Below are 89,611 nucleotides of genomic sequence, written 5' to 3' on the forward strand. Positions count from 1 at the left end.
AACGCACCCGCACCCAAGACCGCACCCACCGCATCAACACCGAACGCGCCCTCAACAAAGCCCCACCCTGACGTCGCTGAACGCTCTTTCGATTCGACGGCGCTCTATGGTTGATGCCGTGAGTCAGAACCTCGACGTTGCCGGCACCTCAACCTGGTCGCCGCGTGAAGTCGAGCTGTTGGAAGTCACGCTGCAGCTGTTGCAGGAGAACGGCTACGACCGGTTGACGGTGGATGCGGTCGCGGCGACCGCGCGGGCGAGTAAGGCCACGGTGTACCGGCGTTGGCCATCGAAGGCCGAACTGGTGCTGGCCGCGTTTACCGAGGGCATCCGCCAGGTCGCCGTCCCGCCCGACACCGGCACTCTGCGCGGCGATCTGGTGCGGCTGGGCGAGCTGGTCTGCGAGCAGACCGCGCAGCATGCGAGCACCGTCCGCGCCGTGCTGGTGGAAGTGTCGCGAAACCCCTCGCTCAACGATGCGATGCAGCACCAGTTCATCGATCAGCGCAAGGCGCTGATGCTCCACATCCTGGGGCAGGCCGTCGACCGCGGGGAGATCGACGCCGCCGCCGTCAATGACGACCTGTGGGACGTGTTGCCCGGATACCTCATTTTCCGGTCTCTGGTGTCGGGCCGGGCGACCACGGCGCGCACGGTGGCGAGTCTCGTCGACGAAGTGGTCATTCCGGGCCTGACCCGCTGCGCACGCTGAGGCCCGCCGTCACGAAATCACCGCCGCCGCACTATTGAGCCGTACGGTTCCGTACCGTACGCTTGGCCGGTGCGCAGACCGTCGCTTTTTCCGCTGGTCCGGCGTGGGTGGATGGTCATAGTCGCCGTGGCGGTGGTCGCCGTCGCGGCGTTCTGCGTCTACCGGCTGCACGGCATCTTCGGCGCGGGCGACACCACGTCGACCTCCAGCGACGCGGGCGAGGAGATCGTCCCGTTTAACCCCAAGGACGTCGTCTATGAGGTCTTCGGCGCGCCGGGCGCCCCGGGTGCCACAGCCACCATCAACTACCTCGATGTCGACGCCGCCCCACAGCAGGTCATCGACGCCCCGCTGCCGTGGAGGTATCAGGAGACCACGACCGAACCGGCCGTCATCGCCGACCTGCGGGCGCAGGGCAGCGGAAACATGTTGGGCTGCCGCATCTTCATCGACGGCGAGCTCAAAGACGAAAGGATCGTCGACACCGTGAGCGCCTACACCTTCTGCTTGGACAAGTCCGGATGAGCAAGGACGGCCGAAGACCCTTCTGGCCGCACACCATTCGCCGTCTGGCACTGCCGATCGTGCTGTTCTGGGTGGCACTGGCCGCGGTCACGAACAGTCTGGTGCCGCAGCTGGAAGTGGTCGCCGAAGCGCACAACGTGGGGATGAGTTCTCCGGACGCGCCGTCGTATCAAGCGGCGAAGCGCATCGGAAAAGTGTTCCAGCAGTACGATACCGACAGTGCGGCGATGATCGTCATCGAAGGCGAGCAGCCGCTCGGCGCCGACGCCCACCGCTTCTACGACACCCTGGTCGCCAAGCTGGAACGCGACACCGAGCACGTCCAGCACATCCAGAACTTCTGGGGCGATCCGCTGACCGCCGCCGGCTCGCAGAGCAACGACGGCAAAGCCGCTCTGGCGCAGGTGTTTCTGTCCGGAAGCCAAGGCGAGACGTTGGCCAACCAATCGGTTGCCGCCGTCCGCGAGACCGTCGAGAACACACCGGCACCGCCCGGCGTCCGGGCCTACGTGACGGGTGCGGCGCCGCTGGTCGCCGACCAGTTCTCGGTCGGCAGCGAGGGCACCAACAAGGTCACCGCGATCACATTCCTGGTCATCGCGGTCATGCTGTTCGCCGTCTACCGCTCAGTGGCAACCACCCTGCTGGCGCTTCTCACCGTCGCCATCGAGATGGCCGCCGCTCGCGGATTCGTCGCATTTCTCGGTTACCACGAGGTCATCGGATTATCCACGTACTCAACGAATCTGCTGACCCTGCTGGCGATCGCCGCGGGAACAGACTACGCGATCTTCATCATCAGCCGCTACCAGGAGGCGCGTGCGGCCGGCGAAGACCCGGAAACCGCCTTCTACACCATGTACCGCGGTACCGCACACGTCGTGATCGGCTCGGGCCTGACGATCTCCGGCGCGGTGTACTGCTTGAGCTTCACCCGGCTGCCCTACTTCCACACCCTGGGGCTGCCCGCGGCCATCGGCATCTTCGTGGCGCTGATCGCCGCGCTGACCCTCACGTCGGCCGTGCTCACGCTGGGCAGCCGATTCGGCCGTTTCGAACCCACCCGGGCGATGCGTACCCGCGGCTGGCGCAGAATCGGCACCGCCATCGTCCGCTGGCCCGGGCCCATCCTGGTGGTGGCGTGCGCGGTCGCCCTGATCGGTCTGCTCGCCCTGCCGGGCTACAAGACCAGTTACGACGCCCGCGAATACATGCCCGACCGCGCGCCGGCCAATATCGGCTACGCGGCCGCCGAACGCCACTTCTCCCAAGCCCGGCTGAACCCGGAACTGCTGATGATCGAGTCGGACCACGACCTGCGCAACCCGGCGTCCTTCCTGGTCTTGGAGCGGGTCGCCCATGCGGTGTTCCACACCCCGGGCATCGCCAAGGTGCAATCGATAACCAGGCCGTTGGGCACCCCGCTGAAGCACACCTCGATACCGTTCGCGGTCGGCCAGGGCAGCGTCGCGCAGACCCAGAACCTGAAGTACCAGATGGACCGGGCGGCTGATCTGCTCAAGCAGGCCGCTGAAGCGGAGAAGTCGGTCCACACACTGGAACAGCAGTACGCGCTGCAGCAGCAACTCGCCGATGCCACCCACACTCAAACCCAGAGTTTTCACGACACCGTCGCCCTCACCAACGACCTGCGTGACCAGATCGCGAACTTCGACGACTTCTTCCGGCCGATTCGCAGCTACTTCTACTGGGAACCGCACTGCTTCGACATCCCCGTGTGCGCGGCGCTGCGCAACGTCTTCGACCTGCAGGACGGCATCGACAAGCTCAGCGAAAAGCTCGAACAGCTCACTACGGCCTTCGACCAACTGGACGCCTTGCAACCGCAGCTGGTGGAGTTGATCCCGTCGCAGATCGAAAGCCAGCGGGTCAACCGTGACCTGGCGTTGAACAACTACGCCACCAACTCCGGCATCAGCGACCAGTCCGCGGCCGCCAACGACGACCCGGCCGCCATGGGACAGGCCTTCGACGAAGCCAAGAACGACGACTCCTTCTATCTGCCGCCCGAGGCGTTCAACAATCCGGAGTTCAAACGCGGGATGAAGCTGTTCCTGTCGCCGGACGGCAAAGCCGCGCAGATGATCATCACCCACGAGGGCGACCCGGCCACCCCGGAAGGCATCTCGCACATCGACAAGATCCGCGACGCCGCGAAGGAGGCCGTCAAGGGCACCCCGCTGCAGGGCTCGCATATTTATCTGGCCGGCACCGCCTCGACCTACAAGGACATCGCCGACGCAGCGAAGTACGACCTGCTGATCGCCGGGATCGCCGCGTTGAGCCTGATTTTGCTGATCATGATGATCATCACCCGAAGCCTGGTCGCGGCGATCGTCATCGTGGGCACCGTCGCTTTGTCGCTGGGCGCCTCATTCGGGCTCTCGGTGCTGGTGTGGCAGTACCTGTTCGGCATTCACCTGTACTGGATCGTGCTGGCCCTGGCTGTCATCCTGCTGTTGGCGGTGGGCTCGGACTACAACCTGCTGCTGATCTCACGGTTCAAAGAGGAGATCGGTGCCGGCTTGAACACCGGCATCATCCGGGCGATGGGCGGAACCGGGTCGGTGGTGACCGCGGCCGGTTTGGTGTTCGCCGCCACCATGGCGTCGTTCATCTTCAGTGACCTGCGGATCCTCGGCCAAATCGGGACCACCATCGCGTTGGGCCTGCTGTTCGACACGTTGATCGTGCGCTCGTTCATGACACCGACCATCGCCACGCTGCTCGGACGCTGGTTCTGGTGGCCGCAGCGGGTGCGCCAGCGGCCCGCGCTGGTCGGCGCTACTTCGCGGCGGCCTTCTTCGCCGGAGCTTTCTTAGCGGACGCCTTCTTGGCCGGTGCCTTTTTCGCCGGAGCCTTCTTGGCCGGGGCTTCTTTGGCGGGGGCTTCTTTGGCGGCTGAGCGTTTCTTCACGCTGGCCTCCAGCTTGGCCAACAGGTCGGAGACGTCCTCGGTGGCATCCAGTTCGGCGGGCCGCTCCTCGGGGGTGAACGCCTCGTCGCCTTCTAGTTTGGCCTCGATCAACTCGTGCAGCTGTTCCTGGTAGGTGTCGTGGTAGCGGTCGGGGTCGAAGTCGTCGGCCATCGATTCGACTACCTGCCCGGCCATTTTCAGCTCGGCCGGCTTGATATCGACCTTGACGTCCAGGGCGGGGAAGTCGGGATCGCGGATCTCGTCCGGCCACAATAGGGTGTGCACCATCATCACGTCGCGCTTGGAGAAGTCCTTGACCCGCAGCGCCGCCAGCCGGGTCTTGTTGCGCAGGGTGAAATGGACGATCGCCACCCGGTCGGTTTCGGCCAGCGTCTTCGCCAGCAGCACATAGGATTTGATCGATTTCGTCGCCGGCTCCAGAAAGTAGGAGCGGTCGAAGAGCATTGGGTCCAGATCAGCGGCCGGGACGAACTCGAGCACCGCGATCTCATGGTCGCGCTCTTCGGGAAGATTCGCGAGGTCGTCGTCGGTGATCACCACCATCCGGCCGTCGTCGGCCTCATACGCCCGCGCGATGTCGCCGTAGTCGACGACTTCACCGCACTCCTCGCACACCCGCCGGTAGCGGATCCGCCCGTTGTCCTTGGCGTGCACCTGACGGAACTTGATGTCGTGGTCCTCGGTGGCGGTGTAGACCTTCACCGGGACGTTGACCAGACCGAATGCGATCGAACCCTTCCAGATGGAACGCATGAGGCCAGTATGCCCACCCCAACACGCGAGTAACCGGTATTGAGACGACGTGGCCGCGACGTAGGTTGACAGCATGGGCGCTGAGTCCTCCAAGACCCGGGTGAAGCTGACCAACGCCGACAAGGTGCTCTACCCCGCGACGGGCACCACCAAGGCCGACGTCTTCGACTACTACACGCGCATCGCGGAGGTGATGCTGCCGCACATCGCCGGACGCGCGGCCACCCGCAAACGCTGGCCCAACGGTGTCGAACAGGACTCTTTCTTCGAAAAGCAGCTGGCCAGCTCGGCGCCGGCCTGGCTACGCCGCGGCGCGGTGCAGCATCGCTCCGGCACCACCGCCTATCCGATCATCGACGACCTCGACGGCCTGGCCTGGATCGCCCAGCAGGCCGCACTGGAAGTGCACGTACCGCAGTGGCGTTTCGAAGCCGAATGGACGCGCGGCGGCGAGGTGCTCAAACCCGGCCCCGCGACTCGCCTGGTGTTCGACCTGGACCCCGGCGAGGGCGTGACGATGAGCCAACTGGCCGAGGTCGCGCGGGCCATCCGGGAACTGATGACCGAATTGGGCTTGGACATCTTCCCGCTGACCAGCGGCAGCAAGGGACTGCACCTGTACACCACGCTGGAGCGTCCGGTGACCAGCGCCGGTGCGGCCGCGGTGGCCAAACGCGTTGCGCAACAACTTGAAAGCGCCATGCCGAAGCTGGTCACCGCGACCATGACCAAGAAACTGCGGGCCGGCAAGATCTTCCTCGACTGGAGCCAGAACAGCGCGGCGAAGACCACCATCGCGCCGTACTCGCTGCGCGGGCGCGAGCACCCGACGGTGGCCGCGCCGCGCACCTGGGCTGAGCTGGACGACCCGAAGCTGCGGCAGCTGCGCTACGACGAGGTACTGGCCCGCGTCGAGCGCGACGGCGACCTGCTGGCCGGGCTGGACCCGCCGCTGCCCAAACACGACCGGCTCACCGAATACCGGGCCAAACGCGACGCGGCCAAAACCCCCGAACCGGTGCCTGCCACGGCCCCGGCGCCGGGCGGCGGCGACAGTTTCGTCATCCAGGAGCACCACGCCCGCCGGCTGCACTACGACTTCCGGCTGGAGCGCGACGGCGTGCTGGTCAGCTGGGCGGTGCCCAAGAATCTGCCGGACACCCCGGCGGTCAACCATCTCGCGGTGCGCACCGAGGACCATCCGCTCGAATACGGCGGCTTCGAGGGCACCATCCCCAAGGGCGAGTACGGCGCCGGCACGGTGCACATCTGGGATTCCGGCAGCTACGTGACCGAGAAATTCGAGGACACGCCCGAGAAGGGCGAGGTGATCGTGGTGCTGCAGGGCAACCGGATCACCGGCCGATACGCGCTGATCCGCACCGGCGGCGATCAGTGGCTGGCGCACCGGATGAGAGACCAGCAGGCATTCACCGTCAATGACCTGGCCCCGATGCTGGCCACCCACGGCGCGGTGACCCACCTGGACCCGAACGACTGGGCCTTCGAAGGTAAGTGGGACGGCTACCGGCTGCTGGTTGAGGCCGACCGGGGCCGGGTTCGGCTGCGTGCCCGCAGTGGGCGTGACGTCACCGGCCAATACCCCCAACTGCGGTCGCTGGCCGCCGACCTCACCGAACACAACCTGGTGCTGGACGGCGAAATCGTCGCACTCGACGACAACGGTGTTCCCAGCTTCGCCGCCATGCAGAACAGCGCCCGCTCGGCCCGGGTGGAGTTCTGGGCCTTCGACCTGCTCTACCTCGACGGCCGTCCGCTGCTGCGGGTGGCCTACCGGGACCGTCGCCGCCTGCTGGAAACGCTTGCGCAGGGAACCGGTGTGGTGGTCAAAGACCTGTTGGCCCCCGACGGCGCCGAGGCGCTCGAACAGTCCCGCGCCCTGGGCTGGGAGGGTGTGGTGGCCAAGAAGTGGGACTCGGCCTACCAGCCCGGCCGCCGGTCACCGGCGTGGGTCAAGGCCAAGCACTGGCGAACCCAGGAGGTCGTGATCGGCGGCTGGCGAGCCGGCGAGGGCGCCCGGGGCGGGGGGATCGGCTCGCTGCTGATGGGCATTCCCGATGCCGACGGCCTGCGGTTTGTGGGGCGGGTCGGCACCGGGTTCACCGACCGCGCGCTCGCCGCTCTGAAGAAGAAACTGACGCCCATCGAGGAATCGCCCTTCGACGCGCCGCTGCCTCGCGCCGATGCCAAGGGCGTCACCTTCGTGCGGCCGACGCTGGTGGGGGAGGTGCGCTACAGCGAGCGGACCGGCGACGGCCGGCTGCGGCAACCGAGCTGGCGCGGCTTGCGGCCCGACAAGACACCTGACGAGGTGGTACGTGAAGATTGACCAGTGCGGTGGGTGACCTATCGAAGCGAGGACGGCGAACGTACCGGGGTGCTGCACGGCGAGGTGATCCACGCCGCGGCGCCGGGAACGACGCTGCTGGATCTGATCGGGCTGGGCGCGGACGGGCTGCGCGAAGCCGGCGAGCGGGCGCTGACCGCGCCGTCGGCCACGGTGCGGCTCGACCAGGTGGCGCTGATGGCGCCGATCCCACGGCCGCCGTCGATCCGCGACAGCCTGTGCTTCTTGGACCACATGCGCAACTGCCTGGCCGCGACTGGTCGCAGCCGCGAGCTCGACGACGTGTGGTATCAGATCCCGGCCTTTTATTTCGCCTGCCCGACAACCGTTCTGGGACCCTACGACGATGTGCCGGCAGCGCCGGGGAGTGCCTGTCAGGACTTCGAACTGGAGGTCGCCGCCGTCATCGGAACGCCGGGGGCGAACCTGTCGGTGGCCGAAGCCGAGCGGGCCATCATCGGCTACACCATCTTCAACGACTGGTCCGCGCGCGACCTGCAAGCCCAGGAGGGGGTGCTGGCGATCGGGCAAGGCAAGGGCAAGGACAGCGGCGTCACCCTCGGGCCGTATCTGGTCACCCCCGATGAGCTCGAACCCTACCGCCGCGACGGCAAACTAAGCCTGCATGCCACCGCGATCGTCAATGACGTGATCGTCGGGCTCGGCTCGACCGGGGCCATGGACTGGAGTTTCGGCGAGATCATCAGCTACGCATCCCGCGGGGTGCCGCTTGCCCCCGGCGACGTCTTCGGCTCCGGCACCGTGCCCACCTGCACGCTGGTCGAGCATCTTGATCCCGCTGCGCCACAATCATTTCCGGGCTGGCTGCGCGACGGTGACGTGGTGACGCTGCAGGTCCAGGGCCTCGGTGAGGTACGCCAGACCGTGCGCGCCAGCGTCCCGCCGATACCGCTGGCGCAGCGCCCGCGGCCTACTTCGGGGTGAGGGTCACCGTCACCGTGGCGGCGCCGGAGCCGGATGCGATGGTCAGCACCGAGGCACCTGGGTCGGAGGTGACATGTCCGCCGGCCACGCTCACGTTGTAGCCGTGCGGGTATTGGCTGGGCGGCACCGAGATGGTGGTCAGGGAACCGGCCGCGAAGCTGCCGGAACCATCGGCCTGGTCGGTGGAGTAGCTGAACGAGAAGACGCCGCCCGAGAACGACCAGGAGTTCGGGGTGCCGGAGATCAGCTGCGGGTAGGGCTGGGCCAACAAGTCGAGCTTGTCGAAGTTGGCGTTGTCGCCGACCGGCGGCTTGCTCGGGTCGTAGACCAGCGCCTGGTCTTCCGGCGAGATGCTGGTGATGTCCTTGCCGCTGTATGCCCACTCGGACCAGCCGAACAGGTACCGGTTGGCGGAGTTCATGCCGGCGGTGATGGTCGAGAGGTTGTTGGTGGCGCCGAACTCGCTGAGCCACCCCGGGATGTTGTGCTCGCGCGTAGTCCTGTGCGTATCCGAACACGATGTCGGCGTTCCAGTCGCAGCCGAAGCTGGTGCCCGGGAACAACGCGGTCGTGAGGCAGTAGTGGTGGAACGAGAAGGCCGAGTTGGGGTCCTCCACCGTGCCCAGGTGCGTCGGAATCGGCGTGCTGCCGAAGAGGGTGTTCGGCTCGAAGAACACCGTCTTGTGCGGGTCGACTGATCGGATGGCCGCGTCGATCTGGTTGTAGAACGGGGTCAGCTGCTGGGCGTCGAAGTACGGGTTGCCCAAAATGCTGCCCAGCCAGTGCGTGCCCGCCCACGGCTCGTTCATGATGTCGTAGCCGGCCACGTTGGGATCGCCCTTGAAGTAGTCGGCCACCGCCTGCCACGACAGCGCGTAGTGATTCTGCAGACCGATGCCATCGGATGCTTTGGTGTTGGCCCAGAACGCATCCCAGGCGTAGTTCTGCGCCGGGCTCAGGGGGTAGGTGGCCGGGAAGCCGAGACCGAAGTGGGGTAGCCCGCCGTTGAAGGTGGCCCAATCCGGAGCGCCCTCGCCGCCGAACTCCTCGTTGTACAGGTCCTGGTGCATGTCGAGGATCGCGACGATGTTGTGGCGGGCCAGCATGTCCACGGTGTCCTTGACCGATGCCAGGTAGTCGTAATCAATGACGCCGGGTTGTGGCTCCACGCCGGCCCAAATGATGCCCAGACGCACCGAATTGAAGCCGTTGGCGGCCAGGAACGCCGCGTCGTCCTCGCCGAAGCCGTCGGACGACGGCGTATACGGCGAGACCTTGTAGACCTGGTTGAGCCCGTGCCAGATGACGACCTGGCCATCGCCATTGACAAGCCAGCCGTTGGACACCTCCACCGGAGGGGCCACCGTTCCGGTGATTCCGTCCGGCAGCGTGCCGAAATAACCTGCGGCGCCGTGGGTTCCGTACCACAGCCCGGCGGTGCCGCCGGCGCCGCCGAGGGCGGGCAGTCCGGCGGGGGTGTCGGTGGCGCCGTTGCCGGCGTTGCCGCCGTGGCCGCCGTTGCCCATCAGCCACCCGCCGGCACCGCCGTCACCACCGGCGGCCCCAGCCCCGCCGTCACCGCCTGCCCCGCCGTTGCCGAAGAGCCCGGCGGCGCCGCCATGACCCCCGGCGACACCATCGGTGGTGCTGTTCCAGCCGGCACCGCCGTCGCCGAACAGCCAGCCTCCAGCGGCGCCGTCGGGGTTGGCCTCGGTGCCGGCCGCGCCGTTGCCGATGACCGTCGATCCGAAGAGCTGGTTGATGAAACCGTTGACCTGCCCGCCCAGTTCGCTGTCGATCCACTGTTCAGCGGCATCGTGCAGCGCGGCGTAGAAGTCGAATCCCACGGCCGGGCCCGGCTCGGCCAGCGCGGTAACGGCGGCGTCCCAATGCTCGGCGGACAGGAAGGTGTCCCACGCGGTGGTGTCGAACAGGGCGTCACCGTCGAGCGTGCCCTCGATGGTGGCGAAAGGCGCGAACAGCCCGTCCATCATGCCGTCGAAGTCGGCGTGCGCCGGCGCGGCCGACGGCACGAGCAGGGCCAGGAACGCGACAGCGCCCACGATCTTGCTGCGCGCAGCCTTGCCGCGGTGACGAGCCATCTCGGCGGACCTTTCTCCGGGGACGTGTACAACTTTCTAAGTTGTGTCTGAGAAGGTAGATGAGTTGCTTACACCGTGCAAGGTGGTGACTTACCGGGGGAGAGATTGGGTCTTGCTACGACGTCGGAGACACGGTCACATTCACGGAGGTTGCGCCGGCATCAGAGCTGATGATCAGCACTGAGGCGTTCGGTCCGGAGGTGATCTCGCCGCCGGTGACGCTGACCGAGTAACCGTTGGGGTACTGGCTCAGGGGCACCGAGATGGTGGTCTGCGATCCGGTCGCGAATGCTCCGGAGCCGTCAGCGTGGTCGGTGGAGTAGCTGAACGAGAACACACCGCCCGAGAACGACCAGGACGTCGGGGTGCCAGAAATCAGTTGCGGGTAGGGCTGGGCCAATACGTCGAGCTTGTCGAAGTTGACGTTGTCGCCGACCGGCGGCTTGCTCGGGTCGTAGACCAGCGCCTGGTCCTGCGGCGACGTACTGGTGATGTCGTTGCCGGTGTAGGCCCACTCGGTCCATCCGATCAGATGCTGATTGGCGGAGTTCATGCCGGCGGTGATGGTCGAGAGGTTGTTGGTGGCCCCGAACTCGCTCAGTAGCGCCGGGATGTTGTGCTCCCTTGCGTAGTCCATCGCGTACCCGAGGACGACGTCGGCGTTCCAGTCGCAGCCGAAGCTGGAGGTGGGTACCAGCGCGGTCGCCATGCAGTAGTGGTGGAAGGAAAAGGCCGTGTTGGGGTCGTCCACCGTGCCCAGGTGGTTGGGCACCGGCAGGCTGGCGTCGAGGGTGGTCGGCCCGAAGAACACCGTCTTGTTCGGGTCGACCGACCGGATCGCCGCATCGATCTGGTTGTAGAACGGGGTCAGTTGCTGGGAGTCGAAGTAGGGATTGCCGAACAGGCTGCCCAGCCAGTGCGAGCCGGCCCACGGCTCATTCATGATCTCGTAGCCGGCAACGTGGGGGTTGCCCTTGAAGTAGTCGGCGACGGCCTGCCAGGTCTGCGCGTAGTGGTTCTGCAGGCCGATCTCATCGGGGGCTTTGGTGTTGGCCCAGAACGCGTCCCAAGCATGGTTCTGGGCCGGGCTGACGAAGTAGCTGCCCGGGAAGCCCGCGTCCACGTTGGGCAGCCCACCGGTGACGGTTGCCCAGTCCGGGGCGCCGTCGCCGCCGAGGCTGCCGCCGTAGAGGTCCTGGTGCATGTCGAGGATGGCGACGATGTTGTATTGGCCCAGGATGTCCACGGTGTGCTGGATCGATGCCAGGTAGTCGTAATCAATGACGCCGGGTTGCGGCTCCACGCCGGCCCAGATGACACCGAGGCGTACCGCGTTGAAGCCGTTGGCGGCCAGGAACGCGGCGTCGTCTTCGCCGAAGCCGTTGGCGGAGGGCTCGTAGGGCGGGATCTTGTAGACCTGGTTGAGCCCGTGCCAGATGACGACCTGGCCGGCGGCGTTGGTGAGCCAGCCGTTGGACACCTCCACCGGAGGGGCCACCGTTCCGGTGATTCCGTCCGGCAGCGTGCCGAAATGACCTGCGGCACCGTGGGTTCCGTACCAGAGCCCGGCGGTGCCGCCGGCGCCGCCGAGGGCGGGCAGTCCGGCGGGGGTGTCGGTGGCGCCGTTGCCCGCGTCGCCGCCGTGGCCGCCGTTGCCCATCAGCCAGCCGCCGGCACCGCCGTCACCACCGGCGGCCCCCGCGCCGCCGTCACCGCCATCGCCGCCGTCGCCGAAGATCCCGGCCGCGCCGCCATGACCCCCGGCGACACCATCGGTGGTGCTGTTCCAGCCGGCACCGCCGTCGCCGAACAGCCAACCGCCAGGACCGCCGTCGGGGTGCGCTTCGGTGCCGGCCGCGCCGTTGCCGATGACGGTCGATCCGAACAACTGGTTGATGACGCCGTTGACCTGCCCGCCCAGCTCGCTGTCGATCCACTTCTCGGCGGCGTCATGCAGGCCGGAATAGAAGTCGAATCCGACGGCCGGACCCGGCTCGGCCAAGGCGGCTAGCGCGGCGTCCCAGTGAGCGGAGGACAGGAACGAGGCCCAGGCGGTCGTGTCGAACACGGCGTCGCCGTCGAGGGCACCCGCGGCGGTCAGAAACGGCGCGAACAACACATCCATTATGTCGTCGAAGTCGGCGTGCGCCGGCGGAGCCGACGGCACGGCCAGGGCCAGGAAGGCGACAGCGCCGACGATCTTGCTGCCGACGGTCTTGCTGCGGTGACGAGCCATACCGGCAAACCCCTCCCAGACACAGTTTCTGAGGTGTGTCTGAGAAGGGTAAACGAGTTACTTACCGTGCGGAAGGGGTCGCCGGAAAACGTGCCGCGTCGAGCCGATCAACACTGGGTCGACGCGCGAATCCATTCGCGGCGGGCGTCGCTTTGACCTACGTCGCACGTCGCGGCGACGCGCAGCAGGTGAACCGCCCGCTGATCGTCGCGGTGGCCGCCGCGTGGCTGGGCATGCAGGCAAGGCTGCGTATTCATCTTCAATACCTCCTGCAGGTCACGCATGGAGAGCTGCAGTACGCGACCGCCGGGAGGCGGTCAGTGCACACACCCAGTCAACGACGCAGCGGCACGGATATTTCCGAGCGACACAGTGAGACTGCACACGGCAAGCGCCGCAGTGTGATCATCGTCACCCGGCCTTGGCGATCACGTGCTCGGCGAAGCGCTCCAAGTTGCGGATCTTGTCGCCCAGCGGCTCAGTGTCGGGCCCGACGATGTAGGGGATCCGGAAGCCGACGATCACGTCTGTGACGCCCTTGTCCTCCAGGCGCTTGATCCCGTCGAGGGTGAATCCGTCAACCGAGATCACGTGGATCTCGAACGGCCCGGTACGGCCTTCCTCCTCGCGCAGCTGCTTCAGGCGTGCGATCAGGCCGTCGAGCTCGGCCGGGTCGCCGCCCCCGTGCATCCAGCCGTCGTTGCGCGCGGCGCGACGCAGCGCGGCGTCGGCGTGGCCGCCGATCAGGATCGGGATGGGCTGGGCCGGCGCCGGGGTCATCTTCGTCTTGGGGATGTCGTAGAACTCGCCGTGGAACTCGAAGTAGTCGCCGGTGGTGAGCCCGCGGATGATCTCGATGCACTCATCCATGCGCTTGCCCCGCCGGGCGAACGGCACCCCCATCAGGTCATAGTCTTCGGGCCACGGGCTGGTGCCCACGCCCAGGCTCAGCCGGTCGCCGATCATCGCGGCCAGCGAACCGGCCTGCTTGGCCACCAACGCCGGCGGGCGGATCGGCAACTTGACCACGAACGGGGTGAACCGCAACGTGCTGGTGACCGCGCCCAGGGCCGCCATCAACACGAACGTCTCGATGAACGCCTTGCCGTCCAAGAACTCGCGGTTGCCGTCCGGGGTGTAGGGATATTTCGAGTCCGACTCGAAGGGATAGGCGACGCTGTCCGGGATCGTCATGCTGTGGTAGCCGGCTGCCTCGGCGGCTTTGGCGAGCGGAATGTAATAGCTCGGGTCGGTCATAGCCTCGGCGTAGGTAAACCGCACATCGTCTCCTCAGTGGTCGCTGGGCATACTCCCGAGCAGCTTAGACCCGAGGCGGCATCGCGATTTCAACGTCCTCCAGCGGATACGGCGGGTATCCGGCCGCGCCGGCCACCGTCAGCGTGCCCCACGGCGTCCGCTCGGCGACCCGCCCCTCGGCGGTGTGCTCGCCGATCCGGATGCTGACCTTGGAGCCGGCCGCATTCACACCCGGCAGGTCAGTGAAAAACATTCCCTGCCAATGGTATTGACCATCGATCGGGTCGAAGTGGCCGGCCAGTCGCACCCGGACCGGGTAGTCCTCGCCGTTGTGGGTGAGCACGGCCGGCCCGTCGTAAAGCTCGGCGTTCTCCAAATCCGCCCCACCGCAGCCGGTGAGAAAGAACCGCGAGGCTCCGCGGGTCGGCAGCAGCGGGTGCACGCGCAGCCGGGGAGAGCGGGATTCGATGCGGCCGGCGCCGCTGCGCTGCATGACGTCGACGAGCCGGGCCACATACCGGGCCTGCCGGCGGGTGTGCGGGCCCGGAATCCGGAACCGGTTGGGGATACCGTGCGCGGCGACGACGCCGTCCCCCGAGGCGGTGGCGTCGATCAAAACCCGGGCGGTCACCACCTCACCGTCGGGAACCGTCACCGCCCATGTCTCGGTGGCGCTGTCGAACCGGGCCTCGGCGGCCGGATCGACGACCCGGGCGTGCCCAAGCAAGCCGTGCAGGCGTGCCGGGTCGCCCAGCACCACCACGTCGAGGATCACAGGAAACCGTTCCGCCGCCACATCCGCCGGGCGAGCCGGCCCATCAGGCCCACCTCGGTGAAGAACGCGGCCAGCGGAGCGAACGACGAGCGGCAGGCGGCATGGAAGTGCGGGTTGGCCCGGGCCACCCGGCGAGCTTCACGCCCGTCCAGCCCGACCCGGTTATAGACGATCGGCAGCGTGAACAGATGGCGGTAGAACGGTCCGCCGACACCCTGCAGGTTCGCCAGCATGGCACGGCGATAACGCGGCATCGCCGGGACGCTGCGGCGCAGGCCGTCGCGGGCGTACTGGATGTGGCGGGCTTCCTCGGTGACGTGGATGCGCATCACTCGCCGGACGATCGGTTGCAGGTCCGGGTCGTCGAGGATCTGGCGTTGCAGCGCGTCGAAGATCTCCTCGCCGACCAGGGCCGCACCCCACAGGATGCTGCCGCGGAACAGGAACGGCAGCGAGTTGATGACGATGCGCTGGTAGAGCTTCGGGCGTACCGGCACCCCGCCGATCCGGTCGATGGTCTTGCCGAACATCAGCATGTGCCGCGTCTCGTCGCCCAGCTCGGTCAGCGAGTAGTGGGTGGTGCGCGCGGTCGGGTTCTTGTGCATCATGTCGCGCAGCAGGGCCTGGTTGAGGATGTTCTCGAACCAGACGCCGGCCGAGAGCACGTTGACCAGCTCTTGGCGCGACATCTCGATCTGTTGCTCGCGGGTCATCGACTCCCACAACGCGGTGCCGTAGAGGGTGCACATCCGCGGCGGCAAGAAGAACTTGTCCGGGTCGACCGGGGCGTCCCAGTCGATGTCGACGACGGGTGCGTACGACTTCTTCACCGAGCCCTTGAGCAGGCGCTCGGCAAATTCCTCGCGGGACGGGCCGCTCGGCCGCGCAACGGTGGTCATCGGGAATCCCTTCTCGCTTCGGTCCCCAAAAAATTAGGAGCCGCCACCAGACAAGTCAATACCTACGGTACCGGATACCTGCGGTACGTTTGTGAGAACCGTCACGGGCGGCCGCGCGCCGTACGCACCACGAGAAACGGGCTCTTCGCCGAGTTGACGATGGCAAGATCTGCCTATGGCCGCATTCCTGCTTCGTGCAGCGCTGACCGGATTGGCGCTCTGGATCGTCACGCTGCTGGTCGGCGGAATCCGCTTCGTCGGCGGTGACACCACGGCTCAGCGGATCGGGATCATCTTCGTCGTCGCGGTGATCTTCGGTCTGGTCAATGCCTTCATCAAGCCGGTGGTGCAACTGCTGTCGATCCCGCTGTACATCCTCACCCTGGGGTTGTTCCACATCGTGATCAACGCGTTCATGTTGTGGCTGACCGCGTGGATCACCGAGAACACCACGCATTGGGGGCTGCAGATCGACCACTTCTGGTGGACGGCGATCTGGGCGGCGATCGTGCTGTCGCTGGTGAGTTGGGTGCTGTCGCTGGTGCTGCGCGACGCGCGGCGCATCACCCGCTGACCGGGCAGACTCGACGGCATGCCCGAACTACCCGAAGTCGAAGCGCTCGCGGACCATCTGCGCCGGCACGCCGTCGGCTGCACCGTCGGCCGGGTGGACGTCGTCGCGTTCTCGGTGCTCAAGACCTTCGATCCGCCGATCGACGCGCTGTGCGGCCAGACGGTTACAGACGCCCACCGATGGGGTAAGTACCTCGGAATGCACACCGACAAGCTGTATTTGATCACCCATCTGTCCCGGGCAGGCTGGCTGCGCTGGTCAGAAGCGCTGGCTTCGGCGCCGCTGCGCGCCGGCAAGGGCCCGATCGCGGTACGCGTGCACCTGGGCGCCCCGGGGCAGGCGCCGGGTTTCGACCTCACCGAAGCAGGCACCCAAAAGCGGCTGGCGGTCTGGCTGGTCGACGACCCGGCCAAGGTGCCCGGCATCGCCGCACTGGGCCCCGACGCGCTGGAGGTCTCCGACGACGAGCTGGCCGGGTTGCTGGCCGGCAACACCGGGCGGATCAAGACCGTCCTCACCGACCAGAAGGTGATCGCCGGCATCGGCAACGCCTACAGTGACGAGATCCTGCACACCGCAAGGATTTCGCCGTTCGCCACCGCGGCCAAGCTGACCGGCGAACAGCTCGCCGCGCTGCACGAGGCGATGCGGGCCGTGCTCACCGACGCGGTGACCCGCTCGGTCGGACAGCAGGCCGCGACTTTGAAAGGTGAGAAGCGCTCCGGCCTGCGGGTGCACGCCCGCACAGGGCTGCCCTGCCCGGTCTGCGGCGACACCGTGCGCGAGGTGTCGTTCGCTGACAAGTCCTTCCAGTACTGCCCGACGTGCCAAACCGGCGGCAAGGTGCTCGCCGACCGGCGCATGTCGCGGCTGCTCAAATAGTTAGGCTGCCCAGGTGACCCGTCAGAAGATCCTCATCACCGGAGCCAGCTCCGGCCTGGGGGCCGGCATGGCCCGCGCATTCGCCGCCCGCGGACGCGACCTGGCCCTGTGCGCCCGGCGAACCGAGCGGCTAAAGGAACTGAAAGACGAGCTGACCCAACGATATCCCGGGATCACCGTGGCGGTGGCGGCGCTTGACGTCAATGACCATGACGAGGTGCCCAGGGTGTTCACCCAGCTCTCCGACGAGCTCGGCGGGATCGACCGGGTCATCGTCAACGCCGGGATCGGCAAAGGCGCCCCATTGGGGTCCGGGAAGCTGTGGGCCAACAAGGCGACTATCGAGACCAACCTCGTTGCCGCCCTGGTGCAGATCGAGACCGCGATAGAGATGTTCACCGCCGCCGGCGGCGGGCACCTGGTGCTGATCTCTTCGGTGCTGGGCAACAAGGGAGTGCCCGGCGTCAAGGCCGCCTACGCGGCCAGCAAGGCCGGGGTGTCGTCGCTGGGCGAGTCGCTGCGCGCCGAGTATTCCGGCGGCCCGATCAAGGTGACGGTGCTGGAGCCGGGCTATATCGAGTCGGAGATGACGGCCAAGTCGGCGTCGACGATGTTGCTGGCGGACAACGAAACCGGGGTCAAGGCGATGGTGCGCGCGATCGAACGCGAAACCGGCCGAGCGGTGGTGCCGCCGTGGCCGTGGGCTCCGTTGGTGTGGCTGCTGCGGCTGATGCCGGCGCGGTTCACCAAGCGCTTCGCCTGAGTCGGTGTGCAGGCTCAGCCGGCCCGGCCCCGCTCCACCCGGTAGCGACGCACCAGCGCGTCGGTGGAGCTGTCGGTCTGCGGCTGCGGGGAGGCGTCGTCGGTCAACACCGGCAGCAGCGCCTTGGCCTGCGTCTTGCCCAACTCCACGCCCCACTGATCGAAGGAGTCGATACCCCACACCACGCCCTCGGTGAACACCTGATGCTCGTAGAGCGCGATCAGCTGGCCCAGCACCGACGGCGTGAGCCGGGTGGCCAGAATCGAGGTGGTCGGCCGGTTGCCCGGCATCACCTTGTGCGGCACCACATCTTTAGGCGTGCCCTCGGCGGCGATCTCCTCGGCGGTCTTGCCGAACGCCAGCACCTGGGTCTGGGCGAAGAAGTTGCTCATCAACAGGTCGTGCATGCTGCCGGTGCCGTCGGCGGTGGGCAGGTCGTCGAGGGGTTGGGAGAAGCCGATGAAGTCGGCCGGCACCAGCCGGGTGCCCTGGTGCAGCAGTTGGTAAAACGCGTGCTGGCCGTTGGTTCCGGGCTCACCCCAAAAGATTTCGCCGGTGTCGGTGACCACCGGGGTGCCGTCGGCGCGTGCCGACTTGCCGTTGGATTCCATCGTGAGCTGCTGCAGGTAGGCCGCGAAGCGGTCCAGATCATTGGAGTAGGGCAGCACCGCGCGGGACTGGGCGCCGAAGAAGTTGGAGTACCACAGCCCGATCAGACCGAGCAGCACCGGTGCGTTGGATTCCAGTGGGGTAGAGCGGAAATGCTCGTCGACGACGTGGAAGCCGGTGAGGAATTCGGCGAAGCGCTCCCGGCCGATCACCGCCATCACCGACAGCCCGATCGCCGAATCCACTGAGTACCGTCCGCCGACCCAGTCCCAGAAGCCGAACATGTTGGCGGTGTCGATGCCGAACTTTTCGACCAGCTCAGCGTTGGTGGAGACCGCCACGAAATGTTGCGACACCGCGTCGTCGCCCAGCGCGGCGGTCAGCCAGCGTCGGGCCGCGGTGGCGTTGGTCAGGGTCTCCAGCGTCGAGAACGTCTTGGAGGCCACGATGAAAAGCGTTGTGGCCGGGTCTAAACCGGCCAGCTTTGCGGTCAGGTCGGCCGGGTCGACATTGGAGACGAACCGTGCCGTGATCCCGGCGTCGGCGTAGTGGCGCAGCGCCCGGTCGACCATCACCGGGCCGAGGTCCGAGCCGCCGATACCGATGTTGACCACGGTCTCGATGCGCTTTCCGGTGGCGCCGGTCCATTCCCCGCTGCGCAGCCGGTCGGTGAACTCGCCCATCGCGTCGAGCACCGCATGCACGTCGGCGACGACGTCCTGGCCGTCGACGTGCAGGTCGGCGTTGCGCGGCAACCGCAGCGCGGTGTGCAGCACCGCCCGGTCCTCGGAGGTGTTGATGTGCACCCCGGCGAACATCGCGTCGCGCCGCTCCTCCAGGCGGGCCGTCCGGGCCAGATCGAGCAGCAGGCTCACCGTCTCTTCGGTGATGCGGTGCTTGCTGTAGTCGATGTAGAGGTCACCGATGGTGACGGTGAACTTCTCGCCCCGGTCGGGATTTTCGTCGAAGAACTGACGCAGGTGGGTGTCGCCGATCTGCTGGTGATGCTTGCGCAACGCGTCCCAGGCCGGAGTGGCGGAGATGTCGGGGATCTGTTGGACGGAGCTCATTCCCCGACAGTAGTGGCGATGCTCAGTGCCGGTCCATGGCCGTCTCGGCGAGGTAGCGGGCGAACGGAACGGTCCCGACCGCCCGGTCGGGGGCCAGGTGGCCGCCGGAACGAAAAGCGCCGCCCACCCGACCGGGCACCGGCAGCGACACCCGCAGGCGGCGCTTGCCGGCCGCGGTCAGGTACTGGCGGGCCAACTCGCCGACGCCCAGGACCTGCGGGCCGCCCATGTCGGGCACCCGCCCGGCCGGCTCACCTAGTGCCAGCTCGGCGAGCGTGGCGCCGACCTCGCGTGGGTCGACCGGCTGGAAACTCCACCCGGCCGGCAACAGCATCACCGGCGACTTGGCCAGCATCCGCAGTCCGGCGGCGACGAAGTCGTGAAACTGGGTGGTGCGCAGCACCGTCCACGGCACCCCGGACTCGGCGAGCAGTTTCTCGTCGGCGAGCTTGCGCTGGTAGTAGGAGAACGGCACCTTCTCGATCCCGACGATCGAGATGTAGACCAGGTGCGGTGTGCCGGCCGCCCGCGCCGCGTCGGCCAGCCGGTCAAGAGGATCCACGCACGCCACCACGGCGTCGACCCCGTCGAGGGCTTCGGCCAGGCCGGCGCCGGTGGTCACGTCGCCGGTCGCGTACTGGACGGCGCCGGGCGAACTGTCGCGGTGGCGGCCGCGGCTGAGCACCCGCACCTGCGCGCCGGCATCCTGCAGGCGCTGCACCACGATGTGGCCGACCCGGCCAGTGCCGCCGGCCACCAGGATGCGTTTGGTCACCGCGGGCCGCTAATGCCCGAGCCGGCCGCGGCCCAGCCGCAGCAGCAGCATCGCCAGCTCCTTGCCGTCCCGGCCGAGCTCGCTGTAGCGCTCGAGCACCTGCATCTCCCGGCTGTGCACCAGCCGGGTGCCGCCCGAGGCCATCCGGGCCTTGCCGATCTCCTGCGACACCTCGGTGCGGCGCTTGACCGCGGCCAAGATCTCGGCGTCGAGCCGGTCGATCTCATGGCGCAGCTCATCGACGTCGGGAAGCTGTTGTTGGGATTGGGTGGTCATGGGTTCGGACTCCAGATTCTCGCTGTTGGTGTTCTCTAGTCCCATCGGCGATCCGGCCTCACGCAACAGACGAGCCCCGGGTCGGCGAAGCGGACCGCGGGGCTTGGCGAGCAGCTAAACCACGGGCACCGCTGATCGGTACCCGTAGATAAATCGACGCTGCATGTCGAGCACGAACCGAGTCTGCCACTAAGGGCCGTGCCAGCGCAAAGAGTGTCGGCGTTCGGCGGTACGTTGGGTTCGTTATGAGTGTGCATGCGACTCCGCAAACCGATCACCTGCTGGACGGGCTCAACCCGCAGCAGCGTCAGGCCGTACTGCACGAGGGCTCGCCGCTGCTGATCGTGGCGGGGGCCGGTTCGGGCAAGACGGCCGTGCTCACCCGGCGGATCGCCTACCTGCTGGCCGCCCGCGACGTCGGCGTGGGGCAGGTGCTGGCGATCACCTTCACCAACAAGGCCGCCGCCGAGATGCGGGAGCGGGTGGAGGGGCTCGTCGGCCCGCGGGCGCGGGCGATGTGGGTGTCGACGTTTCACTCCACCTGCGTGCGGATCCTGCGCAACCAGGCCTCGGTGGTTCCCGGGCTGAACTCCAACTTCTCGATCTATGACGCCGACGACTCGCGGCGGCTGCTGCTGATGATCGGGCGCGACATGGGCCTGGACGTCAAACGGCATTCGCCGCGGCTGCTGGCCAACGCCATCTCCAATCTCAAGAACGAACTGATCGACCCCGAACGGTCGCTGGCCGAGCTGACCGAGGACTCCGATGACCTGAGCCGGGTGGTGGCCGCGGTGTACGCCGAATACCAGCGCCGGCTGCGCTCGGCCAACGCCCTGGACTTCGACGACCTGATCGGCGAGACGGTCGGCATCCTGCAGGCGTTCCCGGAGATCGCCCAGCACTACCGCCGCCGGTTCCGGCACATTCTGGTCGACGAGTACCAAGACACCAACCACGCCCAATACGTGCTGGTGCGTGAGCTGGCGGGGCATTCCGTCGAAGGCGGGCAAGCCGCCGACATCCCGCCGGCGGAGCTGTGCGTGGTGGGTGACGCCGACCAGTCGATCTACGCGTTCCGCGGCGCCACCATCCGCAACATCGAGGACTTCGAACGCGACTACCCGGATGCGAAGACGATGCTGCTGGAGCAGAACTACCGCTCCACCCAGAACATCCTGTCGGCGGCCAATGCGGTGATCGCCTACAACTCCGGGCGCCGGGAGAAGCGGCTGTGGACCGACGCCGGTGACGGCGAGCTGATCGTGGGCTATGTCGCCGACAACGAACACGACGAGGCACGGTTCGTCGCGCAGGAGATCGACGCCCTGACCGACGCGGGCACGATCAACTACGGCGACATCGCGGTGTTCTACCGCACCAACAACTCATCCCGGTCGCTGGAAGAGGTGTTCATCCGTGCCGGGATCCCCTACAAAGTCGTTGGCGGCGTGCGCTTTTACGAACGCAAAGAGATCCGCGACGTCATCGCCTACCTGCGGGTGCTGGACAACCCCGGCGACGCGGTGAGCCTGCGGCGCATCCTCAACACCCCGCGCCGCGGCATCGGTGATCGCGCCGAGGCGTGCGTGGCGGTGCACGCCGAGAACACCGGCATCGGCTTCGCCGCCGCGCTGCGCGCCGCCGCCGACGGCCAGGTGCCGATGCTCAATACCCGCTCGCAGAACGCGATCGCCGGATTCGTCGCGATGCTCGACGAACTGCGGGCACACCTCAACGCGTGCGAGGAGGACCTCGGCGGGCTGGTCGAGCAGGTGGTGGACCGCACCGGCTACCGCGGCGAACTCGAGGCCTCCACCGACCCGCAGGATCTGGCGCGGCTGGACAACATCAACGAACTCGTCAGCGTTGCTCATGAATTCAGCATCGACCGGGCCAACGCGCTCGCCGAACTGGACAACCTGCCCGAGGAGGAGGACATCCCCGACGTCGGGGTGCTGGCGGCGTTCCTGGAGCGGGTCTCGCTGATCGCCGACACCGACGAGATCCCCGAACACGGTTCGGGCATGGTCACGCTGATGACGCTGCACACCGCCAAAGGCCTGGAGTTCCCGGTGGTGTTCGTCACCGGCTGGGAAGACGGCATGTTCCCGCACATGCGGTCGCTCGGGGATGCCCGCGAGCTGTCCGAGGAACGCCGGCTGGCCTACGTCGGCCTCACCCGGGCCCGGCAACGGCTCTATGTGAGCCGGGCCAAGGTGCGCTCGTCGTGGGGCCAGCCCATGTTGAACCCGGAATCGCGCTTCCTGCGCGAGATCCCGCAGCAGCTCATCGATTGGCGGCGCACCGACGCCACCGCGTCACCGAGCGCCCCGGTCAGCGGGGCCGGCCGGTTCGGGACGCCCAGACCGGCACCGAGCCGCTCCGGCAATCGGCCACTGCTGGTGCTGGCTCCCGGGGACCGGGTCTCGCACGACAAGTACGGCCTGGGCCGGGTCGAGGAAGTCTCCGGCGCGGGGGAGTCGGCGATGTCACTGATCGACTTCGGCAGTTCCGGGCGGGTCAAGCTGATGCACAACCACGCGCCGGTGACCAAGCTTTAGCGGGTCGCCGCCAACTACGGGAGGCCGAGCCAGCGCTTGGTGGCCGGATGCAGTGCCGCCACGACGGTGGCGGCCTGGATGAACGGGATGGTGTGCACGATGCCCGGCACCCGGGCACCGGCGAGGAACAGGCTGCCGAAGGTCAGCAGCGCCACCACCGCCCCGATCGCGATCAGGTATCGGCCGACCGGGCGCCGCAGCAGCAGCATGATCACCCCGGTCACGGTCGTCCCCGCGAACACCAGGCTCAAAAATGCGACCGCGACACAGAACAGCCGGTCGGTGTGCCACCAGCTGGCGATCAGGTCGGTAGACACCACGGAGGTGGCCCAGCAGCCGATGATGGCGAACACGCAGGCACTGATCGGCACGGCGGCCGACGGGGTGTGACCCGGCCGGGGTGCCTCGTGGGGCCGCATCGCCGGCGGCATCTGCTGCGCGCCGGTGACGACCGGAATGGCGCCGGTAGGGGCCCGGCGGATGATGCGGCTGGCAGCACTGGCCGGATCGTTTCCGAAAGGATTAGCGCCGGTGGGCGGCTGGTGGCGGTCGGTCACCCGTCCAGGTTAAGCGAAATTGATGCCGCGTTTGGCGAGCCAGGAGGTCGGGTCGATCCGGCTGGTGCCGTTCTGCAGCACCTCGAAGTGCAAGTGCGGGCCGGTGGAGTAGCCGCGGTTGCCCATCTCGGCGATCTGGTCGCCGGCCATCACCCGCTCGCCGACGCTGACCAGCGACCGGTTGATGTGCCCGTAGAGGGTCACCGTGCCGTCGGAGTGGCGCAGCTTGACCAGCATGCCGTAGCCCGCGCTGGCGCCGGACTCGATCACCACGCCGTCGGACGCCGCCAGAATCGGGGTGCCGATGGCGTTGGCGATGTCGATGCCGGCGTGCAGCACACCCCAGCGGTAGCCGAAGTTCGAGGTGAACGCGCCCTGGGTGGGTGCGACAAACAGCGGACGCTGCAGCCGGGCCTCGCGCTCGGCGCGCTCCTGGGCGAACGCCACGCCCTTGGCCAGCTCCTCGTTGTGCACGACGACATTGGCCGCGGCCTTGACCGTGATCATCTGCATACCGTGGCTGGAGGTGGTGGTGGTGCCGTCGTTCAGCATCGTCTTGCTGGCGGCCAGCACGGCCGGCCGATTCACCGTGTCGTCGGACGGGTGGGTGGCGGCGTGCGCGGCGGCGGCCGCCGCACCAGCGGCCATCGCGGCGATCATCACGCGGCTCTTGACCGCGCTGGTGGGCTGGCTGCGGTGCTTTCCGCCGCGCGACGGAACACCGGCTGCCTCGCGCGGAGAACGGTAGACGTACTCGTCGGGGTAACCGCCGCGGGGGAACGCCAGCTGCAGCACCGGCATGTTGTCGGTGTCGGTCAGGTCGTCCAACTCCGGCGCCAGCAGCACCTCATCCGAACCGTCGAAGGCCGTATCGCGGAAGGGCGCGTCGTCGAGCTGTCCGAACTCGTTGAACGGGATGATGTCGGTGACTTCGGCGGGGCTGGGGGCCGCCGCTGCGCCGCTCCGATAGCGAGGGCTGATCCCGCCGGGAAGCGGGCGCATGGGTGATCCGTGCCGCATCAGACTGGAAGATCCTCTGGTCGTAATCAGAACGTTATAAAGACCTGGACTTGGTGACGGTAACCAGTGATGCGCCGCACTGGCAAGCTATCGGTCGAAACATGCACGTAATGTGAAATGAATCACGTTTCGACGGCGGTGAGATGTGCCACAGCGGTGGTATGGGAGGGCGGAACCTCGCCGCGGGGTCGATACAGTGCCTCGGGAGTTAAATCCTCCTGAATCCGACAGTGCCGGCCCGCCGGCTACCCGTAATAAGACAGTGAGCCCATGGATCTTTTCGAGTATCAGGCGAAGGAGCTGTTCGCCAAGCACAACGTGCCGACCACTCCTGGCCGAGTAACCACCTCGGCTGAGGACGCCAAAGCCATCGCCACCGAGATCGGCCGACCGGTCATGGTCAAGGCCCAGGTCAAGGTCGGCGGCCGCGGCAAGGCCGGTGGCGTCAAGTACGCCGCCACCCCGGAAGACGCGCTCACCCACGCGCAGAACATTCTCGGCCTGGACATCAAGGGCCACATCGTCAAGAAGCTGCTGGTAGCCGAGGCGAGCGACATCGCCGAGGAGTACTACATCTCCTTCCTGCTGGACCGTTCCAACCGCACCTACCTGGCCATGTGCTCGGTCGAGGGCGGCATGGAGATCGAAGAGGTCGCCGCCACCAAGCCGGAACGGCTGGCCAAGGTGCCCGTCGACGCGGTCAAGGGTGTCGACCTGGCGTTCGCCCGCTCGATCGCCGAGCAGGGCCACCTGCCCACCGAGGTGCTCGACGCCGCCGCGGTGACCATCCAGAAGCTGTGGGAGGTCTTCGTCAACGAAGACGCCACCCTGGTCGAGGTCAACCCGCTGGTGCGCACCCCCGACGACCAGATCCTGGCACTGGACGGCAAGGTCACCCTGGACGGCAACGCCGAGTTCCGCCAGCCCGGCCACGCCGAGTTCGCCGACCTCGACGCCACCGACCCGCTGGAGATCAAGGCCAAAGAGCACGACCTCAACTACGTCAAGCTCGACGGCGAGGTCGGCATCATCGGCAACGGCGCCGGCCTGGTCATGTCCACGCTGGACGTCACCGCCTACGCCGGTGAGAAGCACGGCGGCGTGAAGCCGGCCAACTTCCTCGACATCGGCGGCGGCGCCTCGGCGGAGATCATGGCTGCCGGGTTGGACGTCATCCTGGGCGACAAGCAGGTCAAGAGTGTGTTCGTCAACGTGTTCGGCGGCATCACCGCGTGCGACGCGGTGGCCAACGGCATCGTGTCGGCGCTGAAGATCCTCGGCGACGCCGCGACCAAGCCGCTGGTGGTGCGTCTCGATGGCAACAACGTCGAGGAGGGCCGGGCGATCCTGGCCGAGGCCAACCACCCGCTGGTGACCGTTGTCGCCACCATGGACGAGGCCGCCGACAAGGCCGCCGAGCTGGCGCACGCCGGAAAGGACGCTTGAGCATGTCGATCTTCGTCAACAAGGACAGCAAGGTCATCGTCCAGGGCATCACCGGCAGTGAGGCCACTATCCACACCGCTCGGATGCTGGCCGCCGGCACCCAGATCGTCGGCGGCGTCAACGCCCGCAAGGCCGGCACCACGGTCACGCACACCGACAAGAACGGCGAGAGCGTCGATTTGCCGGTGTTCGGCGGCGTGGCCGAGGCGATGGAGAAGACCGGCGCCGACGTGTCCATCGCGTTCGTGCCGCCCAAGTTCGCCAAGGACGCGATGATCGAGGCCATCGACGCCGAGATCGGCCTGCTGGTGGTCATCACCGAGGGCATTCCGGTGCAGGACAGCGCGTATGCGTGGGCCTACAACCTGGAGAAGGGCGCCAAGACCCGGATCATCGGGCCGAACTGTCCGGGCATCATCACCCCCGGCGAGTGCCTGGTCGGGATCACCCCGGCCACCATCAGCGGCGCCGGCCCGATCGGTCTGGTCTCCAAGTCCGGCACGCTGACTTACCAGATGATGTACGAGCTGCGGGACTTCGGGTTCTCCACCGCGATAGGCATCGGCGGCGACCCGGTGATCGGCACCACCCACATCGACGCCATCGAGGCGTTCGAGAAGGACCCCGCCACCAAGGTCATCGTGATGATCGGTGAGATCGGGGGCGACGCCGAGGAGCGGGCCGCCGACTACATCAAGGCCAACGTCACCAAGCCGGTGGTCGGCTACGTCGCCGGGTTCACCGCTCCGGAGGGCAAGACGATGGGGCACGCCGGTGCGATCGTGTCCGGTTCGTCGGGCACCGCGGCCGCCAAGCAGGAGGCTCTGGAGGCCGCCGGTGTGAAGGTGGGCAAGACCCCGTCGGCCACCGCGGAACTGGCGCGCCAGATCCTGGAAAGCCTGTAGCAGTTTTCTGCTGAGCAGACGTGAAAGCCCCCATTTCAGCCTGAAATTGGGGGCTTTCGCGTCTGCTCGCCTTAGGAAGGTAAAGCCATGAGCATTGATCCGCGTACGCCCGTCGTCGTCGGCGTCGGGCAGGCCGCCGAACGCATCGACGACGCCGACTACCGCGCCATGTCGCCGGTGGAGCTGGCCGCTGCCGCCGCGCAGGCGGCCGTGGAGGACTGCGGCGGGCAGCAGGTCGTAGCGGCTATCGATGCGGTGGTGGCCACCCGCCAGTTCGAGAATTCGATCCCGAATGCTCCGGCGCCGCTGGGTAAGTCGAACAACTTCCCGCGCTCGGTGGCCCGTCTGATCGGTGCGGACCCGGCTCGGGCGGTGCTGGACAAGGTGGGTGGTCAGGGGCCGCAGAAGCTGCTCAGCGAGTTCGCCGCCGAGATCGCGGCCGGCACTGCCGACGTGGTGCTGCTGTGCGGATCGGATGCCACCTCGACGCTGCGTCACTTCGCCAAATCCGACGACAAGCCGGATTTCAGCGAGACCATCGACGGCCAACTCGAAGACCGGGGTCACGGCCTGGATGAGTTCGTCGAGCGCTACACCGTCATCCACGGGCTCACCGGTGCGCCGGTGCAGTACGGCCTGCTGGAGAACGCCCGGCGCGCCCGGCTGGGCCGAAGCACCGCCGACTATCTGCAGGCGATGGGCGAACTGTTCGCGCCGATGACCAAGATCGCCGCGAAGAACCCATTCTCGGCCTCGCCGGTGGAACGCACGGTCGATGAGCTGACCACGATCAGTGACGCGAACCGGATGATCTGCGACCCCTACCCGCGGCTGCTGGTGGCGCGCGATCAGGTCAACCAGGGTGCCGCAGCTTTATTGATGTCGGTGGAGGCCGCCCGGCGCCTGGGCGTGCCCGAAGACCGCTGGGTGTATTTGCACGGCCACGCCGACATGCGTTCCCCGCGCCTGCTGGAACGCTCCGACCTGAGCGCCTATCCCGCCGCCGTGGCCGCCACCACCGAAGCGCTGGCGATGGCCGGCATCGGCTTCGACGACGTCGCGGCAATGGATCTCTACAGCTGCTTCCCGGTGCCGGTGTTCGCCATTTGTGACGCCTTTCACCTGGCCGCCGACGACCCGCGCGGCCTGACCCTGACCGGCGGCTTGCCGTTCTTCGGCGGCGCCGGCAACAACTACTCGATGCACGCCATCGCCGAGGCGGTGGCCGCAGCCCGCAGTGCCCCAGGGCAATTCGCCTTCGTCGGCGCCAACGGCGGCATGATGAGCAAGTATTCGGTCGGCGTGTACTCGGCCGCCCCGGTTCCATGGATGCCGGATCGCAGTGCCGAACGTCAGGCCCAGATCGACGGCGGCGCAGGCGAGGCCGTCACCGAGCATGCCGAGGGCGCGGCGACGATCGAGACCTACAGCGTCCGTTACGACTGGGAGACCCGGACCGGGATCATCATCGGCCGGCTCGACGCCGACGGCAGCCGATTCCTGGCGACCACCGAGGACGACGACCTGGTGGCGCTGTTGTCCGACGGTGAGCCGCTGGGGGTGCCAATCACGGTGCGCGCCTTGGACTACGGCAACCGCTGCTCGTTGCGCTGATTTCTTGCCGAGCAGTCGCGAAAGCCCCCATTTCGGGCCTGGAATGGGGGCTTTCGCGTCTGTTCGCGCTAGGTCAGCCCAACCCCAACTTGCCGGCCAGGCGTTCGACGTAGGCGGCGACTTCGGCTTCGGACTTGTCGGGCAGGCCGAACAGCGTCTCGGTGACACCGAGTTCGGCCCAGTGCGCCAGCTTCTCGGGTACCGGCTTGAAGTCCAGTGCCACGATCTGCGGTGCCCCGTCGCGACCGGCGGCCGCCCAGATGTCCTGCAGCAGCTTGACCGGTGCGTCGATGTCGAAATCCCGCGGCGTGGTGATCCAGCCATCGGCACTGCGGGCGATCCACTTGAAGTTCTTCTCGGTGCCGGCCGCACCCACCAGCACCGGAACGTGGGACTGCACCGGCTTGGGCCAGGCCCAGCTCGGCCCGAAGTTGACGAACTCGCCCTCAAAAGAGGCTTCCTCCTGGGTCCACAGCGCGCGCATCGCCTCCAGGTACTCGCGCAGCATGGTGCGTCGCCGCCCCGGCGGCACCCCGTGATCGGCCAGCTCATCGGTGTTCCAGCCGAACCCGACGCCCAGGCTGACCCGCCCGCCGGAGAGATGATCGAGCGTGGCGATCGATTTGGCCAGCGTGATCGGATCATGCTCGACCGGCAACGCCACCGCGGTGGACAACCGCACCCGCGAGGTCACCGCGCATGCGGTCCCGAGACTCACCCACGGATCCAGCGTGCGCATATACCGGTCATCGGGCAGCGACTCATCCCCGGTCGTGGGATGTGCGGCCTGCCGCTTCACCGGAATGTGGGTGTGCTCGGGGACATAGAAGGTGGTGAAGCCATGATCATCAGCGAGTTTGGCCGCGGCCGCCGGAGCGATACCACGGTCACTGGTGAACAACACAAGCCCGTAATCCATATCGGTGATTAGAACGTGTTCTTGTTAGGCGGGCAAACGGTGGGGTCCTTTCGTGCGCGGCATTGACCCACCGGGTCCGGCCGCCAGTGCGCTAGCGTGGATGATCGAACCGCGCCGCACCTGCCCCCAATGCACAGGAGAGGTCATGACCTACTCGCCCGGCAACCCCGGCTACCCGCCTTCCCAACCGCCAGGCTCCTACGGACCTTCTGGCCCCTCGTTTGCCAAGTCCGGCAGCAGTGATGCCGAGAGCAAGCTGCCGCTGTACCTGCAGATCGCCGTCGTGGTGCTGGGCTTCGGTGTCTACCTGGCCAACTTCGGGCCGATCGTGACCGTCACCGATGGCGAGTACCCGCTGATCCTCGGCGACGCCGGCCACACGGTTCCGCTGGCCTTGCTGGCGGCGCTGCTGGCTGGGGCGGGACTGCTGCCCAAGGCCAAGGTCTACACCGCGGTGGTCGCAGTGATCGCCTCGCTGGGAGCGCTGCTGGCGATCGCGACCATCGCCGACTCCGGCGGCAGTTACACGATCGGCTGGGGCCTGTGGCTGGTGCTGACCTTCAGCATCCTGCAGGCCGCCGCCGCGATCGGGACACTGCTGCTGGAGGCCGGCGTCGTCAGTGCGCCGGCCCCGCGCCCCAAATACGACCCGTATGCGCAGTACGGGCTGCCGCCGGGCGGCAACTACTACGGTCAGCCGGGCCAGCAGGGGTACGGGCATCAGGGCCAGCAGCAGTCGGGATACCCCTCGTACGGCGGCTACCCGTCCGGCGGAGGTTACGGTGCCCAGTCGGGGCCGTCGACCGGCGGATTCAACTCCGGTGCGCAGCAGGCACAGTCGGCGCAGCAGGGCCCGCCCACGCCGCCGACCGGATTCCCCGGCTTCGGGCAGCCGCAGACCGGCGGTTCGGGCAGTTCCTCGACGGGTGGCCAGGGCGATTCCGGATCCGGTCAGGGCCAGAGTTCGACCGGCGGCCAGCAGTCGCAGGGCGGCTCCGCCCCGTCGGGGCCGGCGCAGACCTAACCCGCGCCCGCGCGCCGAGTTGAACGTGCTCGCAGCGTGACACCGGTGTCCGGCGGTAGGCCAGGTTCGAACCCGACTCGTGACCTGGTTCGGGTCGCATTCGGCCCGTCCGTCGTGGCGTTGACCGTCATCGCAGCGGTGACGCTGCTGCAGTTGCTGATCGCCAACAGCGACATGACCGGGGCCTCGGGCGCCATTGCCAGCATGTGGCTGGGCGTGCACCAGGTGCCGATCTCGATCGACGGCCGGGAGCTGGGCGTGCTGCCGCTGCTCCCGGTGCTGTTGATGGTCGCCGGAACCGCGCGGACCACCGCGCAGGCCACCTCGGCGGGCGCCTCCTGGTTCGTCGTCCGCTGGATCGTGGCGTCGGCGCTGGGCGGCCCGCTGCTGATCGCGGCGGTCTCGCTGGCGATCATCCACGACGCGGCCTCGGTGATCACCGAACTGCAGACCCCGCACGCCCTGAGCGCCTTCGCGCACGTACTGGTGGTGCATGCGATCGGCGCGGCGATCGGGGTGGGCCTGCGGATGGGCCCGCGGGTGCTGGCGGAGACGCCGCTGCCGGGCTGGCTGGGCGACTCGCTGCGGGCCGCGGTCACCGGCATGCTGGCCCTGTTCGGGCTGGCCGGCGCGGTGACGACGGCCTCGCTGGTCCTGCACTGGGGAACCATGCACGAGTTGTACGCGATCACCGATTCGTTGTTCGGCCAGCTCAGCCTCACCCTGCTGGCGGTGCTGTACGTGCCCAACGTGCTCGTCGGCGCGACCGCGATAGCGGTCGGATCGAGCGCGCAGATCGGCCCGGCGCTGTTCAGCGCGTTCACCGTGCTGGGCGGCGACATCCCGGCGCTGCCCGTCCTGGCCGCGGCGCCCACTCCGCCCCTAGGCCCGGCGTGGGTGGCCCTGCTGATCATCGGCGCCGCGTCGGGTGTGGCCGTCGGCCAGCAGTGCGCGCGCCGCCCGCTGCCCCTGCTTCCCGCGCTGGCCAAGGTGCTGACCGCGGCGTTCATCGCGGCATTGACGATGGCCCTATTGGGTTTCGCCGGCGGTGGGCGGCTGGGCAACTTCGGTGAGGTCGGGGTGGATCAGCTCACCTTCGGCCCCGCGGTGTTCAGCTGGTTCGCCGCCATCGGTGCGCTGACGGTCGTGATGATCGGCGGTGTCGGGCGCGCAGCGGTCAGGACACGGCCGATGTTGCCGCCCGCGGCGCCCCGGCAGCCGGAACCGCAGCCCGAACCGGTTCCGGTGCAGGACGAGGTGGTCGATCCGCACGAACCCGGGCAGCTCTTCGAGCCCGACGAACTCTTCGAACCCGGAGAGGTCATCGAGGGCGGTGAGCTGAGCTGGACGGCCGAACCCGAGCCGCCGCGGGAGTCCCAACCGCGGGTGTTCGAGTCGCACGCTCCGACCGAGCCGCCCGGACCGCTGGAAGACCCCGAAGACCTGATGTTCACCGACGACGACGGGTTCGACCGGCCCGGATAGCTCCCCGTTGCCGGAGGCAAATCAAGGACTTCTGTCCCTTATATTCCGGTCGGCGTCCTGGTCGCATAAAGGCATGACCCGTCTCGTCAGCACGGACGCCGCCAAGCCCGGGGTCGGAAACCTGCACCGGCTGGCCGGCATGCGCGCCGAAAAGCTCACCAAGCTGGTCCTGCCGCCCGGACACGAACCGATCCTCGACATCATGGCGATGATCTGGCTCGACGGCGTGCAGGCCGGGCTCCAGCTGGACGGGGAGCCCACGTCGATCGGGTTGTCGACCCCGCTGGCCGAGGCGTTGTATCAGCGGTTGGAAGACGCCGAACTCTGCAGCGAATACGACGAGTTCCCGGAGCTGGACGATCGCGACTTCCAGAATCTGGCGTGTGATCGAGTGGAGAAGATCAGCCGGGGCATCCATCCGGTCGGCCACCCCGATGTGATCTGGGACAAGGTCGAAATCTGGACAGACGGCGTGGCCGCAGCACTGCGAATCACCCGGGAAGAAGCGCAGCAACAGGCCGGATAGCCCGGCCGTTCGGGGCGGTAGGCTCTTGCTTCGTGCAACCGATCCACGTGGCCCCCCGCGTCCCGGCCCGGCTGGTGGTGCTGGCGTCGGGGACCGGATCATTGCTCGAGTCGCTGCTGGCCGCGGCGGTGGGCGACTACCCCGCGCGGGTGGTGGCCGTCGGTACCGATCGGGATTGCCGGGCGGTCCAGATCGCCGCCTCAGCAGACCTGCCGGTGTTCACCGTGCGGCTGGCTGACTACCCCAACCGCGCGGCCTGGGATGCGGCGCTGACCGAGGCCACCGCGGCCCACAACCCTGATCTGGTGGTCTCGGCCGGGTTCATGAAAATCCTGGGGTCGGAGTTTCTCACCCGGTTTCTGGGCCGCACCGTCAACACCCACCCGGCGCTGCTGCCCGCCTTCCCGGGTGCGCACGCCGTACCCGAGGCGCTGGCCTATGGAGTGAAGGTCACCGGCTGCACCGTGCACCTGGTCGACGCCGGAACCGACACCGGCCCGGTGCTGGCCCAGGAACCGGTCGCCGTGCTCGACGACGACGACGAAGACACCCTGCACGAACGGATCAAGACAGTGGAGCGCAAGCTCCTGGTGGACGTGCTGGCCGCGTTGGCGACCGGCGGCGTGACCTGGACCGGACGAAAGGCAACCATAGGATGACCGACGGCAAGCGACCGATTCGGCGGGCGTTGATCAGCGTCTACGACAAGACCGGCCTGGTTGATCTGGCCACCGGTCTGCATGCCGCCGGCGTGGATATCGTCTCCACCGGGTCCACGGCGAAATCGATTGCCGCCAAAGGTATTCCGGTGACACCGGTGGAGCAGCTGACCGGCTTCCCGGAGGTGCTCGACGGCCGGGTCAAGACGTTGCACCCGCGGGTGCATGCCGGGCTGCTGGCAGATCTGCGTAAGCCCGAGCATGCCGAGGCGCTGAGCGAACTGGACATCGCTCCGTTCGAGCTGGTGGTGGTCAACCTGTACCCGTTCAGCGAGACGGTGGACTCCGGTGCCGCCATCGATGAGTGCGTCGAGCAGATCGACATCGGTGGGCCGTCGATGATCCGGGCGGCCGCCAAGAACCATCCCAGCGTCGCCGTGGTGGTCGACCCGCTCGGCTACGAGGGTGTGCTGGCCGCGGTCAACGCCGGCGGGTTCACCCTCGATGAGCGGAAACGTCTGGCGGCACTGGCATTCCGGCACACCGCCGAATACGACGTGGCAGTCGCGGGGTGGATGTCGTCGACGCTGGCGCCTGAGGAGTCGCGTCAGGCGATGCCGGAGTGGGTCGGTCGCACCTACCGCCGGGCGGCGCAGCTGCGCTACGGCGAGAACCCGCACCAGCAGGCCGCTCTCTACTGCGATGCCGCCGCCTGGCCGGGCTTGGCTCAGGCTGACCAGCTGCACGGAAAAGAGATGTCCTACAACAACTTCACCGATGCGGATGCGGCCTGGCGGGCGGCCTTCGATCACGAAGAGATCTGCGTGGCGATCATCAAACACGCCAATCCGTGCGGCATCGCGGTCTCGTCGACCTCGGTTGCCGATGCCCACCGCAAGGCCCACGAGTGCGATCCGCTGAGCGCCTTCGGCGGGGTGATCGCGGCGAACACCGAGGTCAGCGTCGAGATGGCGGAGTTCGTCAGCGCCATCTTCACCGAGGTGATCGTCGCGCCGGCCTACGAGCCCGGTGCCGTCGAGATCCTGGCCCGCAAGAAGAACATCCGGGTGCTGGTGGCTTCCGAGCCGCTGCGGGGGGGCACCGAGTGGCGCCAGGTCAGCGGCGGGCTGCTGATGCAGAGCCGCGACGGCCTCGACGCGCCGGGCGACGACCCGGCGAACTGGACGCTGGCCACCGGGTCGGCGGCCGATCCCGCCACGCTGGCCGACCTGGCATTCGCCTGGCGCGCCTGCCGCGCAGTCAAGTCGAACGCGATCGTTGTGGCGGCCGACGGCGCCACCGTCGGCGTGGGAATGGGCCAGGTCAACCGGGTTGATGCGGCCCGGCTGGCGGTGGAGCGCGGCGGTGAGCGGGTGGCCGGCGCGGTGGCGGCCTCCGATGCGTTCTTCCCGTTCCCCGACGGCCTGCAGACCCTGACCGCGGCCGGGGTGAAGGCGATCGTGCACCCGGGCGGTTCGGTGCGCGACGACGAGGTGACGGCGGCGGCCGCCGAGGCCGGCATCACGCTGTACCTGACCGGGGCTCGGCACTTCGCACACTGAACTATGGGCTGATAGATGTGTTCGGGGGAGGATCATGACGATGAGGGCAATTGGACTTGTCATGGGGCTGGGCATCGCCGCTGCCACGCTGGCGGCTCGCTCTGCCGCGAACGCCTACCCCGGCGACCCGATGGGCACAAACTGTGAATCGAACGCGCTCGGGGCGCTGTACTGCGACGGTCCGGTGCAGCCGGACGGGTCGTGGACCCGCTGCGTAGACGTTTCCGCGCAACCCGTCTACGGCGGCCCCGATGGGGGATGGAACGGATGGACGATGCCAGCGCATCAGTGCTACCACTACGACCCAGCGCAGCCTCCTTTCAAACTTGGTCAGCCGGACCATCACATCGGCGATGGGCTCTGAGCTGCGCTCCGATCTCGATGGACGCGGGCACGCACTGACCCCTTGACAAAAAGATTGCAGGCGCTCACTATCTAACTCACTGCCTTAAGTGAGGAGTGCCGTCGTGACCTACGACCTGATCATTCGCAACGGCCTGTGGTTCGACGGCCTGGGCAACGCCCCGCAGGTCCGCACCCTGGGCATCCGCGACGGCGTCGTCGCCGACATCGTCACGGCGGAGCTCGACGACACGGACTGCCCGGACGTCATCGATGCCGCCGGCAAATGGGTGGTGCCCGGCTTCATCGACGTGCACACCCACTACGACGCCGAGGTGCTGCTGGACCCGGGGCTACGCGAATCGGTGCGCCATGGCGTCACCACGGTGCTGCTGGGCAACTGCTCGCTGTCGACGGTGTACGCCGAATCCGAGGACGCCGCCGACCTGTTCAGCCGGGTCGAGGCGGTCCCGCGCAAATTCGTGCTGGAGGCGTTGCAGTCCAAGAAGACCTGGTCCACCCCTGCCGAGTACGTGCACGCCCTCGAGGAGTTGCCGCTCGGGCCCAACATCAGCTCCATGCTCGGCCACTCGGACCTGCGGACCGCGGTACTCGGCCTGGACCGCGCCACCACCGACGGCATCGTCCCGTCCGACGCCGAGCTGGAGAAGATGGCCGAGCTGCTCGATGCGGGCCTCGATGCCGGACTGCTGGGCATGTCCGGGATGGACGCCCCCATCGACAAGCTCGACGGCGACAGGTTCCGGTCCCGGGCGCTGCCGTCAACGTTCGCCACCTGGCGGGAGCGTCGGCGGTTGATCAAGGTGCTGCGCAAGCGCGGCCGGATGCTGCAGAGCGCGCCCGACGTCCGAAACCCGTTGACGGCGTTGAACTTCTTCCTGACCAGCAGCGGCATATTCGGCCGGCGGCGCGGGGTTCGGATGAGCCTGCTGGTCTCTGCGGACGCCAAGTCGGCGCCGGGCGCGGTCCGGGTCTTCGGCCCCGGTGCTCGGCTGCTCAACGCCGTGCTCGGCTCCAGCGTGCGGTTCCAGCACCTGCCGGTGCCGTTCGAGTTGTACTCCGATGGAATCGATCTGCCGGTGTTCGAGGAGTTCGGCGCGGGAACCGCCGCCCTGCATCTGCGCGACCAGCTGGAACGCAACGCGCTGCTGGCCGACACCGAGTACCGGCGCCGGTTTCGCAAGGCCTTCGACCGCAAAAAGCTGGGCCCGTCCTTGTGGCACCGCGACTTCCACGACGCGGTGATCGTCGAATGTCCGGATGTCGGCCTGATCGGCAAGAGCTTCGGGCAGATCGCCGAAGAGCGCGGGCTACACCCGCTGGACGCGTTCCTCGATGTGTTGGTCGAGAACGGCGAACGCAACGTGCGCTGGACCACGATCGTCGCCAACCACCGGCCCAAGCAGCTGGACAAGCTGGCCAACGAACCGGTGATCCACATGGGGTTCTCCGACGCCGGAGCGCACCTGCGCAACATGGCCTTCTACAACTTCTCGCTGCGCCTGCTCAAGCGCGTCCGCGACGCCGAGGCGGCCGGGCAACCATTCATGAGCATCGAACGGGCGGTCTACCGGCTGACGTCCGAAGTCGCCGACTGGTTCGGTTTCGACGCCGGCACGCTGCGTCAAGGCGACCGAGCGGACTTCGTGGTGATCGACCCGGCAGGTCTGACCGACGCCGTGGACGGCTACCACGAAGAGAAGGTGCCGTTCTACGGCGGGCTTTCCCGGATGGTCAACCGCAACGACGACGCGGTGGTGGCGACCGGGGTGGGCGGCACGGTGGTGTTCCGCAACGGGCAGTTCCGCGACGGCTACGGCACGACGGCGAAGTCCGGACGCTTCCTGCGCGCCGGATCGCGTGCGCTGCAACCGGTGTAGATCATGGCGCGAACCCAGCAGGAACGCCGTGCGGCCACGGTCGCCGCGCTACTCGACGCCAGCATCGCCACCATCGCCGAGATCGGCTACGCCCGGGCATCGGCCAAGGTGATCGCCAAGCGGGCGAACGTCTCCGACGGAGCGTTGTTCCGCCACTTCGAGACCATGGGCGACTTCATGGCCGCCACCGCGCAGGAAGTCCTGCGCCGTCAACTGGAGCGGTTCGGCAAGCAGGTCGCCGAGATCCCGGCGGAGGTGCCGGCGCTGGAAGCGGTGCTGACGGTGCTGCGCGACCTGACCGCCAACTCAACCAACGCGGTGGTCTACGAACTGTTGATCGCCGCGCGCACCGACGACAAGCTGCGAGCCTCGCTGTCTGATGTCCTGGCCGAATACAGTGCCAAGATCTGCGAGGCCGCGCGGGTACTGCCCGGGGCGGAAGCGTTTCCGCCGGAACTCTTTCCGAACCTGGTGGCGCTACTCACCAACACCTTTGACGGCGCCGCGATCGTGCGCGCCGTTCTGCCGCAGCCGGAGATCGAGGCGAATCGGATTCCGCTGCTGCTGAAGCTGCTAGATGGCGGTATCTGAGCGCTTAGAGTCGACGTTCGGCGGCGCGGCAGGCATCACGTGGTCGACGAAGTGCGCGATCTCGGCGACCGCACGGCGCGCGTCCGGGTTGAAGTCGAAGGTCAGCTGGAACATGTGCAAGGCGCGGTCCCAGACCTGAACCCAGTTCGGCACCCCTGCGGCGGTGAGCTTGTCGGCCAGCACGAAGGTGTCGTTGCGCAGCATCTCATTGTTGGCGACCTGCAGCAGGAACGGCCCCAGGCCGCGCAGCTCCGACTCGGGGGGCATCACCGGCAGCTCGCGGGTGCCGTTCACGGTGGCGAACACCCGGTAGATGAACATGAACGCCATGAGCGGGAAGAACGGATCGCGGTGGGAACGCGCGGCCTGGCGTTTGATCTCCATGTCCGACGACGTCAGCGCCGACATCAACACCTGACCGGCGGGCACCGGAAGTCCGGCATCACGCGCCGTCAGCGCGGTGGTCACTGCCATCAGCCCACCGGCCGAATCACCCGCCATCACAATGCGATCCGCGCTGTACCCGGCGTCCAACACATGCTGATATGCGCACATGCCGTCGGAGATGGCCTCGTCGACGCCGGCCAGTGGCGCCAGGCGGTAACCGACATTGAACACCTTCGCGCCGGTGGCTTCCGAGAGCTTGCTGGCAAAGCGACGGTGCGAATTGAGGCCCAACGTCACCAGCGCCGAACCGTGGAAGTAGACGATCACCCGGTCGGAGCCGCGGGCGGCAGGGGCCACCACCCACTCCGCCGGACAGTCGGTCAGCCGCTCTTTGGCCACCTCGGTGCCCGGCAACGCCCGGATGTAGCGCATCGGCAGGTCGATGAGGTCCAGGCGCGCCCGCTGCAGTGCGGCGGGCCAGAAACGGTTGACGATCATGCCGATGATCGTCAGCACGGCGATCGAAGTGCGCAGGAAGATCGCCGCGCCCACCGCCAGCAGCCGGGCCTGCCAGGAGGCCGGACCGAAATACGCCTGCGCCGGTCGATCGCGCCATTCCGGGGAGTTCACAGTACCCAGGGTATCGGGTATCTACCGGTCGGATGAAGTGGGACGCCGTGACGGACTACCGCGCCCGCCGTAGTTTGGAGTGGTGACCGCGCTGAACACCCCGCACGATCTGCCCACCACCCTCGGCGAGCTGCGAGCCGCCGGCCACCGGGAAAGGGGGGTCAAGCAGGAGATCGCCGAGAACCTGCTGGCCCGCCTCGCCGACGGTGAGGACCAGGCCACCCTGTGGCCCGGCATCTTCGGTTTCGAGGACACCGTGATACCGCAGCTGGAGCGGGCGCTGATCGCCGGCCATGACATCGTGCTGCTCGGCGAGCGCGGCCAGGGCAAGACCCGGCTGCTGCGGGCGTTGACCGGGCTGCTCGACGAGTGGACGCCGGTGATCGCCGGCGCCGAGCTCGGTGAGCACCCCTATTCGCCGATCACTCCCGAGTCGATTCGGCGGGCCGCCGAGCTCGGCGACAACCTGCCGGTGGCCTGGCGGCACCGCAGCGAGCGCTACACCGAGAAACTCGCCACCCCCGACACCTCGGTGGCCGACCTGGTCGGCGACATCGACCCGATCAAGGTCGCCGAGGGCCGCAGCCTGGGCGACCCCGAGACCATGGCCTACGGCCTGGTCCCGCGCGCGCATCGCGGCGTCGTCGCCGTCAATGAACTGCCCGACCTGGCCGAGCGCATCCAGGTGGCGATGCTCAACGTGATGGAGGAGCGCGATATCCAGGTGCGCGGCTACACGCTGCGGCTGCCGCTGGACGTACTGGTGGTGGCCAGCGCCAACCCGGAGGATTACACCAACCGCGGCCGCATCATCACCCCGCTCAAGGACCGGTTCGGCGCGGAGATCCGCACCCACTATCCGCTGGAACTCGACGCGGAGATCGCCGTGATCGCCCAGGAGGCCCATCTGGGTGCGCAGGTGCCCGACTACCTGCTGGGGGTGCTGGCCCGGTTCGCCCGCTACCTGCGCGAGTCGCGGTCGGTGGATCAGCGCTCCGGTGTCTCGGCGCGGTTCGCGATCGCGGCCGCGGAGACGGTGGCGGCCTCGGCTCGGCACCGCGGCGCGGTGCTGGGCGAGACCGATCCGGTGGCCCGGGTGGTCGATCTGGGCACCATCGTCGACGTGCTGCGCGGCAAGCTGGAATTCGAATCCGGCGAAGAGGGCCGTGAACAGGCGGTGCTGGAACACCTGCTGCGGCGGGCCACCGCCGACACCGCATCGCGGGTGCTGGGCGGGATCGACGTCGGGCCGCTGGTGTCGGCGGTTGAGCAGGGCGCGGCGGTGACCACCGGGGAGCGGGTGTCGGCCAAAGCGGTGCTGACGGCGCTGCCGGATCTGCCGGTCATCGACGCCGTCGCGCAACGCCTGGGTGCGGAATCTGAGGGCGAACGCGCTGCGGCGCTCGAATTGGCCTTGGAAGCACTGTATTTGGCCAAGCGCATCGACAAGACCACCGATGAGGGCGAAACCGTCTATGGCTAGAAGTCACGGCTCGCGGTATTCGGCCTACACCGGTGGGCCGGATCCGCTAGCGCCGCCAGTCGACCTGGCCGAGGCGCTGGAGGAGATCGGTCGCGACGTGATGGAGGGGACGTCGCCGCGCCGGGCCCTGCAGGAGTTGCTACGCCGCGGCACCAAGACCATGACCGGAGCGGACCGGTTGGCCGCCGAGGCGCACCGGCGTCGCCGGGAACTGTTGCGCCGCAACAATTTGGACGGCACGCTGGCCGAGGTCAAGAAGCTGCTCGACGAGGCGGTGCTGGCGGAACGCAAAGAGTTGGCCCGCGCGCTCGACGACGACGCCCGGTTCGCCGAGATGCAGATCGAGGCGTTGTCGCCGTCACCGGCCAAGGCGGTGCAGGAGCTGGCGGACTACAACTGGCGCAGCGCCGAAGCCCGGGAGTCCTACGAGAAGATCAAGGACCTGCTCGGCCGCGAGATGCTCGACCAGCGCTTCGCCGGCATGAAGCAGGCGCTGGAGGGCGCCACCGACGAAGACCGGCAACGGGTCAGCGACATGCTCGACGACCTTAACGATCTGTTGGACAAGCATGCCCAGGGAGAAGACACTGACGATGATTTCCGGCAGTTCATGGATAAGCACGGCGAGTTCTTCCCGGAGAACCCGCGCAATGTCGAGGAGTTGCTCGACTCGCTGGCCAAGCGGGCCGCCGCTGCGCAGCGCTTCCGCAACAGCTTGAGCGCCGAACAGCGTGCCGAGCTGGATGCGTTGGCAGAGCAGGCATTCGGTTCGCCCGCGCTGCAGCAGGCGCTGGGCCGCCTGGACGCGCACCTGCAGGCGGCCCGGCCGGGGGAGGACTGGACCGGCTCGGCGGAGTTCTCCGGCAACAACCCGCTCGGGATGGGCGAAGGCGCCCAGGCCTTGAGTGACATCGCCGAACTCGAGCAGCTGGGCGAGCAGCTGTCGCAGGCCTACCCCGGTGCCAGCATGGACGACGTCGACCTGGACGCGCTGGCCCGCCAGCTCGGCGACCGGGCCGCCATCGATGCGAAGACCCTCGCCGAGCTGGAACGCGCACTGCTCAACCAGGGGTTTCTGGACCGCAGCTCCGACGGGCAGTGGCGGCTATCGCCCAAGGCGATGCGCCGGCTCGGCGAGACGGCGCTGCGCGATGTGGTGCGCCAACTTTCGGGGCGCCGCGGCGAACGCGACCACCGTCGGGCCGGCGCGGCCGGCGAACTGACCGGGGCGACGCGGCCCTGGCAGTTCGGCGACACCGAACCGTGGAACGTCACCCGCACCCTGACCAACGCGGTGCTGCGGCAAGTCGCCGAACCGGGCACCCCCGCCACCCGCGGCCGGCTGTCGATCAGCGTCGACGACGTCGAGGTGTCGGAGACCGAGACCCGCACCCAATCCGCCGTCGCACTGTTGGTGGACACTTCGTTCTCGATGGTGATGGACAACCGCTGGCTGCCGATGAAACGCACCGCGCTGGCGTTGAACCATCTGATCAGCACCCGGTTTCGCTCGGATGCGTTGCAGATCATCGCTTTTGGGCGCTACGCCCGCACCGTCACCGCCGCCGAGCTGACCGGGTTGGAAGGCGTCTACGAGCAGGGCACCAACCTGCATCATGCGCTGGCCCTGGCCGGCCGGCATCTGCGCCGGCATCCCAACGCCCAGCCGGTGGTGCTGGTGGTCACCGACGGGGAACCGACCGCCCACCTGGAGGATTTCGACGGCGCCGGCACCCAGGGCCCATCGGTGTTCTTCGATTACCCGCCGCACCCGCGGACCATTGCCCACACCGTCAAGGGGTTCGATGACGTGGCCCGGCTCGGCGCACAGGTGACGATCTTCCGGCTCGGCGACGACCCCGGGCTGGCCCGGTTCATCGACCAGGTGGCGCGCCGGGTCGCGGGCCGGGTCGTGGTGCCCGAACTCGACGGCCTGGGCGCCGCGGTGGTCGGGGACTACCTCAGATCGCGACGCCGCTGATCCTTATCGGGACAGCAGCCGCTGCTTCTGTTCGGCGAACTCCGCTTCGGTCAGATAGCCGGCGTCGTGGAGTTGACCGAGTTCGCGGATTCCGGCCGCCAGTTCGATGACCGAGATCGCCGGCGATTGCGCGGCCGGCGCCGCAGCTTGCGCGGGTGCCTCCGAAGACTGCGCCGGCGATTTGGACTCGGCAGCCGGCGTCGGCGTGCCCTGCTGGCCGCGGTTCTGATTGACGGCGCCGGCCAGCGCACTGCCCCCCATGCCTGCCAGGGCCATCTGGCCGAACGCCGTTCCCAGCCCGGCCGGCGAGGGGCCGGCGGCACTGCTGAGCGGCGTCGAGAAACTGGCGTGGCGGATCTCCGGGGCTGCCTCAACCCAATTCGGCGGCACCGACAGCGCGCCGAGCGGGAAGGACTGACCGACTTTCACCGACTCGTGCGGCACCCGAAGGTTCTCGGTCGACGGCACCTGCGTCTCCGCTCCCAACTGGCTCAGGGCATCCAGAATGTTGATCTGGCCCCCGTGCAGCAGATCCTGGGTGTCGAAGATCTCGCGGGAGTCCATCTCCGCAAAGTACATTGCGGCGCCGGCCAGATAGACACCGACGATCGAGAGCGGCAGGGCGATGCCGATGCCCACCTCGTCGGCCGCAACGCCCAGCCACTCGAAGAACCCGGTCGGTATATCGGCCTGCGCCGGCAGGACCGACAACGGCGACGCGGCTTCCGACGAACCCGGCGCCGACGACAACCCGGAGGGCAGCTGCGACGGCAGGCTCTGTGCCATGTTGCCCGCGGAGTTGGCTCCGGCCGCCCCGGTGGCATCCTGGCCCAGCGGCCCGGCCGGGTTCGCGGTCTGTGGCGGCTGCTGGAACGGCTCCAATGCGGTGGCGCTCTTCGACAACGACGCGTAGCCGTACATGGCTGTCGCGTCCTGGGCCCACATTTCGGCGTATTGGGCTTCGTTGGCCGCGATCGCTGCCGCGTTCTGGCCCAAGATGTTGGTGGCCAGCAGCGTCATCAACGCCGCCCGGTTGGCCGCGATCACCGGCGGGGGCACCACCGTGGCGAATGTCGCTTCGTAGGCGGCTACGGCCGCCTTGACCTGCATGCCGGTCTTCTCCGCCTGGGCGGAGGTGGCGTTCAACCACGACACGAACGGGGTGATCGAGGTCGCCATCGCTGTCGACGAGGGCCCCAACCATGGCCCGCTCGTCAGCTCGGAAACCACCGACGCATAAGCGGTCGCCGCCAGATGAAGTTCGGCGGCGAGCCCGTCCCAGGCCGTGGCAGCCGAAATCATCGGACCCGGGCCGGCGCCGGTGTACATCATGCCGGAGATGACTTCCGGTGGTAACGCCGCGAAATCCATGTCTCAACCCCAGACGGCCTGCGGCACCGCGACCACGCTATTACCGGTGGCCGGTGGGTGCGCGCCGGTAATGCGGTTCATTGCAGGTGCATCCCTCCGGGTCTGGTTCGCTTGAGTTATCTGGGTTACTGTCGGTCTGATCTTGCGATCACTTCGCCCACCGCTTCTCTCGCGCACTCGCCACCCCGGGGTGGCATACGCGCCGTCAACGCTGACGCTGCGTGGGCGTAATTCCATTCTCCGAGCGGGAACCGCTCGCTCGCTATGGTGTTTGACCCCCATTCGAGGGCCGCTGCGACCCGTATGGACAAGCACGCGATGCGAAGACGATGGTGGGGGGTATGCACCGTTGGACAGCGGTCGCCGACAGGTTTCGGCGGCGAGCGCGAGCCCCTGCGCGTGGGCTTTTTCGCCGGGTCGTGCTGATCAACGGTCTGGTCTTCACCTTCGGCACGCTAGTGCTCGCCATGTCGCCGGCAACCGTTTCGGGCCCCGTTCGCGCGACCGAGATCCCGGTGCTGGCGGTAGGACTGGCGGTCGTGGTGGGGGCCAACGCACTGTTATTGCGGTCGAGTCTGGCGCCGTTGGAGCGGCTCGCCGCGGTGATGCGCCGAGTCGATCCGCGCCATCTCAGTGACCGGGCGGATGACCCCGGCGACGGCGACCTGCACCACCTCATCGAATCCTTCAACGGCATGCTGGACCGGCTCGAAACCGAGCGGGCCTCCTCGAGTGCGTTGGCGCTGAATGTGCAGGAGAACGAGCGGCAGCGCATCGCCCGGGAGTTGCACGACCAAATCGGCCAGACCCTCACCGTCGCTCTGCTCACCCTCAAGCGGGCGGCCGACGCCGCCCCCGCGGAGATCCGCGACGACCTCGGGGACGCCCAGGAAATCGTGCGCGCCAGCCTCGACGAGGTGCGCAGCATCGCCCGTCGGCTGCGCCCGGACGCGCTGGAAGACCTCGGCCTGCGCAGCGCCCTGCAGGCACTGTGCAACCAGTTCACCCAGGCGACCGGAATCGACGTCGTCAAGCAGATCGCCCCGCAAGCCGACCAGCTGACCCCGGACCTGAGCCTGGTCTGCTATCGCATCGCCCAGGAGAGCCTGACCAACATTGCCCGCCATTCCGGAGCGCAGAAGGCCTGGCTGGACCTGCACGTTAACGCCGCCGGAGAGCTCACGTTGCGCATCGCCGACAACGGCAAGGGCGGGATCAGCGTTGAAGGTGCCGGAATCACCGGCATGCGCGAACGGGCCCTGCTGGTGCATGCCGCCTTGACGATCACCTCCCCGAGCAACGAGGGAACCGAAGTCCGGCTGGTGGTGCCGGCCGGACCGAGTGCGGCGGGCCGGTGATGGCGATGCAGCCGGCGCGCATCATGCTCGCCGACGACCACGCCCTGGTGCGCAGTGGGCTGCGGATGATTCTGGATGCCGAGCCGGATCTGTGCGTGGTGGCCGAGGCGGCGGACGGGTCAGAGGCGCTCGCGGCCCTGCAGAACACCCCGGTCGATCTGGCCATCCTCGACATCGCGATGCCGCGGATGACCGGACTGCAGGCCGCCCGGGAGATCAACCGCAGCCATCCCCATGTGCGGGTGCTGATGCTGTCGATGCACGACAATGAGCAGTACTTCTTCGAAGCCCTCAAAGCGGGCGCATCCGGCTACGTGCTGAAATCCGTAGCGGACCGCGACTTGCTCGAGGCCTGCCGGGCGACGATGCGCGGCGAGCCGTTTCTGTACGCGGGCGCGGTGACCGCGCTGATCCGGGACTACCTGCACCGCACCCGGCAAGGGGAGGACTTGCCGGAGAACATCTTGACCCCGCGCGAAGAGGAAGTGCTGAAGCTGATCGCCGAAGGCTTCTCGGCGCGCGAGATCGCCAAGACACTGGGCATCAGCGCCAAGACGGTCGACCGTCACCGGACGAACACCCTGCAGAAGCTCGGTCTTCGCGACCGCCTGGCGCTCACCCGGTACGCGATCAGAGCTGGCCTGATCGAGGCCTAGCGGCGTTTCCAAGCGCGGCGGAGCCGGCGCAGCGGAACGCAGCCATGAGTCGTGATGAGGGTTCGACCCCCCACCGAATGGGAGTTGTATTCCATGGCGCTCGGCCGGTTCTTTGCGAAAACTGGATTTAGTTGCGGTGGGGGATTCGGTACACGTTTGAGCAGCGCTCGATGTGGCTGTCGTTGTCGCGACCGTATTATGGTGCTGTCCGGCGCCGCCCCTATGTCAGATATGTTGTACCAGAACTGATTCCATGGCCTGGATCAATTCGTTTTGTGGAGCGTGATGCTAGCGATACTGCTTGCCCATACCGTCGGCGCGGCCGCCGCACCCTGGCTGGTCCGCAGGTGGGGCCGGGCGGCGTTCTATCCCCTGGGCTTGATTCCGCTGGTATCGCTGGTGTGGGTGGTGCTGAACTGGCCGTCCGGCCCTGACGACAATCGTCGAACGACGGTGTCGTGGGTGCCCGGGTTGTCGATGGACATCGACCTGCGCTTCGACTCGCTGGCGGCGATCATGTGTGCCTTGGCAATGGGGATCGGCGCCCTGGTGCTGTTCTACTGCGCCGGGTACTTCCGTCCCGTCAGCCCCCACACCGATCTCGATCCGCGGCTGCCCAGCTTCGCCGCGAAGATGATCGGATTCGCCGGCTCCATGTTCGGACTGATGGTCGCCGACAACATGCTGGTGCTGTACGTGTTCTGGGAACTGACCACGGTGTTGTCGTTCCTGCTGATCGGTCACTACGCCGAACGTGCCGTGAATCGCCGCGCCGCCATTCAGGCGTTGGTGGTGACCACCGCGGGCGGCCTGGCGATGCTGGTCGGCATCATCACGCTGGGCAACACCGCCGGTACCTACCTGCTCTCGGAGTTGGTGGCGAGTCCGCCGTCCGGCACGGTGGTCACCGTCGGTGTGCTGCTGGTCCTGGTCGGCGCACTGAGCAAGTCCGCGATCATGCCGCTGCACTTCTGGCTGCCGGGCGCGATGGCGGCGCCGACACCGGTCAGCGCCTATCTGCACGCCGCGGCGATGGTCAAGGCCGGCGTCTACCTGGTGGCGCGGTTGACACCGGGGTTCGCCGACTCACCGGGATGGCGCCCCACCGTGGTGGTCCTGGGCCTGGCCACCGCCCTGCTGGCGGGCTGGCGTGCGATTCGCGAGTACGACTTGAAGCTGGTGCTGGCGTACAGCACGGTCAGCCAGCTGGGGCTGATGATCGTGTTGGTCGGCGCCGGCGGAAACGATCTGATGCTGGCCGGCCTGACCGCGATGTGTGCGCATGCGGCCGCCAAGGCGGCCCTGTTCATGGTGGTGGGGATCATCGACCACGCCACCGGCACCCGTGATCTACGCGAGTTGGCCGGCTTGGGGCGCCGCAGTCCGGGACTGTTCCTGGTCGCCGCGGCGGCCGCCGCCAGCATGGCCGGGGTGCCGCCGTTTGTGGGATTCATCGCCAAGGAGACCATCTTCGGAACCGAGGCCCAGGCGCCGACCCTGGGCGCCTCCATTCCCTACGTGCTGGGTGCGGCTGTGCTCGCCTCGACGTTCACCGTGATCTACAGCGCGCGGTTCGTATGGGGCGGTTTCGCCGGGAAGGGCCGGTCCGAGCCCAGCGACCATGTCGCCAAACTGCACCCGCCGACCGTCGCGTTCATGGCGGCGCCGGCGGTGCTGGCCGTCACGAGCCTGGTTTTCGGGCTGTGGCCGCTGGGGCTCGACTCCGTGCTGCACCGGTACTCCGACACCGTGCCCGACGGCGTGGACTACCACCTGGCGCTGTGGCACGGTCCGGGGCTCCCGGTATTCCTGTCGGCGACGGTGCTGGTCGTCGGCGCCGGCATCTTCCTCGGGCGCGGCGCACTGCAACTGTCCCGGTTGCGCCGGCTGCCGCTTGGCAAGGCCGATGAACACTACGACGAGTTCCTCCGGCTGCTCGACGTGGCTGCGGTCCGGTTGACCGCCGTCACCCAGCGCGGCTCACTCCCGTTCAACCAGGCGGTGATCTTCACGACGCTGATCCTGCTGCCGCTGGGCGCGCTCATGCTGGGTGCTCGTGACCGAGTCGATCTACAACTGTGGGATACGCCGCTGCAGCTCACCCTCGCAGTGCTGGTGGTCGCCGGCGGGGTCGGCGCCACGCGGGCTCGCAACCGGTTGTCCGCGGTACTGATGGTCGGTGTGACCGGGTACGGCTGCGCCGTGGCGTTCGCGTTCCACGGGGCGCCCGACCTGGCGTTGACCCAGTTGCTCGTCGAGACCGTGACCCTGGTGATCTTCGTGTTGGTGCTGCGTACGCTGCCCGCGGAGACAGCGCGCCCCACGATGGCGACGAACCGGCTACCGCGGGCGGTGTTGGCCATCGCGGTCGGCGTCAGCGTCGCTGTGTTCGGGGCCTTCGCGATGGCGGCCCGTACCGGTCAGGTTGTCGCCGACCTGTTGCCGGAGGCGGCTTATCTTCGCGGGTATGGCGCCAACACGGTCAACGTGATCCTGGTCGATATCCGGGCCTGGGACACCCTCGGAGAGATCTCGGTGTTGCTGGTGGCCGCGACCGGGGTGGCCTCGATGGTGTTCCGGACCCGCCGATTCGGCCGTGCGCCACGGACCGCGGATGCCGACGCATATCTCAAAGACCAGGGTGCCGCCACGCCCTACAGCCCCGCGATCGGGTCCACCACCTGGCTGCGCGGCAGCGACTACTACGACCCCAACCAGCGATCGCTGGTGTTGGAGGTCGCGAGCCGGGTCATCTTCCCGCTGATCATGGTGGTTTCGGTCTACTTCCTGTTCGCCGGGCACAACAACCCCGGCGGTGGTTTCGCCGGCGGGTTGGCTGCCGGACTGGCACTGGCGCTGCGCTATCTGGCGGGCGGGCGATATGAACTCGGCGAGACGCTGCCGCTGGACTCCGGAAAGATCCTGGGCGTCGGCTTGAGCCTGGTCGGGGGCACGGCCCTGGCGTCGCTGTTCGTCGGCGCGCCGGCGCTGTCGTCCGCGGCAATTACCTTCACCCTGCCGGTACTGGGTCAGGCGAAGCTGGTGACTTCGTTGTTCTTCGATGTGGGGGTGTATCTGGTCGTGGTCGGCATGGTGCTCGACGTCCTGCGTAGTCTCGGCGCCCGGCTAGATCAGGTGCAGGAGCTGCAACGGCCCGTGCAGCGCTCGGTGGTGAGGGCACCATGACCGCACATCTGGTTCCGTTGCTGATGGCCGCCGGTCTCACCGCCTGCGGGGTGTACATGCTGCTGGAGCGCAACCTCACCCGAGCGCTGCTGGGCCTGATGATGGTCGGCAATGCCATCAACCTGTTGATCATCGATGTCTCCGGGCCGGGCGGTAGCCCACCGATCTACAACAGCACCGAGGGCATGGAAACCGACGCGGACCCGCTGGCCCAGGCCATGGTGCTGACGGCCATCGTCATCACCATGGGCATCGGCGCGTTCGTGCTGGCGCTGATCTACCGCTCCTACCACCTGACCACCGAAGACGACATCGGCGACGACGAGGAGGCGACCCGGCTGTCCCAGCTCTCCGACGAGGAGATCATCGCCGCTGAGGCCGACGACAGTGAGCCGGTGGCGCCCGGCGAATTGGACGCCGTCGCCGAAAGCGGGGTGTCCCGGTGAGTCTCGCTACTGTCCTGGTCCCGCTTCCGGTGCTATTGCCCACGCTGGGCGCGGCGCTGACCCTCATCGTCGGCCGGCGGCCGAAGTTGCAACAGCCGATCACCATCGGTGTGCTGGCCGGGGACGTCGCCGTGACCGCCGCGCTGCTGTTCCTCTCCGACCGGGGGGGCACCTTGGCTTTGCACGTCGGCGGCTGGGGTCCGACCAAGGGCGGACGCGGGCCGCTCGGCATCACCTTGGTCGTCGATCGGTTATCGGCGCTGATGCTGATCGTGTCGGCGGTCGTGCTGCTGGCGGTGATCATCTACGCCATCGGCCAGGGGGTCCGCGACGGTGACGACCGCCAGCCGGTGTCGATCTTTTTGCCCACGTATCTGACGCTGTCGGCCGGTGTCTCCCTGGCGTTCCTGGCTGGCGACCTGTTCAACCTCTTCGTCGGGTTCGAGATGCTGTTGGCCGCGAGCTTCGTCTTGCTGACCATCGGTGCCAGCGCCGAACGGATCCGGGCCGGCATCGGCTACGTGATGGTGTCGATGGTGTCGTCGTTGATCTTCCTGCTCGGTATCGCTCTGGTCTATGCCGCAACCGGCACGCTGAACCTGGCTGAGCTGGCCACCCGCACCAGCGGCCTGCCCGACGGCACCCGCAGTGCGGTGTTCGCGGTGTTGCTGGTGGCGTTCGGCATCAAAGCCGCCGTCTTCCCGCTGTCGGCCTGGTTGCCCGATTCCTATCCCACGGCACCCGCCCCGATCACCGCCGTGTTCGCCGGCATCCTGACCAAGGTCGGGGTCTACGCGATCATCCGGGCGCATTCCCTGCTGTTTCCCGACGGTGGTTTGGACTCGGTGCTGCTCGTCGGGGCGCTGCTGACCATGCTGGTGGGTATCTTCGGGGCCATCGCCCAGAGCGACATCAAGCGAATCTTGTCTTTCACGTTGGTCAGCCATATCGGCTTCATGGTGTTCGGGGTGGCGCTGTCGAGCGAGTTGGGCATGTCCGGCGCCATCTTCTACGTGATGCACCACATCATCGTGATGACGACATTGTTCTTGGCGGCCGGACTGATCGAACGTCAGGGCGGGGCGTCGTCGCTGAAGCGGCTCGGCGGCTTGGTGGCGAACCCGTTGCTGGCATTCATGTTCTTGGTCCCGGCGTTCAACCTTGGTGGCATACCTCCTTTTTCGGGCTTCATCGGCAAGACGGCGGTGCTCCAGGCCGGTGTCGACGACGGGTCGGTGCTGTCCTGGTTCCTGGTGGGCGGTGCGGTGGTGACCAGTCTGCTGACGCTGTATGTGCTGGCGCGGGTGTGGAACAAGGCGTTCTGGCGCCTGCGCAGCGACGCCCCCGAGGGTGAGCTGGTGCGGGCCGCGCCGCCGGTGCTGCTCGACGATGTCGCCGAGGTCGCCTTCGACGACCGCGAGGATGTCGGGAAGATGCCGTTAGGGATGGTGGTGCCGACGATCGCGTTGATCGTGCTGGGGCTGACGTTCACCGTGCTGGCCGGCCCGATCTTCGGCTACACCGAGCGCGCCGCAGCCGAGGTGCTCGACCGGGGCGAGTACATCTCGGCCGTATTGAGCGGAGGTCTGCCGTGAGATCGATCGCACTGCGGATCTTTTCGGTGTCGGCGTTGGCGACCATCTGGACGCTGCTGTGGGGCCGCTTCACCGTCCCCAACATCGTCCTCGGGATGGTAGTCGCCGTGGTCATCATGGTGCTGTTGCCATTGCCGCCGGTGCCGGTGCAGGGTCGGGTGCATCCGTGGTCGGTGCTGCAGCTGCTGGGACTGTTCGGCTGGTACCTGGTGGCGTCCAGTGTCCAGTTGATGTGGCTGGCGATCAGACCCGGGCCCCCGCCGCAGACCGGGGTGCTGCGGGTGCCGCTGAACATCAAATCCGATCTGGTGTTGGTGATGGCGTCCAGCATCACCACGCTGATTCCCGGATCCATCGTGCTGGAGATCGACCAGGTGCGTCGCATCCTGTACTGCCACGTGATCGATGTTGGAAACGCGCGTTCAGTCGAGCGGTTCTACCACCAAGCCGCGCACGTGGAGCGACTGTTGATCGCCGCTTTCGAGCGCGACGACGAGTGGCAGCCGGCGGGGGGAACCGCATGACCGTCATCTGGGCAACCGCGGGCGTGCTGCTGGGGGCCGCCGCGATCATCACCATGTATCGGCTACTGGCCGGGCCCAGCACGCTGGACCGCCTGGTGGCGCTGGACACCCTGGCCGCCATGACGATGTGCGGTATCGGCATTTGGGCGGCCGTCACCCGGGACACCACCGCGACGTACAGCCTGACGGCGCTGGCGTTGGTCGGATTCATCGGATCGGTGAGCGTGGCCCGTTTCCGGGTTCCCGACGATCCCGAACTGCGGAGGCAATCGTGATCGTGCTCGACGTGGTGGCCAGTCTGCTGGGGCTCGCCGGGGCGGTGCTGGCGCTGACGGCGGCGATCGGGGTGGTGCGCTTCCCGGACACGTTGGCCCGGATGCACTCAGCCACCAAACCGCAGGTACTGGGGCTGATATTGGTGCTGATCGCCGCATTGTTCCGGTTGCGCGGCAGCCACGACGCCGGGATGGTGACGGTGAGCATCATCTTCACCCTGATCACCGCGCCGGTTGTCGCCCACCGGGTGGGCCGACTGGCCTACCAGGAGCAGGACATGACCGAGGTGCTGGCCGTCGATCAGTTGGTCGAGCTCACCGACGAGGATCAGGCTGCGCGCTGAGCTGGCCGCAGCACGGCGACCAGAAAGTCGGAATCGTCGGTGAAAGGCTTCAGGTCCCAGGTGCCCAGCAAGAGATCGGTCGCGAACCCCGCGGTCGCCGCGTCGTCGAGGAACTGGCTGAACTCGTAGTCCCGGTCGGCGCCGAAACCGATCACGGTCCGCCCGTCCTCGGCGCAGTGGTGGCGCAGCCGGCGCAGTATCTCGACGCGGGTGCTCGGGGCGACGAACGTCATGACGTTGCCGGCCGACACGATCACCTCGAACGGCTCGGCGATGCCGCGGGCGGGCAGGTCCAGTTCGGCCAGGTCCGCGACGAGATAGCGTGGCCCCGGGTGATCCTGCTCGGCCGCCTCGATGAGCTCGGGGTCCACGTCGACACCGACCACGTCATGACCGGCGCCGGCCAGCACGCCGGCCACCCGGCCCGGGCCGCAGCCGGCGTCGAGGATGCGGGCGCCGCGGGAGGCCATCGCATCGATGAAGCGCGCTTCGCCGGCGAGATCGTTACCGGCGCGAGCCATTTGACGGAAGCGCTCGATGTACCACTGCGAATGCCCGGGATCGGCGGCGACCTTTTGCATCCAGAGGCTCTGCTCGACCATGCGTGCCATTCTCGCAGGGCTGCTGCGTCACCGGTCGGGCAGGCGGACTTCCAGCGCATCGAGGATGGCCTGCTTGGCGGCGACGTAGTGCGGGTTGTCGACATCGGTGGTCTGGATGGTGACGGTGACCGCCCAGATCCGGTCCTTGGCGTTCTGCACCGCGACGATCAGGCCGGTTGCCGGCCGGCCCTGCAGGTTGTAGCTGATCGTTCTACTCGGAAAACCCGATACGGTTCCGGGGGTTTCGGCGTCGAGTTCACCGACGATGTTGGCCACCGCGGCGCGTTCCTTGGCCAAGGCCTGCGATGGAAGCCCGACCTGGCCGGTGAGTTCTTCGCACGTCACCACCGCGTTGGGGGTGAAGCCGTGCCGGCGCAGTTCCTGGTTGTAGAGGACGCCGCGAAGTGGCGGGGAGTCGTTGCTGGGCATGAACTCCCAGCCCGGTGGCTTCGGGAGGGTGATCGTCGGTTCACCGGGGGTGCGGGGAGCCAATGTGATCGGTCCGGAGCCGGCCGGGTGGTCGGCGGCTTTCATGACAGGTCCTGTCGGTGCGTCACGAACGAGAACCAGGCCAGCGCCCGATCGGCCAGCGCTTGCGGACGTAGACGGCGCCGAAGCCTAGGTAGGCGAAGAAGGCTCCGCCAACGACTGCGCTGACCAGATCCGATGCCTCCGGATACTTCACCGAGTCGTAGAGCGCGACGGCGAACAACGCGGCACACACCATCGGACCGATGACCCAAAACAGCCACTTCGACTTCGCGTCCTTGCGGGGGTCCACCGGAATTGCGATGACAAGCGCGACCATACCGGCGATGAAGATAATGCGCTCTGCGTTGCTGATGGTGATCGTTCTCCTCTGGCTGCGGCGTCTCAGCCGAACAGGCTACGCCAAACACTGTGTGACACATCCGAAATCTCTTCGCCCATCTTCTGGCCGATGTCGCTGCCGATCACGCCGCCGACTACCGCACCGACGCCAGCGCCGATGACGGTTCCGGGCCCCGGGGCGATCATGGTCCCGAGCCATGCCCCCGCTTCGGCCCCGGTGCTGGCGCCGACCAAGCCACCGCCGATATCACCCGCGGTTTTGGCGCCGACGTTGACCAGAGTGGTGCTCAGGGCGGCACCGTTGCTCACGTCGTTGGCGCCCTCCACGATCCCGTTCACGCCGGTGAATAAGTTTCCGGCGAAACCCAGACGTTTGCCGAACTTCTCGACGTTCTCCAATGCAGTGGTCACCGGGAGGCCTCCGGGAATCGCGGCGCTCGGTGATCCGCCCGGAACGAACGCCGGCAACTTCGCTGGATTGGCGGGTACGTTCGCTCGTTCACCTGCCGCCGCGAGCCCGTCACCGACGTTGCCCCATTTCCCGCCGACCTGGGCCGGTTGGCCGGGCGGTGCCGGCGGGGCGCCGGGACGGGTCATCACCGGCGTGCCGGGTGCCAGCCAGGGCGCGATGACCCCGGCGGCGCCGTTACCGCCCGTAGCGTCGGACATCCCGGAGCCGCTGCCCGCCCCACCGGCGCCACCGTCAGCACCGGAGCGGCCGTCGGCCGTGCGGTTGGTCGGGCCGCCGGCTCCCGCGCCGCCGTCGGCCCCGCCGTTCTCGGCGTCGTACTTGCGGATATCGGGGTTGTAGCCGTCCTTGACCCGCAGGTTGGTCATGGTCCCCTGCAGGCTCTTGGAGTAGGTGTCGCGGATGACCGTGGCGTTGTGCAGGGCCGTCGCGGTGTCGTTATAGGCCAGTTGCCGCGCCTGCGCGATGTCGGCGTCGTGGTTCTGGCCCTGACTGGCCTGATTGAGGTAGACACCGATCTGGGCGTCGAGGACCAGCAAGTTGGCATTGAGCGCCGTCATATTGGCCTGCGAGGCCGCGCGGGCCTGGGCCAGGTTGCCGGCGATGGTCTCCAGGTCGGCGGCGATCTGGCCGAGCTGTTGATTGGTGGCGTGCAGGCCGTCTTTTACGCGCTGCACATCGGCGCCGTTGTTGATCGGCTGTTCGCCGTTCTCGCGGTTGTATTGCTGAAAGTGTTGCTGGGCGGTTTGGAAGGTCTGCTCGGCGGCGGTGGCCGAGCCGGCGGCCTGGTGGAACGCCTGGGCGAGGAAGTGGATCTGGGTGGGGCTGCCGGCCTGCAGGCTGTCGTCGACCGCCCACGGGTCACCGCCGGCATGGGCGATGAGGTCGGCGATCTGCAGGTGTTGCAGGCTCGGGCGGCTCACTGCTCGGTGCCGGGAGCTACGTCTCGCAGCCGCTTGGCGTTGTGGTCGTCCATGCGGGTGAAGGCCGTGGCGGCGGTGCGCACGTTCTCGGCGATGCCGGTGAGGTTCTGGTGGTGATCCCGCAGCGCGTCCCGGTGGCTGTCTTTGGCGGTGCCCAGCGCGGCGTGGAAGCTGTGGGCGGCGTCGAAGTCACCGAACATGCCGGTGCTCACCCCGGCCAGCCCGAGGCGCTGCGCACCGGTATTGGCGTGGCCACCGGCGTCGTCGGAGACGTCGGCCCCGGTGCGCAACGCGTGCGGGTTGACGTGCATCGCCGGTACCTTCCGTCGGCCTGGTCCGAGGTCAAAGCGTACCGGCGGACGCAGCGACGTCAATTCACCTCGACGGCTGCTACACCAGCGGACGGCCAGTACGGATGCGTCGATCCAGATCCCACAGAATCAGGTTGAAGGGGAAGCTGCGGAGGAACTTGGGCAGCAGATTGTTGACTCCGCGGATCAGGCCCATCAACCGGTCGAACCGGCGTTGGCGCTGCGCATCCCACGGCAGCAGCATCTCGTCCCGGAAGCGCTGGGGCAGGAATCCGGTGGTGATCAGCAAGGCGAGCCGTTCGTTCGCCCGCTGCAGTGGCCCCGGCAGGGTCAAGCCGCGCATCCGGCTCGCGGCGATCGGCTCGAGGTAGGCGCGGACGGTGTCGTCGATGTGCACCTTGTCCAGTTGCTCCTGCCAGTACCGGTCGAAGGCGGCCCGGTCCGCCGGCCACATGTCCTCGGAAACCTGGAGCATGGTGGCCATGGCCTTGCCCTCGTTGTGGTAGTGGCGGTCGGCGTGCTCGTCGTCCATCTCACCGAGGAAGATGCGGTGGATATCGACGTTGCCCTTGTACAGGCAGGCGCCCACCCACAGCTGCAGATCGCGGTCGAAGGCGTTGTACTTCACCGGGCTGTCGTCGATCGAGCGAACCTGCCGGTGGACACTGTCCACCGCCGCCCGGAACGCGGCCTGCTGTTCGACGCTGCCCTGGGTGGCCACGACCAGATAGGTGAACGTGGTCCGGGCCCGCTTGATCGGGTGCAGGTCAACGCGCCCGCTTTCGACGCGGCTCTCCAGCACGCCATAACCCACCTCGGGACGCGCGAGTTGCATGATCACGTTGGCCGGCCCGGCCAACAGGGCCACACCCATCATCATGTTGTCGGTGCAGGCGACCTGGGGTAGCAGCGAACGCCGGCGAGGTGTGGCGTGCGTACCTGTCGAATCGCTCACCGAACGCTCCACCAAGGGAATCGGCTCGCTGATCGTCATGGCTGCACCTCGCAATTGTGAGAACGTCTGTTTCCTGATATTGCCGAGTCGTGAGCGCGGTGTCAAATAGTTGAATGTCGACTACCGGAGCGTCAGCTACGTGGTTTGCGCTGCTTGCGCTTGATGCCCACGCCGCCCCACAGCGAGAAGCCGCGGACCCGCACCGTGGGCGCGCCCGGGGTGCCGCGGCCGTCGACCTGCTGGTCGAAGCCGCCCATCACCCCGTGGCCCCGGATGTCGACGTTGACTTCCGGCGGCAGCAGAATAGTCTGCCCGCCCATGATCGAGTAGGCGTTGATCTCGACGTCGGTCGCGGTGAAGTCGGCGTAGCGCAGATCGATCACGCCGCCGCCCCACAGCGAGAAGGTGGTCAGCCGCCTGGGCACGTTCCACCGCCCGCGCCGCTCGAACGAACCCAAGATCGCCAGCAGCAGCGTGGAGGGAGCGGGATTGCAGTCGCCGCCGCGGTGCGGGCACACCGAGGAACCGGGAAGGTCGGCGCGCAGCCCGTCGAGCTCGTCGTAGGTCTGTGCCGCGTAAGCCTTGGCCAGCCGGTCCTCGTACTCACTCATCGGCAGTTGGCCCTGCGCAGCGGCATCGCCGAGCAGCTGCGCCAACTCGATCCGGTCGGCGTCCGCGGCACGCGATGACGTGTCGGGTGTGTCGTGGCGTCGGCTGGCTGAGTTCCTCATTGGCTAGACAGCCTACGACGAACCGCTATGCCGTACGCAAGGTTGTCCGAAGTGGCTACCCGGACCAGCTGGGTGGACGCTTCTGCAAAAAGGCCAGCATCCCTTCGCGGGCCTCGTCGGAGACGAACATCCGTGCCGAGGCCACACTGAGCCGCTCGGCGTCGCGGTCGAACCCGGCCAGCACTGCGGCGGTGGTCAGCGCCTTGGAGGCCGCCAGCCCCTGCGGGGAACCCCGCCGCAGATCGCTCACCAGGCCGGCGACGGTGGCCTCGACATCCGCCGCGTTCTCCACGGCCAGCGTGATCAGTCCGATCGCGGCGGCTTCGGCCGCGCCGAACTTCTCCCCGGTCAGGTAGTAGCGGGCCGCGGCCCGCGGAGACAGCTTGGGCAGCAGGGTCAGCGAGATGATCGAGGGCGCCACGCCGATCCGGGCCTCGGTCAGCGCGAAGGTGCTGGCCGGTCCCGCGACCGCGATATCGCACGCGCCGATCATGCCCATCCCGCCGGCTCGCACGTGGCCGTCGACCGTGGCGATCACCGGCCGCGGGCACTCGACGATCGCCCGCAGCAACGCCGCCATTTCGCGGGCCCGGTCAGCGGCCAGGTCGCCGGGATCGCCGCTGGAGGCCTCACTGAGATCCGCGCCGGCGCAGAACGTGTTGCCGGTGTGGCCGAGCACCACCACCCGCACGTTCGGGTCCGCGGCGGCGTCGCGCAGGCCGGCATGCAGTTGGGCGACCAGCCGGCTCGACAGCGCGTTGCGGTTGTGCGGCGAATCCAGCGTCAGCCGGGCTGACCCGTCTCCGGTGTCCTCGGGCCCGGTGTAGGAGACCAGGGTGTCCATCAGTACGACCGGGGCAGGCCCAGCGACGTCTGCGCGACGAAGTTGAGGATCATCTCCCGGCTCACCGGCGCGATCCGGGCCAGCCGCGACACTGTCACCGCCGCGGCGATGCCGTACTCCTTGGTCAGGCCGTTGCCGCCCAGGGACTGCACCGCCTGGTCAACCGCCCGCGTCGAGGCCTCCCCGGCGGCGTACTTGGCCATGTTGGCCGCCTCGGCGGCGCCGAAGTCATCACCGACGTCATAGAGCGTCGCCGCCTTCTGCATCATCAGCTTGGCCAACTGTATCTCGATGTGGTTCTGCGCCAAGGGGTGCGACAGGCCCTGGTGCGACCCGATCGGGGTCTTCCAGACCTGCCGGGTGCTGACGTAGTCGACGGCCTTGCCGATCGCGAACCGGCCCATGCCGACCGCGCTGGCCGCGCCCATGATGCGTTCGGGGTTGAGCCCGGCGAACAGCTGCGCGATCGCGGCGTCCTCCGAACCCACCAGCGCGTCGGCCGGCAGCCGCACATCGTCGAGGAACACCTGGAACTGACGCTCCGGGCTGATCAGCTCCATCTCGATCGGCGTGTAGCTCAGGCCGGCAGCGTCGGTGGGCACCACGAACAGCGCCGGGCGCAGGTTGCCGGTCTTGGCGTCCTCGGTGCGGCCGACCACCAGCACCGCCTGGGCCTGGTCGACGCCGGAGATGAACGTCTTCTGCCCCTTGAGGATCCAGTCCGAGCCGTCCCGGCGCGCGGTGGTGGTGATCTTGTGCGAGTTCGATCCGGCGTCGGGTTCGGTGATGGCGAACGCCATGGTCAACGAGCCGTCGGCGATGCCGGGAATCCACCGCTTCTTCTGCTCGTCGGTGCCGAACTTGGAGATGATGGTGCCGTTGATGGCCGGCGACACCACCATCATCAACAGGCCGCAGCCGTTGGCCGACATCTCTTCCATGACCAGCGACAGCTCGTACATCCCGGCGCCGCCGCCGCCGTACTCCTCGGGCAGGTTGACGCCGATGAAGCCGAGTTTGCCTGCCTCGTTCCACAATTCGTCGGTGTGCTGGCCGGCGCGGGCCTTCTCCAGGTAGTAGTCCTGGCCGTAGTTCGCGGTCATCGCCGCGACGGCCTCGCGCAGTGCGCGGCGTTCGTCGTTCTCGATGAAGCTGGTGTCGCTCATTGGTTGTCTCCTTCAGCGGGGGTGGGTGTTTCGGGTGCTTCGACACGGGCCAGGATCGCGCCGACCTCGACCTGGTCACCGGGTTTGACGTTGAGGTGGGTGAGTACCCCGTCGGCGGGTGCGCTGATGGTGTGCTCCATCTTCATGGCTTCCAGCCAGATCAGCGGTTGTCCGGCGGTCACCGGGTCGCCGAGTTCGGCACCCAACCGGATCACGTTGCCGGGCATCGGCGCCAGCAGCGACCCCTGTTCGACCGCGGATTCGGGATCGGGGAATCGCGGCAACGCCACCAGGTGCACCGGACCAGCGGGGGAGTCGACGTAGATGTCCTGGAAAGCCGAGCCGTAACGGGCCACCGTAAAGGTGCGCGCCACCCCGGCCGCATCGGCCAGCACCACCTCGTGCGGGGTGCACGAGACCAGGCTGACGTCATCGTTGATGACCAATCCGGTTCGGGTAAAACGGTATTCGACCCGGTGCTCGGTACCGTCATCATCGGCGTAGGTCTTGGTCTGGTATCCGGAAGCCAGATTGCGCCAGCCGCCGGGAACGGAGCCGAACGCCACTGCGGTGGCCCGGTTGTGCGCGGCGTCGGCCAGCGCGGCCGCGATTGCCGACGCCCGCACGGCCGCGGAGCCGGCCAGCGGCGCGGACAGCTCGGCCAGTCCGTGGGTCTCGAAGAACGCCGTGTCGGTGGCACCGTCGAGGAAAGCCGGGTGGCGTAACACGTTGACCAGCAGGTCGCGGTTGGTGCGCAGGCCGTGCAGCCGGGCGCGCGCCAGTGCGCCCGCCAGCACCGCCGCCGCCTGACGCCGGGTGGGCGCGTAGCTGATCACCTTCGCCAGCATCGGGTCGTAGTGAATGGACACCGTGGACCCGTCCTCGATGCCGGAATCCAGCCGCACCCCGGTGTGCCGGCACAGACCGTGGAACCGCGCGGCCACCCCCGGGATGTCGATGGCGTGCACCAGCCCGGCCTGCGGCTGCCAGCCGCGGGCCGGATCCTCGGCATACAGCCGCGCCTCGATCGAATGGCCCTGCGCGGCAGGCGGTTGCGGCTCGAGCCGGGCGCCGTCGGCCACCGCCAACTGCAGCTCGACCAGATCGCAGCCGGTGGTCTCCTCGGTCACGGGATGTTCGACCTGCAGCCGGGTGTTCATCTCCAGGAAATAGAACGCACCGTCCTCGTCGGCCAGGAACTCCACGGTGCCCGCGCCGGCGTAGCCGATCGCGTTCGCCGCCAGCCGGGCCGCCTCGAAGAGCTTGTCCCGCATCCCGGAGATGCGCTCCACCAGCGGGGAGGGGGCCTCTTCGATGACCTTCTGGTGGCGGCGCTGGATCGAGCATTCCCGCTCGCCGACCGCCCACACCGTGCCGTGCGCATCGGCCATCACCTGAACCTCGATATGGCGCCCGGTGGGCAGGTAGCGCTCGCAGAACACCGTCGGATCCCCGAACGCGGACTGGGCTTCCCGCTGGGCGGCCGCCACCTCGCCGGCCAGCGCCGACAACTCGCTGACCACCCGCATACCCCGGCCCCCGCCGCCGGCTGACGCCTTGACCAGCACCGGGAGTTGCGCGGTGGTGACGCCTGCCGGGTCGAGTTGTTCGAGCACCGGGACCCCGGCGGCGGCCATCAGCTTCTTGGCCTCGATCTTGGAGCCCATGGCGGTCACCGCGCCCACCGGCGGCCCGATCCAGGTCAGTCCGGCGGCCTGCACCGCGGCGGCGAATTCGGCGTTCTCGGAGAGGAATCCGTAGCCCGGGTGCACGGCGTCGGCACCGGCGGCCTGCGCCGCGGCGATGATCGCCTCCGCCGACAGGTAGCTGGTGGTCTCCGGCAGGCGCACCTTCTCGTCGGCCTCGGCGACGTGCGGCATGCCCGCGTCGGGATCGGTGTAGACCGCGACCGTGCCCAGGCCCAGCCGGCGGCAGGTGGTGAAGACCCGCCGGGCGATCTCGCCGCGGTTGGCCACCAGAACTTTGCTGATCATGGGAGTCCTCACATCCGGAAGACGCCGAAGTTCGACGTCCCCTCGACCGGGCCATTGGCGATGGCGGACAAGCACATTCCCAGTACGGTGCGGGTGTCGCGTGGGTCGATCACCCCGTCGTCGTAGAGCCGGCCGGACAAGAACATCGGCAGCGACTCCGCCTCGATCTGGGCTTCGATGGCGGCCCGCAGCGCGGCGTCGGCTGCCTCGTCCACCTGCTGGCCGCGGGCTTCGGCGGCCGCGCGGCTCACGATCGAGATGACCCCGGCCAGCTGCGCCCCGCCCATCACCGCCGCTTTGGCCGACGGCCAGGCGAACAGGAATCGCGGATCGTAGGCCCGCCCGCACATGCCGTAGTGCCCGGCGCCGTAGGAGGCGCCGATCAGCAGCGAGATGTGCGGCACCGTGGAATTCGACACGGCGTTGATCATCATCGAGCCGTGCTTGATCATGCCGCCCTCTTCGTAGGCTTTGCCGACCATGTACCCGGTGGTGTTGTGCAGGAACAACAGTGGGGTGTTGGACCGGTTGGCCAGTTGAATGAACTGGGTGGCCTTCTGGGATTCCTCGCTGAACAGCACGCCGCGCGCGTTGGCCAGGATGCCCACCGGGTAGCCGTGCAGCCGGGCCCAGCCGGTGATCAGCGACGAGCCGTACATCGCCTTGAACTCGTCGAACTCCGATCCGTCGACGATGCGGGCGATCACCTCCCGCGGGTCGAACGGGATCCGCAGGTCGGCGGGGACGATGCCGATCAGCTCCTCGGTGTCGTATTTCGGCTCGACGACCGCGAGGGGTTTGGGGCCCTGCTTGACCCAGTTCAGCCGGGCCACGATCCGGCGGCCGATCCGCAGCGCGTCCAGTTCGTCGTTCGCGAAGTAGTCGCCCAGGCCCGAAGTGCGGGAGTGCATCTCGGCGCCGCCGAGGGATTCGTCGTCGGACTCCTCGCCGGTAGCCATCTTCACCAGCGGCGGGCCGGCGAGGAACACCTTCGAGCGCTCCTTGATCATCACCACGTGATCGGACATGCCGGGCACGTACGCACCGCCCGCGGTGGAGTTGCCGAACACCAGCGCGATGGTCGGGATGCCGGCAGCCGAGAGCCGGGTCAGGTCGCGGAACATCTGACCGCCGGGAATGAAGACTTCCTTCTGGGTGGGCAGGTCCGCTCCGCCGGACTCCACCAAAGAGATCACCGGCAACCGGTTCTCGAAGGCGATCTGGTTGGCCCGCAGGATCTTTCGCAGTGTCCACGGGTTGGACGTGCCGCCCTTGACCGTCGGGTCGTTGGCAACGATCATGCACTCCACGCCTTCGACCGCGCCGATCCCGGTGACCAGACTGGCCCCGACCTGGAAGTCGCTGCCCCACGCGGCCAGCGGACACAACTCCAGGAACGGGGAGTCGGCGTCGATCAGCGCCTCGATGCGCTCGCGCGCGGTGAGCTTGCCGCGGGCGTGGTGGCGTTCGACGTACTTGGGGCCGCCCCCGGCGAGCGCTTTGGCCAGCTCGGTGTCGAGTTCGGCGAGTTTGTCGGTCAGCGCTGCTGCTGCCTCGGTGAACGCGGGGGAGGTGGGGTCCAGGGTGGACTTCAGAGTTGTCACGCTTGGTATCCAAGGCTCTTGGCGGCCAGCGAGGTGAGGATTTCGGTGGTTCCGCCGCCGATCCCGATGATCCGCATGTCCCGGTATTGGCGCTCCACCTCCGATTCGGCCATGTAGCCCATCCCGCCGAACAGCTGCACGGCCTGGTTGGCCACCCACTCGCCGGCCTCCGCGGCGGTGTTCTTGGCGAAGCACACCTCGGCGATGAGGTTGTACTCCCCGGCCAGCTGCCGCTCGACGACGTGGCGGGTGTAGACCCGGGCCACGTCGACGCGGCGGGCCATCTCCGCAAGGGTGTTCTGCACGGCCTGCCGGGAGATCAGCGGCCGGCCGAAGGTCTCCCGGTCCCGGCACCACGCCAGGGTCAGATCCAGGCAGCGCTGCGCGCTGGCGTAGGCCTGCGCGGCCAAACCGACGCGCTCGGAGACGAACGCCGCGGCGATCTGGGCGAAGCCGGTGTTCTCGGCGCCGACCAGGTTCGCCACCGGCACCCGCGCATCGACGTAGGACAGTTCGGCGGTGTCCGAGGACCGCCAACCCATCTTGTCCAGCTTGCGGGTCACCTCAAAACCCGGCGTGCCGCGCTCGACCACCAGCAGTGACACCCCGGCCGCGCCCGGCCCGCCGGTGCGCACCGCGGTGACCACATAGTCGGCGCGCACCGCGGAGGTGATGAAGGTCTTGGACCCGTTGACCACATAGTGGTCACCGTCCAGGCGCGCGGTGGTGCGCAGGTGGCCGACGTCCGAGCCGCCACCGGGTTCGGTGATGGCCAGCGACCCGATCTTCTCCCCGGCCAGGGTGGGAGCGACGAACTCCTCGATCAGCCGGGTATCGCCCGAGGCGATCATGTGCGGCACCGCGATACCGCAGGTGAACAGCGAGGCGAACACCCCGCCGGGGGCCCCGGCCTGGTGCATCTCCTCGCAGATGACCAGCGCGTCGGCACCGTCGCCGCCAGCGCCGCCGACTTCCTCGGGGAAGCCGGCGCCCAGCAGTCCCGCCTCGGCGGCTTTGCGGTGCAGCTCGCGGGGCAACTCGCCGGTGCGTTCCCACTCATCGATGTTCGGTGCGATCTCGCGTTCGACGAAAGCGCGCACGGTCTTGCGCAACGCGTCACGCTCGGGGGAGGTCCAGATGCTCACAGTGTCCCTTCTGACAGCAACGGTTCGGGAATGTCGACATGACGGCTGCGCAGCCATTCGCCCAACCCCTTGGCCTGCGGATCGAATCGGGCTTGGTAGGCCACGCCCTGCCCGAGGATGTCTTCGACGACGAAGTTCACCGCCCGCAGCTTGGGCAGCACATGCCGGGTGACCGGCAGCTCGGCGGTCTCGGGCAGCAACTCCCGCAGCTTCTGCACGGTCAGCGTGTGGACCAGCCAGCGCCACTGGTCGTCGGTGCGCACCCAGACCCCGACGTTGGCCGAGCCGCCCTTGTCGCCGCTGCGGGCGCCGGCGATCAACCCCAACGGCGCACGCCGGGTCGGGCCCGCCGGCAGCGGCTCGGGCAGGGCAGGGTCCTCGGCCGGCTCGAGGGTGCGGGTCTCGGTCGCGGCCGGGATATCCACCCGGGTGCCGTCGGCGTGCACCGCGACGTGCGGCACCGCCGCTGCGTCGACGTAGCCCGGCGTGAAGACGCCGTAGACCTGGCCCTCGCTGGGCGGGGCGGTGACGCAGAAACCGGGGTAGCTGGCCAGTGCGAGCTCGATACCGGCCGCGGAGAACTTGCGGCCCACGTTGGCCGGGTCCGGGTCGCGCACCACGCAGTGCAGCAGGGCGCTGGCGGTCTCCTCGGTGTCGGCGTCGGGATGGTCGGTGCGGGCCAGCGTCCACTGCAGCTCGGCCGGCCGGATGGTCAGCGCTGCTTCGAGCTGGGTGCGCAGCAGCTCGGCCTTTTCTTCGATGTTCAGGCCGGTCAGCACGAACGTGGTGGAGTTGCGGAACCCGCCGATGCTGTTCAGCGACACCTTGCAGTCCGGTGGTGGCGGCTCACCGGTAACGCCGGAGATCCGCACCCGGTCGGGGCCGTCGGAAGACAGTTCGATGCTGTCCATCCGGGCGGTGACGTCGGGGTTGGCATAACGGGCCCCGGTGACCTCGTAGAGCAGTTGCGCGCTGACGGTGTCGACGCTGACCAGCCCGCCGGTGCCGGGATGTTTGGTGATCACCGACGATCCGTCGGCGTGGATCTCGGCGAGCGGGAAGCCGGGATGCAACAGTTGCTCGGTGGGAATCTCGGTGAAGAAGGCGTAGTTGCCGCCGCTGGCCTGGACACCGCACTCGATCACATGCCCGGCCACCACCGCCCCGGCGAGCCGGTCGTAGTCGGTGCGTTCCCAGCCGAAGTGCGCGGCGGCGGGCCCGACGATCACCGAGGCGTCGGTGACCCGGCCGGTGATCACCACGTCCGCGCCGCCGGCCAGGCACTCGACGATGCCCCAGCCACCCAGGTAGGCATTCGCGGTCAGGGGCGTCCCCAATCCGAGCTCGGCGGCGCGGGGGAGCAGGTCGTCTCCCTCGACATGGGCCACCTTGGCCGGGATGCCGAGGCGGTCGGCCAGTTCGCGCACCGCGGCGGCCAGGCCGGCCGGATTGAGCCCGCCGGCATTGGCCACGATACGAACACCCTTGTCACGAGCCAGGCCGAGGCATTGTTCGAGCTGGGTGAGGAAGGTCTTGGCGTAGCCGCGCTCGGGATGCTTCATCCGGTCCCGGCCCAGGATCAGCATGGTCAGCTCGGCCAGGTAGTCGCCGGTGAGATAGTCCAGGTCACCGCCGGTGAGCATCTCCTGCATTGCGGCGTGACGGTCGCCGTAGAAGCCTGAGCAGTTGCCGATCCGAACCGCTGCTGTCATCCCACATCCCATTCCTCAACCAACCGGTAGGTTAGCCGGTACCGCCGGTGTCGCGTCAAGATGGGCGGCCGGCGCCCGCAGTCGTCGGAAAAGTCATTTTGGAGCCGACGCTGATCACCCGCTATCCTTTCGGGAGTCCGCCGCTGGCGTCTAGCGGCAACATGTCAACTTGAGGAGAGGCCCGACCATGGCCGTGCCGAAGCGCAGGATGTCGCGCGCGAACACTCGTTCCCGCCGCGCGCAGTGGAAGGCCGAGGCAACGGGCCTGGTCAACGTGTCGGTCGCCGGCCGCGCCCACAAGGTGCCGCGGCGGCTGCTCAAGGCGGCCCGCCTGGGTCTGATCGATCTCGACCGCCGCTAAAAGGGCTCCGACACGAGCGGCGCTTTACCCACCAGATCGCCCATCAATGATTGGATAGCACCTATGGCTACCCGGGTACTGGTTGTAGATGATGACCGCGCGGTGCGTGAGTCGCTGCGCAGGTCTCTCTCGTTCAATGGCTATTCGGTCTCGCTGGCCACCGACGGCGTCGAGGCGCTCGAGGCGATCACCAGCGACCGGCCGGACGCGATGATCCTGGATGTCATGATGCCGCGGCTCGACGGCCTGGAAGTCTGCCGTCAGCTGCGCAGCACCGGTGACGACCTGCCGATCCTGGTGCTGACCGCCCGCGACTCGGTCTCCGAGCGGGTGGCCGGCCTGGACGCCGGCGCCGACGACTACCTGCCGAAGCCGTTCGCCCTGGAGGAGCTGCTGGCGCGGATGCGGGCCTTGCTGCGCCGCACCACCGCCGAGGACCTGTCGGAGTCGGTGGCGATGTCCTTCGAGGATCTGACGCTGGACCCGGTCACCCGCGAGGTCACCCGCGGTGACCGGCAGATCAGCCTGACCCGCACCGAGTTCGCCTTGCTGGAGATGTTGATCGCCAACCCGCGCCGGGTGCTTACCCGCAGCCGCATCCTCGAGGAGGTGTGGGGCTTCGACTTCCCCACCTCGGGCAATGCGCTGGAGGTTTACATCGGGTATCTGCGTCGTAAGACCGAAGCCGAAGGGGAGCCGCGGCTGATCTACACCGTGCGCGGGGTGGGTTACGTGCTTCGCGAGACACCTCCCTGATGCAGTTTTTCCACCGGCGGCAGGACGGCGCTTCGGCGCAGAACACATCCCTGTCGCTGCGCTGGCGGGTGATGCTGCTGGCGATGTCGATGGTGGCGTTGGTAGTGGTGTTGATGGCCGTCGCCGTCTACGCGGTGATCTCGGCGGCGCTGTACAACGACATCGACAATCAGCTGCAGAGCCGCACCGAGATGCTGATCGCCAGCGGTTCGCTGGCTGCCGATCCGCGCAAGGCGATCGAGGGCACCGCCTACTCCGATGTCAACGCCATGCTGGTCAACCCCGGCCGGTCGATCTACACCGCCAACCAGCCCGGCCAGCGGCTGCCGGTCGGACAGCAGGAGAAAGCCGTCATCCGCGGCGAGCTGTTTCTGTCGCGGCGCACCGCGGCCGGCCAGCGGGTGCTGGCGGTGCACCTGCCCAACGGCAGCACGCTGTTGATCTCCAAGAGCCTGGCGCCCACCCGGGCGGTGACGATGAAGCTGCGCTGGGTGCTGCTGGTCGTCGGCGGGGTCGGCGTGGTGGTGGCCGCCATCGCCGGCGGGATGGTCACCCGGACTGGCCTGCGGCCGGTGGGCCGGCTGACCGAGGCGGCCGAACGGGTGGCGCGCACCGATGACCTGCGGCCCATCCCGGTCTACGGCAGCGACGAATTGGCCCGGCTCACCGAGGCGTTCAATGCGATGCTGCGCGCGCTGGCCGAGTCGCGGGAACGGCAGGCACGGCTGGTCGCCGACGCCGGCCACGAACTGAAGACCCCGCTGACGTCGTTGCGCACCAACGTGGAGCTGCTGATGGCCTCCGCGGCGCCGGGCGCCCCGCAGCTACCCGAGGAGGAGATGGCCGAACTGCGCGCGGACGCAATCGGTCAGATCGAGGAATTATCCACGCTGGTAGGCGATTTGGTGGATCTGACCCGCGATGACCGGCGCGAGGCGGCGTCCGAACAGGTTGATCTCACCGAGGTCGTGGACCGCAGCATGGAGCGAGTCAGGCGGCGCCGCAACGACATCGACTTCGACATCGAGGTGGTTCCCTGGCACGTCTACGGTGATGCCGCGGGCCTCTCCCGAGCGGTGCTGAACTTGCTTGACAACGCCGCCAAGTGGAGCCCGTCCGGCGGGATCGTCCGGTTGCGGATGCGTCAGATCGACCCGTCGCACATGGAGATGGTGGTGTCCGACCTGGGGCCGGGAATTCCGGAGAACGAGCGGGACTTGGTGTTCGAGCGCTTCTTCCGGTCCGATCAGGCCCGCGCGATGCCCGGGTCCGGCCTGGGCCTGGCGATCGTCAAACAGGTGGTGCTCAAGCATGGCGGGGCGATCACCATCGAAGACACCATTCCCGGCGGTCAGCCGCCCGGGACGTCGATCCGGATGGTGCTGCCCGGTGGGCCCCCGTCCGCCGGCGAGATACCGGCCACGTCGGTCACAGGCGGTTCTCAGTCCATGTAGGCATGGTGGTGAAGCAACTTCGCGTCTCTAGGAGCAGGCAACGACATGGTGAACCACCCGGGTTACCCCCCGCCGCGGCAACAGCCGGGCCAGGGCGGGCAGCGGCCCCAGCCGCAGCAGCCGTACGACTGGCGCTATGCCCAGTCGGCGGCTCAGCGGCCGCAGCAGCCCGCCTACCGCGCCGGCTATGACGGCTCCTACGGCCGGCCGCCGTTCCCGGGTCCGGGCCTGCCCCCGAAGCGCCCGCGCGCCGGGGCGTTGGTGGCCGGTGCGGCCGCTATCGCGGTGTTGTCGGGCGTGACCGGCGGCGTGGTGGGCTCGGCGATGCGCTCCGACCATAAACCGGTCGCCGGTGGTAGCCACAGCAGCCTCCAGTCGCCGGGTGTGCCTGCCGCGGTGACCCTGCCCGACGGTTCGGTCGAGAAGGTCGCGGCGAAGGTGGTGCCCAGCGTCGTCATGCTGGAGACCGATCTGGGCCGCCAGTCCGAGGAGGGCTCGGGCATCATCCTGTCGGCCGACGGAATGATCCTGACCAACAACCACGTGGTGGCCGCCGCGGCCAAGGCCGATGCGACCTCCAAGGCCCCGCCGAGGACCACGGTGACGTTCTTCGACGGACGTACCGCATCGTTCAGCGTGGTGGGCACGGACCCGGCCAGCGACATCGCCGTGGTGCGCGTGCAGGGGGTCTCTGATCTGACCCCGATCACGCTCGGTTCCTCGGCTGACCTGCGGGTGGGCCAGCACGTGGTGGCGGTCGGGTCGCCGCTGGGCCTGGAGGGCACGGTGACCACCGGCATCGTCAGCGCGCTCAACCGGCCGGTGTCCACCAGCGGTGAGGCGGGCAACCAGAACACCGTGCTGGACGCGATCCAGACCGATGCCGCCATCAACCCGGGCAACTCGGGCGGGGCGCTGGTCAACATGAACGGCGACCTGGTGGGGATCAACTCGGCGATCGCGACGATGGGCGGGGACTCCGCCGAAGCCCAGAGCGGCTCCATCGGCCTGGGTTTCGCGATTCCGGTGGACCAGGCCAAGCGGATCGCCGACGAGCTCATCAACTCGCCGGATCACACCGCATCGCACGCCTCGCTGGGGGTGCGGGTCACCAGTGAGCGCAGCCTGCACGGCGCGAAGGTGGTCGAGGTGGTGCCGGGGGAGGCGGCGGCGAAAGGCGGACTGCCGGAAGGCGTGACCGTGACCGCATTCGACAAACGCCCGATCGGCAGCGCCGACGCCCTGGTGGCCGCCGTTCGGTCCAAGGCGCCCGGCGACCAGGTGACGCTGACCTACCTGGATGCCAGCGGAGCGTCCAAGACGGTGCAGGTCACCCTGGGTAAAGCCCCGCAGTGACGGGTTGGTGACTCTGGCTGGGTTCGTGCGGAGGTTCCAGCTTCGCCTCTCCTTCGTCGAGCCTCGCTGAACCGCCGAGAATCCGCGATATACGGTTGCACCCATGGAACAGACCCCAGAACTCGCCGGCCGCGCGCTCGTCGTCGTCGTCGACGACCGCACCGCGCACGGCGACGAGGACCACAGCGGTCCGTTGGTCACCGAACTGCTGGCCGAGGGCGGTTTCCTGGTCGACGGCGTGGTCGCCGTCGCCAACGACGAGGTCGAGATCCGCAACGCGCTGAACACGGCGGTGATCGGCGGAGTCGACCTGGTGGTCTCGGTCGGCGGGACCGGGGTCACCCCGCGCGACGTCGCCCCGGAGGCCACCCGCGACATTCTGGACCGCGAGATCCTCGGCATCTCCGAGGCGCTGCGCGCCTCCGCCCTGGCCGCCGGGATCACCGACGCCGGGTTGTCGCGCGGCCTGGCCGGGATCTCGGGCAGCACCCTGGTGGTCAACCTGGCCGGTTCCCGTGCTGCGGTGCGCGACGGGATGGCGACGCTGAACCCGCTGGCGGCCAACATCATCGGCCAGCTGTCCAGCCTGGAGATCTAGCGCCCATGCCCGGCCTCGGCGAGCACCAGGAGTCCTCCGACGAGCGCGACCCGGACGACGCCCGGGAGATCGAGGAGCGCGAGCGGTGGCTGCGGGACAACGTCCCGCCACATCACGGTTGAGATTCGACTTCGCCGAATCACCCGCGCCGATGAGTTAACGGCCATTACGGTTCGCTTGGGCGGCGCAGGCTGCCCGCAGTGATTCCGGCCGGAAGGGGTGCACGGTGTTAAAAGGGTTCAAGAACTTTCTGATGCGAGACGACGTCATCACCGTCGCCATCGGTCTGGTGGTGGCGCTGGCGTTCTCCAACCTGGTCAAAGCCTTCACCGACAGCGTGATCAACCCGCTGGTCTCGGCCGCGCAGCCGGACACCGCCGGGCTGGGGCTGGGTTATCAACTGGGGGCGGAGGGCAACGAGGCCACCTTCATCGACCTCGGCGCCTTCATCTCGGCGATCATCTACTTCATCGTGTTCATGGCGACCGTCTACTTCTTCATCGTGTTGCCCTACAAGGGCATTCAGAAGCGGCGGGGCAAGTCGGTGTTCGGCGACCCGGCGCCGACCAAGACCTGCCCGGAGTGCAAGTCCGAGATCGACCCGGAAGCGACCAAGTGCAAGTTCTGCGCCAGCCCGCAGCCCGCTGCCGCTGCTTGACGAGTCAGCGCAGGGTGAGGGTCACCGCCTGAGCCAGCGCGGCACCGGCCACCGCCACCGCGGCGGTGGCCGGCAACGCCACCAACACCACCCGATCGTCATGGTTCTGCTTGTCCGATACCAGCACCACGACGCCGCCGGACGCCAGCACCCTGGGCGCGCCGGGCGGCTCGGCCGCGTCGTCGGCCGTCACCACATCCACGACGTCGCCGGGGCGAACCAAATCGACCAATGCGGCGTCGGCCGGGTGCACGCCGACGACGCGGGCGTCCGGCCCGGCGGCCGCTTCGGTCAGCCGGCTGCCCAGTAGACGGACATCGGTGAGCACCTCGCCGCGGCGTGCCGGACCGGCCAGCGTGGCGTGCAGCACCGACGACACCTCGGTGACAACACCGTCGGGAACCGTTCGAGCAGAGTGGTTTTCGACTGAGACGTCAGCGGCGGTCAGCGTCGTGCCGGGCGCGAGGTCGCGGCCGGCCACCACCACGTCGATGCGGTCGCCCTGCGGATCGGAGCGGATCGCTGCGACGCCGGCCAACACCACCAGGGCGCCGGCGGCCGCCCGCCGGGCGCGCATGGTGCGGCTCCAATCCGGCCGCAGCGCCTGCGAGACGCGGGAGATCAAGGTCGGGTTGAGCGACTCGCCCATGGCGCAACGGTAGGCGCCCGGCCCGCCCGGGACAGTCGGCCCGGGTGCGGGCCTGTGGATAACGGGTCAGGCCGAGGCGGCGGCCGCTGGTGCCTTGGGCTTGTCGGCCGGCTTGCTGCCGCTGCTGCTGTCTGCAGAGGACTTCTCGGCCGGCTTGCTGCCGCCGTCGCCGGAACCGGAATCGGAGGCCACAGCCTTGGTGGCGCTGGTGCCGTTCGAGGAGCTCTTACCCGCGTCCCGGCTGTCGGTGCGGTAGAAACCGCTGCCCTTGAACACCACGCCGACCTTGCCGAAGATCTTGCGGAGCCGGCCGTTGCACTCCTCGCAGGTGGTCAGCGCATCGTCGGTAAAGGCCTGGACCACGTCGAAGCGGTTGCTGCACTCGGTGCAGGCGTAGCTGTAAGTGGGCACGCGAACCTCCGTGAAATCGGGCAATCGGCTTAGCACTCTACCGTGCTAAGTGCTAGAACCGCTATTTCATTGCCGGCATTCCAGCACGACGAGGCCTTTTTCCGGAGTCAGGGCGTGCGTCATCGGCACATCGTGCGGCTCGGCGGGCAGCATCTCGAGCAGCTCGTCGTCGCGCACGACGGCCACCAGCGGTATCTGCGCCCGGCGCAGCAGCAGGGAGCGGTCGTAGAAGCCGGCGCCGCGGCCCAGTCGCGTACCCAGGCGGTCGAGCGCCAGCGCCGGGACCACCACCAGATCCGCCTCCGCCAGCACCTCCGCCGGTAACCACGGCGGCGCCGGTTCGAGCAGGCCGAACCGGCCCGCAACCAGGGTCTCGGGCTCATAGTCGCCCCACATCAGCGCCAGCGGCGTGCCGTCGTCCCGGGTTCGCACCACCGGCAGCAGCACGCGGATACCGCGCTGGGTCAGGCGGTCGAGCATGGCGGCCGAACCGGGCTCGTCGCCCACCGGCAGGTAGGCGCAGACGGTGCGGGCGCCCTCGGCGAGCTGCTCCAGGTGACCGGCCAGGGCATGGGCCTCGGCGTCGTGCACGTCAGGCGGTACCGCGCGGCGGGCTGCGAGCACTCGCGCGCGCAACGCGGACTTGGCGGCCATCGCCGCGTTGTCGGTCACGCCCTTCAGCGTGTCAGTAGCGGCTTCCCCACCGCCAGGGGAGGAGGTGGAGCTGATTGCGGTTATCGTGTGAACAATGCCCACTCCGAAGGTTCCGATTCCGCGCACCGCCATTGTGCCCGCGGCCGGTTTGGGTACCCGGTTTCTGCCGGCGACCAAGACGGTGCCCAAGGAGTTGCTGCCCGTCGTCGACACCCCCGGCATCGAGCTGGTCGCCGCCGAGGCGGCCGAGGCCGGCGCCGAGCGGCTGGTGATCATCACCTCCGAGGGCAAGGACGGCGTCGTCGCGCACTTCGTCGAAGACCTGGTGCTGGAAGGCACGCTGGAGGCGCGCGGCAAGAAGGCCATGCTGGCCAAGGTGCGCCGGGCCCCGCAGTTGATCAAGGTGGAGTCGGTGGTGCAGGCCGAGCCGCTCGGGCTGGGCCATGCCATCAGTTGCGTGGAACCCACCCTGTCCGCCGACGAGGACGCCGTCGCCGTGCTGCTCCCCGACGACCTGGTGCTGCCCACCGGGGTGTTGGAGACGATGTCGGCGGTGCGCGCCCGCCGCGGCGGCACCGTGCTGTGCGCGATCGAGGTCAGCCCCGAAGACGTCAGTGCCTACGGCGTTTTCGACGTCGAGCCCGTTCCCGACAGTGACAACCCTGATGTCCTGCGGGTCAAGGGAATGGTCGAGAAGCCCAAGGCCGCCGACGCACCGTCGACGTTCGCCGCTGCGGGACGGTACGTGCTGGACCGGGCCGTGTTCGACGCGTTGCGGCGCATCGACCGCGGCGCCGGCGGCGAGGTGCAGCTCACCGACGCCATCGCGCTGATGATCGCCGAAGGCCACCCGGTTCACGTGGTCGTACACCGCGGATCGCGACACGACCTGGGAAATCCGGGCGGCTACCTCAAAGCTGCGGTTGACTTTGCCTTGGATCGTGACGACTACGGTCCGGACCTGCGCCGGTGGCTGGTGGCGCGGCTGGGCTTGGCGGAGAACTGAGGCAGAGTCAGTCCTGGCCAACCCGAATCGGACCGATGCTGTGAGAAAGGCGCACCGTGCGTTCGGTTGAGGAGCAGCAGGCCCGGGTTTCTGCTGCCGCGGTGGCGCCGCGTCCGGTCCGGGTGGCGATCGCCGAGGCGCAGGGCCTGATGTGTGCCGAGGAGGTGATCGCCGAGCGGCCCATGCCGGCCTTCGACCAGGCCGCCATTGACGGTTACGCGGTGCGCAGCGTCGACGTGTTCGGCGCTGAGGCGATCGGAGACAGCTCGGAGGCGGCCGAGCGCGATGCCGCCGCGGTCACCCTTCCGGTGCTGGGCACCATCGAGGCCGGGGCGCGCACCCCCACCCGGCTGCAGCCGAAGCTGGCGACCCGGATCCAGACCGGGGCTCCGATGCCCACGCTGGCCGACGCGGTGCTGCCGCTGCGCTGGACCGACGGCGGGAGTTCCCGGGTCCGGGTGCTGCGCGGCGTGCGCCCGGGCGACTACGTGCGCCGGATAGGTGACGACGTGCAGCCCGGCGACCTCGCCGTCCGCGCCGGCACCGTCGTCGGCGCCGCCCAGGTGGGCCTGCTGGCCGCCGTCGGCCGCGACCGGGTGCTGGTGCATCCGCGTCCCCGGCTGTCGGTGCTGGCCGTGGGCGGCGAACTGGTCGACGTCACCCGTACGCCCGGCAACGGGCAGGTCTACGACGTGGACTCCTACGCGCTGGCCGCTGCCGGCCGTGACGCGGGGGCCGAGGTGAACCGGGTCGGCATCGTCAGCGGCGAACCCCGGAAGCTGCGCGAGGTGGTCGAGGGTCAGCTTAACCGCGCCGAGGTGGTGGTGATCGCCGGCGGCGTGGGCGGTGCGGCGGCCGACGAGGTGCGCGCGGCGCTGTCAGACCTCGGCGAGATCGAAGTCGCCCGGATCGCGATGCATCCCGGCTCGGTGCAGGGTTTCGGCCAGCTCGGGCCGGAAGGGGTGCCGACGTTCTTGTTGCCGACCAACCCCGTCAGCGCCCTGGTGGTGTTCGAGGTGATGATCCGTCCGTTGATCCGGCTGTCGCTGGGCAAACGCGAGCCGATGCGCCGGATGGTGCGGGCGCGCACCCTGGGTCCGATCAGTTCGATGCCCGCGCGCAAGGGCTATCTGCGGGGGCAGCTGATGCGTGACGAGCAGACCGACGAGTACCTGGTGCAAGTGCTCGGGGCGACCGGCGGCACCTCCTCGCACCTGCTGGCGACCCTGGCCGAGGCGAACTGTCTGGTGGTGGTTCCCGAAGAGGTCGAGCAGATCGCCACCGGCGAGATCGTGGACGTCGCCTTTTTGGCGCAGCGCGGTTGAGTCCGGGTCGATGCTGGTGAACCTGTGGCCGTTCAAGGCCGTCCAGCACCCCGGCTGGCCGACGGTGCTCGGGCCGCTGCGCGTCGCCGCGGGGGTGATCCGGCTGCGGCCGGTGCGGATGCGCGACGGCGTGGCCTGGAGCCGGATCCGGTTGGCCGACCGCGCCCACCTGGAGCCATGGGAGCCCAGTGTCGAAGCGGACTGGGTCACCCGGCACAGTGCGGCGGCGTGGCCGCCGGTGTGTTCGAGCCTGCGCACCGAGGCCCGGTACGGGCGGATGCTGCCGTTCGTGATCGAGGTCGACGGTCGCTTCTGCGGCCAGCTGACGGTCGGCAACATCGCGCACGGTGCGCTGCGTTCGGCCTGGATCGGCTACTGGGTGTCGAGCGCGGTGGCCGGCGGGGGCGTGGCGACCGGGGCGGTGGCGCTCGGGCTCGACCACTGTTTCGGGCCGGTGCGGCTGCACCGGGTGGAGGCCACCGTGCGGCCGGAGAATGCGGCCAGCCGGGCGGTGTTGGCCAAGGCCGGCTTTCGCGAGGAAGGGCTGCTGCAGCGTTACCTGGACGTCGACGGTGCGTGGCGGGACCACCTGCTGGTGGCGATCACCGCCGAGGAAATCACCGGTTCGGTGACCGCGGCGCTGGTGCAGGCCGGCCGGGCCGCATGGGCCTGAAAGAATTCGTCCGCCGTGTTGCCCGTGTGATAGTTGTGACTATCGAGGTCAGCGAGTAAATTACATCTATGTAATTGGCTCGGCGCGCCGTCCGGCCGTGTGGGCCAAGAGACCTAGCCTTGGCTGGGAAAGGAGCAGGCCCCCATGCCCAGCATCCCGCAATCATTGCTCTGGATCTCACTGGTCGTCCTCTGGCTGTTCGTACTGGTGCCGATGTTGGTGAGCAAGCGAGACGCGGTGCGCCGCACCAGTGACGTGGCGTTGGCGACCCGGGTGCTGACCAGTGGGTCCAGCGCACGGCTGCTCAAGCGCGGCGGTCCGGCCGCCGGTCACCGCAGTGATCCCGACTGGCAGCGCAGCGACGCCGACCTTGACGATGACATCGACGACGACGAGCCGGCCGAGAGCGGGCCGCGGGTCTTCGTCGCCGCGGCCGGTGAGCAGGGCGAGCTGGACTACCTCGACGTTCTCGACGTCGAAGTCGTCGCCGAGGATTCCGACGTGCTGCCGCTCTCGGAGGCGGGGTTGGCTGCCGAGGCCGAAGCGCAGGCGCGAGCGCAGGCCGAGGCCGAGGCACGGGCTGAAGCCGAAGCGCGGGCCCAGGCCGAGGCTGAAGCGCAGGCTCAGGCTGAAGCGCAGGCGGAGGCTGAGGCCGAAGCCCAGGCCGAAGCAGAGGCGGAGGCCGAACCGGAAGCCGTTGCCGAGGCGGACGCCGACGGCCACGAGTACGAATATGTCGAGGACAGCTCAGGTTTGGAGGCCGAAGCCGACTCGTCGGCGACGGTAGCGCGGCCACGTCGCTATGACACCAAGACGGCCGCCGCCGTCAGCGCCCGCAAGTACGAGTTCCGCAAGCGGGTGCTGATGTCGCTGGCGGTGATCCTGGTGCTCTCGGCGCTCACGGCTTTCACCATGGCACCGACGGCGTGGTGGATCTTCGGCGGTGCGGCCGGTGCGACCGTGCTCTACCTGGCCTACCTGCGCCGGCAGACCCGTATCGAGCAGCAGGTGCGCGCCCGCCGGGCCCGGCGTTCGGAGCGTCCGCGGGCGCAGCGCGACAATGCCCACCCGGAGGCGTTCGAGGTGGTGCCGTCGCGGCTGCGGCGCCCCGGCGTCGCGGTGCTGGAGATCGACGACGAGGACCCCGTCTTCGAGCACCTGGAGTACGCGGCCTCGGCACGCGAATACGACTGGCGCGGCGACCTGCCCCGGGCATCGGGTCAATAGCGTCTCGGTTTCAGGGCACCGGCCGGGGGCTGGTAGCCTGACAAGCCGTCAGGGGCTATAGCGCAGTTGGTAGCGCGTCTCGTTCGCATCGAGAAGGTCAGGGGTTCGATTCCCCTTAGCTCCACAGAGTTTGATCAGGTCACGACGGTTGCTGACCGTCAACCTTCCGAGCCGGGTCCGCATCGTAGGGCGGGCCGAGGAATCGTCGTACCGCAGCCGTTTCGGCGTCGCCGTCCTTGAGCGGCCAATACCAGAGCGCCAGGAACACGCGGATGAGCCACTGCGCCGCCAGCGGGTCGGGATTGTCGGCGCCGACCATTTCACCGGCAAAGCGGGCGATGGCGGGCGAATCGGTCAGCCACCCGGTACCGGGCGGGCCGGTCGTGGAACTCATGATCTTCGCCAGCGGGTCGGCCCGCATGCGCTGCAAGGCGACGGTGGTGGCGGTGATGATGCGCTCCGAGCCGGTCAGCCCGGTGATGGCGTCGCGCACCGAGTCGAGGATGCGTTCGGCCTGCCTGCTCAGCACGGCATCCCGGATTGCGGCCTTGCCGCCGACATGACGGTAGATCGTCGCCGGCGAACAGTGAACTGTGGCCGCCAGCGCGTCGATGGAAAAGCCGTCGTAGCCCTGACGCGACATCAGGTCAGCTGCCGCTGCGTAGATCCGTTCCGCCCCCGCGCTGCGTCGATCCCGGCCGATCAGCCAGTCGTTCGCCACCGCGATCACTCACTTCCCCCCCCGTCGAAATCATGGCATGGTTTCCTCACAGTAAGAAAATCTTTGACTGATTTCTCAGCGCCGGTGCTGGTCGGCGCGGCGGGCTGAGAACGATGATCCGCACCGGGTCCGCACCGTTTTGCAAGTTCGGCCCACAACGTTGACGCAGGTCACGGCGCCATTCAGTCTTGGGGTTATGCGTGCAGTGGTGGACCCCAACGACTTCTTCGGCACCGCCGTCCAGGATCCCTATCCGCTCTATGCGGCCATGCGCAGCCGCGGCGGGGTGAATCGGATCGGTGACTCGGTGTTCTACGCGGTGTGCGGCTGGGACGCCCTGGTGGAAGCCGTTGACCGTGTCGAGGACTTCTCGTCGAACCTGACCGCGACCATGGTCTACCACGACGACGGGACCGTCACACCGTTCGAGATGGGCCAGCTCGGTGGGCCGATGCAAGTGCTGGCCACCGCCGACGATCCGCTGCACGCGCAGCATCGGAAGTTGCTGCTGCCGCATCTTTCCGCGAAGCGCGTGCGGGTGATCGAGGAGTTCGCCGAGGCCACCGCAATGCGGCTGTGGGCGGGGGCCAGCGGTGACGGGCGCGTCGAATGGATGAGCGCGATGGCCAACCGGCTGCCCATGATGGTGGTCGCTCGCCTCCTCGGGCTTCCCGATGACGACGTCGACGAGCTGATCCGGCTGGGATATGCGACCACGACGCTGCTCGACGGAATCGTCAGCGAGGATCAGCTCGCAGCCGCCGGGATGGCGGCCATGGAGTTGTCCGCCTACGTCCTGAAGCACTTCGAGAAGGCCACCGAAGACCCCCGACCGGGCCTGATCGGCGATCTTGCCGCGCGGACCAAATCCGGTGAGCTGGAACAGCTTCCGGCGCTGGCCATCATGCTCACCTTGTTCAGCGCCGCCGGTGAGTCCACCGCCTCGTTGCTCGGCAGCGCCGCCTGGATTCTGGCCGAGCGCCCGGGCGTGCAGGAGCAACTGCGAGCCCACCCCGAACTGCTGGGTGCGTTCATCGAGGAGACTCTGCGATACGAGTCGCCGTTTCGCGGCCATTATCGCCACGTGGTCAACGACACCACCCTGGCCGGTGTCGAGTTGCCCGCTGATTCGCGCCTGCTGTTGGTGTGGGGCGCCGCCAATCGCGATCCCGAGCACTTCGACACTCCTGAGGAGTTCCGGCTCGACCGCAGCGCGTTGAAGGGGCACGTGGCCTTCGGCAAGGGTGCGCACTTCTGCGTCGGCACCCCGCTGGCCCGCCTGGAGGCTCAGGTCGTCCTGCGAACCCTGCTCGAACAGACCACCTGGATCGAGGCTGCCGAGGTCGGCCAGTGGCTGCCCAGCATCTTGGTGCGCCGACTCGAACGGCTGGAGCTGGACCTCCGCTGACGGTGCTCAGGGGTGCGCGGTGAGATACGTCGGATTGTCCAGCCCGGCTGTCAGTTCCGTCACGTCGAACGCCCGGTCCAGGCGCGCGGCCAAGGCCTTCGGGTCGATCAGCAGGCTGATCTCAGCGGTCTGCCGGGCGATCAGGCGCCCGATCAGCGGGTAGAGCCGGCGCATGACAGCCCGCTCGATCGACGTGCAACGCGACGCGCAGTAGCCGACATGACCGATCTCGTCGGTGAGGATTTCGCTGTAGAGCAACGTGATTCGCTCCGCGACGTCCGGCTCGTCGACGAACAGTTCGACGCCGACGCGGCGTAGCTCGTCGAACATGATGCAGCCCGCCATCTCCGCGGCCCCGACGAACATGAAGCCGAGCCGTTCGGGGAGAAACACGCTGGTTTTGACGAACTGCCGCATCACAAATGGTGGCGGGACGACTTGGAAGGGCAGACCGAATACATCGAGCGCGTAGGCCAGCAGCCGGGTGTGATAGTGCTCTTCCAGCTCGAGGTAGACGTTCTCGGGCGGCAGGCTCTCGTCGCTGTTGCGCCCGTAGGTCTCGCCGAGTCCGACACCGAATCGCTCTGCCTGGTTGAGTTTGGCGGTCGCCAGCAAGAACAGCATTTTGCGGTCCAAGCCCGGTTCGGGCCGCCGGCGTCGCAGGTTACGAAGAAAGGTCGGTCGGTCGGCGGGTCGAGCCGAACGGACCGGGTTGGCCTCAAGCTCGCCGAAGAACAGTTCCCGATTGGACAGTCGCCTGTTGAGCAGGTCCGCTTCGCCATCACGTTTTGCCAAGTAGTCCCGGTAGCCCTCGATGCCGGTGTGGTTCATCGGATCTCCATTCCCTTGACGATCGTCGTCACGTAACGGTTCAGCTGTGCAGCATCGTGCGCGCCGGTGGCCAGCAGGGCAAACAGCCCGGTCAAAAAGAATGTTCCGAGTTCCGCCGCGTCGAGCTCCGGGGACACCTGCCCCGACTCCTGCGCGCGGCCGATCAGGCCCACCAGAAACTCCGCGAGGGGGTGTTGCGCCAACTCGTCTTCGACGGGACGAGTGGACGAAAAGTGCAGGCCGAGCATGTCCCGGAAGACCACGGCTCCCAATCGGCGTTTGGCTTTCAGGGCGTGGTGAACCAGTTGGGAAAGCACGGAGGCCAGATCGCCGTCGGCCGCGCCGAGTTCGCTGACGATCCGGGTCTCGGCGTTGCGCTCGACCTCGATGAGGACGTGCTCCTTGGTGGGGAAGTGGAAGTAGAACGTTCCCCGCACCACACCCGCTGCCGCGGCGATGGTGCTGACATCGGCGCCGGCCAGCCCGCGTTGCGCGATCTCGGCGAGCGCGGCTTCGAATAGGCGCGCGCGGGTTTCGAGTCGCCGAGCCTCCCGGCTACCCCCGGTTGCCGATGGCGGCGCGCTCAGCTCACCCGGTGCCTGCATGCCCGCACCGTACGCCGATTGTTGACGACCGTCAATGACAGGTGTCAGTGTATCGAGATGGTGGCTGCGGCCCGGGGCGTCACACGGCGTGGGTGAGCGCGGAAAGCAGTAGCCCGATGTCCGAGGAATTGGAGAGTGACAAGGCCGTGGAGATCGTCGTCAAGCTGTGTCTCGATCGGGCCACGAGGGCGTTCCCGGCCCGTGCGTCGGTAGGCTTTCTATTCATGGCCACCAAGCCAGGCATGTCCGAGTACGAGCGCAAGGCCTGGGATGCGCTGCTGGACGCGGCCATCAGTCCGGAGCGATCCGGTCGGTTGGAAGGTCTGAGCCAGGGCATCAAGCAACGCGCCCAGCAGGTGGCCGCCCAGGCCCGCTTGACCGTCGAACAGCTCCCCGGCGCGACCGCCGTCATCGGCACGCTCGACGATCTGACCACCAAGGCGATGGAGACGCTGCACACCGTGCTGGTCGAGCGGGGACTCAATTCGGTCAAGCCGGGCAACGTGTTTGCGATGTTCGCCGACGAGGGTGTCGTGGTGGCGTCCTACGACGAGGTCAGGCAACTCGACCTGCAGCAGTGCGACCGTTCGGTTCCGCGGCGCAAGGAGCGCTACATCGCGCTCGCGGTGGCCGGAGGTGCGGCGTCATCGCTGGCGGTGACGGGTTCGGTGGTGACGAGCGCGGTCACCGGCGGTACCAGCATGACGGTCGCGGCCTCTGCTGTCGTCGCTGACGTCACCGCCGTCATGGTCGGGATGGGGCGCATCGTGGCATTGGTTGCGGCGCACTACGGTTACGACGTGCGCGAGCCGGGCGAGCAGGCCTTCGGGTCCGGGGTGATCGCCTACTCTGCCGCGGGGAGCCCCGCCGAGAAGGCGGCAGCGCTGGCGTCGCTTTCACGATTGACAGAGCGGATGATGCGACAGGCGTCGTGGCGCCACCTCCAGCCGCAGCAAGCGGACAACGTAATCCAGCAGATCTCGGTGGCGCTGGGATTCCGGATGGCCAAACACAAGCTGGCGCAGGCTGTTCCGGTACTCGGCGCGGTCGTCAACGGCGGACTCAACGCCCGGATCGCCCAGCGGACGTTCGAGCGGGCACAGCAGGCCTACCGGCTACGGTTCCTCACCGAAAAGCACGACCTGGACGCCCGCCAGTGGGCGCCGGCCGTGGATTGGGGCGGTGCTATCGACGTCCCGTTGGTCGACGAGGTGCTCGGTGCGGAGCTCGATTCGGAATGCGGCGACACGCAGGGTGTTACGGACTAGCGCAAGGTGTCCGGGCACAGCTCGCGCTGGGCGATGTCGATCACCGGGCGCGGGTTGCTCTGCAGATCGTCGACCATCGAGGGTCCGCCGAACGACGGCCGGCGCGGGAACGTCGCGACGATCTGGTCGGGGCTTTCGCCGTTGCGCAACTGGCTGCAGAACCGGTGGCCCGCAGACAGTCGTGCATTGGGCGGGCCGGACCGGAAGACCCCGTTGGCGTCCAGGGCGGCGATGTAGCTGGCGTCGTCGGCGTGGGCCGGCGCGCTGCCGAGCAGTGCCAGGGCGGCGAAACCGAGGGATGCGCCGGTGCGCAGAATCCAACTCATGCCGGCGATGTTACGTCGAAAAGCAGTTGACTCTGCGGCTACCGGGCAAAAGTGCGAGAGCACTGTCCGGTAGCCGCAGAGTCAACAGGGGTTAAATCAGGCCCAGCGCGGTCATCGCGTCGGCAACCTGGATGAAGCCGGCGATGTTGGCGCCGACCACGTAGTTGCCGGGCGCGCCGTACTCGTCGGCGGTCACCACACAGCGGTGGTGGATGCTCTGCATGATCGCCGCCAGGCGCTGCTCGGTGTACTCGAAGCTCCACGAATCGCGCGAGGCGTTCTGCTGCATCTCCAGGGCGCTGGTGGCCACCCCGCCGGCGTTGGCCGCCTTGCCCGGGGCCACCGTCACGCCGGCGTCGGTGAATAGCTTGACCGCGTCCGGGGTGCAGGGCATATTGGCGCCCTCGGCGACGATCTTGCAGCCGTTCTTGGCCAGCGTGGCGGCGTGGGTGCCGTCCAGCTCGTTCTGGGTTGCCGAGGGAAGCGCGATCTGGCAGGGCACGTCCCAGATGGAGCCGCCGTTGTTGACGAATTGCGTCGCGCCGCCGCGGGCGGTGGCGTAGGTCTCGATGCGCTCGCGCTTGACCTCTTTGATCTCCTTGAGCAGCTCCAGGTCGATGCCCTTCTCGTCGACGATGTAGCCCGAGGAGTCCGAGCAGGCCACCACGGTGCCGCCCAGCTGGTGGATCTTCTCGATCGCGTAGATCGCCACGTTGCCCGAGCCCGAGACCACGGCCCGCTTGCCCTCGAAGGAGTCCTTGGCCGTCTTGAGGATCTCGTCGGCGAAGAACACCGCGCCGTACCCGGTCGCCTCGGTGCGGACCTGCGAGCCGCCCCAGGTCAGGCCCTTGCCGGTCAGCACTCCGGACTCGTAGCGGTTGGTGATCCGCTTGTACTGGCCGAACAGGTAGCCGATCTCGCGACCGCCGACACCGATGTCACCGGCCGGGACGTCGGTGTACTCGCCCAGGTGGCGGTAGAGCTCGGTCATGAACGACTGGCAGAACCGCATGATCTCGTTGGTCGAGCGGCCCTTGGGGTCGAAATCCGAGCCGCCCTTGCCGCCGCCGATCGGCAGGCCGGTCAGGGAGTTCTTGAAGATCTGCTCGAAGCCAAGGAATTTGACGATCCCCAGGTACACCGACGGGTGGAACCGCAGACCGCCCTTGTAGGGGCCGAGGGCCGAGTTGAACTCCACCCGGAAACCCCGGTTGATCTGCACGTTGCCGTCGTCGTCGAGCCACGGCACCCGGAAGATGATCTGACGTTCCGGCTCGCACATCCGACGGATTACCGCGCTGTCGACGTAATCGGGGTGCTTCGCCACCACCGGCCCGAGGCTGCTGAGCACCTCGAAGACGGCCTGGTGGAACTCGGCCTCACCCGGGTTGCGGCGCAGGACCTCGTCATAGATGTCGTGCAGCTTCGGATTCAGTTGGCTCATATCGTGTGATCTCTTCCTCGCGTGTCGCTGTCAGCGGGCACAGGGTAGCCGCCTAAATCGCTAACGCCGAATCCACTCCGTTACGTCGCTGTTAAATCATTACCGCTCCGGACGCACCGGTTAGCCTTGATTGGCGAACAAAGGCGGAGCAATCCATGGTTATGTCGCGGCGAGACCGGGTGAGGGAAACGCTGTCCACCACGGAACTCGCGGCGATGGCAATCTTCGCTGATTGTACCGCCGCCGACCTGAGGCCGCTGGCCGCCTACCTGCAGCCACTGCGGGCCGAGGCCGATACCGAACTCATGCGGCAGGGCGAGCGGGCGGTGTCCTTCCTGCTGATCTCCTCGGGTTCGGCCGAAGTCAAACACCTCGGAGACGACGGTGCGGTGGTCGTCAACGAAGTGTCGGCCGGGATGGTGGTCGGTGAGATCGCGCTGCTGCGCAAAGGCCGCCGTACCGCGACAGTCACCACCTCGACGCCGCTGACCGGCTGGATCGGCGATGAACAGGCCTTCGACGAGATGGTGCAGATCCCGCACGTGATGGATCGGCTGGTGCGCACCGCGCGCCAACGCCTGGCCGCCTACATCGTGGCCGTGCCGATCCGGGCCCGCGACGGTACGCAGCTGTTACTGCGGCCGGTGTTGCCCGGCGACAGTGCGCGAACCGTCCACGGTCACGTCGAGTTCTCCCGCGAGACGCTCTACCGGCGGTTCATGTCCACTCGCATCCCGAATCCGGCGCTGATGCACTACCTGTTCGAGGTCGACTACGTCGATCACTTCGTCTGGGTGGTCACCGAGCTGGACGGCTCGGTCGTCGCCGACGCGCGGTTCGTCCGGGACCTCGAGGACCCGACGGTCGCCGAGATCGCGTTCACTGTCGGCGACAGCTTTCAGGGTCGGGGGATCGGGACCTACCTGATGGGGGCGGTGTCCGTCATCGCCCGGCTGGAGGGCATCGAGAAGTTCACCGCGCGGGTGCTGTCGGAGAACGCGCCGATGCGCGCGATCCTGGACCGCCTGGGCGCCTACTGGGAGCGCGAGGAACCGGGCATCGTCACCACCGTGATCGACGTACCCGGCGCGGCCCAGCTGCCGTTCGGCAAGGAAGTTGCCGATCAGATCAAAGAGGTTGGCCGCCAAGCGATCCAGGCCGTGGGGTGACCGTCGCCTGGTAGGCGGGTCGGCGTTGGGTAGATTGGCTGCGATGTTGAACCTTCGCGCGGTGCCGGCGCTCTGCTGTGTCGGTCTGCTCGCCGCCTGCAGCTCCGGGCCCGCTGAGGTGACCGCCGACATCAGCAAGGTCGCCGACATCAAGTCTTCTTTCGGCCCGGAGTTCCAGGTCAAGAACGTCGCGCCCACCGGGCTAGACCCAAAGTTGCTGGCGGGCAACACATTGCCTCCGGGCCTGACGTTCGAACCCGCGGACTGTTCGAGGTATGCGGTCGGTCAGCAGCTGCCGCAGGGCATGCAGGGCAACATGGCCGCTGTGGCCGCCGAGGGCAACGGCAACCGCTTCATCACCATCGCCCTGGAGACCTCTGAGCCGGTCGTGGTCAGCGAGCCGGGACGGTCCTGCCGCCGGATCGGGTTCGCCGGGGAACGGATGCGCGGCCTGGTCGAAACGGTCGAGGCTCCGCACATCGACGGCGTGCAGACGCTGGGGGTGCACCGGGTGGTCGAGGCCGTTGCGGGCGGCCAGGCCCGCGTCGGGGAGCTCTACAACTACTCGGCGTATTTCGGCCCGTACCAGGTGCTCGTCACCGCGAACCCGCTGGTGGCGCCGGACAAGCCCGTCACCCCCGTGGACACCCAGCGGGCTCGCGATCTCCTGGTGGCCGCGGTGAACGCGGTGCGGGGCTGATCAGCGAACGCCGCGCGGCCGGAACTGGATGCTGATCCGCGGGCCGGTCGGAGTGGCCGTCTTCGGGATGGAATGTTCCCAGGTCCGTTGGCACGAGCCGCCCATCACCAACAGATCGCCGTGGCGCTGTGCCAACCGCAGTGCGGTACCGCCGCCGCGGGGGCGCAGTGCAAACGTGCGGGTGGCGCCGACGCTGACGATCGCGACCATGGTGTCGTGGTGGGCGCCGCGGCCGAGAGTGTCGCCGTGCCAGGCCACGCTGTCGCCGCCGTCGCGGTACAGGCACAGCCCCACCGTGGTGAACGGCTCGCCGAGTTCTCCGGCGTAGATGTCATTGAGCCGGCGGCGCAGCCGGGCGATCGCGGGATGCGGCGCCTCGTCGGCGGCCAGGTCGTGGAAGCTGACCAGCCGGGGAACGTCGAGCACCCGGTCATACATCCGGCGGCGCTCCGCCCGCCAGGGGATCGCGGACTGTAGTTCACCGACCAGCTCGCTTTCGTCGCAGAGCCAGCCCGGGCGCACGTCGAGCCAGGCGCCGTCACCCAGCTGTCGGCGTTCGCTGCAGTCGAACAGCGACTCCTGTACCGGTATCGCCACGACACGCAGTCTATCGCACACCAGTTCGATCCGTCGAGATGCGCTAGGACCAGCTGGGCAGCCAGATCTCCATGTTCCAGGTGGCCGGCGAGATCGGCACCCCGGTCAGAATCGGGTACAGCCAGGCGAAGTTCGTCAGCACCACAGCGAGGTAACAACAGACCGCGAGCAGTCCGAGCGTCTGGCGTTCCTCGGTGCGACCATGTCCGTCGTTGACGATGTCGATACAGATCAACGCCAGCAGCGTCGCCAGGAACGGTGCCATCGGCACCGCGTAGAAGAAATACATCTGCCGGTCGATGCCGGCGAACCATGGCAGCCAGCCGGCGCAGTAGCCCACCAGCGCCGCCGCGTAGCGCCAGTCATGACGCACCAGCGTGCGCCACGCCGCGTAGCCCAGCACCGGCACGGCGAGCCACCACATCGCCGGCGTGCCCACCAGCAGCACCGCCTTGACGCAGGACTGGGCGCCGCAGCCGGGCACGTCGTGCTGATCGATCGCATAGAGCACCGGACGCAGCGACATCGGCCAGGCCCACGGCTTGGATTCCCACGGGTGGTGATTGCCGGCGGCGTTCGTCAGGCCGGCGTGGAAGTGATACGCCTGGTAGGTGTAGTGCCACAGCGAGCGCAGCGCGTCGGGCACCGGGAACCGGCTCTCGAACCCGATCGACTGGCCTTCCTCGTGGCGATCCACCCCCGTCTCCGAGGCGAACCACGCCGCATACGACGCCAGATACACCCCGAACGGAATCAGTGCCATGGCGTAGCCGGTGGGCACCACATCACGGCGCAACGTTCCCAGCCACGGCCGGCGCACCCGGTACTGCCGACGAGCGGCGACGTCGAACGCCAGCGACATCGCCGCGAAGAACGCCACGAAATACAGCCCGGACCACTTGGTGGCACACGCCAATCCGAGCAGCACCCCGGCGCCGAAGCGCCACCAGCGCACCCCCAGCCGCGGCCCCCACGGCGTTACGGCGCTCCGGCCGTCGGTCAACACGGTGTGCATCCGCGTGCGCACCTGGTCGCGGTCGACGATCAGCGCCCCGAACGCCGCAATTACGAAGAAGGTCAGGAAGCCGTCCAGCAGTGCGGTGCGGGCGGCGACGAAGCTGACGCCGTCACCGACCAGCAACAGCCCGGCCACCCCGCCGGCCAGCGTCGATCGGGTCATCCGGCGCACGATGCGCACCAGCAGCGCGATCGCGAGCACCCCGAGTAGCGCGCTGGTGAATCGCCAGCCCAGGCCGTTGTAGCCGAACAGCGCCTCGCCGATCGCGATCAGCTGCTTGCCGACCGGTGGGTGGACCACCAGTCCGTAGCCGGGGTTGTCCTCCACGCCGTGGTTGTGCAGCATCTGCCAGGCCTGCGGCGCGTAGTGCTTCTCGTCGAAGATCGGCGTGCCGGCGTCGGTGGGGATGTACAGATTCGAGAACCGGGTCACCGCCGCCAGCGTGGTGACCGCCGCGGTCACCGCCCAGCCGCGGGCGCGGTCGGTCGGCCCGAAATCGGCCACCGGCACCAACAATCCCGGGCTGATCATGGGAGCGGTGCGCTCCGGCACGGCCGCGGAGCTGGTAGCGGTCGGAGCGCTCATCCCCACGATCGTAGGCTGTGCGCCATGCCCGATGGTCGATTGCTGCTGGGTGCGACCCCCCTCGGCCAGCCCGCCGACGCATCGCCCCGGCTCATCGCGGCCCTGGGCACCGCCGACGTGGTGGCCGCCGAGGACACCCGGCGGGTGCGGACGCTGGCCAAGGCGCTCGAGGTGCAGATCGCCGGGAAGGTGGTCAGCCTGTTCGACGCCAACGAGGCGGCCCGGGTGCCCGCGTTGCTGGCCGACATCGAGGCCGGCGCCACCGTGCTGGTAGTCAGCGACGCCGGGATGCCGCTGATCAGCGACCCGGGGTACCGCTTGGTGGTCGCGTGCGCGGAGGCGGGCCTGCCGGTGAGCTGCCTGCCCGGCCCGTCGGCGGTGACGACCGCGCTGGCGGTCTCGGGGCTGCCCGGCGAGAAGTTCTGCTTCGAAGGCTTTGCGCCGCGCAAGGCCGCGGCCCGGCGGGCGTGGCTGGCGACGCTGGCCGGCGAACGGCGCACCTGCGTCTTCTTCGAATCGCCGCGGCGCCTCGCCGACTGCCTGCGTGACGCGGTCGATGAGCTCGGTGGCCAGCGGCGGGCGGTGGTGTGCCGGGAGCTGACCAAGACCCACGAGGAGGTGCTGCGCGGGACGCTGGCCGAGCTGGCGGAGTGGGCGGTCGGCGGCGTGCTGGGGGAGATCACCGTGGTGCTGGCCGGGGCGACTCCGCGCGCCGACCTGCCGGCGTTGGTGGCTGAGGTCACCCGGCTGGCAGCGGAGGGTATGCGGGTCAAAGACGCTTGCGCGCAGGTGATCTCCGCAGCGCCCGGTTCGGTATCGCGCCGTGAGCTCTACGACGCGGTGCTGCGGGCCCGGGACTGATCGGCGGCCACAATCGGTGCGGCTTTGTGCAGGCACTCTTGCCATTCGGCGTCGACGTCGGAGTCCGCGGTGATTCCGCCGCCGACCCCGAGTACCGCGCCGCCGTCGGCGTCGAATTCCACGGTGCGGATTGCCACGTTGAGTTCGCAGCCCGACACTGGGGACGCCAACCCCACGGTGCCACAGTAGACCCCGCGCCGATACGGCTCCCACTGCGAAAGCAATTGGCGGGCCCGGTGTTTGGGTGTCCCAGTGACCGAGGCCGGGGGGAACGTGGCATCCACCAGCGCCGGCATGCCCAGCTGGGCGGGCACCTCTGCCGACACCGTCGACACCAGATGCCACACGCCCGGCGCCGGGCGTACCGCCAACAGTTCGGGAACCGTCACGGTGCCCGTGACCGCCACCCGGCCCAGATCGTTGCGGACCAGGTCCACGATCATGATGTTCTCCGCGACGTCCTTGGTCGAGGCCCGCAGCGCCGACGGGCGCGCATCCAGCGGCAGCGTGCCCTTGATCGGGCTGGAGGTCACGACGGCGCCGCGGCGGCGCAGGAACAGCTCCGGTGACAGCGACGCCACCGCACCCCAGTCGCCGGCGACATAGGCGGCCCGGGCGGGTCCGGTGCGGGCGACCGCGTCGGCGAAGAAGTCCAGCGGGGCGCCGGTGACGGTTCCGGTGAATCGGGTGCACACGCAGGCCTGGTAGACCTCGCCGGCCCGGATGGCCTCCAAACAGGCCAGCACTCCGGCGCGATGCGCCTGCCGGTCCGGGGTTTCCCAGTAGATGCGACAGCTGCGGGCCGGTGCGGGCGTGGTCAGTGCCTCGGCCAGCCAGCCCGGCATCGGCGCACCGGACAGGCTCTCGAACCACCACTGCCGGTCAGCGTCCTGCCGCAGCACGCAGTCGGTCCAGCCTCCGGCCGCCTCCGGGATCCGGGGCGCCCGGCCGTCGGCGCCGGGGTCGGGGTAGGACAGATAACCGATCCAGCCGCCGCCCACCGTGCCGGACCCGGCACCAGCGGCGACATCGAACACCTCGCCGGGGTGCACCGGCTCGACGGCCACGCTGGGCGCGATCACCGCCCGGGCGTCGAACCACTCGCCGGTCAGCGCGGCCGGCGGCGGCAGCCCGCTCCGGGCGGTGGCATCGGCGACCGCACGCAGCACTTCCGGTGCCGCGCCCAGGCTGCCGAGCCGCTCGATGCGCATCGCACTAGCTTGTCAGACGTTTCAGCTGCGGGTGATCTCCCGGGCGGCGGCAAGTGCCGACAGCTTGTCCGGGTTGCGCATCGCATAGAAGTTGGTGATCAGGCCGTCGACGATCTCGACGGTGAACACGCCTTCGAGCTGGCCCGCGCGGTAGAGCAGCACCGCGGGGGCGGAGTTGCAGACCGCCATCTCGGCCCGGACGTCGGGTTGCTGCGCCCCGATGCGCAGCAGTCCGATGATCGAGCGGGCGACCTTGTCGGCGCCGAGGATGGGCCGGCGCGCGGCGCTGGCCTTGCCGCCGCTGTCGGCGGTCCACACCACGTCGGGGGAGAGCATCGACAGCACGGTCGCGAGGTCGCCGCCGGCCGCCGCCGTCATGAACTCCTCGGTGATGCGGGCATTCTCGGCCGGGTCCACCGGGGTGAAGCGCGGCCGCCGGGCCTGGACGTGGCCGCGGGCCCGATGGGCGACCTGACGCGCCGGGGGGGGGGGGGGGGGGCCCCCCCCACACAAAGACCACACACCCAAGCCCCCCCCCCCCCCCCGCGGGGGGCCGCGCCGCCCGCGGCCGCCCGGCGGGCCCCCCCCCCCCGCGCCCCCCCCCCCCCGCGGGGGGGGAGAC

The 89,611-nt window shown here is 68.2% G+C and carries 81 protein-coding genes, 1 tRNA gene and 4 pseudogenes; 46 read left to right on the top strand and 40 right to left on the bottom strand.

Annotation, left to right across the window (positions count from 1 at the left end):
* Window positions 1-106 precede the first annotated feature (106 nt).
* The 3 genes from A5771_RS17145 (at window position 107) to A5771_RS17155 (ending at window position 4,080) form a co-directional block, all read left to right on the top strand.
* The gene (locus tag A5771_RS17145; RefSeq protein WP_064856396.1) at window positions 107-712 is read left to right on the top strand and encodes a TetR/AcrR family transcriptional regulator; all 606 of its coding nucleotides are present in this window, start codon (window positions 107-109) and stop codon (window positions 710-712) included.
* 69 nt (window positions 713-781) lie between these two features.
* The gene (locus tag A5771_RS17150) at window positions 782-1,237 is read left to right on the top strand and encodes an MmpS family transport accessory protein (RefSeq protein WP_207545468.1); all 456 of its coding nucleotides are present in this window, start codon (window positions 782-784) and stop codon (window positions 1,235-1,237) included.
* A complete protein-coding gene (locus A5771_RS17155; protein WP_064856398.1) occupies window positions 1,234-4,080 on the top strand; it encodes an RND family transporter in 2,847 nt (948 codons plus the stop codon). The genes A5771_RS17150 and A5771_RS17155 overlap by 4 nt, the downstream gene beginning before the upstream one ends.
* On the opposite strand, the gene A5771_RS17160 is transcribed toward A5771_RS17155, so the two are convergent.
* Window positions 4,043-4,948 (bottom strand): Ku protein, encoded by a 906-nt coding sequence (locus A5771_RS17160; RefSeq protein WP_064856399.1) that lies wholly within the window; start codon window positions 4,946-4,948, stop codon window positions 4,043-4,045. The genes A5771_RS17155 and A5771_RS17160 overlap by 38 nt on opposite strands.
* A gap of 73 nt (window positions 4,949-5,021) precedes the next feature.
* Here A5771_RS17160 and A5771_RS17165 point away from each other — a divergent pair, with 73 nt between their 5' ends.
* The gene (locus A5771_RS17165) at window positions 5,022-7,298 is read left to right on the top strand and encodes an ATP-dependent DNA ligase (RefSeq protein ID WP_064856400.1); all 2,277 of its coding nucleotides are present in this window, start codon (window positions 5,022-5,024) and stop codon (window positions 7,296-7,298) included.
* A 3-nt stretch (window positions 7,299-7,301) separates the two neighbouring features.
* Window positions 7,302-8,249, top strand: a pseudogene (locus tag A5771_RS17170) (fumarylacetoacetate hydrolase family protein); the annotation flags it as partial.
* On the opposite strand, the gene A5771_RS24115 reads toward A5771_RS17170, so the two are convergent.
* From A5771_RS24115 to A5771_RS17190, 6 genes and pseudogenes are all read right to left on the bottom strand, one after another.
* Entirely contained in the window at window positions 8,248-8,682 is a 435-nt protein-coding gene (locus tag A5771_RS24115) for a hypothetical protein (protein ID WP_234783095.1), read from the bottom strand. The pseudogene A5771_RS17170 and the gene A5771_RS24115 sit on opposite strands and share 2 nt — an antisense overlap.
* Window positions 8,683-8,890: 208 nt before the next feature.
* Window positions 8,891-10,363 (bottom strand): annotated as a pseudogene (locus tag A5771_RS24560) (glycoside hydrolase family 5 protein); the annotation flags it as partial.
* A gap of 115 nt (window positions 10,364-10,478) precedes the next feature.
* Complete coding sequence (locus A5771_RS17175) at window positions 10,479-12,599, bottom strand: cellulase family glycosylhydrolase (RefSeq protein WP_064856402.1); 2,121 nt, start codon at window positions 12,597-12,599, stop codon at window positions 10,479-10,481.
* A 411-nt stretch (window positions 12,600-13,010) separates the two neighbouring features.
* Entirely contained in the window at window positions 13,011-13,880 is an 870-nt protein-coding gene (locus A5771_RS17180; protein ID WP_064856403.1) for a TIGR03619 family F420-dependent LLM class oxidoreductase, read from the bottom strand.
* A gap of 40 nt (window positions 13,881-13,920) precedes the next feature.
* Entirely contained in the window at window positions 13,921-14,631 is a 711-nt protein-coding gene (locus tag A5771_RS17185) for a DUF4873 domain-containing protein (RefSeq protein ID WP_064856404.1), read from the bottom strand.
* Window positions 14,628-15,530, bottom strand: coding sequence for an AurF N-oxygenase family protein (locus A5771_RS17190; protein ID WP_064856405.1), 903 nt, complete (start codon window positions 15,528-15,530; stop codon window positions 14,628-14,630). The genes A5771_RS17185 and A5771_RS17190 overlap by 4 nt, the downstream gene beginning before the upstream one ends.
* Before the next feature lie 175 nt (window positions 15,531-15,705).
* Between A5771_RS17190 and A5771_RS17195 the strand changes: the two genes are divergently transcribed.
* The 3 genes from A5771_RS17195 to A5771_RS17205 are packed head-to-tail and all read left to right on the top strand — an operon-like array spanning window position 15,706 to window position 17,749.
* Window positions 15,706-16,104 (top strand): phage holin family protein, encoded by a 399-nt coding sequence (locus tag A5771_RS17195; protein ID WP_064856406.1) that lies wholly within the window; start codon window positions 15,706-15,708, stop codon window positions 16,102-16,104.
* Between the two features lie 18 nt (window positions 16,105-16,122).
* Window positions 16,123-16,986 (top strand): Fpg/Nei family DNA glycosylase, encoded by an 864-nt coding sequence (locus A5771_RS17200; RefSeq protein ID WP_064856407.1) that lies wholly within the window; start codon window positions 16,123-16,125, stop codon window positions 16,984-16,986.
* A gap of 13 nt (window positions 16,987-16,999) precedes the next feature.
* Window positions 17,000-17,749: an SDR family oxidoreductase gene (locus tag A5771_RS17205; RefSeq protein ID WP_064856408.1), complete on the top strand. Its 750-nt coding sequence runs from the start codon at window positions 17,000-17,002 to the stop codon at window positions 17,747-17,749.
* Between the two features lie 14 nt (window positions 17,750-17,763).
* Here A5771_RS17205 and pgi read toward each other — a convergent pair whose 3' ends face one another.
* From pgi to A5771_RS17220, 3 genes are read right to left on the bottom strand one after another with little or no spacing between them, the layout of a single operon-like run.
* Complete coding sequence (gene pgi, locus A5771_RS17210; protein WP_064856409.1) at window positions 17,764-19,428, bottom strand: glucose-6-phosphate isomerase; 1,665 nt, start codon at window positions 19,426-19,428, stop codon at window positions 17,764-17,766.
* A 22-nt stretch (window positions 19,429-19,450) separates the two neighbouring features.
* A complete protein-coding gene (locus A5771_RS17215) occupies window positions 19,451-20,203 on the bottom strand; it encodes an SDR family oxidoreductase (RefSeq protein WP_064856410.1) in 753 nt (250 codons plus the stop codon).
* 9 nt (window positions 20,204-20,212) lie between these two features.
* Window positions 20,213-20,524 carry a chorismate mutase gene (locus A5771_RS17220; RefSeq protein WP_082947292.1) on the bottom strand — a complete coding sequence of 104 codons (312 nt, stop codon included), beginning with the start codon at window positions 20,522-20,524 and terminating at the stop codon, window positions 20,213-20,215.
* Between the two features lie 200 nt (window positions 20,525-20,724).
* Between A5771_RS17220 and pcrA the strand changes: the two genes are divergently transcribed.
* Window positions 20,725-23,043, top strand: a complete 2,319-nt coding sequence (gene pcrA, locus A5771_RS17225; RefSeq protein WP_064856411.1) for a DNA helicase PcrA — start codon at window positions 20,725-20,727, stop codon at window positions 23,041-23,043.
* A 14-nt stretch (window positions 23,044-23,057) separates the two neighbouring features.
* Here pcrA and A5771_RS17230 read toward each other — a convergent pair whose 3' ends face one another.
* Both A5771_RS17230 and A5771_RS17235 read right to left on the bottom strand, forming a co-directional pair.
* A complete protein-coding gene (locus A5771_RS17230) occupies window positions 23,058-23,600 on the bottom strand; it encodes a hypothetical protein (RefSeq protein ID WP_064856412.1) in 543 nt (180 codons plus the stop codon).
* A gap of 9 nt (window positions 23,601-23,609) precedes the next feature.
* Window positions 23,610-24,602: a M23 family metallopeptidase gene (locus A5771_RS17235; RefSeq protein WP_064856413.1), complete on the bottom strand. Its 993-nt coding sequence runs from the start codon at window positions 24,600-24,602 to the stop codon at window positions 23,610-23,612.
* 288 nt (window positions 24,603-24,890) lie between these two features.
* Here A5771_RS17235 and sucC point away from each other — a divergent pair, with 288 nt between their 5' ends.
* The 3 genes from sucC (at window position 24,891) to A5771_RS17250 (ending at window position 28,585) form a co-directional block, all read left to right on the top strand.
* Window positions 24,891-26,066, top strand: coding sequence for an ADP-forming succinate--CoA ligase subunit beta (sucC, locus tag A5771_RS17240; RefSeq protein ID WP_064856414.1), 1,176 nt, complete (start codon window positions 24,891-24,893; stop codon window positions 26,064-26,066).
* Between the two features lie 2 nt (window positions 26,067-26,068).
* Entirely contained in the window at window positions 26,069-26,971 is a 903-nt protein-coding gene (sucD, locus tag A5771_RS17245) for a succinate--CoA ligase subunit alpha (protein WP_064856415.1), read from the top strand.
* An 87-nt stretch (window positions 26,972-27,058) separates the two neighbouring features.
* Complete coding sequence (locus A5771_RS17250) at window positions 27,059-28,585, top strand: acetyl-CoA acetyltransferase (RefSeq protein ID WP_064856416.1); 1,527 nt, start codon at window positions 27,059-27,061, stop codon at window positions 28,583-28,585.
* Between the two features lie 73 nt (window positions 28,586-28,658).
* Here the strand turns inward: A5771_RS17250 and A5771_RS17255 are convergent, their stop codons facing one another.
* Window positions 28,659-29,504, bottom strand: coding sequence for an LLM class F420-dependent oxidoreductase (locus tag A5771_RS17255; RefSeq protein ID WP_064856417.1), 846 nt, complete (start codon window positions 29,502-29,504; stop codon window positions 28,659-28,661).
* A gap of 145 nt (window positions 29,505-29,649) precedes the next feature.
* Between A5771_RS17255 and A5771_RS17260 the strand changes: the two genes are divergently transcribed.
* The 8 genes from A5771_RS17260 to A5771_RS17290 all read left to right on the top strand — a co-directional run bounded on the left by A5771_RS17260 (window position 29,650) and on the right by A5771_RS17290 (window position 37,594).
* Window positions 29,650-30,528: a DUF5336 domain-containing protein gene (locus A5771_RS17260; RefSeq protein ID WP_064856467.1), complete on the top strand. Its 879-nt coding sequence runs from the start codon at window positions 29,650-29,652 to the stop codon at window positions 30,526-30,528.
* Between the two features lie 45 nt (window positions 30,529-30,573).
* Window positions 30,574-32,013: a cell division protein PerM gene (locus tag A5771_RS17265; RefSeq protein ID WP_064856418.1), complete on the top strand. Its 1,440-nt coding sequence runs from the start codon at window positions 30,574-30,576 to the stop codon at window positions 32,011-32,013.
* 73 nt (window positions 32,014-32,086) lie between these two features.
* Window positions 32,087-32,539 (top strand): hypothetical protein, encoded by a 453-nt coding sequence (locus tag A5771_RS17270; protein ID WP_064856419.1) that lies wholly within the window; start codon window positions 32,087-32,089, stop codon window positions 32,537-32,539.
* Between the two features lie 32 nt (window positions 32,540-32,571).
* Window positions 32,572-33,198 carry a phosphoribosylglycinamide formyltransferase gene (gene purN / locus A5771_RS17275; RefSeq protein ID WP_064856420.1) on the top strand — a complete coding sequence of 209 codons (627 nt, stop codon included), beginning with the start codon at window positions 32,572-32,574 and terminating at the stop codon, window positions 33,196-33,198.
* Window positions 33,195-34,760: a bifunctional phosphoribosylaminoimidazolecarboxamide formyltransferase/IMP cyclohydrolase gene (purH, locus tag A5771_RS17280; protein WP_064856421.1), complete on the top strand. Its 1,566-nt coding sequence runs from the start codon at window positions 33,195-33,197 to the stop codon at window positions 34,758-34,760. Before purN ends, purH begins: the two co-directional genes overlap by 4 nt.
* 130 nt (window positions 34,761-34,890) lie before the next feature.
* Window positions 34,891-35,124 (top strand): CDGP domain-containing protein, encoded by a 234-nt coding sequence (locus A5771_RS24695; RefSeq protein WP_428844418.1) that lies wholly within the window; start codon window positions 34,891-34,893, stop codon window positions 35,122-35,124.
* Window positions 35,125-35,227: 103 nt separating this feature from the next.
* The gene (locus A5771_RS17285; protein WP_064856422.1) at window positions 35,228-37,003 is read left to right on the top strand and encodes an N-acyl-D-amino-acid deacylase family protein; all 1,776 of its coding nucleotides are present in this window, start codon (window positions 35,228-35,230) and stop codon (window positions 37,001-37,003) included.
* A 3-nt stretch (window positions 37,004-37,006) separates the two neighbouring features.
* Window positions 37,007-37,594, top strand: coding sequence for a TetR/AcrR family transcriptional regulator (locus A5771_RS17290; RefSeq protein ID WP_064856423.1), 588 nt, complete (start codon window positions 37,007-37,009; stop codon window positions 37,592-37,594).
* On the opposite strand, the gene A5771_RS17295 is transcribed toward A5771_RS17290, so the two are convergent.
* Window positions 37,577-38,611, bottom strand: a complete 1,035-nt coding sequence (locus A5771_RS17295) for an alpha/beta hydrolase (protein ID WP_064856424.1) — start codon at window positions 38,609-38,611, stop codon at window positions 37,577-37,579. The two genes, A5771_RS17290 and A5771_RS17295, sit on opposite strands and share 18 nt — an antisense overlap.
* Window positions 38,612-38,702: 91 nt before the next feature.
* Between A5771_RS17295 and A5771_RS17300 the strand changes: the two genes are divergently transcribed.
* Both A5771_RS17300 and A5771_RS17305 read left to right on the top strand, forming a co-directional pair.
* Window positions 38,703-40,094: a sigma 54-interacting transcriptional regulator gene (locus A5771_RS17300; RefSeq protein WP_064856468.1), complete on the top strand. Its 1,392-nt coding sequence runs from the start codon at window positions 38,703-38,705 to the stop codon at window positions 40,092-40,094.
* Window positions 40,069-42,075 (top strand): vWA domain-containing protein, encoded by a 2,007-nt coding sequence (locus A5771_RS17305; RefSeq protein WP_428844417.1) that lies wholly within the window; start codon window positions 40,069-40,071, stop codon window positions 42,073-42,075. The genes A5771_RS17300 and A5771_RS17305 overlap by 26 nt, the downstream gene beginning before the upstream one ends.
* A gap of 3 nt (window positions 42,076-42,078) precedes the next feature.
* Here the strand turns inward: A5771_RS17305 and A5771_RS24465 are convergent, their stop codons facing one another.
* On the bottom strand, window positions 42,079-43,446 hold the full coding sequence (locus A5771_RS24465) for a PPE family protein, SVP subgroup (protein ID WP_064856426.1): 1,368 nt from the start codon (window positions 43,444-43,446) through the stop codon (window positions 42,079-42,081).
* A gap of 341 nt (window positions 43,447-43,787) precedes the next feature.
* Here A5771_RS24465 and A5771_RS17315 point away from each other — a divergent pair, with 341 nt between their 5' ends.
* The 8 genes from A5771_RS17315 (at window position 43,788) to mnhG (ending at window position 51,830) form a co-directional block, all read left to right on the top strand.
* Entirely contained in the window at window positions 43,788-44,804 is a 1,017-nt protein-coding gene (locus A5771_RS17315) for a HAMP domain-containing sensor histidine kinase (protein ID WP_064856427.1), read from the top strand.
* Entirely contained in the window at window positions 44,804-45,460 is a 657-nt protein-coding gene (locus A5771_RS17320; protein WP_064856469.1) for a response regulator, read from the top strand. The genes A5771_RS17315 and A5771_RS17320 overlap by 1 nt, the downstream gene beginning before the upstream one ends.
* Window positions 45,461-45,745: 285 nt before the next feature.
* Entirely contained in the window at window positions 45,746-48,646 is a 2,901-nt protein-coding gene (locus tag A5771_RS17325; protein ID WP_064856428.1) for a Na+/H+ antiporter subunit A, read from the top strand.
* Window positions 48,643-49,092, top strand: coding sequence for a Na(+)/H(+) antiporter subunit C (locus tag A5771_RS17330; RefSeq protein WP_064856429.1), 450 nt, complete (start codon window positions 48,643-48,645; stop codon window positions 49,090-49,092). The genes A5771_RS17325 and A5771_RS17330 overlap by 4 nt, the downstream gene beginning before the upstream one ends.
* On the top strand, window positions 49,089-50,687 hold the full coding sequence (locus A5771_RS17335; RefSeq protein WP_064856430.1) for a Na+/H+ antiporter subunit D: 1,599 nt from the start codon (window positions 49,089-49,091) through the stop codon (window positions 50,685-50,687). Before A5771_RS17330 ends, A5771_RS17335 begins: the two co-directional genes overlap by 4 nt.
* Window positions 50,684-51,211 carry a Na+/H+ antiporter subunit E gene (locus A5771_RS17340; RefSeq protein ID WP_064856431.1) on the top strand — a complete coding sequence of 176 codons (528 nt, stop codon included), beginning with the start codon at window positions 50,684-50,686 and terminating at the stop codon, window positions 51,209-51,211. Before A5771_RS17335 ends, A5771_RS17340 begins: the two co-directional genes overlap by 4 nt.
* On the top strand, window positions 51,208-51,486 hold the full coding sequence (locus tag A5771_RS17345) for a monovalent cation/H+ antiporter complex subunit F (RefSeq protein ID WP_064856471.1): 279 nt from the start codon (window positions 51,208-51,210) through the stop codon (window positions 51,484-51,486). The genes A5771_RS17340 and A5771_RS17345 overlap by 4 nt, the downstream gene beginning before the upstream one ends.
* The gene (gene mnhG / locus A5771_RS17350; protein WP_064856432.1) at window positions 51,483-51,830 is read left to right on the top strand and encodes a monovalent cation/H(+) antiporter subunit G; all 348 of its coding nucleotides are present in this window, start codon (window positions 51,483-51,485) and stop codon (window positions 51,828-51,830) included. Before A5771_RS17345 ends, mnhG begins: the two co-directional genes overlap by 4 nt.
* Here the strand turns inward: mnhG and A5771_RS17355 are convergent.
* From A5771_RS17355 to A5771_RS17415, 13 genes are all read right to left on the bottom strand, one after another.
* Window positions 51,815-52,432, bottom strand: coding sequence for a class I SAM-dependent methyltransferase (locus tag A5771_RS17355; protein WP_064856470.1), 618 nt, complete (start codon window positions 52,430-52,432; stop codon window positions 51,815-51,817). The two genes, mnhG and A5771_RS17355, sit on opposite strands and share 16 nt — an antisense overlap.
* Before the next feature lie 27 nt (window positions 52,433-52,459).
* The gene (locus A5771_RS17360) at window positions 52,460-52,966 is read right to left on the bottom strand and encodes an LpqN/LpqT family lipoprotein (protein ID WP_082947296.1); all 507 of its coding nucleotides are present in this window, start codon (window positions 52,964-52,966) and stop codon (window positions 52,460-52,462) included.
* 19 nt (window positions 52,967-52,985) lie between these two features.
* Window positions 52,986-53,240: a hypothetical protein gene (locus tag A5771_RS17365; RefSeq protein WP_064856433.1), complete on the bottom strand. Its 255-nt coding sequence runs from the start codon at window positions 53,238-53,240 to the stop codon at window positions 52,986-52,988.
* A gap of 65 nt (window positions 53,241-53,305) precedes the next feature.
* Window positions 53,306-54,655 carry a hypothetical protein gene (locus tag A5771_RS23440; protein WP_064856434.1) on the bottom strand — a complete coding sequence of 450 codons (1,350 nt, stop codon included), beginning with the start codon at window positions 54,653-54,655 and terminating at the stop codon, window positions 53,306-53,308.
* Window positions 54,652-54,966 carry a DUF2563 family protein gene (locus A5771_RS17375; RefSeq protein ID WP_064856435.1) on the bottom strand — a complete coding sequence of 105 codons (315 nt, stop codon included), beginning with the start codon at window positions 54,964-54,966 and terminating at the stop codon, window positions 54,652-54,654. The genes A5771_RS23440 and A5771_RS17375 overlap by 4 nt, the downstream gene beginning before the upstream one ends.
* Before the next feature lie 79 nt (window positions 54,967-55,045).
* Window positions 55,046-55,960: an oxygenase MpaB family protein gene (locus A5771_RS17380; RefSeq protein ID WP_064856436.1), complete on the bottom strand. Its 915-nt coding sequence runs from the start codon at window positions 55,958-55,960 to the stop codon at window positions 55,046-55,048.
* Window positions 55,961-56,052: 92 nt separating this feature from the next.
* Window positions 56,053-56,652, bottom strand: a complete 600-nt coding sequence (locus tag A5771_RS17385) for a DUF1707 SHOCT-like domain-containing protein (RefSeq protein ID WP_064856437.1) — start codon at window positions 56,650-56,652, stop codon at window positions 56,053-56,055.
* Window positions 56,653-56,707: 55 nt separating this feature from the next.
* The gene (locus A5771_RS17390) at window positions 56,708-57,496 is read right to left on the bottom strand and encodes an enoyl-CoA hydratase family protein (protein ID WP_064856438.1); all 789 of its coding nucleotides are present in this window, start codon (window positions 57,494-57,496) and stop codon (window positions 56,708-56,710) included.
* Window positions 57,496-58,662, bottom strand: a complete 1,167-nt coding sequence (locus A5771_RS17395; RefSeq protein ID WP_064856439.1) for an acyl-CoA dehydrogenase family protein — start codon at window positions 58,660-58,662, stop codon at window positions 57,496-57,498. The genes A5771_RS17390 and A5771_RS17395 overlap by 1 nt, the downstream gene beginning before the upstream one ends.
* Window positions 58,659-60,656 (bottom strand): acetyl/propionyl/methylcrotonyl-CoA carboxylase subunit alpha, encoded by a 1,998-nt coding sequence (locus A5771_RS17400; RefSeq protein ID WP_064856440.1) that lies wholly within the window; start codon window positions 60,654-60,656, stop codon window positions 58,659-58,661. Before A5771_RS17400 ends, A5771_RS17395 begins: the two co-directional genes overlap by 4 nt.
* A gap of 8 nt (window positions 60,657-60,664) precedes the next feature.
* Window positions 60,665-62,260, bottom strand: coding sequence for an acyl-CoA carboxylase subunit beta (locus A5771_RS17405; protein ID WP_064856441.1), 1,596 nt, complete (start codon window positions 62,258-62,260; stop codon window positions 60,665-60,667).
* Entirely contained in the window at window positions 62,257-63,405 is a 1,149-nt protein-coding gene (locus A5771_RS17410) for an acyl-CoA dehydrogenase family protein (protein ID WP_064856442.1), read from the bottom strand. The genes A5771_RS17405 and A5771_RS17410 overlap by 4 nt, the downstream gene beginning before the upstream one ends.
* Window positions 63,402-65,117, bottom strand: a complete 1,716-nt coding sequence (locus A5771_RS17415) for an acyclic terpene utilization AtuA family protein (protein ID WP_109401186.1) — start codon at window positions 65,115-65,117, stop codon at window positions 63,402-63,404. Before A5771_RS17415 ends, A5771_RS17410 begins: the two co-directional genes overlap by 4 nt.
* Before the next feature lie 187 nt (window positions 65,118-65,304).
* On the opposite strand from A5771_RS17415, the gene rpmF reads away from it, so the two are divergent.
* The 6 genes and pseudogenes from rpmF to A5771_RS17445 all read left to right on the top strand — a co-directional run bounded on the left by rpmF (window position 65,305) and on the right by A5771_RS17445 (window position 70,300).
* A complete protein-coding gene (rpmF, locus tag A5771_RS17420) occupies window positions 65,305-65,478 on the top strand; it encodes a 50S ribosomal protein L32 (RefSeq protein ID WP_013827873.1) in 174 nt (57 codons plus the stop codon).
* Window positions 65,479-65,541: 63 nt separating this feature from the next.
* On the top strand, window positions 65,542-66,234 hold the full coding sequence (locus A5771_RS17425) for a response regulator transcription factor (protein WP_024442851.1): 693 nt from the start codon (window positions 65,542-65,544) through the stop codon (window positions 66,232-66,234).
* Window positions 66,234-67,655: pseudogene (locus A5771_RS17430) on the top strand (ATP-binding protein); the annotation flags it as partial. The gene A5771_RS17425 and the pseudogene A5771_RS17430, both read left to right, overlap by 1 nt.
* Window positions 67,656-67,733: 78 nt before the next feature.
* Window positions 67,734-69,044: a S1C family serine protease gene (locus A5771_RS17435; RefSeq protein ID WP_064856445.1), complete on the top strand. Its 1,311-nt coding sequence runs from the start codon at window positions 67,734-67,736 to the stop codon at window positions 69,042-69,044.
* Window positions 69,045-69,147: 103 nt separating this feature from the next.
* Window positions 69,148-69,642, top strand: coding sequence for a MogA/MoaB family molybdenum cofactor biosynthesis protein (locus A5771_RS17440; protein WP_064856446.1), 495 nt, complete (start codon window positions 69,148-69,150; stop codon window positions 69,640-69,642).
* Between the two features lie 226 nt (window positions 69,643-69,868).
* Window positions 69,869-70,300, top strand: coding sequence for an MscL family protein (locus tag A5771_RS17445; protein WP_064856447.1), 432 nt, complete (start codon window positions 69,869-69,871; stop codon window positions 70,298-70,300).
* A gap of 4 nt (window positions 70,301-70,304) precedes the next feature.
* Here the strand turns inward: A5771_RS17445 and A5771_RS17450 are convergent, their stop codons facing one another.
* From A5771_RS17450 to A5771_RS17460, 3 genes are all read right to left on the bottom strand, one after another.
* Window positions 70,305-70,949, bottom strand: a complete 645-nt coding sequence (locus tag A5771_RS17450) for an SAF domain-containing protein (protein ID WP_064856448.1) — start codon at window positions 70,947-70,949, stop codon at window positions 70,305-70,307.
* A gap of 66 nt (window positions 70,950-71,015) precedes the next feature.
* Window positions 71,016-71,360 (bottom strand): FmdB family zinc ribbon protein, encoded by a 345-nt coding sequence (locus A5771_RS17455; protein ID WP_064856449.1) that lies wholly within the window; start codon window positions 71,358-71,360, stop codon window positions 71,016-71,018.
* Between the two features lie 66 nt (window positions 71,361-71,426).
* The gene (locus tag A5771_RS17460; RefSeq protein WP_064856473.1) at window positions 71,427-72,014 is read right to left on the bottom strand and encodes a 5-formyltetrahydrofolate cyclo-ligase; all 588 of its coding nucleotides are present in this window, start codon (window positions 72,012-72,014) and stop codon (window positions 71,427-71,429) included.
* A 94-nt stretch (window positions 72,015-72,108) separates the two neighbouring features.
* On the opposite strand from A5771_RS17460, the gene A5771_RS17465 reads away from it, so the two are divergent.
* From A5771_RS17465 to A5771_RS17485, 5 genes are all read left to right on the top strand, one after another.
* Window positions 72,109-73,020, top strand: a complete 912-nt coding sequence (locus A5771_RS17465) for a UTP--glucose-1-phosphate uridylyltransferase (protein WP_064856450.1) — start codon at window positions 72,109-72,111, stop codon at window positions 73,018-73,020.
* A gap of 56 nt (window positions 73,021-73,076) precedes the next feature.
* Complete coding sequence (gene glp, locus A5771_RS17470) at window positions 73,077-74,345, top strand: molybdotransferase-like divisome protein Glp (protein ID WP_064856451.1); 1,269 nt, start codon at window positions 73,077-73,079, stop codon at window positions 74,343-74,345.
* A 10-nt stretch (window positions 74,346-74,355) separates the two neighbouring features.
* Window positions 74,356-75,018 carry a GNAT family N-acetyltransferase gene (locus A5771_RS17475; RefSeq protein ID WP_109401188.1) on the top strand — a complete coding sequence of 221 codons (663 nt, stop codon included), beginning with the start codon at window positions 74,356-74,358 and terminating at the stop codon, window positions 75,016-75,018.
* A gap of 144 nt (window positions 75,019-75,162) precedes the next feature.
* Complete coding sequence (gene sepX / locus A5771_RS17480; protein WP_064856452.1) at window positions 75,163-76,245, top strand: divisome protein SepX/GlpR; 1,083 nt, start codon at window positions 75,163-75,165, stop codon at window positions 76,243-76,245.
* Window positions 76,246-76,296: 51 nt separating this feature from the next.
* Window positions 76,297-76,369: transfer RNA gene (locus A5771_RS17485), tRNA-Ala, on the top strand.
* Window positions 76,370-76,384: 15 nt separating this feature from the next.
* On the opposite strand, the gene A5771_RS17490 is transcribed toward A5771_RS17485, so the two are convergent.
* On the bottom strand, window positions 76,385-76,975 hold the full coding sequence (locus tag A5771_RS17490) for a TetR/AcrR family transcriptional regulator (protein WP_064856453.1): 591 nt from the start codon (window positions 76,973-76,975) through the stop codon (window positions 76,385-76,387).
* Between the two features lie 187 nt (window positions 76,976-77,162).
* On the opposite strand from A5771_RS17490, the gene A5771_RS17495 reads away from it, so the two are divergent.
* On the top strand, window positions 77,163-78,374 hold the full coding sequence (locus A5771_RS17495) for a cytochrome P450 (RefSeq protein ID WP_064856454.1): 1,212 nt from the start codon (window positions 77,163-77,165) through the stop codon (window positions 78,372-78,374).
* A gap of 6 nt (window positions 78,375-78,380) precedes the next feature.
* On the opposite strand, the gene A5771_RS17500 is transcribed toward A5771_RS17495, so the two are convergent.
* Together A5771_RS17500 and A5771_RS17505 are read right to left on the bottom strand one after the other, a co-directional pair.
* The gene (locus A5771_RS17500) at window positions 78,381-79,205 is read right to left on the bottom strand and encodes a hypothetical protein (RefSeq protein WP_064856455.1); all 825 of its coding nucleotides are present in this window, start codon (window positions 79,203-79,205) and stop codon (window positions 78,381-78,383) included.
* The gene (locus A5771_RS17505) at window positions 79,202-79,810 is read right to left on the bottom strand and encodes a TetR/AcrR family transcriptional regulator (protein ID WP_064856456.1); all 609 of its coding nucleotides are present in this window, start codon (window positions 79,808-79,810) and stop codon (window positions 79,202-79,204) included. The genes A5771_RS17500 and A5771_RS17505 overlap by 4 nt, the downstream gene beginning before the upstream one ends.
* A 224-nt stretch (window positions 79,811-80,034) precedes the next feature.
* On the opposite strand from A5771_RS17505, the gene A5771_RS17510 reads away from it, so the two are divergent.
* Entirely contained in the window at window positions 80,035-81,078 is a 1,044-nt protein-coding gene (locus A5771_RS17510; protein WP_165606149.1) for an EcsC family protein, read from the top strand.
* Here A5771_RS17510 and A5771_RS17515 read toward each other — a convergent pair.
* Window positions 81,075-81,404 (bottom strand): DUF732 domain-containing protein, encoded by a 330-nt coding sequence (locus tag A5771_RS17515; RefSeq protein WP_064856458.1) that lies wholly within the window; start codon window positions 81,402-81,404, stop codon window positions 81,075-81,077. The two genes, A5771_RS17510 and A5771_RS17515, sit on opposite strands and share 4 nt — an antisense overlap.
* A gap of 91 nt (window positions 81,405-81,495) precedes the next feature.
* Window positions 81,496-82,848 (bottom strand): NADP-specific glutamate dehydrogenase, encoded by a 1,353-nt coding sequence (gene gdhA / locus A5771_RS17520; RefSeq protein WP_064856459.1) that lies wholly within the window; start codon window positions 82,846-82,848, stop codon window positions 81,496-81,498.
* A 155-nt stretch (window positions 82,849-83,003) separates the two neighbouring features.
* Between gdhA and A5771_RS17525 the strand changes: the two genes are divergently transcribed.
* On the top strand, window positions 83,004-84,017 hold the full coding sequence (locus tag A5771_RS17525; protein WP_064856460.1) for a GNAT family N-acetyltransferase: 1,014 nt from the start codon (window positions 83,004-83,006) through the stop codon (window positions 84,015-84,017).
* A gap of 43 nt (window positions 84,018-84,060) precedes the next feature.
* On the top strand, window positions 84,061-84,717 hold the full coding sequence (locus A5771_RS17530; RefSeq protein WP_064856461.1) for a DUF5642 family protein: 657 nt from the start codon (window positions 84,061-84,063) through the stop codon (window positions 84,715-84,717).
* On the opposite strand, the gene A5771_RS17535 is transcribed toward A5771_RS17530, so the two are convergent.
* Both A5771_RS17535 and A5771_RS17540 read right to left on the bottom strand, forming a co-directional pair.
* The gene (locus A5771_RS17535) at window positions 84,718-85,314 is read right to left on the bottom strand and encodes an alpha-ketoglutarate-dependent dioxygenase AlkB (protein WP_064856462.1); all 597 of its coding nucleotides are present in this window, start codon (window positions 85,312-85,314) and stop codon (window positions 84,718-84,720) included.
* 43 nt (window positions 85,315-85,357) lie between these two features.
* Window positions 85,358-86,917: a dolichyl-phosphate-mannose--protein mannosyltransferase gene (locus A5771_RS17540; protein WP_064856463.1), complete on the bottom strand. Its 1,560-nt coding sequence runs from the start codon at window positions 86,915-86,917 to the stop codon at window positions 85,358-85,360.
* Between the two features lie 24 nt (window positions 86,918-86,941).
* Between A5771_RS17540 and rsmI the strand changes: the two genes are divergently transcribed.
* Window positions 86,942-87,778, top strand: a complete 837-nt coding sequence (rsmI, locus tag A5771_RS17545) for a 16S rRNA (cytidine(1402)-2'-O)-methyltransferase (RefSeq protein WP_064856464.1) — start codon at window positions 86,942-86,944, stop codon at window positions 87,776-87,778.
* Here rsmI and A5771_RS17550 read toward each other — a convergent pair.
* Together A5771_RS17550 and A5771_RS17555 are read right to left on the bottom strand one after the other, a co-directional pair.
* Window positions 87,748-88,989, bottom strand: a complete 1,242-nt coding sequence (locus A5771_RS17550; protein WP_064856465.1) for an aminodeoxychorismate synthase component I — start codon at window positions 88,987-88,989, stop codon at window positions 87,748-87,750. The genes rsmI and A5771_RS17550 overlap by 31 nt on opposite strands.
* A 21-nt stretch (window positions 88,990-89,010) precedes the next feature.
* Window positions 89,011-89,481: pseudogene (locus tag A5771_RS17555) on the bottom strand (RNA polymerase subunit sigma-24); the annotation flags it as partial.
* Between the last annotated feature and the right edge of the window lie 130 nt (window positions 89,482-89,611).

The sequence above is a fragment of the Mycolicibacter sinensis genome (assembly GCF_001667375.1).
GTDB classification, from domain to species: Bacteria; Actinomycetota; Actinomycetes; order Mycobacteriales; family Mycobacteriaceae; genus Mycobacterium; species Mycobacterium sinense_A.

Bases quoted from the DNA above. Each gene is read 5' to 3' on its own strand.
- rpmF (WP_013827873.1), top strand. From the start codon at position 65,305: ATGGCCGTGCCGAAGCGCAGGATGTCGCGCGCGAACACTCGTTCCCGC.
- A5771_RS17500 (WP_064856455.1), bottom strand. From the start codon at position 79,205: ATGAACCACACCGGCATCGAGGGCTACCGGGACTACTTGGCAAAACGT.
- A5771_RS17365 (WP_064856433.1), bottom strand. From the start codon at position 53,240: ATGGTCGCGCTTGTCATCGCAATTCCGGTGGACCCCCGCAAGGACGCG.
- A5771_RS17160 (WP_064856399.1), bottom strand. From the start codon at position 4,948: ATGCGTTCCATCTGGAAGGGTTCGATCGCATTCGGTCTGGTCAACGTC.
- A5771_RS17510 (WP_165606149.1), top strand. From the start codon at position 80,035: ATGGCCACCAAGCCAGGCATGTCCGAGTACGAGCGCAAGGCCTGGGAT.
- A5771_RS17220 (WP_082947292.1), bottom strand. From the start codon at position 20,524: ATGGGACTAGAGAACACCAACAGCGAGAATCTGGAGTCCGAACCCATG.
- A5771_RS17380 (WP_064856436.1), bottom strand. From the start codon at position 55,960: ATGACGATCAGCGAGCCGATTCCCTTGGTGGAGCGTTCGGTGAGCGAT.
- A5771_RS17550 (WP_064856465.1), bottom strand. From the start codon at position 88,989: ATGCGCATCGAGCGGCTCGGCAGCCTGGGCGCGGCACCGGAAGTGCTG.
- A5771_RS17415 (WP_109401186.1), bottom strand. From the start codon at position 65,117: ATGACAGCAGCGGTTCGGATCGGCAACTGCTCAGGCTTCTACGGCGAC.
- A5771_RS17460 (WP_064856473.1), bottom strand. From the start codon at position 72,014: ATGGCCGCCAAGTCCGCGTTGCGCGCGCGAGTGCTCGCAGCCCGCCGC.
- sucC (WP_064856414.1), top strand. From the start codon at position 24,891: ATGGATCTTTTCGAGTATCAGGCGAAGGAGCTGTTCGCCAAGCACAAC.
- A5771_RS17515 (WP_064856458.1), bottom strand. From the start codon at position 81,404: ATGAGTTGGATTCTGCGCACCGGCGCATCCCTCGGTTTCGCCGCCCTG.
- A5771_RS17425 (WP_024442851.1), top strand. From the start codon at position 65,542: ATGGCTACCCGGGTACTGGTTGTAGATGATGACCGCGCGGTGCGTGAG.
- A5771_RS24115 (WP_234783095.1), bottom strand. From the start codon at position 8,682: ATGAACTCCGCCAACCGGTACCTGTTCGGCTGGTCCGAGTGGGCATAC.
- A5771_RS17345 (WP_064856471.1), top strand. From the start codon at position 51,208: ATGACCGTCATCTGGGCAACCGCGGGCGTGCTGCTGGGGGCCGCCGCG.
- rsmI (WP_064856464.1), top strand. From the start codon at position 86,942: ATGCCCGATGGTCGATTGCTGCTGGGTGCGACCCCCCTCGGCCAGCCC.
- A5771_RS17145 (WP_064856396.1), top strand. From the start codon at position 107: ATGGTTGATGCCGTGAGTCAGAACCTCGACGTTGCCGGCACCTCAACC.
- A5771_RS17175 (WP_064856402.1), bottom strand. From the start codon at position 12,599: ATGGCTCGTCACCGCAGCAAGACCGTCGGCAGCAAGATCGTCGGCGCT.
- A5771_RS17305 (WP_428844417.1), top strand. From the start codon at position 40,069: ATGAGGGCGAAACCGTCTATGGCTAGAAGTCACGGCTCGCGGTATTCG.
- A5771_RS17530 (WP_064856461.1), top strand. From the start codon at position 84,061: ATGTTGAACCTTCGCGCGGTGCCGGCGCTCTGCTGTGTCGGTCTGCTC.
- pgi (WP_064856409.1), bottom strand. From the start codon at position 19,428: ATGAGCTCCGTCCAACAGATCCCCGACATCTCCGCCACTCCGGCCTGG.
- A5771_RS17395 (WP_064856439.1), bottom strand. From the start codon at position 58,662: ATGAGCGACACCAGCTTCATCGAGAACGACGAACGCCGCGCACTGCGC.
- A5771_RS17440 (WP_064856446.1), top strand. From the start codon at position 69,148: ATGGAACAGACCCCAGAACTCGCCGGCCGCGCGCTCGTCGTCGTCGTC.
- sucD (WP_064856415.1), top strand. From the start codon at position 26,069: ATGTCGATCTTCGTCAACAAGGACAGCAAGGTCATCGTCCAGGGCATC.
- A5771_RS24695 (WP_428844418.1), top strand. From the start codon at position 34,891: ATGGGCACAAACTGTGAATCGAACGCGCTCGGGGCGCTGTACTGCGAC.
- A5771_RS17435 (WP_064856445.1), top strand. From the start codon at position 67,734: ATGGTGAACCACCCGGGTTACCCCCCGCCGCGGCAACAGCCGGGCCAG.
- A5771_RS17165 (WP_064856400.1), top strand. From the start codon at position 5,022: ATGGGCGCTGAGTCCTCCAAGACCCGGGTGAAGCTGACCAACGCCGAC.
- A5771_RS17475 (WP_109401188.1), top strand. From the start codon at position 74,356: ATGCTGGTGAACCTGTGGCCGTTCAAGGCCGTCCAGCACCCCGGCTGG.
- pcrA (WP_064856411.1), top strand. From the start codon at position 20,725: ATGAGTGTGCATGCGACTCCGCAAACCGATCACCTGCTGGACGGGCTC.
- purH (WP_064856421.1), top strand. From the start codon at position 33,195: ATGACCGACGGCAAGCGACCGATTCGGCGGGCGTTGATCAGCGTCTAC.
- A5771_RS17465 (WP_064856450.1), top strand. From the start codon at position 72,109: ATGCCCACTCCGAAGGTTCCGATTCCGCGCACCGCCATTGTGCCCGCG.
- A5771_RS17190 (WP_064856405.1), bottom strand. From the start codon at position 15,530: ATGACCACCGTTGCGCGGCCGAGCGGCCCGTCCCGCGAGGAATTTGCC.
- A5771_RS17155 (WP_064856398.1), top strand. From the start codon at position 1,234: ATGAGCAAGGACGGCCGAAGACCCTTCTGGCCGCACACCATTCGCCGT.
- A5771_RS17400 (WP_064856440.1), bottom strand. From the start codon at position 60,656: ATGATCAGCAAAGTTCTGGTGGCCAACCGCGGCGAGATCGCCCGGCGG.
- A5771_RS17505 (WP_064856456.1), bottom strand. From the start codon at position 79,810: ATGCAGGCACCGGGTGAGCTGAGCGCGCCGCCATCGGCAACCGGGGGT.
- A5771_RS17290 (WP_064856423.1), top strand. From the start codon at position 37,007: ATGGCGCGAACCCAGCAGGAACGCCGTGCGGCCACGGTCGCCGCGCTA.
- A5771_RS17355 (WP_064856470.1), bottom strand. From the start codon at position 52,432: ATGGTCGAGCAGAGCCTCTGGATGCAAAAGGTCGCCGCCGATCCCGGG.
- A5771_RS17235 (WP_064856413.1), bottom strand. From the start codon at position 24,602: ATGCGCCCGCTTCCCGGCGGGATCAGCCCTCGCTATCGGAGCGGCGCA.
- A5771_RS17325 (WP_064856428.1), top strand. From the start codon at position 45,746: ATGCTAGCGATACTGCTTGCCCATACCGTCGGCGCGGCCGCCGCACCC.
- A5771_RS17330 (WP_064856429.1), top strand. From the start codon at position 48,643: ATGACCGCACATCTGGTTCCGTTGCTGATGGCCGCCGGTCTCACCGCC.
- A5771_RS17450 (WP_064856448.1), bottom strand. From the start codon at position 70,949: ATGGGCGAGTCGCTCAACCCGACCTTGATCTCCCGCGTCTCGCAGGCG.
- A5771_RS17200 (WP_064856407.1), top strand. From the start codon at position 16,123: ATGCCCGAACTACCCGAAGTCGAAGCGCTCGCGGACCATCTGCGCCGG.
- A5771_RS17250 (WP_064856416.1), top strand. From the start codon at position 27,059: ATGAGCATTGATCCGCGTACGCCCGTCGTCGTCGGCGTCGGGCAGGCC.
- A5771_RS17320 (WP_064856469.1), top strand. From the start codon at position 44,804: ATGGCGATGCAGCCGGCGCGCATCATGCTCGCCGACGACCACGCCCTG.
- A5771_RS17315 (WP_064856427.1), top strand. From the start codon at position 43,788: ATGCACCGTTGGACAGCGGTCGCCGACAGGTTTCGGCGGCGAGCGCGA.
- A5771_RS17385 (WP_064856437.1), bottom strand. From the start codon at position 56,652: ATGAGGAACTCAGCCAGCCGACGCCACGACACACCCGACACGTCATCG.
- sepX (WP_064856452.1), top strand. From the start codon at position 75,163: ATGCCCAGCATCCCGCAATCATTGCTCTGGATCTCACTGGTCGTCCTC.
- A5771_RS17495 (WP_064856454.1), top strand. From the start codon at position 77,163: ATGCGTGCAGTGGTGGACCCCAACGACTTCTTCGGCACCGCCGTCCAG.
- A5771_RS17255 (WP_064856417.1), bottom strand. From the start codon at position 29,504: ATGGATTACGGGCTTGTGTTGTTCACCAGTGACCGTGGTATCGCTCCG.
- A5771_RS17375 (WP_064856435.1), bottom strand. From the start codon at position 54,966: ATGCACGTCAACCCGCACGCGTTGCGCACCGGGGCCGACGTCTCCGAC.
- A5771_RS17195 (WP_064856406.1), top strand. From the start codon at position 15,706: ATGGCCGCATTCCTGCTTCGTGCAGCGCTGACCGGATTGGCGCTCTGG.
- A5771_RS17270 (WP_064856419.1), top strand. From the start codon at position 32,087: ATGACCCGTCTCGTCAGCACGGACGCCGCCAAGCCCGGGGTCGGAAAC.
- A5771_RS24465 (WP_064856426.1), bottom strand. From the start codon at position 43,446: ATGGATTTCGCGGCGTTACCACCGGAAGTCATCTCCGGCATGATGTAC.
- gdhA (WP_064856459.1), bottom strand. From the start codon at position 82,848: ATGAGCCAACTGAATCCGAAGCTGCACGACATCTATGACGAGGTCCTG.
- A5771_RS17540 (WP_064856463.1), bottom strand. From the start codon at position 86,917: ATGAGCGCTCCGACCGCTACCAGCTCCGCGGCCGTGCCGGAGCGCACC.
- A5771_RS17360 (WP_082947296.1), bottom strand. From the start codon at position 52,966: ATGAAAGCCGCCGACCACCCGGCCGGCTCCGGACCGATCACATTGGCT.
- A5771_RS17390 (WP_064856438.1), bottom strand. From the start codon at position 57,496: ATGGACACCCTGGTCTCCTACACCGGGCCCGAGGACACCGGAGACGGG.
- A5771_RS17260 (WP_064856467.1), top strand. From the start codon at position 29,650: ATGACCTACTCGCCCGGCAACCCCGGCTACCCGCCTTCCCAACCGCCA.
- A5771_RS17525 (WP_064856460.1), top strand. From the start codon at position 83,004: ATGGTTATGTCGCGGCGAGACCGGGTGAGGGAAACGCTGTCCACCACG.